This window comes from Streptomyces sp. NPDC032126 (genome assembly GCF_055580085.1).
The window spans coordinates 1-109,538 of the sequence record NZ_JBVIMA010000006.1; the positions used below are offsets into that span (position 1 = coordinate 1).

The following is a 109,538-nucleotide window of genomic DNA, read 5'->3' on the forward strand; positions in this document are numbered from 1 at the left end:
GGGATGCGGATCCACGTCAGGAGCAGGTCCAGGGCGAGCAGGACACAGATGCCCGCGTCGATGCCGATCGGGAACACATAGGAGAAGTTCCCGAAACCCTTCTTGATCGCCAGCTCTCGGACGGCCGCGTACGAACCGGCGAAGCCGATGCCGGCGATGATCACGGCGCCGGTCACGACCACGCCGATGAGAACGCGGTGCATCCGAGTCAGCTGCAGTGGCGCGGCCACTCGTACTCCCCTCCCATTGCGTGTTGTTGCGCGCAACAGGGTGGCACAAGTGTGCGGCAAACGTATGGCCGGATCGTCAGCTCTTCTGTGAAGCGGAGGACGAAGGGGAGGCCGAAGCGGAGGCGGATGTGGGCGAAGAGGGCTGTGTGGACGCCGACTTGGACGGCGCCGGGGCCGATGCCGCCGTGCCCTCACCATTGGCCGAACGGACCGAGGCAACCGCTTCCTTCGTCGCCTTCTCGGCCAGCTTCACCATCGCCGCCGCGTCCGGAAGCTTCTCCCCGGCCAGCCCCGCGCCGTTGTAGTCGAGCGTCACGACGACGTTCTCGACGCGGGCGACCACCGTCTGCTGCTTGAAGGAGCCTTCCTTCTTCTTCAGGTCGTACCACACCGAGGTCGCCTGGTCGCCGGTGCCGGAGACCTCGTGCGACTTGGTGTTCGTGGCACCGGAGACCGCCTGGTTCTCCTTGACCTGCTTCGCGTAGTACTCCTGGGCGAGCCGGTCGCCGCTGCCCCGCGTCTGGTCGGACTCGAAACGCACCAGGGAGACGTTCATCCAGCGGAACTGCGAGCCCTTGACACCGTTGTTGGCGAGGCTGCTCCAGGAGCAGGACGCGCGGTTGGCGGGATCGTCGGAGGAGCCCGGCTTGCCGGCCTTGGCCTTGGCGACCATGTCCGTCAGGGTCTGCTTGGACAGCACCTCGCACGCCTTCGGCAGCGAGGTGAACGCGGCCGCCTGCACCGTCGGCGCGGCGCTCGCCGGGCTGCCGGGGGAGACGGAGCCGGTGTCCTGCTTGGCGTCCGTGCCGGAGTCGGAGCCGGAGTCCGAGGAGCAGGCCGCGGCGAACAGCAGTACGGGAAGGGCGGCCGCGGCGGCGAGGACGCGGTTCACGCCCCCGGCACGCTTCGCTCGCGGATGGTGCTGGTCGTCTCGCTGGGCTCGTCGCTGCATGGTTCCTTCACTCATGACGCTCGTGGTTCCTGCGGTCGGATCGGGTCCGAGGGGCCACGGTACGCGGTGAAGGAGATGCGCGGTTCCGGTTCACGGGCTTTGCCGGGGCCCGGCCGGCGGAGCGCGAAAGCGGCTAGCCGGCCAGGGAGTCCGCCAGCTGCGAGGCGAGTTTCCTGGCCTTGTCCTGCATTTCCTTGCTGTCCGGGACCGTGCCGACCGTCGCCGGCTGCTCCTCGTACTGGATGGTCACAATGACGTTGGACGTGCGGAACGCCACAGTGATCGTCCGCTGTTTCGCCGTCGAACCGGAGCTGCCGAGGACGTCGTTGAGGAACGCCTCGTCACCGAGGTCGTCCAGAGTGCGGGGCTGGAGGTCGGCGGGGGTGGTGGACGGCGAGGCGGAACCGGACGCCGAAGCGGAACCGGAAGCGGAGGCGGGAGGGGCGGCCGGGGTGCTCGTGGCCGGGGACGTCTCCGGCTGGGACGCGGTGGGCGCCGGGAGGTTCGCCGCGGTCCGCTGCTCGGCGAAGAGGGTCTCGGCCTGGCTGTCGTCGCTGACGGCGTTGTCGTAGGAGACGACGCGTTCGAAGTCGACGGAGAGGTGGTCGGTGGCGGTGGGCGACTCGACCTTCCAGCGGCAGCCGCCCTTGCGGTCGGTGTCGAAGGTGAGGGTGGCGGTGCCGGCGTAGGCGGCGTCGCGCGCGTTCTCGTCGGTGAGCTGCTTGATGCCGGGGAGCAGGGAGTCGAGAGTGCTCCGGCCGACGGCGCCGCAGGGCTCGGGGAGCGTGTCGTACTTGCCGGGCTCGGCGGGGGCGGTGGCCGTGCCGGGCTCTCCGGGGTTGGAGTCGTCGGTGGAGCCGCCGCTGTCCGAGCTGCCGGTGCAGCCGGCGAGGAGCATCGCGAGGAGGGCGGCGACTCCGGGGACGTAAGCCTTCCGCTGCACGGTGCGGATCCTCTCGACGGTGCTCTGTGGGGTTCGGGTCCAGTCTCCCCGCTGGTAATTGGCTTGCCGGGCGGGGGCGGGGCCTGCAGACAATGTGTATCGCACGCAACACCGTGGATGCCGGTCCGCTGTCCAGTTTGTCGACCTTGGCGCCGGTTTTGCGATAAGAGACTTTTGTATGTTCCCCGGGGGATTGAGGACGATATGTCGTACGTAGAGATGCCCGGCGCGAAGGTGCCGATCCGCATGTGGACCGATCCGGCGACGGTCGAGGAGGGCGCGCTGCAGCAGCTGCGCAATGTCGCCACGCTGCCGTGGATCAAGGGCCTGGCGGTCATGCCCGACGTGCACTACGGCAAGGGTGCGACGGTCGGCTCGGTCATCGCCATGCGGGGCGCGGTGTGCCCGGCGGCGGTCGGGGTGGACATCGGCTGCGGGATGTCGGCGGTGCGGACGTCCCTCACGGCGAACGACCTGCCGGGCGATCTGTCCCGGCTGCGCTCGAAGATCGAGCAGGCGATTCCGGTGGGCCGGGGAATGCATGACGACCCGGTCGACCCGGGCCGCTTCCACGGCCTGGCCACGGCCGGCTGGGACGACTTCTGGGGTCGGTTCGACGGGGTCGCGGAGGCGGTGAAGTTCCGCGAGGAACGGGCCACGAAGCAGATGGGCACGCTGGGCAGCGGCAACCACATGATCGAACTGTGTCTGGATCAGTCGGACTCGGTCTGGCTCATGCTGCACTCCGGTTCCCGGAACATCGGGAAGGAACTCGCCGAGCACCACATCGGCGTGGCCCAGAGCCTTCCCCACAACCAGGGTCTGGTCGACCGCGACCTCGCCGTTTTCATCGCGGACACTCCGCAGATGGCTGCGTACCGGAACGATCTGTACTGGGCTCAGGAGTACGCCAAGCACAACCGCGCGATCATGATGGCGCTCCTGAAGGACGTGGTCCGCAAGGAGTTCAAGAAGGCGAAGCCGACCTTCGAACCGGAGATCTCCTGCCACCACAACTACGTGGCGGAGGAGCGGTACGAGGGCATGGACCTGCTGGTCACCCGTAAGGGCGCGATCCGGGCAGGCTCCGGCGAGTTCGGGATCATCCCGGGTTCCATGGGCACCAGTTCGTACATCGTGAAGGGCCTTGGAAACGAGAAGGCATTCAACTCGGCCTCGCACGGGGCGGGCAGGCGTATGAGCCGGAACGCGGCCAAGCGTCACTTCACGGTGAAGGATCTGGAGCAGCAGACGCGGGGCGTCGAGTGCCGTAAGGACTCCGGCGTGCTCGACGAGATTCCCGGCGCCTACAAGAACATCGACCAAGTGATGGAGCAGCAGCGCGATCTTGTCGAGGTCGTGGCGAAGCTGAAGCAGTTCATCTGCGTGAAGGGCTGACGCGGGAAGGCCCCGGTCGGACCGGGGCCTGGCTTGCCGGCTATCGGTCAGCCGGTCTGCGGGCCTGCCCGTTCCGCAGGCGCCAGAGGCGGATGGAGCAGCTCTTCTCCGTGCGGCCGAGCTCCTCGGCCGCTGCGGCGCCGTCGTTCAGTCGCAGCAGTACGCGGTCCTCGTGTCCTGTCCAGCGGCGGCGCTCGGGCGCGATCCGCATGTTTGCCGGGCGGACCCAGGTGTTCAGCGAGTCGGCTGCGGTCTTCTTGCGTTCCAGAGCCAGGCAGCCGTCGTAGTAGAGGTCGGCTGCCAGTTTCTGGGCGTTCTCGTTCGTGTAGAGGATGTTGAAGACGCCGTCTCGCGCATTGCGCTTGAGCGTGCGCTCGGCCCCGGTGATCTTTCCTGCGTAGAAGCGCAGGTAGGCAGCGATGGCCGTGCTGGCTGTCGTCAGGCTGACGAACGGGAAGCCCTTGCTGGTGTACCCCACTGAGCCATCCGCGTCGATGATGCCGCGCAGGTAGTCGCGGTGCGCGAACTCGCCCTGCGGTGGAGCGATCGTCTTCGACTTGCGGCCGTAGGGCAGGCCCAGTTCGTGGATCAGGGTCCTGGCTTCCAGGGCGCACAGCGTCCACGTCGCCGATGTGTGGGTCTCGGCGAAGTTCGTGGAGCGGGTGCGATGGGCGATGTTGCTGTGATACGGCGTCAGGTTCTGGAACGTGTGCAGCAGCCCGACGTCACGGGCGCCGATCTCCACGCTCAGACGCCCCTTCTGGCCTGCTCCCTTTGCCAGGTGTCCGTCGGCCTGCAGAAAGCCGAACATGTAGGCGTACTCGGGGACTGTCAGGTCCATGAACCGGTGGGCGATAGGCTCGCAGTCAGCCATGTGGAAGCTGATCCTTCCTGCTGGTCAGGCCCTCGGTCGGGATGCCGGTCCCGGGCGAGGGCCGTCTGTTCGCGGGTGGTGCGGCGAGCCTAGATCGCCCGTTCGCTCTCCGTTCGGGTGATCGATGGCGTTCACCCTTGCGGGCTAATTCAGCCGCTTCTCCAGCAGTGTCACCGCGTACGGGCTGCCCTGGCCGTCTGTTTTGGCCTGTTGTTCTCCTACGCGGGTGTAGCCCGCCGACTCGTAGTACGCGCGGAGGCGGGGGTTGGTGGAGAGGCAGTCCAGGCGGGCGTAGGGGCGGCCGGTCGCCGCTATGCGGGCTTCCGCCTCGGTCAGCATCCTGCGGCCGGTGCCGGGTGGGGTGGTGTGGGGGACGGTCATCAGGCGGTGGATGTAGCCGGCCTCCGGGGAGCGGGGGCCCCAGGCCGCCGGGTCGTCCCACCAGATCTCCCAGGCGCCGGTCAGGTGCTCTCCGGCGTGGGCCAGCCAGACCTCGCCCTCCCGCATGCGGTGGCGGAAGTGGGCCTCGTCCTTCGCGCCCGGCTGCCATTGGGCGATGTCCCGGGACCGCTGCCACAGGGCCGACGTGTCGTACAGACGGCTCAGGGCGCGGGCGTCCTCGGGGGTCGCCCTGCGGTACGTCAACTCCGGCCACCGCGTGGGGATGTCCTCCAGGAACTGCGCGCGGAGGGCTTCCTTGAGGGCGGTCGGGTCCAGGGACAGGGCCTGCCGCACATACCCGTCGACCGAGCCGTAGCGGGACCTCAGGGCCGACAGGAACAGGCGCATGACCTCGGGCGGGGTGTGCGGGTAGGCCCGCCAGGTCGGTGTGCGGCCGTTGTTCCGCCGCGTCCAGTCGGCCAGCAGGCCCGGTACCGCCAGTTCCGTGAGGGTGAAGTCCTCGACCACCGTCCGCTCGTCCACGCCGAGCAGGGAGAGGACCAGGGCGGCCGTCTGGCCGGTGCGGTCCTTGCCGGACGCGCAGTGGAAGACCAGGGGGCGCTTCGCTTCCGCGATCAGTTCGAGCGTCTCGCGGATCTCCTTCGTGCCGTCCTCCGCGACCTCCATGAAGCGTGCCGAGAGGTACGGGCCCGGGTCGATGTCCGGGGCCAGGGACGCCTGTTCGTACGGGCGGTGCTCGATGCTCAGGTTGTGGTACGCGAAGGACGCGTCGTCCGGGACGCGGCCCGCCCGCTCGATCTCCCACGGGTAGCGCAGGTCGATCACCGTGCCGATGCCCAGGGACAGGAAGCGGGTCCAGTCCGGGGTGCCGGGGCGGAGCTTGCCCAGGGAGTCCGAGCGGTAGAGGCGGCCGGGGCGGACGCGGTGGCGGCCGTCCGCCGTGCGATAGCCGCCCAGGTCGCGGAAGTTGTGCAGGGCCTCGAAGGGTATGTGTCTGTCCACTCCGTCAGTCTTACCCGCGGACGGACTCAAGATCGCTACTTGGCGTGCATGACCGCGTAGATCATCACGAACGCGACGACGTGGATGCCGAAGAGGAAGTACGCGAGGAAGTACCACATCTTGCGCTCGTTGCGCGTCTCCTCGGCGAGGCGGGCCTTCTCGGCCGCCCTCGCCGGGGAGATCTCCGGCGTGGCCTCGGGCGTGGCCTCCGGGGTGCCGCCCTGATCGCCCATCACAGTTCCCGGTGCACCTTGGTGTTGGACGCCTGGGCGCGCGGGCGCAGCACCAGGAGGTCGACGTTGACATGGCTGGGGCGGGTGATCGCCCAGGTGATGGTCTCCGCCACGTCGTCGGCGGTCAGCGGCTCGGCGACGCCCGCGTAGACCTTCTCCGCCTTCTCCCGGTCGCCGCCGAAGCGGGTCAGCGCGAACTCGTCGGTCTTCACCATGCCGGGCGCGATCTCGATCACCCGGACCGGCTTGCCGACGATCTCCAGCCGGAGCGTCTCGGCGAGCACGTGCGCGCCGTGCTTGGCGGCGACATAACCGCCGCCGCCCTCGTACGTGCCGTGGCCGGCCGTCGACGACACCACGACCACCGTGCCGTCGCCGCTCGCCTCCAGCTTGGGCAGGAGGGCCTGGGTGAGGTTGAGGGTGCCGATGACGTTCGTCTCGTACATCGTGCGCCAGTCGTCCGGGTCGCCGGTCGCGACGGGGTCCGCGCCGAGCGCGCCGCCCGCGTTGTTGACCAGGACGGCGATCGTCCTGAACGCCGTCGCGAACTCGTCCACCGCCGTGCGGTCGGTCACGTCCAGGCGGTACGCCGTCGCCGAGCCGCCCGCCTCGTTGATCTCCTTGGCGAGGGCCTCGATGCGGTCTTCCCTGCGGGCCGTGAGGACGACTCGGTAGCCGCTTGCCGCCAGGTGGCGGGCTGTGGCTGCGCCGATGCCGCTGCTGGCGCCGGTTACTACCGCTATCCGGGACGGGGCCATGTGTTGCTCCTCGGCGGGCTTCGTTGTGCGGCTTGGTCGTGCCAAGGATAGGTGGCCCTAGTTTCTGGGTGCCCACATGATCACTGCCATCCCCAGCAGGCAGATCGATGCTCCCGTCACGTCCCAGCGGTCGGGACGGTAGCCGTCCGCCAGCGCGCCCCACAGGAGCGAGCCCGCCACGAAGACGCCTCCGTAGGCCGCCAGGACGCGGCCGAAGTGGGCGTCGGGCTGGAACGTGGCCACGAAGCCGTACGCGCCCAGCGCCAGGACGCCGCCGCTGATCCACAGCAGGCCGCGGTGTTCGCGCAGGCCCTGCCAGACCAGCCACGCGCCGCCGATCTCGAACACGGCGGCGACGACGAACAGGGCGGCGGAGCGGAGGATCGACATGCGGGCAGCTTCGCACGGCGATCCGTATGGCCGGTCCGTGTCACCTGATGGACGGCGCCTGTGCGGCCACGGGCGTGGCATACATCCGTACGACCCAGGTGAGGGCGTCGGCCGGTGAGGAGTGGGTGGCATGCGCGGGACGATGGTGGGTGCGGTCGTGGTGGCGGTCGTCGGTTGTCTCGCCGGGCCCGCCGGGGCGGCCGGCCCGCCCGAGGCCGATCTCTCGTATCACGGGTACGCCGTGCTGGACGGGGGGCGGGTGGATGTGCGGCTGACCCCGCGCAATCACGGTCCCTCGGACGTCGGCGACGCGACCGTACGGCTGCGCTGGTCGGTGCCGCTCGACGAGCGCGAGCCGTCGTTGCCGCAGGGATGCGCGCGGACGGGGACGCGGGACGTCGTGTGCCGGACGGGGGAGCTGGTCGCCGACGGGCTGGGGGAGCAGATCGCGCTGGGGGTGTGGCTGCGGGGGCGGCCGAGCGAGGTGACGCTGGAGATCGACACCCTGTGGGGCGGCGGGGCGCAGGACCGCGATCGGGGGAACGACCGGCAGCGGGTGCTGGTGCTGGACACGGGGGATCCGTACTACTTCTGAACCATGTCACCGGGCTCGGCGGCAGGGTTTCTGCGTCGTACGATTTCTGTGTCGCGCAAGGGATGGCGCAAGAGATGGAGGGGCTGGGGATGTCCGGGGACTCAAGGGCTCGGCTGCTGGACGAACTGGCCACCGTCTCGCGGCGGTACATGGCCTCCTACGCCCTCTTCAACCAGGCCGTCGCCGATCACATCGGGCTGCACCCGACCGATCTGCAGTGCCTGAACCTGCTCACGCTGGAGTCCGAGCCGGTCACCACCGGGCGGGTGGCCGAGCTCACCGGGCTGACGACGGGGTCGGCGACGCGGCTGGTGGACCGGCTGGAGCGGGCGGGGTACGTCCGCCGGGAGCGGGACGCCGACGACCGGCGCAAGGTGCTGGTGGTGACCGTGCCGGAGAAGATCGCCGAGTTCGGCCGGATGTGGGACCGGCTCGGCGGCACCTGGTCCGCCCTCTTCGACGACCTGGACGAGCGGGAACTCGCCGTGGTCGTACGGCACATGCACCGGACCGTCGAGCTGAGCGGCGAGCAGATCGCCCGGCTGCGGGAGGGGCGGGTCTAGACCCCGGCCCGGACCGGCTGGTCCCCCTGGTTCTCCGGGGTTTCCTCGGTTTCCGCGTCGTAGCGTTCGCGGGCCGCGTGGACCTCGTCGAAGTGGGTCTCCGCCCAGTCCTTCACGGCCGTGAGCAGCAGGGCCAGGCTGTGGCCGAGGGGGGTGAGCTCGTAGTCGACGCGGACCGGGACCGACGGGGTGACCGTGCGGGTGATGAGGCCGTCGCGCTCCAGGGTGCGCAGGGTCTGGGTGAGCATCTTCGGGCTGACGCCGGCGATCTTGCGGCCGAGGTCGCTGTAGCGCATGGGCCCGGTGGAGAGGGCGGCGACGACCAGGCTGACCCACTTGTCGCTGAGGCGGCCGAGGAGCTGGTTGGTGGGGCAGGCCCTGATGAAGGCGTCGTACTCGGCCCGTGCCTGTTCGCGGCGCTGGGCCGCGGTCATCGTCGCCATGGCTTCCCTCCGGGGTATGTACGCACCTCTGGGTAACTACTTCCGAATAGATAGTACCCCTTCCTAGGGTTGTCACTGCGGGAACGAAACCAAGACGAACCCGCCGAATCCATAAGGGAGTTGACATGCGTGCAGCAGTGGTGAGGACGTTCGGCGGCCCCGAGGTCGTCGAGATCGTCGACGCGGAGCTGCCGGAGCCGGCCGCGCGGCAGGTGCGGATCAAGGTGGCCGCCGCCACCCTCAATCCGGTGGACGCCGGTGTGCGGTCCGGTGTCTTCGGTGGCGCCGGCAAGCAGATCGGGCTCGGCTGGGATGTCGCCGGGACCGTCGACGCGACCGGCGTCGCGAGCGCGTGGAGCGTCGGTGACGAGGTCGTGGCGCTCTACTACGGGGTGGAGAAGCCGCTCGGTACGCACGCCGAGTACGTCGTGGTGGACACCGATGCGGTGGCGAAGGCGCCGGCCTCGGTCGACACGGTACGGGCGGCGACGGTGCCGCTGAACGGGCTGACCGCCGTACAGGCCCTGGATCTGCTGGAGTTGACGTCCGGTCAGTCCCTGCTGGTGACGGGGGCCGCGGGGGCGGTGGGCGCGTACGCCGTCGAACTCGCCGTGCGCAGGGGCGTCGCCGTGAGCGGGCTGGCGCGGGAAGGCGACGCGGAGTTCGTGCGGTCGTTGGGGGCCTCGCATGTCGTCGAGGGGGCGGCCGGGGCGTACGACGCGGTCCTGGACGCCGCCGTGTTGGGGGAGCCGGCGCTGTCGTGGGTGCGGGACGGGGGCGCGTATGTGGGGGTGATTCCGCAGGCGCAGCCCGAGTCCGTGCGGGGGATTCGGACCGGGGCGGTCGAGGTGAGCGCCGACGGGGCGCGGCTGGCGGAGCTGGTGCGGATGGTGGACGCGGGGGAGCTGACGCTCCGGGTCGCCGAGACGTTCGGGCTGGAGGATGCGGTGAAGGCTCACGCTCGGCTTGCTGAGGGTGGGGTTCGCGGGCGCCTTGTGTTGGTGCCTTGATCTGTGGCGGGGCGAGGCGGGCCGGGTGCGGGTTCGTTGTGGCTGGTCGCGCTCACGTCTCTTGGGTCTTTCGCGGCAGGAGGCGGACCAACAGCATGCACGCCGCCAGTGAGATCGCCACCGCCGTCAAGCTCACCGTTGCCGCGTGGGTTTCGCCCCCGGTGTGGAAGTAGAGCGTCGTCATCGCCGCTGCGCCCATCGCGTTGGCCAGTTGTTGTACCGCGTTGAGGGAGCCGCTGGCGCTGCCCGCCTCCTCGGGGGCTATGTCGCCGATCGTCATGTCGTAGATCGTGCCGAAGCAGGCGCCCATGCCCGTGCCGGTCAGCAGCAGGGGCGTTACGAAGGCCCAACTGCCCGTGGTGTCCGTGGAGATGAGGGCCAGGAGCCAGCCGCAGCCCGCCAGGATCAGCAGCAGGCCCGTCGCGATGAGGCGGCGGCCCAGGGTGTGGATCAGGCGATGGCAGGCGATCGAGGCGATGACGATGCCGGCGGAGAGCGGAATGAGGGCCGCGGCGGTGGAGGCGGGGGAGCGGCCCAGGCCGCGCTGGAAGTAGAGGGAGATGACGTAGAGCAGGCCGGAGATCGCGGCGAAGGCGACGACACCGAGGATCAGGCCGGAGGTGAAGCCGCGGTTGCGCAGGAGGGTGGGGCGGATCAGCGGGTGGGCGGCCGTGCGCTGGCGGTGGCAGAAGGCGAGGAACAGGGCCGCGCCGAGGGTCAGCAGGGCGAGGGGGCGGGCGCCCCAGTCGTGTTCCGGGCCGTCGATCAGTCCGCCGAGCAGGCCGAGCATGGCACCGGAGAGCAGGGCGGCGCCGGGTGCGTCGAGCGGGGTCCCGCGGGTGCCGGTGTCGCGGGGGAGCAGGCGGAGGGCGGCGAGGAGGGCGCCGCCACCGAGGAGCAGGTTGATGAGGAACATGGGGCGCCAGCCGAGGCCGGCGAGGTCGGCGTCCATGAGGAACGCGGCGAGGATCGGGCCGCCGACGGCGGACAGGCCCATGACCGGGCCGAAGACGCTGAAGGCCTTGCCGATCTGGTCGCGGGGCCAGGTGGCGCCGAGGATGCCGAAGCCCTGGGGGATGACCAGTGCTCCGAAGGCGCCCTGGACGAGGCGGGCCAGGACGAGGGTGGTGGGGGTCGGGGCGAGGCCGCAGGCGAGGGAGGCGGCGGTGAAGCCCGTGAGGCCGATGAGGAAGAGGCGCCGGCGGCCGTACCTGTCGCCGAGGCGGGCGCCGGGGACGAGCAGGACGCCGAGGGCGAGGGCGTAGGCGGCGCCGAGCCACTGGATGAGCGCGGCGCCGCCGCCCAGGTCGGCGCTGATGGTGGGGGCGGCGATGGTGGTGATCGTCGCGTCGAGGAGGTCCAGGACGTCGGCGGCGAGGATCACGGCGAGGATCGCCCAGCGGGTGCGGGCGGCGAGGGCGGCGGATGGACTGGCATCTGTGTCGTGCAATATCTGCGTCACGCAGATAAATATCCAGGGTGACCCGCTCGCCGTCAAGCCGGTAAAGGTCACGCGGGTCGTGTCACGCCGGTGGCGCGGTCCTCGTGGCGTAGGCGGTGGGCGGCACGCCGACCGTCGTCGTGAAGTCGCGGACCAGGTGGGCCTGGTCGGCGTAGCCGAGGTCGGCGGCGAGGGCGGACCAGTCCACGTCCCGGTCGGTCTCGGCCCGCTCCAGCGCCTCGTGGATGCGGTAGCGCAGGATGACCCACTTCGGGCCGACGCCGACGTACCCGGCGAACAGGCGCTGCAGCAGTCGTACGGACAGCCCCTCGGTGCGGGCGAGGTCGGCGACGCGGCGGATCGTGCGGTCGGTGCGGACGCGGTCGACCAGGGCGGTGGCGAGGTCGGCCTGGGGATCGGGGCGAAGGGAGAGGGCGAGGAGGTGGGCGTCCAGGGCGGCGACGCGGGCGGACTCGTCGTCCGGCGCGAGGACGGCGCGGACGGCGGCCGGAGTGGCGGCCGGGAAGGCGTCGGGGAAGTGGATCCGCCGGCCCGTCCACGCGCTCACCGGGTGGTCCGGGGCGAAGGGGCGGAAGGCGCCGGGGCGGAACTTGATGCCGCAGACCCGCCCCCGCCCCTCCAATTTCTGGGTGAAGAGGCCGGACGGGATGCCCGCGAGCTCGACGAAGGGCTCCTGGCCCGCGAGCCGCTGGAAGACGAGATGGACCACGGGGTGCGGGACCACGTGCGAGACGTACGGCTCGGGCAGGTCCCAGTCGATCAGCCAGTAGTGCTCGACGTAGCGGCGCAGGGGCTCGGCGGGCTCGGGGCGGCGGAACTCCACGTGGGCGAGGAAGGCCGCGGCGCCGACGATGCCTCGGTGGTCACGGCGTGGGGCGGTCATGCCGGAAGGGTAGGGCGGGGCACTGACAGCGGGCGGAGTGCGGGGGCGGAGGCGTTCGGAATACACGGGACGTGGGCGTGGTTTCCGGGTATAGTTGAACGGTCAACAACCTGGAGGGTGAGCGACCATGCAGTTCGGGATCTTCACGGTCGGCGATGTCACGCCGGACCCCACCACGGGGCGTACGCCGACCGAGCGCGAGCGGATCAAGGCCATGGTCGCCATCGCGCTGAAGGCCGAGGAGGTCGGCCTGGACGTCTTCGCGACCGGCGAGCACCACAACCCGCCGTTCGTGCCGTCCTCGCCGACGACCATGCTCGGATACGTCGCCGCGCGGACCGAGAAGCTGATCCTCTCGACGTCGACGACGCTGATCACCACGAACGACCCGGTGAAGATCGCCGAGGACTACGCGATGCTCCAGCACCTCGCCGACGGGCGGGTCGACCTGATGATGGGGCGCGGCAACACCGGTCCGGTCTACCCGTGGTTCGGGCAGGACATCCGCCAGGGCATCAACCTGGCGATAGAGAACTACGCGCTGCTGCGCCGCCTGTGGCGCGAGGACGTCGTGAACTGGGAGGGGAAGTTCCGCACCCCGCTGCAGGGCTTCACCTCGACGCCCCGCCCGCTGGACGGCGTACCGCCGTTCGTCTGGCACGGCTCCATCCGCTCCCCGGAGATCGCCGAACAGGCCGCGTACTACGGCGACGGCTTCTTCCACAACAACATCTTCTGGCCGGCCGACCACACCAAGCGGATGGTCGAGCTGTACCGGGAGCGGTACGCGCACTACGGGCACGGGACGGCGGAGCAGGCGATCGTCGGGCTCGGCGGGCAGGTCTTCATGCGGAAGAACTCCCAGGACGCGATACGGGAGTTCCGGCCGTACTTCGACGAGGCGCCGGTCTACGGGCACGGGCCCTCGCTGGAGGACTTCACGCAGCAGACGCCGCTGACCGTCGGATCGCCGCAGCAGGTGATCGAGAAGACCCTATCCTTCCGGGAGTACGCCGGTGACTACCAGCGTCAGCTGTTCCTGGTGGACCACGCGGGGCTGCCGCTGAAGACGGTGCTGGAGCAGATCGACATGCTGGGTGAGGAGGTCGTGCCGGTGCTGCGCAAGGAGTTCGCGATCGGGCGGCCGGAGAGTGTGCCGGAGGCGCCGACGCACGCGTCGCTGCTGGCCGCGGCACGGACGGAGGCTGTGGCATGAGGCTCGTGGTGGTGTCGGCGGGGCTGAGCGTGCCGTCGTCGACCCGGCTGCTGGCGGACCGGCTGGCCGCGGCGGTCGGCCGTCGGACGCCGGTGGACGTCGAGGTCGTGGAGCTGCGGGAGCTCGCGGTGGAGATCGCGCACAACTTCACCAACGGGTTCGCGGGGCCGGCGCTGGCCGCCGCACAGGAGGCGGTGACCGGGGCGGACGGCCTGATCGTCGTGACACCGGTGTTCTCGGCGTCGTACAGCGGGCTGTTCAAGTCCTTCTTCGACGTGCTGGAACCGGGGGCGCTGGCGGGCAAGCCGGTGCTGATCGCGGCGACCGGGGGCACGGCCCGGCACTCCCTGGTGCTGGAGCACGCGCTGCGGCCCCTGTTCGCCCACCTCAAGGCGGTCGTCGTCCCGACCGGTGTCTACGCGGCCTCGGAGGACTGGGGCGCGGAGGGACTGGACGGGCGGATCGACCGGGCGGCGGGCGAGCTGGCCGGGTTGATGCGGGGCCTGACCGGGACCCGGCCAGTGGTGAAGGACGCCCTTGAGATGATCCCCTTCGCGGACCAGCTGGCGGCCTTGACCGAAGCCACGCACTGACCGCCGGCCGGCGCGCCGGGACCGGGGCCGATCGGTGAGAGCCCAGTAAGAAGGGTGACCCCGACTGGCCCCGTGCGGCTGAACCGTCCGAGGCACGTGCAGACTGGGGAGCGTGCCTCAGACCGTGCTGCTAGCCGAAGACGACCGTGCCATCCGGCATGCCCTCGAACGGGCCCTCACCCTGGAGGGCTACCAGGTCATCGCGGTCGCCGACGGAGTCGAGGCGCTCGCGCAGGCGCACACCAACCCGCCGGACGTGCTGGTCCTCGATGTGATGATGCCGGGGATCGACGGCCTCCAGGTGTGCCGCGTCCTGCGCGCGGAAGGCGACCGCACCCCGATCCTCATGCTCACCGCCCTCGTCGAGACCGCCGACCGCATCGCCGGTCTCGACGCCGGCGCCGACGACTACGTCGTCAAGCCGTTCGACGTGGAAGAGGTCTTCGCCCGCCTGAGGGCCCTGCTCCGCCGCACCAGCCCCGACACCGCCCCCGGTACCCCCGCCGCGTCCGCCCCCGCCGGACCCAGGGAGCAGCAGCCCGCCCCCGTCCCCGCGCGGCACGTCCAGGCCGCCGGCCTGCGGATGGACCCCCAGGCCCGCCGCGCCTGGCGCGGCTCGCGCGAGCTGGAGCTGACCCGCACCGAGTTCGAGCTGCTGGAACTCCTCGTACGCAACGCCGGGATCGTCCTCGACCACGCCACGATCTACGACCGGATCTGGGGCTACGACTTCGGACCCGGCTCCAAGAACCTGGCCGTCTACGTCGGCTACCTCCGCCGCAAGCTCGACGAGCCCGGCGCCCCGCAGCTGATCCACACCGTCCGCGGCGTGGGGTACGTCCTGCGGGAGGACTGAGTGCCGGCCGGCCGCCGCTCGCACTGGTCGCGCATCTCGCGCCGGGCGCGTCGGTCGCGCCGGCTCGGGTCGGCCGTACGCCGGTCGTGGTCGGTGGTGCGCGGGCCGAAGCTCGTCTCGCTCGGCACCACGTTCGCGCTCTCCTTCGCCGCCGTCACCGCCGCCGTGACCGTCCTCGTCGGCATCCTCTCCTACAACGCCGCCGCCCGACTCGTCCGCGTCGACCAGCAGTCCGTGTTCGACGAGGTGGTGCAGGACCTGCGCGCCGAGGTGCGCCAGCACGCCATGAGCCCGGACGACTTCTCGTCCTCCGCCCCGGGCCACGATCTCGTCCGGCCGGCCCGGACGGACGTGCAGGTGCTCGGCCGGATCGGCGATGTCGTCGACCCCGGCAGCCCGCCCCTGCCCGTCACCCGCGCCGACCGCGCCACCGCCCGGGCCGGCTCCCCCGGCCGGATGACCCAGCACAAGGACGTCGACGTCGGCAGCGACGTCTACCGCATCGCCACCGTCTCCCTCGGCGGCGGCCGCGGCGCCGTCCAGGTCGCGCAGGAGTTCAGCGACACCGAGGACCTGCTGCGCGCCCTCCAGCAGCGCACCCTCGTCCTGATGGCGGCCGTCGTCACCGCCGCCGGGCTCTTCGGCTGGTGGCTGGCCCGCCGCATCACCCGCCGGCTGGTCATCCTCACCACCGCCGCCGAGGACGTCGCCCGCACCCGGCGCCTCGGCGTCCAGGTTCCCGTCACCGGTTCCGACGAGGTCGGCCGCCTCGGCCGCGCCTTCGACCGCATGCTGGGCCGGCTCGCCCAGTCGGAGGAGGACCAGCGCCGTCTCGTCCAGGACGCGGGGCACGAGCTGCGCACCCCGCTCACCTCGCTGCGGACGAACATCTCGCTGCTGCGGCGCATCGACGAGCTGCCGCCGGACACCCGTGACGAACTGGTCGCCGACCTCACCCTGGAGGCCCGCGAGCTCACCGATCTCGTCAACGAGCTCGTCGACCTCGCCGCCGGCCAGTCCGACACCGAGCCGCCGCGCCAGGTCGACCTCGCCGACATCGCGGAGGAGGTCGCCGCACTGGCCCGGCGGCGCACCGGACGGCAGGTCGTGGTGCGGGCGAGCGGCGACACGACGACCGACGGGCGGCCGGGGCTGCTCACCCGGGCCGTGTCCAACCTGGTGGAGAACGCGACCAAGTTCGACCGGGAGGGCACCGCGCCCGTCGAGATCAATGTCTCCGGGCCGGCCCGGCCGGGCACCGTGCGGGTGGAGGTGCTGGACCGGGGGCCGGGGATCGCCGACTGCGATCTGACGCGGGTCTTCGACCGCTTCTACCGGGCCGCCGACGCCCGTTCCCTGCCGGGCTCCGGGCTGGGCCTGTCCATCGTCCGGGAGGTGGCGCTCTCGCACGGCGGCACGCCCTTCGCCTTCCGCCGCGCGGGGGGCGGTTCGGTGATCGGGTTCACGGTGGGGGGCCAGGACGGGGTGGCTGTCCAGGGGGCCGGGGCGGTCGGCGGGTAGCCGCCTTCACCGCTACGGCGTAGCTGTGGCCGTGGCCGTAGTCGCCCCCGCCCCCGTCGGCCGTACGCCCAGGACGTCGAGCATCGCCCGCGTCGCCGGGCTGGGGTTGAAGCGGCTCCACACCAGCCACTCGACGCGACGCGGTCCGTCGGTCACCGGGACCAGGGCCAGCCCGGGCTCGGCGGCGGCGCGGGGGCGGACGTACGCGGACGGCAGCAGTGCCACGCCCAGCCCGCGCGCGACCAGGCGGGTCATCAGCTCGACGGCGCCCCCCTCGTACGCGACGTCCCGGACCAGTCCCGCGGCGGCGAACGCCTGATCGGACTGGGCCCGGGCGGGCGTCCCGGTCACGAAGTCGACGAACGTCTCCCCGGCGATCTCCTCCAGCGCGACCCGGGAGGCCCCCGCGAGCCGGTGTCCGGCCGGGACCACCAGCACATGCTCGTCGTGATCGAGCACGACGCTCTCCACCCCGGACGGCCGCTCGCTCTCCGGCATGCCGAGGAAGGCGATGTCCAGCTCGCCCTCGCGGACCGCCGCCGCCATGTCGTCGCTGCGGCCGGACCGCAGGTCGACCCGGACGTCCGGATGCCGGGCCCGGTACCGCTGCAACAGCTCCGGTACGTCGACGGCGGCCGCGGTCACGATCAGACCGACGGCGAGCCGGCCCCGTACGACACCCGTCGCGGCGGCGGCGTCCGCGGCGGCGCGGTCGGCGGCGGCCAGGCACTCGCGCGCGGCCGCGAGGAACGCCAGCCCGGCGCTGGTCGGTTCGACCCGGCGGCTGGAGCGGGCGAACAGCTTGACCCCGAGCTCGCGCTCCAGTCCGGCGATGCGGTGACTGAGCGACGACTGCACGACGAAGCAGCGTTCGGCGGCGCGGGTGAAGTTGCGGGTCTCGGCGAGGGCGACGGCGTAGCGCATCTGCTGAAGGTCCACGGGATCCATCGTTCTGCTTCATGGCTGCCATGGCAAGCATGTGTTGGACTCATGGCGGGCCGGGACCTGAGACTTCATCACATGCAGACCTTGACCGAGCGATCGTCGGCCGGGCCGCCGCGGACGTCGTCCGTGCCACGGGCGGCGACGGTCGCGCTGACCGCGTTCGCCCCGGCGACCTGGGGCACCACCTACGCCGTCACCACGGAACTCCTGCCGCCCGGGCATCCGCTGTTCGCCGCGACACTGCGCGCCCTGCCCGGCGGGCTGCTCGCCCTCGCGATCACCCGGGTGCTGCCGCGCGGCGACTGGTGGTGGAAGGCCGCCGTCCTCGGCGCGCTCAACTTCGGCGCCCTGTACCCCCTGCTGTTCGTGTCCGCCGAACGGCTCCCCGGCGGCGTCGCCGCCACCCTCGGCGCCACCCAGCCCCTGATGGTCGCCGGGCTGGCCATCGGGCTGCTCCACGACCGGCCGACGGCCTGGCGCTGGACCTGGGGCGTGCTCGGCGTGGTCGGCGTCGGCCTCGTGGTGCTCGGCCCGCAGGCCCGCCTGGACGCCGTCGGCGTGCTCGCCGGACTCGGCGGTACGGCGGCCATGGCGACCGGGGTCGTCCTCACCAAGCGCTGGGGCCGCCCGGCCGGGGTCGGGCCGCTCGCCCTGACCGGCTGGCAACTCACCTCCGGCGGGCTGCTGTTGGTGCCGCTCACCCTCGCCTTCGAGGGCGCGCGGCCGCCGCACATCGACGCCGCGGCGATCGGCGGCTACCTCTGGCTCGGCAGTGTGGGCGGGCTGATCTCGTCCACGCTGTGGTTCCGCGGCATCGGCAGGCTGCCGGTCGGCGCCTCGGCCCCGCTGGTGCTGCTGTCACCGCTGGTCGCGGCGGTGATCGGGGCGGCGATGGGCGAGTCGCTGAGCCTGCCGCAGAGCTGCGGCTTCGCCCTCGCCCTGGCGGCGCTGCTGGCGGCCCAGCTGAATCCTCCGAATCCGATGACGCGAGAAAGGCGTGCGCGATGACGTATGCGACGAACGACGTGCCGGGGGCCAGGACGGTCGCCGTACTGGGGGCCGGCGGGATGGTCGGCAGCAGGGTGGTGGCGGAGGCCCGTGGGCGGGGGCACCGGGTGCTCGCCCTGTCCCGGAAGCCCGCGAGCGACGACCCCGGTGTCACGCCGGTCGCCGTCGACGCGGGCGACGCGGCCGCCGTACGCGCCGCGCTCGCCGGGTCCGGCGCGGACACCGTCGTGGTGAGCGTGCGGACCATGCCGGTCGACCAGGACTTCCTCGTCGGCGCCACCCGTGCGGTGCTGGACGCCGCCGCCGAGCTGGGGACGCGCGTGATGGTGATCGGCGGCGCGGGGGCACTGCGCAGCCCCGGCGCACCCGGCCTCCCGGTCGCCGACAACCCCGCCTACGTCCCCGCCGAGTTCACTACGATCGCGGCCGCCGGAGTCGCCCAGCTGCACGCCTGTCGGTCCCACGCCGAGGCCGACTGGACCTACGTCAGCCCGCCGGCCCTGCTCGAACCGGGCGTACGGACCGGCCGTTACCGCCGGGGCACCGACACGCTGCTCGTCGACGCCGAGGGCAGGTCGTGGATCAGCGTGGAGGACTTCGCGGTGGCGGTACTCGACGAGGTGGAGAGGCCGGGCGGGGACCGCCACATCACCTTCGGCGCCGCGGGTGCCTGCGGCGCGTGAGCCGGAGGGGTGTGCGTGGTGCCGGGGCGCCTGGGTGCCGGGTGTCGGGGGCCTGGTGTCAGGCGTTGGGGCAGGTACCTGTTCCCTCGACATGCCGGCCGTTCGGGTCGAGGACGCTCACCGGGGCCGGTTCGGCTGCGGGGGCGGCGATGCGCTGGGCCGCGACGGCCGTGCAGATGATCTGGGCGGCGGCGAGGCGGTCCACCTCGCCTGCCGGTGGGCCGAGTTCCACGGTGATGCCGGTCTTCCGCACGGTCACCGTCACGGGGTCGGGTCCCTCCGGGGTCGAGGTGTCCTGAGTCGCCGGCGGCAGGACTGACGGTGTGCCGGTCTGCGGCGTGTCCGTCGGGCGGGTCTTCGTCGGTGGCAGCGGGATGCGGGTGGTCATGCGCTTCTTCCTCTCCGCGTCGGTCGGACCCAGGAGCAGCAGTCGTACCGCCGACTCGACATCCCCCGGCGCGTCGGTCCGGCGGGGGACGGCGACCAGGGTGTCGTCCACCACGAAGTAGACCGGCGTCATCGGCACGATCCCGCCGGCCGGACCGCCCGCCTCCACGACGCCGGTCGGGGAGACGCCGCAGGACGTGAGGGCGCACAGGAGGGGGAGGAGCAGCGCCGACCGGCGCGGGCCCGCCGGGCGTCGGGGGCTCACCATCGCTTCTCCTCGGGGAACTCCTCGTTGGGCAAGGGGAGTCGTACGGTGAAGACGGCGCCGCCCTCGGGCCGGTTCGCCGCGTGGACGGTGCCGCCGTGGATGCGTACGTTCTCCGCGGTGATCGCGAGGCCCAGGCCGCTGCCCTCGGTGCGGGTGCGGGCGGCGTCCGACTTGTAGAACCGCTCGAAGACGTGCGGCAGCGCGCTGTCGGGGATGCCGGACCCGCTGTCCAGGACCTCGATGACCGCGTACCGCTCCCCGCGGGGCCGACGGTCCTCGTGGAGGCGGAGCCGTACGGGCCGGTCGCCGTGGCGCAGGGCGTTGCCGACCAGGTTGGCGACGACCACGTCCAGCCGGCGCGGGTCGACGTGGGCGCGCAGCGCGTCGGGCGGCGGCAGCTCGGTCTCCACGAGGTCGGTCCAGGCGCGGGCGGCGAGGGTGCGCCGCAGCGACTCGGCGAGGTCGATCTCGTCCCGGTGCAGCACCGCCGCGCCCGCGTCGAAGCGGGAGATCTCCATGAGGTCGTCCACCAGACGGGCCAGCTTCCCGGTCTCCTCGCTGATCAGGCGTACGGCGGTGGCGGTGTCCGGGTCCAGACGGGCGGCGTCCTCGTCGAGGACGTCGGTGACCGCGGACATGGCGGCCAGCGGCGTGCGCAGTTCGTGCGAGACGTCCGCGGCGAAGCGGCGGGCCCGGGCCTCCATGCCGCGCAGTTCGGCGACCGACTCCTCCAGCGCGGCGGCCGTCTCGTTGAACGTGTGGGACAGATCGGCGAGTTCGTCGGATCCGTTGACGGTGAGCCGGGTGTCCAGGTGTCCCTCGGCGATGCTGCGGGTCGCGCGGCGCAGGGCCCGTACCGGCCGCAGTACGCCGCGCGCCGCGAGCAGCGCCAGCAGGACGGCGAGGGCCAGGGCGGGCACGGTGGCCCGTTCGGCGGCGGTGACCAGCGCGTCGACGTAGGCCCGTTCCGTGGTCTGCGGCACGGTCAGGAAGATGTGGACGCCGGAGACGTAGGTGCCCTTCCTGGGCGGCTCGGTGAAGGTGACGGACATGCCGACGACGAGTGAGGTGTGGTCGCCGCTGCTCACCCGCTGGAAGACCGTGGCCATGCTGGAGTTCACGGCCTGGCGGACGGCGGGCGTCAGCTCCTCGAAGGAGTCGCCGGGGAGGGAGGTGGCGCTGAGGTCGCCGTAGACGGCGAGGACGCGCCAGGTGCCGGAGGGCTCGGCGCGGGCGATGTCGGCCGCGAACCGGCGCAGTTCCGACTCGCGCGGCGGGAAGCCGAGTTGCGGGGCGAGCCGGTCGACCTGCGTGCGCAGCCCCTTGATCACGTTGTCCTGGCTCTGCTGGAGCACGCCGGTGCGCGCCTCGCGGAAGGTCAGGGCGCCGGTGGTGGCGGCGGTGAGGGCGGCGACGAGGGCGAACGCGACGACCAACCGGACACGCAGGCCGCCGAGTTGGGGTGCGCGGGGGCGTTTGGTCCGGCCGCCGGGGGGTCGGGGTGGTGTCGACGGCTGCGGTGTCGGTGGCCGGGGTGTCGACGGCCGTGGTGCCGGTGGCCGGGGTGCCGAGGGCCGCTTCATCGTGCGGCGAACCGGTAGCCGAAGCCACGTACCGTCTGGATGTAGCGGGGCTCGCGGGGCGGGTCGCCCATCTTGGCGCGCAGCCGCTTGACGCAGGCGTCCACGAGTCGCGCGTCGCCGTGATAGCTGTGCTCCCAGACCGCCTCCAGCAGTTGCTGTCGGCTGAACACCTGGCCGGGTGAGGCGGACAGGGTGAGCAGCAGCCGCAGTTCGGAGGGGGCGAGGGCGATGGGCGTGCCGTGCAGGGCGACTTCCAGTCCGGCCCGGTCGACGGTGAGGTCGCCGTAGGTGTCGATCTTCGGTATGCCGCCGTCGGCGGGCGCGGCGGCCGCCCGGCGCAGTACGGCACGGATCCGCGCGTCCAGGACGCGGGCCTGGACGGGTTTGACGACGTAGTCGTCGGCGCCGGCCTCCAGGCCCACGACGATGTCCTCGGTCTCGCCCCGCGCGGTCGCCATGATGATCGGCAGGGTCTGGTCGAGGGCCCGTATCCCGCGGCACACGTCCAGTCCGGGTATCCCGGGCAGCATCAGGTCCAGGACCACGACGTCCGGCCGGAAGGACCGCAGCCGCTCCAGCCCGTCCTCTCCGGTCCCGACGGCGGCGACCTCGTGCTCCTGACGGCGCAGGGCGAGCGCGAGGCCCTCCCGCACGGCGCGGTCGTCTTCGATCAGGAGAACGCGGGGCATGGGCTCAGTATCGGCGGGAGTTCCGGCGACCGGTCGACTTTGTTACCGGATGATCATATTGACGTCCGGGCGGCTCGTTATCGTTTCGTTATCTTGTGAACCAGATCCGATCACAAACCGATCACAGCCTGGCGAACATGACCACGCGCACAGCAGGACATGGTGACCGGCACGGCTCTCGCCGCCGTTCTGGACGTGGCTCCAGGCACGGCTCTTCGCGCGGGCGGAAGGGATCGCAGGAGGGCCCGCGGAAGGGGTCGCGGAGGGGCTCGCGGAAGAGGCCGCGGAGGGGGCCGCTCTGGGCCGGCCTGGCCGCGCTGGCCGTTCTGGGGGCGGCCGGTTTCGGGGTCGTGGACTCCGGAACGGGCGGCGGCGGCACACAGGCCGACGCCGGCTCCGGTCCCGCGAAGTCGGGCTCCGCGTCGGAGAGGGCGCCCGGCGCATCCGACGCGCCCGGTGCGCCCGGCTCGCGGCCCCCGGCGCCGAGCCGTTCATCGTCCGCCTCCTCCCCGCCCCCGTCGCAATCCGAGATCCCGGCGTCGGGGCCGGGCACGTACACCACGGCGACCGGCGGAAGCGCCAAGGTGGGATCGGGCAGGACCCTTCGCTACCGGGTCGAGGTCGAGGACGGTCTCGATCTGTCCACCGCGGACGTCGCGCGGCAGGTGGACCGCATCCTGGCCGACCGGCGTGGCTGGACGGCGGACGGTCACTCCGCGTTCCAGCGGGTGTCGAGCGGCACCACCGACTTCGTCGTCCGGGTGGCGACGCCCGCGACGGTGGACAAGGTCTGCCTGGAGGGCGGCCTGGACACCCACGGCGACTACAACTGCAGCTGGGGAGGGAAGGTGATGGTCAATCTCAAGCGCTGGCTGCTCGCGACCCCCGTCTACGCCAAGGACGTCACGACGTACCGCGCGTTGATCATCAACCACGAGGTCGGCCACTTCCTCGGCCACAACCACGTCGGCTGCCCGGGCCCGGGCCGACCGGCGCCCGCGATGATGCAGCAGATCAAGGGCATGCAGGGCTGTGTGCCCAACGTCTGGCCGTACGACGAGAAGGGCCGCTACCTGACCGGACCGGCCGCTCCCTGATCCCGCCGCCGGGACCGCGACAGCCGGTCGTCCGCTCAGGGAGGTGTGAGGGTGTCGATCTGGGCGGCGAGGTCCGGGTGGGTGGCGCTCAGGTGGGGGCGGGTGTCGTTGAGGGGCCTGATCAGTTCGGCGGGGTCGTCGTGGGCGAGGGCCGCGTGGAGCCGGCTGAGGGGGAGGTGAGCCGTGGACGGCAGGTCGGTGAGGGCGGTGATCTGGCCGGCGATGCGGCGCAGGTCGGCCGCGTTGTCGCGGGCCCAGGTGGCGGTGGTGCGGGCGGCGGCGCGGCGTTCACGGGTCGCGCGGACGCGCTGCTCGCCGGTGGTTCCGGCGGGGCCGGGGCGGCCGCGCAGATAGCGGCGTTCGGCGGCCTGGCGGCTGGCGACGCCGAGGGGGTGGGCGAGGTCGGCCCAGCTGGCTCCGGCGTCGCGGGCGGTTTCGATCAGGCCGGTCTCCCAGCCGGCGAGTTGCTCGCGCACCTGCCGCAGCAGCATCAGGGAGGCCAGCGCCTGCTCCGGCCCGGGGCTGGGCCCGTCCGGGGTGTCCGACGTGTCCTGGGCCTCCTGGGCCTCCTGGGCGCCCTGGGTGTCCGCGCGCTGGGCGTCGCGCAGGGCGTCGTCGATGGCGTGCAGGGCCGCCGCGGCGGCGAGGAACGACACGGGGCCGGCGGTAGTCGTGCCGGTCGTGGACGGCTGGTCGGCTGCGGTCACGGACACCTCCCTCTGTCGTCATCACATAGACGACATCGTGTTTGTCATCCAATGGATGACATGATACAACGGTGTCAGTGAGGCGCATTAGCAGCAGCAACTGCCTGAACTGCTGGAGGTGTTTTCACGATGTTGATGCGCACCGACCCCTTCCGTGAGCTGGACCGGCTGACGCAGCAGCTGATGGGCCCGGGCACGTGGTCCCGCCCGTCGGCGATGCCGATGGACGCCTACCGCGAGGGCGACGAGTACGTGGTGGCCTTCGACCTCCCCGGCGTCACCCCGGAGGCGATCGACATCGACGTCGAGCGGAACATGCTGACCGTCAAGGCCGAGCGGCGGCCGCCGGCGAAGGCCGACGACGTGCAGATGGAGCTCTCCGAGCGGCCGCTGGGCGTCTTCTCCCGCCAGATCGTGCTCGCCGACACGCTCGACACGGAGCACATCCAGGCCGACTACGACGCGGGCGTGCTCACGCTGCGCATCCCGATCGCCGAGCGCGCCAAGCCCCGCAAGATCTCCATCGGCGTCGGCTCCGGCCGCAAGGAGATCTCCGGCTGACACCGGCCGGACGGGTGCGGAGGGCGGGCACCTGATCTCCCCCTCCTCCCGCTCTCCGCACCCCCGTGGGCAGTCCGACGAAGAAGGGGTGGCGGCCGAGATGACCCTGCTACGCGAAGCGTTCCTCGGCCAGGTGAGGGAACGCGGCGAGTACGACACCGAGGAAGAAGCCGAGCGCGCGGCCCGCGTGGTGCTCGCCCTCCTCGGCGCTCACCTGGTGGGCGAGGTCCGCGCCGAGCTGGCGGCGCGGTTGCCCGAGGCGTTCGCCCTGATCCTGCTCAACCCTCTGACCAGCGCCGAGCCGCTGTCTCCGGAGCGGTTCGTCCGCGCCACCGCGGCGTGGATCGAGGGCGCCACCGAGCAGACCGCGGCCTGGGACGTCAGCGCCGTGCTGTCCACCGTCGCCGACGCCGCCGGCGAAGACCTGCTGGGCCAGGTCCTGCTCCAGCTCCCCGCCGGCTACGACCTGCTCTTCGGTCGCCCCCAGCCCACCTGACCATCCCGCGAACCCAGAAAGGCAACCACCCCAGTGATCTCCGAGTCGTACGGAACGGCGTACGAGCAGATGCTGGAGAAGGTCCGTTACGAGGGCGCCTACCCGACCCGCGAGAGAGCCGACGAAGCCGTCCGTCTGGTTCTCGGCGGGCTGGGGCGCCAGCTGACCGGCGACGAACGCGTCGACCTGGCCCGCTGCCTGCCCCTGGAAGCCGCCCGTGTGCTGACCGCGCAGATCCCCGACCCCGAGCCGCTCACCGGCTGGGCCTTCGTCAAGGACCTCGCCGCCCGCAGCGGCGCCTCCCTGGCCACCACCCGCTGGGACACCGGATCCGTCTTCTCCGCCGTCACCGCCCACGCCGGCCCCGACCTGATCACCCGCATCCTGAACCAACTCCCCCCGGGCTACGCCCTCCTCTTCGGCCGCGCAGAACTCACTACGGCCGCATAACCCCCTCCCCGGGGCGGGCCCCACCCCCTACGACAGCGGCCCGCCCCGCGCCCTCATGGCCCAATGAATTGGGCATCGACGAGACCGAGGAGTCCCCGGAGGGCCGGTGCGGCACCGGTCGGCCGGTGGGCCAGGGCGAGGTCCACCGTGGGCATGGGCGCGGTCAGATGCTTGAGCCGCACTCCTGGTATGCGCAGCGCACGGGCACGTCCTTCAGGCACCGGGGCGATGCCGACGCCCGAGGCGACGCTGAGAAGGAGTTGTTCGTCGTCGGGCTCTTCCCGCACGATGCGCGGCCCGCTGCCGGGCCACAGCTGGCGGGTGATCAGGTCGTGCATTCCCGGGGCGTTCTCGCGCGGCCAGAGGATCACGGGTTCGGCGGCGATGCGCGCGCGGGTGACCCGTCGCTCGCGGGCGAGGGGATGATCCGCGGGGACTGCCACGAGGAGTTCCTCGCGGGCGATGTGCCGGCATTCCAGCCCCGCGCCGTCCTCGCCGTCCAGCGGGGGTCGTACGAAGGCGGCGTCCAGCCTCCCGGCCAGCAACTCGGTGATGTTGTGCGCGGTCCATCCCGTCCGTACGACCAGATCCACATCCGGATGGAGGGCGCGGAACTCGGCGAGGAGGGCGTCGACGGGACCGCCGCGGGCGGAGCGGGTCAGGGCCAGGCGCAGTTGCACCCGTCGTCCGCCGACGGCCGCGCGGATCCGTTCCCGCGACGCGTCCGCGTGGGCCAGCAGTTCGCCGGCCTCACGGGCGACGACCTCACCGACGGGGGTCAACCGGCAGCCCCGGCTGCTGCGTTCGAGCAGCGGAGCGCCGATGTCCCTCTCCAGCGCCCTGATCTGCTGGCTCAGCGCGGGCTGGGCTATGTGCAGCCGGTGCGCGGCCCGTGTGAAGTTCAACTCCTCGGCCAGCACCAGGAAATACCGCAGCCGCCGTAAGTCCATCCTTCAACTATAAGCGTTTCTTATCGCGTTGGACATGACTGGTCTTGGACAGGCCGTCAACTCCCCGCCGACAGTGGGAAACACGCAGGTCGGCGATCAAGGGAGGCGGCATGGACGACAGGTTCGACGCGGTCGTCGTCGGCGCGGGCATCATCGGGCTCACCACCGCACTGCGCCTCCAGCAGGCCGGTGCCCGGGTCGCCGTGCTCACGGCCGAGCCGTCGGCAGAGACGACGTCCTCTGTCGCCGCGGCCGTCTGGTACCCGACCCGCACCCGGTTCGAGCCGCACGTGCTGGACTGGGCCGTCCGCACCTACGACGAGTTCGCCCGCCAGGCGGCCGACGGGGTGCCCGGAGTGGTCATGCGCCCTACCCGGATGCTGCTGCGCGGCCCGGCCCGGGACGTGCCCTGGTGGGCCCCGGCCGTCCCCGGCCTGCGCGCCCTGCGCAGTGACGAGGTACGGGCCCCGTTCACCGGCGGCTGGGCGTTCACCGTGCCGAGCGTGGAGATGTCCCGCTACCTGCCCTGGCTCCAGCTGAGCCTGTCCGCGGCGGGTGGCACGCTGATCCGTCGCCGTATCGACGCCCTGGAACAAGCGGGCGTATGGGCATCCGTGGTGGTCAACGCCTCCGGTCTGGGTGCCCGGGCCTTGTGCGGCGACGCACAAGTACGGCCGGTGCGGGGGCAGTTGGTCCTCGTCGCCAACCCCGGGCTGCGGATGTCCGTGCGGGACGAGGACAACGACGACGGGTCCACCTACGTCCACCCCCGCAGCACGGACGTCGTCCTCGGCGGCACCTTCGAGATCGGCGCGTGGGACACCACCCCGTCCCCGGCCACCGCCGCCGCGATCCTGCGCCGCTGCACCGCACTCCTGCCGGAACTGGCGGGCGCCCCGGTCCTCGGCCACCAGGTGGGCCTGCGGCCCTGGCGCGAGGGCGGTGTCCGGCTGGAAGCCGACCCGCAGCCACCCGGCCGGGTGCGACGACTTGTACACAACTACGGCCATGGAGGCGCCGGGGTCACCCTGGCATGGGGCTGCGCGGACGACGCGGCCGGCCTTGTCGCCGGGGCCGTTCGGCCGACCTGAACCTCGCCACTCGCAATTCCCCTCACACTCCCCGTTCGTACCGCTCCTCTTCTCAAGGACTGGGTGTACGCCAATGGATTCCGTCGAACCCACAGAGAGCATCGCTCCCGCCACGGCAGTTGGTGAGGCGCCGGCGCAACCCGCTGGGCCGCCGGCGAAGCAGCCCGCCAAGGTGCGCCGCCGCACGCTGCTGCTCGCCGCGCTCGGACTGACGGTCGGCACCGTCACGTTCGCGGAGATCGAGTCGGGAGCGGGCGACGACGACGCCCCTCGCACGGTGGTGCTCACCGTCCCCAGCGGCTACGCCGGCAGTGTCGCGTTCAGCCCGGACGGCAAAACGCTGGTCGCCGGGCTGTCCGCGGTCCAGGGCCTCGGCAGCACGCTGCGGTCGTGGAACGTGGCCAAGGGAACCACGGCCACCCCTTGGCCCGACCAGGTCGAGGACGTCACCAAGGTGGCCTTCAGCCCTGACGGCAGGACGCTGGCCGTGGTCGGCGCCCTCGAAGTGTCCCTCTGGAACACGGCGAAACCCGGCGGCGTCGTGCTGCCCCATCCCCAGCTCACCCTGGACCTGGCCTACGCCCCGGACGGCAAGACCCTGGCCACCGGCTGCCGCGACGGCGTGGCCCGACTGTGGGACGTGACCACCGGCACCGTCACCGACGCGCTGACGACCCAGGGCATGCTCGTGGTCAACGCGGTGGCGATCAGCCCGGACGGCAGGACGCTGGCCACCGGCAGCGCGGACCTCACCGCCAGCCCGGTACGACTGTGGGACTTGAACGCCCCGAACACCCCCACCGTCGACGTCACCCTCGAAGCCCCGACATGGCACGGGTTCAAGCCCGTCGCGTTCGGGCGAGTCGGCAACCTGGTGGCCACCGGCAGCGAGGACAACATCGTGCGTGTGTGGGACTCGGCGACAGGCACCGTCCACGCCGCCCTCACCGGCCACACCGGCCCGGTGCGGACGGTGGCGTTCAGCCCGGACGGGGACACTCTGGCCAGCGGCAGCGAGGACAAGACCGTGCGGCTGTGGGACACCAGCACGCTCGATGTCCATCCCCTCGACACCCTCACCGGCCACACCGACAAGGTGACATCAGTGGCCTTCAGCCCGGACGGCAAGACCGTGGCCTCGGGCAGCCTCGACGGCACGGTGCGGCTGTGGCCGAACCGATGAACCGGCCCCCGACCGATGCTGGGCGGCAGAGGCGGCCCCGCCCACCTGGGTCAGGGCCCTGACCCTGCTGACCGCCTCCTCGCCGGCGTACCGATCACGCTCGTCATGGTGGCCTACGGGGTGTGGCACTTCACCGTCGCGCTGCACCCGGACATCGCACCCTCACCCTCCTGGTCGCCGACATGGCCGCCCGCGACCGTCGCCGTACCCTGCCGGAACTGCACCACTTGCCTGCGGCATCGCCGGTGACGTCGGCAGGCTCATCGCCGCCGCGCAGGAGCGGCACTGGGACGTCGGTGTGATCGCCACCCCGCAGGGTCTGGGCTTCCTCGACACCAAGGCGATTGAAGCCCAGACCGGCTGTCCGATCCGCTCGGCCTGGCGTACGCCGGGCGAGGCCCGATCCCTGCCACCCGCGGACGCCATCGCGGTCGCGCCGGCCACCTTCAACACGGTCAACAAGTGGGCCGCCGGCATCTCCGACACCCTTGCGCTGGGCATCCTGTGCGAGGCGTACGGCATGGGCATCCCCACCGCCGTCCTGCCGTATCTGAACGCTGCCCAGGCCGCCCACCCCGCCTACCGTCGTAGTCTGGACCAGCTGCGTGAGATGGGCGTCCTGGTCGGCTCGTACGAGCCCCACAAGCCCAAGGCAGGCGGAGGCGCCGACCGATTCGAATGGGAGGAGGCGCTGGAGCTCCCTGGCGGCCCGACGCCCCCTCCCGGGACCGCAAAGGGCGAGGCCCGAAGACCCCGCCCCATCCATGGAAACCCCAGCTCAGGGCCACACAAGGCAATACGGCTGGTGCCCCGCCTCATGAAGGCGGTGGCTGAAAGTCCTGCCATTCATGCAGCGAATGGGAGGGGCGGGATGCTGACCCGGGGTTTCTCGGCGAAATGTGCGTTGACCTGGGAAAAGTTATCTCCGTAGTTCTCACGGGTCAACGCTGTTTCCCAGGTTCATGTGCCCTGGATGTGCCCTGGCGGCTTCAGAACGCCATCGGCTTCGCGAGCAACAACGGCTCCTGATCCAGCCCCTCGAGGACGAGATGCGGGACGACTTCGAGGGAAATGTCCATGGCGTACTCAAGGGCGGCTGCGCTTTTGGATTTGTCGACGTCCAGGGCCTCGCACCACTTCCGGGGCTGGTACGGGGCCAGCATTGAGAAGCTGTAGAGGATCATCCACCAGGAGACATGAGGGGAGTCGGCGGGCTCTTGGTGGGCTGGAAAGACGGCCGTAGGAAGCGGTCAGCGATGAATCGGTAGGCCGGGGATCTCATGTCGAAGTAGGCGTCGATCTCGGCCTCCTCCGTATCAGGCTGGGGTGAGCAATCCGAGATTAGTGAGTCGATACTCCATGGCCTGCATGCTTACTCGGAAATCGCCCGCGAGCCGCTTTACGATATCAACATCACTAACGTTGACGTCGGACTCTAGATGATGGCGGAGACGGCCACTCACGAGGAACTTCGGCATGAGGAGCACAGCGGCAAAGGCATTCGCCTGAATTTCTTCCTCGTCGCTTGCTGTGCTTGACGTGGCGTCCCGAAAGTTAACCCGCACCTGGCGGTCAAGGATCAGTGGCTTTCCAGGGTGAAGGACCAAGTGAGCCACTTCGTGGGCAACGGTGAAGCGCTGCCTAACGTTGGGGTTTGAGGCGTTCACTCCGATGATGGGAGGCTTGCCCTCTTCTCGGAATAGCATGCCGGAGACGTCTGGACTATCGAACGGCTGGTAGTGGATGCGCGCTCCCAAGTGCTGAGCAACCAGCTCGACAGGCACGGGGGCGGTGGTGATACCCAGATCCCGCAGTAGGCCCTCGGCCTTCGCCTCGATCACGTGCCTGTTCTTCATCGCCAGCCCTCCTCTTTCCTACCGGACCGTAGCATTCGGAGATCTACGTGGTCGTGCGGACCGTCAGTTCGTCCCCGGACCGTTCGCTCTCTTGCTCGTCACCATTGACAACCGGCTCACCGTCCTGCTGTAGCACTTCGAGCACCCAGCCTAGAAGTTCGGGTGAAGCGACGCCCGCAGCCACCTCAGTGGGTACACCGGCAGTGTGGCTCGCCGTCTCATCTGCAGCCCGGAGGGCCTCCTCAAGGAGCTGAACGGGATCGGCGCTCACGCTACGGGCCAAGTCGACCATCAAGGAAACGCTGAGCGCCTGGCGACCCTTCTCGATGTTTGTAACCGAAGTCCGGGTCAACCCAACGCGATCAGCGAGCTGCCCTTGGGTCAGCTCCCTGTCGCGGCGCAGGCGACGTACTACCTGTCCTAGATGCAGGTTCAGATCTTCCGTCATGCCCAGAGTGTTGCCGCCCATGGGGAAGATGTCAATTTAAGTGACTTGTGCCGCGGGTCGACTGTGCCGTATGTTATCCTGAGTGACATCTGAACCCTGTTTAGGTCATCCTTATTCACATACGCAGGCAGATCTCGCAGTCGCGGGGTGGGCGAAGGGTGGACGTATGGCCGAGGAGGACTCACGCCGGTCAAGGGCGGTGAGCTCACCGGGCATCGAGGCGATGCCGGGGTGGGGGACCGGTTCCAGATCTTGTCGCTGGATGGGGGCGGCCTTCGCGGCATCTTCTCCGCCGCCGTGCTGGCCAGTCTGGAAGAAGATCTCGGGGTCTCGATCGTCAATCACTTCGATCTGATCGCCGGAACGTCGACCGGCGGGATCATCGCCCTGGGACTCGGGCTGGGCATGCGGCCCCGCGAGATCCTTGAGTTCTACATCCAGCTGGGGCCGACGGTTTTCCGGGACTCGCCGGCGCGGCGCTTGCGTCAGGTGATGAAGTCCAAATACTCCGCTGACCCATTGCGAGCTGCGCTGGTCGATGTATTCGGGGAGCGCACGTTTGGGGAGAGCAGGAAGCGGTTGGTCGTCCCCTCATACAACTTGGGCACCGACGATGTCTACCTGTTCCGTACCCCTCACCACCCTCGGCTTCGGCGTGATTGGCGCGAGCGGGCGGTGAACGTGGCCATGGCTACGGCGGCTGCTCCGACGTACCTGCCGGGAGTCGCTCTTGACGGAACCCGCTTGGTCGACGGCGGAGTCTGGGCGAACAACCCGGCAATGGTCGCGCTCGTGGAAGCCGTTGGCACATGCAATGTCAGGCTCGATGCCATCAGCGTGTTCAGCCTCGGTACGACGAGCGAGGTACGGCATCGCAGTCGTCGGCTCGATCGAGGCGGTCTGCTGCCTTGGGCCCGGTCGATCTCGGATGTCCTCCTACGGGCCCAGAGCATCAGCGCGAACAACCAGGTCCATCACCTGGTTACCCCGGAGCGCTTGCTCCGGCTCAATCCGATCATTCCGCCCGATGTTTTGGCCCTGGACAACGTGGACGTTGAAGAGCTGATCGGGCGGGCCGCTCACGAGAGCCGCCGTGCAGCCCCCGACTTCACGGAGCGCTTTATGGGGCACGAAGCGCCCACGTTCATCCCGTACTACGGCTCAGTTCCCGAGCAGAAGGCTTGAGGCTCCTGTGGACTCTATGGAAGAGATCATCTCGCATTTGCTCGGCAGGGGCGCCGAGCTGTTGGACATCACGCCGGAGCTGCACGAGTTGGCGGTTACGCGGTACGAGGACGTCGGCAACTGGCTGGGCACGACCGGCGGCCCGGCATGGGAGATCTATCCTCAGGGGTCGTTCCGACTCGGAACGGTCGTCGCCCCGTTCGGTCCCTCCGGAGCCTACGACATTGACCTGGTCTGCAGGCGTGAGCTGGCCAAAGAGTCCACCACGCAGGAGAAGCTCAAGGGCATGGTCGGCGAGATGCTCGACGAGTACTTGAAGGTCAAGACCGAAGACGGTGGGGATGGCCCGACCGAGTGCACTTCCTCTCGTCGCTGCTGGACCTTGGACTATCCGGACCACGGCTTCCACTTGGACGTACTGCCGGCCATCCCGGACCGTGATCACGAGCCCACGAGCATCCTGCTTACGGATGTCAACCTGCGGAGCTGGCAGCACAGCAACCCGATCGGCTACGCCCGCTGGTTCCGTAACCGGTCCCAGGAAATGCTCACTATCCTGGAGAAGCTGGCGCGGGCAGATAACGTGGCCGAGGTCCCGGAGTACCGAGTGCGCACGACCCTCCAGCGGCTCGTGCAGGTTCTCAAGTGGCACTGCATGATCCGGTTCGAGGCAGATCCCGAGAATCGCCCTCCGTCCATCCTGATCACGACCCTCGCGGCACGGGCATACCGAGGCGAATCGGACCTGTTTTCCGCCACGCTCCACGCGGTGAGGCGGATGCCGGACTTCGTTGAGTACCGAGATGGCAAGTGGTTGGTGCCGAACCCCGTGCACGAAGCTGAGAACTTCGCCGACAAGTGGAACGACTACCCGCAGCGGCGTATGAAGTTCCGGGCTTGGCTCCAGGAAATCACCGCCCTGCTTGAGGAGGTCGGGAGGATGCGCGGCCACGGTCTCGACCGAGTGGTTGCCCGTCTCGGGGAGAGCTTCGGCATCGATCCTATTCAGAAGGCTGCCCAGCGGTACGGCGACGAGGCCCGAGGGTTGCGAGAGGCCGGCTCTCTTGGGGTCGCAGCCGGGACGGGACTCCTCACGAGGTCGGGAGGCCGCACGATGCCGAATCACACCTTCTTCGGCGCCGATGGTCGCTAAGCAGCGGCTAAGCCTGGCTGCGCAGGGCTTCGACCTGCGCAGCGCCTTTCCGGAGGGAAGCGGCCGTTTCGAAAAAGGGATGCGACTGATTTTCGACCTTCAGCTGCAACCTACGGTCGCGAGTTGCTCCTACGCAGTCCGGATTGAGTACACCCGAGGGCGTCAGCCGCGAGTGCGCGTGCTCGACCCGCCACTCCGAGCACGCCCCGGTTCATCTGTGATCCCACACACCTATTCACCGGACACCGTATGCCTGCACCTTCCGGAGGAATGGAACCCGCGGATGCGGATCGTCGAGACGATCGTTCCCTGGACCAGTGAATGGCTCTTCCACTACGAGCTCTGGCTGACCACGGGGCAATGGCTCGGGGGCGGGCACGTGTAGCCAAAGTCGGCCTGCATCGTGGGGACGGTGACGATAAGCGCGTCGGCGACATGGTCGCTTGTGGCCTGCAATGGGTGATCGAGTACCGGAAGTTGGGTTCGCCGTTGAACCCAAGGTGCCGAGCGATGTCTATGGCGCTTACGAGCGCCTAGTAGGCGCCAGCGTCGATAGCCGCCTCGAAGGCTGAAACCTGCTCGGCCTAGGCGAAGATGAGTGAGCGGAATGTGTTGCGGACCTGGGTGAGTGGTTCGCGGTCGCGGGTGTAGTAGAGCTTGTTGGTGAGCAGAGCTGCCCAGCGGTCCTTCCGGGGGGAGAGCCACATGGCGGTGCCGGTGAAGCCGTAGTGCACCCAGATGTCGTCGGCTTCCGGTGTCGTGCCTGGTGCCGGGTGCCAGAACAGGCCCCGGGGCGGCGTCAGTTCACCAGTGTGGATCTGGAGGGATTCCTTGATCCAGTCCGTGCCGAATCCGGGTGATGCGTTGGGCTGGTTCGGATCGAGGAGATAGCGCAGGAACGTGGCGAGGTCGCCGAGGACGGAGAAGGCCCCCGCGATGCCGCACACCCCGCCGAGCAGACGGGCGGAGAAGTCGTGGGCTGTTCCCTTGAGATGGGTTCCCGTGCTGTCGTCGAGTTCGGTCGGTGCGCAGCGGGCCGCCGCATCCGGGCTCAACGGGCCGAACCAGGTCTTTGCCATGCCCAGCGGGCGCCAGACGCGTTCGGTTGCGAGAGCGTCGAGCCGCTGGCCAGAGAGGTATTCGGCAAGGTAGCCGAGGATGAGGGCGGCGCGGTCGGTGTATTCCACGGCCTCACCTGGCTGGCGGTGCAGCGCTTCACGGAGGACGCCGTCGCGGACGTCCTGCGGGTCGGTGCCGTACAGGTTCTTGAGGTTGGCTCGGAGCGGGACGCCGGCGGTGTGGGTGAGCAGGTTGCGTGGGGTCACCGGCGCCAGTGGCTGTCCGTCTACTTCGGGCCACAAGTCGCCTAGCGGCGCGTCGAGTTGGAGCTTGCCGTCCTCGACGAGGCAACCAATGGTCGTCCACACAGCAAGGACCTTGGTCAGGCTGGCGACGTCGAAGACGGTGTCGCTCCGCATAGGCTCGTCGGGCCGCTCGGGATCCAGGACGCCTGTGCTGCCGCTGGCCCGGGTTCCTCGGCTGTCACCGACGGCCCACACGGCGCCCGGGTAGATCTTGTCGCGCGCACCGTCGTGGAGGAGTCGGTGGATGCGGTCGGTGTCGAGGTCGAGCGCCATGGTTTCCCGATCGATCGTGGGCTGTGAGATGTCCCGGTGGTCAGCGTAGTGAGAGGGCCGGTACGGAACCGGCTGCGGCGCGAACAGGTCAGATGAGCTGTTTGCCGAGGTCGGCCAGGGCAGCGGCGGTGACATTCAGGGGGTAGCGAGCGGCGTTGGTGCGGCCCGCGGTTTGGAGGGCCGCCAACAGGCCGGGTGCGCAGCGGAGCCGGCTGAGGTCTTGGGCGAGTGCGGCTGGGTTGGTGAAGTCGGTGGCCAGGCCGGTTGCGGCGAGAGTCTCGCTCAGCCCTGGAACGGGCTGGTAGACGACCGGTAGTCCGCAGGCTTGGGCTTCGAGAGCGACCAGGCCCATGGCTTCGAGGGTGGTCGAGGGCATGACGAGGACGTCGTGGTCGGCGAAGGCTCTCCACAGCTGTGGACGGCTGAGCCAGCCGAGATTGCGGACGTGGACCTTGAGCTGGCGCAGGAGTGGGGTCAGACCATGGAACTGGTGACGAGGCGCCGCGATGCTCAGTTCGACGGCTTGGGCTACGGGAATGGCGCGTAGGAGGGCCTCGACGCCCTTCTCGGCGGTGAGGCGTCCTGCGTAGAGCAGCCGGAGGTGTCCGGTCGGTCGGCGGGCCGGGCGCGGCGGTGGGTCGGTGAGTAGGTGGGTGGGGATGCCCCAGGGAATCTTTGTGATCTTTCTGCGCTCCGTGGCGGGCGCGAGCTGGAGGAGCCTGTCCGCCATGGCGCCGGTCGGGACGACGATGGCGTCCGCGAGACGCGCGCCTTCTTGCAGGACGCGCAGCTGGTCGCGGTGGGTTTCGGCGAACAGCAGGTCGGTGCCGTGGACGAGCGCGATGCGAGGGTGTGCGGGTAGGGCACGGATCAGGGCTGGGGTTCCGCCGAAGGTGAGGTGTTGGAGGTGGAGGACGTCGACGCTGGACGGGTCGATGCGTTGCGTCAGGGCCCGGCGCAACGCGTTGACGTACGCCGTGAATGACGGCCCGGAGAGGCATTTACCGGGCACGGCCACCAGCTCGAGCTCCGCAGGTAGGTGGGGCGCAGGCGCCTGTGGGGCGAGCATGAAGGCGCTGGCCGGGATCGGTGGGTTCTTGCCGGTGTAGAGGTCGAGGAAGAGCTCGACGCTGCCGCCGGCGCTGCCGAAGGGCAGGTCAAGGACGGTCGCTACCCGTGGACTCACGTGCCACCTCCGGCGAGCTCTTCGTAGAGGCGCGAGATGTCGATGCCTGCGGTCGCGGTGTACTTGAGGCCGTGCTGTTGGTAGCTGGCTGGGGTGCCGTGGCTACGGAGGAAGACGAGCTTGCCGAAGGTCATCCGTGGATAGACGCGGACTGGTCTGGCTGCGCGGATCTCCAGCGTCCAGCGGATGGCGTGGCCTTGATGCCCGAGGGGGGCGGAGACATGGACCCAGACGCCAAGCGCGCCGATGGTGCGGTCGCCGTTGAGGAATTGGGCGTACGTCTCCGATCCGGTCGTCTCGTGGGTGATGCCGAGGTAGAGCACGCCGGGGTGCAGGACATATCCGGAGTCTGGGATGGCGGTCTCGGTGTACGGAGTCGGAGAGGCCGCGTCCAGATCGGCGTCGCAGATGCGCAGGGTGTCGCCGAGGCGCCAGTCGTAGGCGTTGGGGGAGAGGCGGGCCGGATCGTACGGTTCGATCACGATCTCCCCCGTGGCTTGAGCGGCGGCGATCGCGCGTCCGGTGAGGATCACGAGGCCACCGCCCGGAGCTTGGTCACGTCGCGCCAGTAGGCGGAGGGCTGCGGGCCGGTCGCAGCCTGGTACTTGCCTGCGTATGGCGAGATGGGGCCGGCGGAGGCGAAGAACATGATCTGTCCGATCCGCATCCCCGAATAGACGCGGAGGGGGCGGATCGGTGTGAGCATCAGGGTCCATTGGCCGTGGAAGCCGATGTCCCCGATGGGGGCGGTGATCTCCACGAAGAGGCCGAGCCGTCCGACGGAAGACCGGCCGAACAGCAGGGGGACGAAGACGTCGGAGCCGACCTCTTCGAGGGTGTGGCCGAGGTAGAGCTCGCCGGGTTGGAGGACGTACCCGTCCGGTCCGATCGTGCACTCGGTGGTGGCGTTCGGCTGGTGGGCGTCCAGGACGTCGGTGGTGTAGGTGAGCAGGATCGGGCCGAGGCGGACGTTGTAGCTGTTGGGGTTGACCTGGTCGGGGGTGAAGGGCGTGATCCGCAGGCGGCCGTCGTGGGCGGCGGCGGTGATTTCGGGGCCGGTGAGGATCATCGTGTGCCTCCGTCGGCGGGCGCAGTGAGGACGTGCTTGAGGGCCTGGCTGAGGAGCAGCCCTGCCGCGTGTGAGTGGCCGGCCAGGTAGTTGTCTGCGAGGTAGTCGGTGGTCAGCACCGTGGTGATGCTGTCCGGCAACGGGTCCGGCGACGTGACGAGAGGACCGGTCTGTTCCGTGAGGGAGGTCAGCAGGCCGTTAACGTTCTGACGGAAGTGTTCTGGGATACGGGCATGGACGAGCTGGTTGTCGAAGGGCTCTATGGCGAGCAGATCGCCCAGTGTGAGGATGTCGCCGAGCGGGACAGGCCGCAGCGCGGTGTGGTTGAGGATGACTGTGTCGACGCCGAGTCCGCTCCGCAGACGCGTGGCCAGGTCGAGGAGCATGCCGCGGCGATCGGGTGTCTGGTGGCGATACGCCCGGGCGACGGGCCCGAGGCCGCTTGCCAACTCCTTCCCGACTCTGCCGATCTCCTTGATCGCCTCTGGCAGTTCGGCTCGAACAGCGGCTCGTTTCTGGTCCGGGAAGCGAGTGGTGCCGGCGCCCCAGCCCGGCCCGATCGGCGTGGCAACCGCGTACCCGTCGGCGAGTTCCCGTCCTTTGGCGATGACCGTGTCGCCCACCCGAGCCGGGCCGGATTGATCGCTGTGGCAGTGCCCGGCGAAGATCACGTCTAGAAACGGGCATGCGGCCGCCAGCTTGAGGTCCTCGTCGAACCCGGAGTGGCTGAGCAGGATCCAGCTGTCCACCTCATGGTGGTGGGCGAGCATCAGCTCGCGCAGCGCCTGGACAGGATCGGTGACGCGGTGTTCGGCGCGCTGGCCTACGGGAATCGAATGGAAAGCCTGCCAGCCGATCACCGCGGTGACGCCTACGCGTCGGCCGTCGATCTCGACGATCCGGACGCGGCGGAAGAGCGTGTCGCCTGTGTCGGCATGGACGGCGTTGGCGCAGACGGTGAGGCGGTGGAGGCCGGGTTCGAAGTGGTGCGGCCAACCGTGGTTGCCGGGCGCCAGGACGTCGTACAGCTTGAGGAGGATCTCGCGCTCGATCGCGCCGTGGGCGAGGCGGTAATAGCCCGAGCCTTCGAAGAAGTCGCCGCAGTCCACGATGAGCGAGGTCGGGCGGAGAACGTGGAGGTGGGTCACGAACCGGGCAGCGTGGTCGAGGCTGGAGTGGACGTCGGTGGTGGCCACGATCTGGCGCAGGGTGCGGGTGGCGGTCACGGGGTGACCTCGCAGATGTCGGCGCCCAGCGCGCGGAGCTTGCCGGGCAGGTCGGCGTGACCGCGGCGGAGTTGGTCGAGGCCGCCGACGGTGGTGACGCCTCGTGCGGTGAGGCCGGCGACCATGAGGGCGGAGCCGGTGCGGATGTCGATTGCCTCCACGCCCGCGCCGTTCAGTCGCTGGGGGCCGGTCAGACGGCATTCGGCGGGAGAGATCTCCTCGATGCCGGCTCCGAGACGGGCCAGTTGGGGCAGCAGGTTGCCATGGCGGCCGGGATTGATCGCGTCGGCGAAGAGGTGGGTGCCGGGCAGGCCGAGGGCGAGTGCCATGAGGGGCGGTTCGAAGTCGGCGTCCAGGCCGCCCGGGCTGAGGGAGGCGATGGCGCGGAGAGGGCGCCCTGTCGGCTTCGCGTCCTGGGCGCGGACAGAGAGCGCATCGCCCTCGATGTCGGCGGGAATGCCCAACTGCGCGAGAGCCAAGACCAGTGGTTCCACATCCCTCGCGCCTACGCCCCTGATGCATGCTTCGCCACGTGTGGCGGCGACGGCGCAGGCCAGGGTGCCGGCCTCGATCTTGTCTCCGGGTACCTCCCACACCGCGGAGCCTCCCTGCTCGGAAGGCGGCGGCGAGAGGGTCAGAACATCATTGCCGAGTCGGCTCTCCCAGCCCGCAGCGTCCAGCGCGTCCAGCACGCACAGGACCTCTGGGGAGAGATTCGGTCCGCCCAGTCGCAACGGGCGACCGGTCGTCACGGCACGTAGGACGGCGGCCACCGTGGCTCCACGGGAGCGGAACGGCAGCGCCAGCGAGACCGTGCCGGTGCGTCGCGTGGCGGCCTCGACGCGGTAGCCGGAGCCGTCCAAGGCGCTCTGGTCGCCGAACGCCTCGTAGACCTTGAAGTGCAATTCCATCCCGCGGGCGCCGATCCGGCAGCCTCCCGGCCAAGGCAGGCGGGCCTCACCGCGGCGGGCGAGCAGAGCGGGCACCAGGTAGTACGACGCGCGGATGTGGGCGGCCTGAGCCAGGTCGGGATGTGTACGCCGGCTCTCCGTCGGCAGCACCACTGCGGTCGTCGGCTCACCCGCCGGGTGTGCGACGTGCCAGCCCGCCTGCTGCAACAGGGCCTGCATGGTCTGGACGTCTGTGTTTGCCGGGACGTTGCCCAGTCGCACCGGGCGGCCAAGGGCTGCCGCGGCAGCCAGCAGGGGCAGAGCGGCGTTCTTCGAGCCGTCTACGGCGACTGCGCCGGAGAGCGGGGGACCGGGCCGCACGGCGATCACCTCGGCTGCGACGGCCGGGGTGCGGATGGTCGGCATCATCAACTCCTCTGGAGCGGAAGGGAGACGGCGATTTCGTGGTCCGGGCCGGTGGGCAGGGCGATCTCGGCCCAGCAACGCTTGCCCGTGGGCGCCGGCTCGGCGCCGTACCGGTCGGTGAGAGCGGCGACGAGGAACAGGCCCCGGCCGTTCTCGCTGTGCTCGTCCGGGAAACCGGGTCGAGGCAGCACCGGACTGCAGTCGCACACCTCGACGCGTAGGACGGCCTCAATGAGCCGCACCTCCATGGAGACCTGCCCGCAGCCGGCGTACCGGACGGCGTTGGTGACCAGCTCACTGATCACCAGCTCGGCGGTGTGCACCACCTCGTCGTTCAGATCCGCTTCCCAGCCCTGTATCGCCTCTGCCGCCTGGTGCCGGGCGGAGGCGACCGCGGTGGCGGAAGCGGGTAGGGACAGGTTGAGCTGGTGCGCTGCCATGAGCGGCCTCCCGAGGTTGCTGCGGCCACTTCACGCAACCACCTGGTCGCGGAGTGTGGTTAGCCCCGGTGCTGGCGCTGCATCAGTTATGCAGGAGCTGCATCACCACGAAGTGCAGCTGATCTACGCTCAGTTGAGCAGGCAGGATCGGCGACGGCGGAAGGGGCCGTGGCAGATGGCCGAAGCACACAGCGAAGCGAGACGGATCGGTGAAGTGATCCGTCAGGCACGAGTCTTACAGCGACGCTCGCAGAAGGAGGTCGCCGCCGCCCTGGGCTACCACCAGTCCAAGCTGAGTCGCCTGGAAGGTGGCCGGGGCACGGAGGACATTCGCGTCTTGCGTGCCGTCGCGCAGGAACTCAGGATCCCACGGCAACAGTTGGGTCTCGCCGCTACCGAAGCCTCCGCCACCGATCCCGAAGCAGACGACATGCACCGCCGCACGTTCCTCGCTGCGAGCATCGCCGCGCTCACAACGCCGGCCACCTCTGCCGCCGCCCACGATGATCTCGTCCAGGCGCTCCTGCCCGGCCTGAGCCTGGCGGGCACAGATACCCCCTTGGACACAACGGTTCTCCGGGAGCGGGTCGGCGCTGCTCGCAAGCTGTTCTATACCTGCGACTATGCGGAGCTGGAGCGAATCCTGCCCGGCCTGATCGCCGACCTCAGGCTGGCTTCCAGCAGCCCGAGGGACCGTGATGTGCTGTCCGCGCTGCTGGCCACGACGTACCAGACTTCCGCCAGTCTCCTGCTGAAGCAGCACGACCAGGGCAATGCCTGGCTCGCGGTCGGCCGTGCGATGGCTGAGGCCGAACGCTCCGGCGACCCGGTGGTGCTGGCCTCCAGCGTCCGCGTGCAGGCCCACGTTCTGGCCCGCGAGAAGCACACAGCCCAGGCCGTCACCCTTGTCCGCCACACGGCTCATCAGCTCACCGGGTCCTACGACCGCCGATCTCCGAGGGACCTCGCGGCCGTCGGGCTGTTGCTTCTTCGTGGTGTGACTGCAGCCAGTGGAGGCGGCGACCGCGCGGCCACCGAGGAGTTCCTCGCCGAGGCCAAAGAGGTGGCCCGGTACGTATCCCTAGACCGACCCGACGCCTGGGCCAACTTCAGCCCCACCAACGTCGCCCTCCACGAGCTCAGTGCCCTAGTGGCCTTCGGCGACTCCGGCCTCGCACTCCAGGCCGCCCGCCCACTCATGCGCCGGCATATCCCGGTCCCTGAGCGCCGGGCGGCCCTGTGGGTGGAGGTGGCTCGTGCCTACAGCCAGCAGGGACGCCTCTCCGACGGCTACCGGGCCCTGCGCATCGCCGAGAACTGCGCGGCCCAGGACGTCCGCCGACCCGCCGTCCGCGACCTGGTCGCCGACATGGCCGCCCGCGACCGTCGCCGTACCCTGCCGGAACTGCACCACTTCAGCCGCCAGCTGGGAGTCCCTGCGTGAGTGAGCCGACCGCACCGGAGAAGAAGCCCTTCCTGTACGTCGTCGTGTGTGCCTGTGGCATTGCCGGTGACGTCGGCAGGCTCATCGCCGCCGCGCAGGAGCGGCACTGGGACGTCGGTGTGATCGCCACCCCGCAGGGTCTGGGCTTCCTCGACACCAAGGCGATTGAAGCCCAGACCGGCTGTCCGATCCGCTCGGCCTGGCGTACGCCGGGCGAGGCCCGATCCCTGCCACCCGCGGACGCCATCGCGGTCGCGCCGGCCACCTTCAACACGGTCAACAAGTGGGCCGCCGGCATCTCCGACACCCTTGCGCTGGGCATCCTGTGCGAGGCGTACGGCATGGGCATCCCCACCGCCGTCCTGCCGTATCTGAACGCTGCCCAGGCCGCCCACCCCGCCTACCGTCGTAGTCTGGACCAGCTGCGTGAGATGGGCGTCCTGGTCGGCTCGTACGAGCCCCACAAGCCCAAGGCAGGCGGAGGCGCCGACCGATTCGAATGGGAGGAGGCGCTGAAGCTCCTCGCCCCCGCGCTGTCCGCGCGGACGTGATCAACGCACATCCGTGCCCTCAGCAAAACCAATGTGCCCTCGATGCGCCCTGGCGGCCCGACGCCCCCTCCCGGGACCGCAAAGGGCGAGGCCCGAAGGCCCCACCCCATCCCATGGAAGCCCCAGCTCAGGGCCACACAAGGCAATACGGCTGGTGCCCCGCCTCATGAAGGCGGTGGCTGAAGTCCTGCCACTCGTGCAGCAGCTGGTACACGTTGAACGCGTCCCGGGGGCCGCCCCTGTCCGGGACTGTCGACCAGATGAAGGCCGCCGCGCCCACCGCCTCCTCGCCGATGTCGCGGAGGGGGTCCACCACCGTCATCGGGAGTTTGACCACCGCGTAGTCGGGGTGCAGGACGACCAGTTCCAGGGGCGGGACCTTGTGGAGGGGGACGCCCTCGATGCCGGTGAGGACCATCGCGGCCATCGTCTCCGGCTTGATCTTGGTGAACATGCCGTTCATGCCGAGCTCGTCGCCGCCGAGTTCCTCGGGGCGCATCGAGATCGGGACGCGGGCCGCGGTCGCGCCGTCGGGCGCGCCGAAGTACTTGTACGTCACCCCCACCCGACCACCATTCCCGCTCCCCGCCCCGAGGCGGTCGGCCCGCTGGTCGATCCGACGGTCGACCCGCTCGGGCTCATTCGATCCGCTATGTCCCTGACGTGCTGCTTCGCCCGCTTCCTCCGCGTCGCGCCGGTGCCTTCCCCGCCGGGCACGTCGAGGACCCAGGTCATCAGTCCCCTCGCCCAGTCCGCCACCGCGATGCATATCTCCACCCGACTGCTTTTCTAGGACGCGTGGGCCCCGCCACGCAACCCGATCATCGTGTCAGTGACCTCCCCCACGGTCGCCCGCCGAAACGTGCGTTGAAACACCTGTCCGCAGGATCTTCGCAGCCACAGGACACTCGGTCGTTGTGAGCTACGTCTATCAACCTCGGTCCGTCTCAGTTTCGCAGATGACGGCGGCCGGGGGAGGGCCGCGACCGGCTGGCCTACCCTGGGGAGTCACTGGCACCGGAATCCAGCACGTCGGAGAAGGTCGGAGAATCCGCAGGTCATGAGCGAACTGCCCTATTCATACGATGCGCCTGTCTCGCAGGCCCTGTTCGACCGAGCGGCCGCCGTCACACCGGGCGGGGTGAACTCGCCGGTCCGCGCCTTCCGCGCCGTGGGTGGCACGCCCCGCTTCATGGTGTCCGGCAAGGGCGCCTACCTCACCGACGCCGACGGCCGGGAGTACGTCGACCTGGTCTGCTCCTGGGGTCCCATGATCCTCGGCCACTCCCACCCCGAGGTCATCGCCGCCGTCCAGGACGCCGTCTCCCGTGGCACCTCCTTCGGTACGCCCGGTGAGGGCGAGGTCGCGCTCGCGGAGGAGATCGTCGACCGGGTGGGTCCGGTGCAGCAGGTGCGGCTCGTCAGCAGCGGCACCGAGGCCACCATGTCCGCCATCCGGCTCGCCCGGGGCTTCACCCGGCGCTCCAAGGTGATCAAGTTCGCCGGGTGCTACCACGGGCACGTCGACTCCCTGCTCGCCGCCGCCGGCAGCGGTGTCGCCACCTTCGCCCTGCCCGACACGCCCGGCGTCACCGGCGCCCAGGCCGGCGACACCATCGTCCTGCCGTACAACGACCTCGAAGCGGTGAACGAGGCCTTCCACCGCCACCCCGGTGAGATCGCCTGCGTCATCACCGAGGCCTCGCCGGGCAACATGGGCGTCGTACCGCCGCTGCCCGGCTTCAACCAGGGCCTCAAGGACGCCTGCTCGCGCAACGGCGCCCTGTACATCTCCGACGAGGTCATGACCGGGTTCCGCACCAGCCGCGCCGGATGGTTCGGGGTCGACGGGGTCGCGCCCGACCTGATGACCTTCGGCAAGGTCATGGGCGGTGGCTTCCCGGCCGCCGCCTTCGGTGGGCGGGAGGACGTCATGGCCCACCTCGCGCCCGCCGGGCCCGTCTACCAGGCCGGCACCCTCTCCGGGAACCCGATCGCCACCGCCGCCGGGCTGGCCCAGCTGCGGCTGCTCGACGACGCCGCGTACGCCAAGGTCAACGCGGTCTCCGAGCAGATCCAGGCGCTCGTCTCCGAGGCGCTGACCAAGGAGGGCGTGGCGCACACCGTGCAGAGCGCCTCCAACATGTTCTCCGTCTTCTTCACCGACCGTCCGGTGCGCGACTACGAGGACGCCAAGCGGCAGGAGTCCTTCCGCTTCACCGCGTTCTTCCACTCGCTCCTCGCGAACGGCGTCTACCTGCCGCCGTCCTCCTTCGAGTCCTGGTTCGTCTCCACCGCGCACGACGAGCGTGCCGTCCAGAAGATCGCCGACGCCCTTCCGGCGGCGGCCCGAGCCGCCGCGGAGGCCACGGCAGCATGAGCACCAGCGCCAGCAACGACATCACCGTCGTCCACCTCATGCGGCACGGCGAGGTCGCCAACCCGGACGGCGTCCTCTACGGCCGCCTGCCCGGCTACCACCTCTCCGAGCTCGGCCGACAGATGGCCGAGCGGGTCGCCGACCACCTGGCCTCCCGGGACGTCACCTACGTCTGCGCCTCCCCGCTGGAGCGGGCGCAGGAGACGGCCACCCCGATCGCCAAGGCGCACGGGCTGGACCTCGCGTCCGACGAGCGGCTCATCGAGGCGGAGAACGTCTTCCAGGGCAAGACCTTCGGCGTCGGCGACGGCGCCCTGCGCAAGCCCGGGAACTGGAAGCACCTCGTCAACCCGTTCAAGCCGTCCTGGGGCGAGCCGTACGTCGATCTCGTCGTCCGGATGAAGGGCGCGCTGGACGCCGCCCGGGACCAGGCGCGCGGACACGAGGCCGTGCTCGTCAGCCACCAGCTGCCGATCTGGATCGTGCGGTCCTATGTCGAGCGGCGCCGGCTGTGGCACGACCCGCGCAAGCGGCAGTGCACCCTCGCCTCCCTGACGACCTTCACCTACCAGGGCGACCGGATCGTCTCCGTCGGCTACACCGAGCCGGCCATCGACCTCGTCCCGGCCCACCTCCGCGCCGGCGCGAAGCCGGTCCAGGGCAAGGACAAGGCCTTCGGGGCGTAGACCTGCGGCGCCGGCTCCGATCAAGCCCTCGGGGCTCCGACCAGGCAGATCCCGTAAGCCCTTTCTGCCTGCCTCTGTGCCCTCTGTTACCAAACCCAGAACTATTCGCGGAACCTCCCCCTTCGGCGCGTCCTCTGAATGAGTGAAATCAGAGAACGTGACGAACGGGGGGCCGCGCGATGCGCACCTTCAGCCGCAGGGGAGCACTCGGACTCGGCGCGGGCGCGGCCGCCGCCGCGGGCCTCACCGGGTGCGGAAGCCTCACCTCCTCCTCCGATGACGGTGACCACGGGAAGGGCGGGGCCGGGGGCTCCACGAAGCACCCGTCGAGCAGTCCGACCCCCACCGCCCGCCCGATCGGCGACGGTTCGACCTCGTTCACCGGCAAGCAGCCCCATCAGCCGGGCAGGCCGGTGCCGTTGGAGCCGGGCCAGCAGCCGCCGCAGTTCGTCATCTTCTCCTGGGACGGCGCCGGCGAGGTCGGCAACGGTCTCTTCCCGCGCTTCCTGGACCTGGCCAAGGAGCACGGCGCGTCGATGACCTTCTTCCTCTCCGGGCTGTATCTGCTGCCCGAGTCGAAGAAGCGGCTCTACGACCCGCCGAACAACCCGCGTGGCGCCTCCGACATCGGCTACCTCAGCGACGACCACGTCAAGGCGACCCTCACCAACGTCCACCGCGCCTGGCTCGAAGGCCACGAGATCGGCACCCACTTCAACGGGCACTTCTGCGGCGAGGGCCACGGCTCCGTCGCCCACTGGTCGCCCCAGCAGTGGCGCAGCGAGATCGACCAGGCGAAGAACTTCGTCAAGCAGTGGCGTACCAACACCGGCTGGACCGATCTGCCCTCCCTGCCGTTCGACTACGACAAGGAGCTGGTCGGCGGCCGTACGCCCTGTCTGCTCGGGCAGGACAACCTGCTGCCCACGGCCCGCTCCCTGGGCTGGCGCTACGACGCCTCCTCGCCCGGCGGCCGGCAGGTCTGGCCACAGAAGAAGCAGGGCATATGGGACTTTCCGCTCCAGCAGATACCCTTCCCGGGCCACAGCTTCGAGGTCCTGTCCATGGACTACAACATGCTCGCCAACCAGTCGGTCAGGACGACGAACGCCCCGGCCCACAACTACCCGGGCTGGCGCGACCAGGCCGCCCAGGCGTACATCTCGGGCTTCCAGCGGGCCTACGAGACCAACCGCGCGCCCCTGTTCATCGGCAACCACTTCGAGCACTGGAACGGCGGCATCTACATGGACGCCGTGGAGCAGGCGTTCAAGCACATCGCGCGCGAGAAGGAGAAGGGCGCCGACGTCCGCATGGTCTCCTTCCGGCAGTTCGCGGACTGGATGGACGTACAGAAGCCGGACGTGCTCGCGAAGCTCCGCACGCTGGACGTCGGCCAGCGGCCCGCCGGTGGCTGGAAGGCGTTCACCGGGACCAAAACCACCGGGACCACGGCCACCGGGACCAAAACCACCGCCTGAAATGCGGATTTCCCCCCGCAAGGGGGGTGCGCAAGATCCCCAGAACGGGCATGCGAAACTTTTCACATGAGTGCCGCTCGCCGCGCCCCCCAGCGCTCGACCGCCCTGACGACCGCCGCCGGTGCCGCGGTCGCCGCGCTGCTGCTGTCCGCCTGCACCTCCGGAGGCACCTCCGGGGGCGGTGGTGACACCAACTTCGTGATGGGCAAGGACGGCGTCTCCACGGTGAAGAAGGGGGACCGTTCCATGGTCCCCGACCTGTCCGGCGAGACGATCGACGACCAGCAGCTCGACGTCGCCTCCTACAAGGGCAAGGTCGTCGTCCTCAATGTGTGGGGCTCCTGGTGCGCGCCCTGCCGTGCCGAGGCGCCCAACTTCGAGAAGGTCTACCAGGACCTCAAGGCCCGGGGCGTGCAGTTCGTCGGGATCAACACCCGGGACACCAACGTGCAGAACGCCCGCGCCTTCGAGAAGGACCAGGGCGTCACGTACCCGAGCCTGTACGACCCGACCGGCAAGCTGCTGCTGCGCTTCAAGAAGGGCACCCTCAACCTCCAGGCGGTGCCCTCCACGGTGGTGATCGACCGGGACGGCGGGGTCGCCGCCCGCTCGCTGTCGCCGCTCAGCGAGGCCAAGCTCCGCAAGATGATCGACCCGGTTCTCGCGGAGAAGTGACGTGACCGCGCTCTCCTCGCTCGCGGCCGCCACCGACCCCAACGGCACGGTCCTGCACGGCGCCCTGCTGTTCGCCGTGCCGGTCGCGGTGCTCGGCGGGCTCGTCTCCTTCTTCTCGCCGTGCGTCCTGCCGCTCGTCCCGGGCTACTTGTCGTATGTGACCGGTGTCACGGGCGCCGACCTCGCGGAGGCGCGGCGCGGCCGGATGGTCGCCGGTGCCTCCCTGTTCGTGCTCGGCTTCACGGCCGTCTTCGTCTCCAGCGGCGCCCTGTTCGGCTACTTCGGCGACACGCTCCAGGCGAACAAGGGCACGCTGTCCAAGGTGCTCGGCGTGCTCATGATCCTCATGGGCGTCTTCTTCATGGGCCTCATGCCCTGGATGACCCAGCGTGAGTTCCGCTTCCACCGGCGTCCGACGACCGGCCTGATCGGCGCCCCCTTCCTGGGCGCGCTGTTCGGCATCGGCTGGACGCCCTGCATCGGCCCCACCCTGACCTCCGTGCTGGCCCTGTCCTACAACGAGGGCAGCGCGGGCCGCGGTGCCATACTGACCGTCGCCTACTGCCTCGGCCTTGGTGTGCCGTTCGTGCTCGCCGCGGTCGCCTTCCGCAAGGCGCTCGGCGCCTTCGCCTGGGTCAAGCGCCACTACGTCTGGGTGCTGAGGGCGGGCGGCACGATGATGATCGTGACCGGTGTGCTGCTGCTCACCGGCGCCTGGGACCGCATGGTGCAGGACATGCAGTCCTGGTCCAACGGCTTCACTGTGGGGATCTGACCGATGAGCAAGACCACCGCGCCCACCGACACGCCTACGGACGGGGCCGCCGACCAGGACCTGGGTGCCGCCGGCTCCCAGCTGTCCACCGCCCCCGAGGAGCTGTCCTCCGCCCTGCCCGGGCTGGGGGTCGTCGGCTGGGCCCGCTGGTTCTGGCGCCAGCTGACCTCCATGCGCGTCGCCCTGCTGCTCCTGCTGCTGCTGGCGCTCGGCGCGATCCCCGGGTCGCTGATCCCGCAGACCGGTATCGACGCGACGAAGGTCGCCGACTTCCGCGCCCGGCACACCACGCTCTCGCCGATCTACGACAAGCTGGGCCTGTTCCACGTCTACAGCTCGGTGTGGTTCTCCGCGATCTACATCCTGCTGTTCGTCTCCCTCATCGGCTGCATCGTGCCCCGCACCTGGCAGTTCGTGGGCCAGCTGCGCGGCCGCCCGCCGGGCGCCCCCAAGCGGCTGACCCGGCTGCCCGCGTACACGACGTGGCGTACGGAGGCGGAGCCCGAGCAGGTCCGTGAGGCCGCGCTCGCACTGCTGAAGAAGCGCCGTTTCCGCGCGCATCTCGCCGGGGACGCGGTCGCCGCCGAGAAGGGCTATCTGCGCGAGGTCGGCAACCTGGCCTTCCACATCGCGCTGATCGTGCTGCTGGTCGCCTTCGCGTGGGGCCAGCTGTTCAAGTCCGAGGGCAACAAGCTGATCGTCGAGGGCGACGGTTTCGCCAACAACCTCACCCAGTACGACGACTTCAAGTCGGGCAACCTCTTCTCCACCGACGACCTGGTGCCGTTCAGCTTCAAACTGGACAAGTTCACCGGCACCTACGAGCTGACCGGCCCGAACCGCGGCACCCCGCGCACCTACGAGGCGTCCCTCACCTACAGCGAGGGCGCGTACGGCAAGGGCAGGAAGACCCGCGTCCAGGTCAACCACCCGCTGGAGATCGGCGACGCCAAGGTCTACCTCACGGCCCACGGCTACGCCCCGGTGATCACCGTCCGCAACGGCAAGGGCGAGGTCGTCTTCCACGACGCCGTTCCGCTGCTGCCGCTCGACGGCAACGTCACCTCCACCGGTGTCATCAAGGTCTACGACGGCTACCGCAACGCCCAGGGCGTCAAGGAGCAGCTCGGCATCAAGGCGTTCTTCTACCCGACGTACGGCGGGGCGGGCACCGAGGCCGGATCGCGGTTCCCGGCGCTGCTGAACCCGCTGCTGAACCTGGAGCCGTACCACGGCGACCTCGGGGTCAACGCCGGCATCCCGCAGAACGTGTACCAGCTCGACAAGGCCCATATGAAGGGCTACAAGGACGCCAGGAAGCAGCAGCTCAGGTCCAACCTGAAGCCCGGCCAGACCCTCCAGCTCCCCGGCGGCGCCGGTTCCGTCACCTTCGAGGGCACCAGGCAGTGGGCGAACTTCCAGATCGTCCAGGCGCCCGGCAGCAGCTGGGCCCTGGTGGGCGCGCTGGCCGCGATCTTCGGCCTCGCCGGCTCCCTGTTCATCTCGCGCCGCCGGGTGTGGGTGCGCGCGGTGAAGGGCGCCGACGGCGTCACGGTCGTCGAGATGGCGGGGCTCGGCCGCAGCGAGTCCGCCAAGGTGCCCGAGGAGCTCGGCGATCTCGCCGGGATCCTGTACGACCAGGCTCCCGGGGCACCCGACCCCGGGACCGACCCCGATTCCCCCGACCCTCATGTCGTACCTGCCGAAGGGGCTGAGAAGTGACTCTCGCCGCCGCCGCCAACGAACATCTCGCCAATGTCAGCAACACGCTGATCTACTCCGCGATGGCCGTCTACACCCTGGCCTTCTTCGCGTACATCGCCGAATGGCTCTTCGGCAGCCGCAGCAAGGTCGGCCGGACGGCCGCCGCGCTCACCGCCGACGAGAAGACCGCGGCGCGGGGCCCGGCCGTCACCGTGAAGAAGGCCGGGGGGACCGCCGTACTGGAGCGGCCGCAGGTCGTCGTGCGGGCGGCCGCCGGGGCGCGGGACGTGCCGGACGGGCCCGGCGCGCACGGCGGTGACGAGCAGGGCGATCTGTACGGACGGATCGCCATCTCCCTCACCGTGCTGGCCTTCGCGGTGGAGCTCGCCGGCGTCATCGCCCGCGCGGCCTCCGTGGAGCGGGCGCCGTGGGGCAACATGTACGAGTTCAACATCACCTTCTCCACGGTCGCCGTCGCCGTCTACCTCGGCCTGCTGGCGCTGAAGAAGAACGTCCGCTGGATCGGCCTGTTCCTGATCACCACGGTCCTGCTCGACCTCGGCCTCGCGGTCACCGTCCTGTACACGGCGAGCGACCAGCTGGTCCCGGCGCTGCACTCGTACTGGCTGTACATCCACGTCTCCACCGCGATCTTCTGCGGCGCGGTGTTCTACGTCGGCGCGGTCGCCACGATCCTGTACCTGTTCAAGGACGCGTACGAGAACAAGCTGGCGAACGGCGGCACGCCCGGCAAGTTCGCCAACTCGGTGCTCGACCGGCTGCCCGCCTCGGCGTCCCTCGACAAGTTCGCCTACCGCGTGAACGCGGCCGTCTTCCCGCTGTGGACGTTCACGATCATCGCGGGCGCGATCTGGGCGGGCGACGCCTGGGGCCGCTACTGGGGCTGGGACCCCAAGGAGACCTGGTCGTTCATCACCTGGGTCGCCTACGCCTGCTACCTCCACGCCCGCGCCACGGCCGGCTGGAAGGGCCGCAAGGCCGCCTACCTGGCCCTGATCGCCTTCGGCTGCTGGCTGTTCAACTACTACGGCGTCAACATCTTCGTCTCCGGCAAGCACTCCTACGCGGGCGTGTAAGTCCCGTCGATCGCGCAGGTCAGCGGCGGTCAGGGGTGCGTTTTCGGTGGGGCGGGGTCACTCTGGTTCCATGACCGGTTCCATCGAGCAGGGCATCAGCCAGACCCACGGGAACACGCACATCCTGAACTTCCTGGTGCGGCTCCCGGCGGCCATGGAGCAGGTCTGGTCGTACGTGGCCGGCGCGGAGGGCATCGCCTTCTGGTGGACGCCCGTCGAGGCCCTCGAACCCAGGCTCGGCGGCGCGGTCGCGCTGGCGGGCCTGGGCGAGGGGCGGGTCACGGCGTGGGACGTGGACCGGGTCGCCGAGTACACGCTGGACCGCGGCGGCCGGGTCCGGTTCCATCTGGAGCGGGCCGGGGACGAGGAGGCGGTCCTGCGCTTCACCCATGAGTTCGAGGGGGACGGCGAGTCGGAGGCCCATTGGCGCAGCCGATTCGCACACCTGATCGACATCCTGGAAGAACTGGGATCCTAGGCGTCCCTACGGTTCAGACGGCGTCAGGGTTCAGACGGCGTCAGGCAGCCCTTCTCCGGTGGCTTCCCCTCCGGCCAGGCGATCTTGACGAAGCGGGAGCCGCCCTGCGGGGTGAGTTCCACGATCGGCACCGCCTTGTCGTACGGATTGCCGTGGCCGTCCAGGCAGATCCAGCCGCTCGCCCCGTCGACCCGCAGCGAGCCCTTGACCTGCGGCCACTGGAGGCCGACATCGGCGAGCGGCGGGACCGTGCCCCCGTCCGGCGTGGCCTCCCGGATGCCCTTGATCGCCAGCTGCATCGCGTCGTACCCGATGATCAGCTGGCCGTCCTCCAGCGCGGCCTTCCCGATCGGCCCGACCGGCTCCCGCTGGGCGAGCGCCAGCAGATCGGTCAGCTTCTTCGTGTCGGCCGCCGAACCGCCCGGCGTCCCGGCGGGCGTCCTCGCCCAGGCGTCCGGGTGGGCCAGGGACGTGTAGCGCACGGAGAGACGGTGGGTCAGGGCGCTGCGGTCCAGGTCCTTCTCACCGGTCAGATACGAGCCCTCGTCGCCGGTGAGCAGCGTGAAGGCGCGATCCTGGCAGCCGCGCCCGCCGAGCGCGTTGATGAACTGCCGCAGCTGGGTGTGCCGGCCGGCGAAGAGGATCGTGTCGGTGCCCGGCGAGGTGTCGCACACCAGATGCGTGATCTGCCGGAAGGTGTTCGCGGTCGTCCCCTCCTGGCTGCGGTCGGCGGGCGGCGTGAAGGGCTGCGGCTCGTACGGCGAGCCCTCGATCAGCTTGGCGAAGGAGTTCTGCAGGGTGCGCGTGTAGGGGTCGCCCGGCTTGTCGTAGACCAGCAGCGCCCGGCCCGCGCCCACCTTCGCGAAGGACGCCAGCGCGCGGGCCTCGTCGGTGTTGGTGGGCGAGACCCGGGCCAGGCCGGGGAAGGGGTCGGTGCCCTTCTGGCCGTTGGCGAGGTCGTCGGCGGTGATGGACGAGCCGACGACCGGGATGTGCCGCCGGGTCAGTTCGGCGACGGCCTTCTTGTTGGCGTCGGTGCTCATGCCGACCCCGGAGACCGCCCGCAGCCGGTCCCCGCTCCTCGTCATCGCCTCCAGTTGGTCCACCGTGCGCTCCCAGTGGTCGCCGGTGGCGCCCGGGTTGGCGAGGACCAGCCGGATCGCCGGGGACTGGCCGTTGGCCCGGTGGTTGGCCTGCCACTGCGCCAGGTAGGCGCCCTGGAGTTCGTGCTGGATGTCGTTGAGCGTGGAGGGGGTGGTCGCGGTGTAGGGGAGCAGCACCGCGACGGTGACGTAACTCCCCTTCTTCAGACGGGCGTTCTCGCGGACGATCGACTTGACCGCGTCCTTCAGCTGCGGCCGGCCGAAGTCGTACGCCGTCGACGCCACGCCCACGCACTCGTCGCTGCCCTCGGGGCGCTCCACGCCGGGCGCGCACGAGCGGTCCTCGTGGGCGATCACCCGGACCGCGAACACCAGGCCGGTGATCAGGGCGGCCGTGAGCAGCAGGGCCGTATAGCGGTAGAGGCGTATCTCCCAGACCTCCCGCAGCCACCGCGCCACCCGGCTTCTGCCCGCTCGCGCCATCATGCCTCCCCGTCCCCGTCGTCGTCCGGCCCGTCGTCCTCAGGTGTGCGCGGCGGCCGCCCGGCGAGGGCGTCCTCGGGCCACGCCTGGGACGCGGCGAACAGCAGCGCGCCCCCGGCCGGCCGCAGATCGGACAGTTGCAGCAGCTCGAACCGCAGCCGCTCGCACACCCCCCGGTCGGGCAGCACCAGCGGGTCGGAGGCCTGCCACAGCGCGTGCAGCAGCCGCCGTACCCGTAGGTGCAGGAAGGGGTCGACGCCCTCCGGCGGCAGCTCGTCGGCGTCCGTGCGGCCGAGGGCGACGGCCGTGCGCCGGTCGAGGGGGCCGGTGGAGTCGCGGCCCTCGGCGTCGTGCGCGTGGAAGTAGGGCGCGCCGGCCAGGAAGCACAGGGTGTCCAGCCAGGCGCGCGGGTCGGCGGAGTGGAAGGTGTCGCGCAGGTGCGCCACCGCTCCGGCCGTGTCGCCGAGGGCCAGTTCGTGGTACAGCCGGTAGCGGTCGCGGTGCGGGTCGTCGGCCTCGGTGTAGTGGCGGATCAGCGTCTCGTGCACCTCGCGCCACTTGACGTGGTCCGCGCTGCGGTGGTGCAGCCGGAGCAGCAGCAGGGTCCGTACGAACGGGTCGCCGACGAAGTGCCCGGGGGCGGCCGGCAGTCCCTCCTCGGCCAGCGTCACCCGCAGCGACCGTACGCCCGACGAGCCGAAGTCGTCGCCGAGCCGGGCGGCGGCGAGGGCGACGGCCGAGTCGTGGTCGTGGGCGGCGGCGAGCACGGTCAGCTCGTCGAGCCGGTCGGCCGGCACCAGGCGGCGCAGTAGCTCGACGTAGGCGGGGCGGCCGTCGTCCTGCCCCTCCTCCTGGGTGATGTCGGCGGTGAGCAGTCGGCCGAGCGAGGCGGCCCGGTCGGGATGCTGCCGGGCGGCGGTCGCCACCAGGACGATGCCCAGCGGATTGCCGCCGGTCAACCGATAGGTGGCGTACGGGAGTTGGGGCGAGGGCACCTGGCCCTCGCAGACGGCTCCCACGATGTGCAGGGTGTCGTCGGGCGACAGCGGCGGGAGCGGTACGACCAGCGCCCGCGAGGACGGCGTACTGCCCGGGTGCCAGCCGGTGGAGCGCGCCACGTCCGCGAGGTCGCGGCGCACCGCCTCCCGCAGCACCGGGACCTGCCGGCCGCCGCGCACGGTGGCGATGAACGCGACCTGGTCGTGGATGCCCTCGGCGCGGTCGCGCAGCACGGCGTCGAGCAGCCCGGGGCCGGGGCCGGTGTGCGCGTTGTCGAGGAGGACGAGGGGACGGCCCAGCCGGGTGAGGTGGGAGCCGAGCCCCGAGTATCCCTCCGCCAGGTCGGCCAGCAGCGCCCGCACCAGCCATCGCTCGGCGTGCTCGCGCGAGGTGCGGCCCGCGCGGAAGTTCCCGGAGAGCAGCAGCAGCCCGCGCTGGGCGTTGCCGCCGGCGTTCGGATACGCCCGGTACCAGGTGGCCGGCTTCTGCTCCTTGTGGGAGGTGAACCCCTCCGACAGGGCCTCCAGGGTGGCCTCGACGGTCGCCGCGACGAACGGGCCCTGGCCGCTGGCCGCCGCGATCACCTTGGAGGCGACCTTCGCCGCCCACCGCCCGGCCAGGCTGAAGCGCGAACCGCGTTCGTTCAGCAGCAGGATCCGGGTGAGCTCGCGCCGGATGCGGTCGGAGTCGGTGCGTCCGCTCCAGTCGCTGGCCCGCACCGCCACCAGCCCCGCCGTCAGCCGCGGGAAGGAGAGCTGCCCGGCCGCCTTCACCGGCTCGGTCAGCTGCTCGGCGAGCACCAGCAGCGCCTGCCACACCGGCGACCAGGACTCCGGGCTCTCCTCGTGCGGCGGCGCCGCGAACTGCGGGTCCTCGCAGTCGACGATCGCGACGGGAGTCCGCTTGCGCGTCTCGCCCTTGCGGTTGGACTCCTGGTAGGCGACCACCACTTCGTGCAGGACGGCGCTCTTGCCGAGGCCCCGTCCGCCCGCGAGCACCACCAGCGGCAGCTCGCGGGCGTGATCCACCTTGGCGCCGACATGCTCGTACGGCCGCAGTCCGACCAGCCGCGGCACCAGTCCCGCCGGTTCGACGTCGAACAGCGCACCCCGCCCGTGCAACGCTCCGTGCAACCCGCACCTCCCCCCAGGGCCGGTTCCCAACGCAAGGGTAAGGACGGGAAGTTGGTGCGTGCCAGATCCCGTGGTGTCCGTTGGGTTACGAAATCTCGCCCACGGTGATCGAGTCGAGCTTCTGCCGCAGATACACGTGGGAGTCGACGGGTGGGTACGCCACCCGGCCGACCGGCGCCGGTACGGACTCGACGAGGGTGCCCGGGGTGCACTCGCCGAAGTAGACGAGGGACATCAGTTCCTCGGCGGGGGTGTCGGGGTGCGGCGGGAGGACGCGGTGCCGCCCCGAACGCCAGCGGTCTCCGGTCCAACGGGCCATCAGATCACCGATGTTGATGGTGAGGGCGGCGGGGTCGTAGGGGGCGTCCTCCCAGCCGCCCTCGTCGGTGTACACCTGGAGCCCGCCCTTGCCGGCCTGGCGGTCGAGGATGGTGACCGTGCCGAAGTCGGTGTGCGGGCCGATGCGGAACTGGCCGGGCTCGGGTTCGCCCAGGACGTCCGTGCCCGGATACCAGTTGATGTTGAAGCCGTACGTCGGGTGGGCCATGTGCCGGGTGAAGAAGTCGGGCTCCAGACCGAGGGCCTCGCCGAGCAGCGCGAGCAGATGACGCTCCAACTCGCCCATCCGCTCCAGGTATTCCTCGCAGAGCGCGCGCAGCTCGGGCACCTCCCGGGGCCAGACGTTCGGCGCGTACCACTCCGCGTTGACGACCGGGTCGTCGAAGGGCTCGTGGGTGGCGAAGGTGAGGGACTCCTTCAGATCGGGAGGGGTCTCGGTGCCCTCGGCGTAGCCGTTGGCCTCCGCGCCGGGCCCGAGCCAGCCGCGCCCGCCGACCTTCGCCTCGTACGCCTGCTTGGCCGTGGCGGGCAGCAGGAAGAAGGTGCGGGCGGCGGCCCGGATACGCCCGCGCAGCCCCGGATCCACACCGTGCCCGGTGACCAGCAGGAACCCGGCGGACTGGAGGGCGTCGTCGACGGTACGGGCGATGGCGGCCCGCTCCTCGGGGCCGCCGCCCACCCAGGGGCGCAGGTCGATGGTGGGGATACGGGGTTCGGCCGCCGGTGCCGGTGCGTGATCCATGGTCACACTGTGCAATGGGGTGGGGGTCATGAGCAACGTCTGTACGCTGAGCCGATGCACGAGGTCGACCAGCAGCGCATCGAGCGAGCCCGTCACGACATAGGGGGCCGTACCTTCGACTGCTGGCACGGCATGCGCTACGGCGACACCCGACTGCGATTCGGGCTGGTGGAGTTGACCGGCGAACTCCTCGACCATGTGGCCGCCTGCACCGTCGAGGACCACGACCTGCGGACGCCCGAAGCCCGTACCGCCCTGCTGACCGCGGCGGAATGCGCCCTTGAGGGACTCACCCTGGGGTGTTTCCCCGGCGGCGACTGGAAGGTGCGTCTCCCGCTCATCAAGGAGACGCTCGGCAGCGACGAGATGTCGTACAGCGAGCGCTGGGAGCCGGCGCACGTGACCACCACGGCCCGGACCTGGCTGGACGCGTTCGGGACGGCGGTGATCAGCGGGCTGGTGTGGGACTGGCAGCGGGTGACCGCGGGTCTGCTGATGGATTTCGCGACGACGATCCATGAGGGAGTGCCGTACTCGAAGCGGGAGTCGGTCTCCGAGCCCGCCGACCTCGCCGAGATGGACGCGCTGTGCGCCTATCTGAACGAGCGGAGCCCGGCGCTGCGCAAGCCATCCGACGAGGAGCGCGCGGAGGCGGCCCGGCGACTCGACGCCGTGGGCGCGCCGACGCCGGACCAGCGGCTGCTGCGGGTGTTGCTGGACGACGACCAGCGCACCTTCGAACAGGCCCTGAACGAGCGGCTGTCGGCGTACCAGGCGGCGAACGCCGGAGCCGATCCGGCACCCCGCAGTCTCCTGCCGGTCGACACGATCGCGCTCGCCGCGCTGGCGACCCAGGCCCATGGGTGGGACCTGGGCGTCCGCTCCGGATATCTGCCCGAATCGCTGCTCAGTGCGCGCTCTTGACGGAGTCTCAGTCCCGGCCGTCGACCCGCAGCAGCAGCTTGCCCGTGCTCGTGCGGGAGCCCATCAGCCGGTGTGCCTCGGCCGCGTCCGCCAGGTCGAACTCGGCGGTGACCGGCAGCGTCACCGTCCCGTCGGCGGCCTTCGCGAAGGCCCGCGCGGCGAGCGCCCGCAGCTCGGCGGGGGCCGTCGTCGCCAGCGTCAGAATGGAGAAACCGCCGACCGAGACCCCGGCGGGGTACAGCTCCGGCTGCCCCACGCTCCACGGCTCGGCGGAGCTGGCGTTGCCGAAGGAGACCAGGCGCCCGAAGGGGGCGAGGCTGTCCAGCGAGGCGCGGAAGGTCTCGCCGCCGACCGGGTCGAGCGCGAGGTCGACCCCGCGCTCACCGGTGGCCGCCCGCACCGCCTTCGCGAAGCCGTCCCCGACGAACACCTCGTCGTAGCCGTACGCGCGCGCGTACTCGGCCTTCGCCTCCGACGACACCACCCCGTACACCGCGCCCGCCCCGGCCGCCCGGGCTAGCTGCCCCAGCACCGTGCCGACGCCGCCCGCCGCGCCCTGCACGAGCACGGTCTCGCCGGGCTGGAGCCGGCCCACGCTGTGCAGCAGCGCGTACGCCGTCGGCAGCACCGTGGGCAGTGTGGCCGCCGCCCGCAGTCCGATGCCGGCGGGAACGGGGAAGACGGTCACCGCGTCGGCGACGACCACCTCCGCGTACGCCCCTCCCGCCGTGAGCGCGGCGACCTCCTGACCGACGGTCAGCCCCTCCACTCCCGCGCCGAGCGCCCGGACCCGCCCGGAGACCTCCAGACCGGGCCGGAAGGGGAGCGCGGGCACGCGGTACCCCTCGGAGCGCGCCTTGAGGTCGGCGAAGTTCACGCCGGTGTACGCCACGTCGATGGCGACCTGGCCGGGGCCGGGCTCGGGGACATCGGCCTCGACGACACCGAGCACCTCGGGACCGCCGTACTCCTGGAACTCGATCGCGCGCATGCCACTCTCCTCCGCCAACGGTCGACGTACGACGACCATCGAAATACGATGAACGTCAAACTACGGTGATTGTCGAACCATGGCAAGAGGAGGCGGCCGGCGAGGTGGCTAACCCGCCGAGCAGAGGCCGTCGTTCGGGCAGAACATCACCCAGGTGAAGTTGTAGCCCGCGCGGATCGTCACGGGGTTCGGGTCGGGTCCGGCGTTGACGTACGACCCCGGGTCGGGCGTGGCCGTGAACGTGACCGTCGCTCCGACCTGGAAGGTCGCGGTGCAGGTGCCCGTCGGATTCGGCTGCGGTGTGCCGCCGTACGGGTCGGGCGTCTCCGCCTGATGGCAGTTGATCCCGGCGGGTTGGCTGGTGATGGTCCCGCCGCCCCACCCGTCGCTCACATACGCGCTCAGCTGGGCGGTCTGGGCGTGGGCCGGGGTGGCGGAGGCGATCGCGGCGGCGGTGGCGAGAGCGGTGACGACCCCCGCGGCCCGCCAGCCCGGCGTTCCGTTCCTACGCATGGGAGGCTCCTCGGAATCGAGCGTGTCGACCCCTGTGACCAGCCTATTCGCGCTCAGGGGGGCCTGCGACTCGTGACGAGGTGGGCCGGTTTGCGTCATTGGCCGGACGACAGGGTCACCGTTCTGATAGTTCAGACGGCGGGGACGGACCGTCTGCGAACGGGGGCTTTCAAGGTGGGCGGAGTGGGGCGCGAGCCGATCGACGACCTGGTGATCGTGATCCCGGGCATCACGGGGAGCCGGCTGGAACTGGACGGCAAGGAGGTGTGGGGCCCCTCGCCGGGCGCGGTCGCCCGGGGCATCGCCACCTTCGCCGGCTCGGTCAAGGCTCTGCGGCTCCCGAAGGACATCGGCGACGGCCACCCCGGTGACGGAGTCGTGGCGACCGGCCTCGTCCCCTCCCTGCACGCGATCCCCGGCGTACGGCCGCTGGTCGACGGCTACAGCGACCTGCTCTTCTGGCTCGAGTCCACCTTCACCCTGCGCCGCGCGCTGCCCGGCCACGGACCGGATGTACCCGTGAACCTGGTCGAGTTCCCGTACGACTGGCGGCTGTCCTGCCGCTACAACGCGCGCCTGCTGGCGGAACGGGTCGACGAGGCACTCGGCCGCTGGCGTGCCTCCGCCCCCGAACGGGCGGAGGCGCAGGTCCGCCTCATCTGCCACTCGATGGGCGGGCTGGTGGGCCGCTACTGGGTGGAGTGCATGGGCGGTGCGGAGGTCACACGGCAGATCATCACGCTGGGCACGCCGCACCGGGGCTCGATCGGGTCACTGGAGTCCCTGGTGAACGGGCATCGGATCGGCCGGGGCCCGCTCGCCGCGGACCTGACGGACTTCAGCCGCAGCCTGCCCTCGATGCACGAACTCATCCCGACCTACGCCTGCATCGAGAGCCCCGATGGCCTGCGCAAACCAGGGGAGTTGGCCGCCGCGCTCGCCGGAATCGACCCGCACCTGCTCGCGTACGCCTCCGAGTTCCACGAGGAGATCGGCGCTGCGGCCAAGGGCAGGGTGGAGCGGGGCGGCTCGCGCGACCTCTGCCTGCCGGTGGTCGGTGTCCGCCAGCCGACCCACACCACGGTCGCCGTGGAGGGCGAACGGCTACGGCTGATCGAGACCATCGAGGGCAAGGAGGAGGGCGGCGACGGAAGGGTGGCGCGGTTCGCCGCGTACCCGGCGGAGATTCCCGTCACGGACAAGTCGATCGTCCGGTCCTCCTTCGCCCACCACAGTGCGATCAAGGGGCATGTCGGGGTCAGGGAGGACCTGTTCGACTGGCTGGCGCCGGCTCCGGGCGTCTACCGGGGATCGCTGCCCGCCCACCCGCTCAGTGTCCGTGTCCCTGAGTACCTGACGGCGGGCGAGTCGCTGCGGGTGGAGGCATCGGTGGCCCCCACACGGGAGGGCTGGGACACCCTCTCCGTCATGGCCACCTTGAGGGACGAGGCCGGCGAGGAAATCGACTTCCGCACCCTGAGCAACCGGGGCGAGGGCCGGTACGAGGCCGCCTTCGACGACCTGCGCCCCGGCGCGTACGCCGTGTCCCTGCACGCTTCACTCGACGACCCCGGCACGGCGGTGACCGCGCTGACGCTCATTCTCGAAGGTGACGACGCATGACCGACCGTGGCGGCACGTTTCTGGCAGTGGTCTATGACGAGTACGAGGATCCGGCCTTCCGCCCGCTCCCAGGTGCGGTCGAACAGGTCGATGAGCTCGGTCGAATCCTCGCTGGTTTCGGCTACCACGAGACGATCGTCAGGAATCCGGCACAGCACAGCCTGATCGACGCACTCGGCCACTGGTCCGACACCTGGTCCGCAGACGGCGGCCACGGGCCCGCCGTCATTGTCTGGTCCGGGCACGGCGAGATCGGCGTCGAGCGAGACCTTCGACTCGTCACCCGCGAGGCCCGGCCGGGCCTCGATGGGCCGGACCGCTTCTACGATCTGGACGGACTCGTCGGACATGCCCTCCGGAGCCGCGCGGACCAGATCTTGATCGTCCTCGACACATGCCACTCCGGCGCCGGTGCCGACCTCGACCCCGGCCATGTCTTCGGACTCCTGAACCGCACGCTGCCCCTACCCCGCACCACTTGGCTCGGTGTGCTCGCCGCCTGCCAGGCCCATGAGCGGGTCGGTGGGCCGCGCGGACCACTGACGGAGACCGTGCTGCGACTGCTGAAGGGCGGGCCATATCGCTCGAACAGCACCCCACAGCAGGACGATTACCGCCACGAGTGGAGCGAGCACAGCGCATGGATCACCGGGGACGTACTCACGCGCGCCGTGCGGGAGCACTGGCCCGACGATGGCCACCGCCCCGTACGCGCCGAAGCAGGGCATCCCGCTCCGATCTTCCGCAACCCCCTTTGGCGTCCCTCATCCGGCCAGGTCCTCGTCGAGGACCTCGTGCTCGCCGCCCGGGGCATCGACCCCACTGAGCAGGGCTGGTTCTTCACCGGCCGCCGACGCGCACTGCGGACGATCACCGACTGGCTCGGCACCGACGAGACGGGGATTCTGCTGCTCACCGGGAGCGCCGGGGTCGGAAAGTCGGCCGTGGCGGGGCGCATCGTATCTCTCTCGAACCCGGCCGATCGTGCCGACTTGATGGCGCACGCCCCTCTCACGGGGCACGACCCTGATCCCGGCCAGGGCAGCGTGGACGCCGTCGTACGTCTTCGGGACATGAGCGTCCAAGACCTCGCCGCCGCTCTCGCCCACCGACTGGGCCTGCCGGATCCGATGACCCCTGCCGATCTGATCGCCCAGTTCGAACACGTGGACATGGGGTGCGGGCGCTGTCCCGTCTTGGTACTCGACGGCCTCGACGAGGCGTCCCCAGGCCAGTCCGCTGCCATCGTCGAGCAAATCCTCGTCCCGCTCAGTCGCCTGTGCAAGGTCCTGCTCGCCTCCCGCGACCGTCCCTTCCGGCGCCATCAGGACCCCGGCGAGGCCCTGGAGGCCGCCCTCACCCGCGCGACCGGAGCCACTGTCCGCATCCTCGATCTCGACGAGGACCCCGACACCAGGGCGGACATCACCGAGTACGTCCGCCGCCGCCTCCAGGCCCACGGCATCGCGAAAGCGGTGGCCGACGAAGCAGCGCCCCTCCTTGCCGGGCGGGTCGGCCCAGGAGACGGCGGCTTCCTCTTCGCGCGCATCGTCGCCTCCCACTTGGCCCGCATCCTCACCGCGGATCCTGACCGGCCCTGGCAGTCCCAGATCCCTTCAGGCATCGCCGAGGTCCTTGCCGCCGACCTCGCCGCCGCCCCCGTCCGGGTCCGCGACGGCCGCGAGCTGCCTCAGGCCGCCGGTGATCTTCTCACCGCACTGGCGTGGGCCGCCGGTACCGGCATGCCGGCCAACGGGGTCTGGCAGACCGTGGCGCAAGCTGTCGGCGACCGTGACACCCCTTACCGGGCCGACGACATCGACTGGCTCCTGCGGCACTACGGCCGCTACATCATCGAGGACAGCGACGGACACCAGGCCGTTTACCGCCTTTGTCACCCCGAACTCGTCACCCACCTGCGTGGTACGACGATCGGCCTGCACGCCGATACGGCCCCCCTCGCGATTGTTGAGGCCCTGGTCGCTCTGACGCTGGGCGAGACCGCGAACGGAGCCGAACCCGAGCTGGCCAATCCGTACCTGAGGCGGCATCTGACCGACCATGCCCTGGCTGCCGAGGCCTCCGGTATCACAGCGTTTCGGACGCTCGTCGACGCCAATCCGGCTGCCTATCGCCCCGATCTGGCGGGCGCGCTGAACAATCTCGCCGTTCGGTTGGGGGAGTCGGGGCGGCGCGAGGAAGCCTTGGCCCCGGCCGAAGAGGCCGCCGAGACCTTCCGCACGCTCGCGCGCGTGGACAGCCACGCGCACTTCCCCAGCCTGGCCAACGCGTTGAACACCTTCGCCGTCCGGTTGGCGGAGATGGGGCGCCGCGAGGAGGCCCTGGGGCCGGTTGAGGAAGCGGTGGGCATCTACCGCGCGCTGGCTCAGGGCAACCCCCGCGCCTACCTCCCCGACCTGGCCGGCGCGCTGAACACCTTCGCCGTCCGGTTGGCGGAGATGGGGCGCCGCGAGGAGGCCCTGGAGCCGGTTGAGGAAGCCGTTGCCATCTACCGTTATCTGGCTGAGGCCAATCCGGCTGCCTATCTGCCCAACCTGGCCGGCGCGCTGAACAACCTGGCGATCCGGTGGGCGGAGGTGGGGCGGCGGGAGGAGGCTCTGGCGCCGGGTGAGGAAGCCGTTGCCATCTACCGTGGTCTGGCTGAGGCCAATCCGGCTGCCTATCTGCCCAACCTGGCCATGGCGCTGAACAACCTGGCCATCCGATGGGCAGAGGTGGGGCGGCGTGAGGAGGCCTTGGCCCCCGGGGCCGAAGCAGTCGCCATCTACCGTCGTCTGGCTCAGGCCAACTCCGTTCTCTACCTCCCCGATCTGGCCGGCGCGCTGAACAATCTCGCGGTTCGGTGGGGGGAGGTGGGGCAGCCCGATGAGGCCTTGTGGCTGGCTGAGGAGGCTGCTGCCATCTGCCGTGAGCTGGCTGAGGCCAATCCGGCCGCCCATCTTCCCGATCTGGCCGTGTCGCTGAACAACCTGGCGATCTCGTGGCGGGGGGCGGGGCGGCGTGAGGAGGCCTTGGCGCTGGCTGAGGAGGCTGCTGCCATCTACCGTGAGCTGGCTGAGGCCAATCCGGCCGCCCATCTTCCCGATCTGGCCATGTCATTGAACAACCTGGCGATTTCGTGGGGGGAGGTGGGGCGGCGTGAGGAGGCCTTGGCGCTGGCCGAGGAGGCGGTGCAGCTGCGGCGCACGCTCGCGAAGGCCAATCCTGCTGCCTATCTTCCCGAGCTGGCCAGGTCGCTGAACAATCTCGCGGTTCGGTGGGGGGAGGTGGGGCGCGGTGAGGAGGCCTTGGCGCTGGCTGAGGAGGCGGTGCACATCTATCGCCCGCTGGCTCGGGTCCACCCCTGGGCTCTCCCTGATCTGGCTGGTGCGCTGAAAAATCTCGCGGTTCGGTGGGGGGAGGTGGGGCGCCGTGAGGAGGCCTTGGCGCTGGCTGAGGAGGTGGTGCGGCTGTGGCGGACGCTCGCGGAGGCCAATCCTGCTGCCTATCTTCCCGAGCTGGCCAGGTCGCTGAACATTCTCGCGGTTGGGTGGGGGGAGGTGGGGCGCGGTGAGGAGGCCTTGGCGCTGGCTGAGGAGGCGGTGCGGCTGTGGCGGACGCTCGCGGAGGCCAATCCTGCTGCCTATCTTCCCGAGCTGGCCAGGTCGCTGAACATTCTCGCCAACCGGTTGGAAGACGTTGGGCGTCGTGAGGAGGCTCTGGCCTCGGGCGAGGAAGCCGTCGGCGTCTACCGCGAGCTGGCTCGGCTCAACTCTGCCGCGCATCTTCCCGAGCTGGCCAGGTCGCTGAACAATCTCGCCATCGGGTTGGGGGAAGCGGGGCGGAACGAGCAGGCTCTGAACGCGACCGAGGAAGCCGCTGCCCTCTACCGTGAGCTGGCCGGGGCCGATCCGGCGACGCACCTTTCCGGTCTGGCCGTGGCGTTGAACAACCTCGCCAACCGACTGGCAGATCAGGGCCGACACCACGAAGCCGTTCAGCGGTACGACCAGATCATCGCCGAATGGTCCGGTCCGCGGCAGGCCATGGCGGAACTCGCTTACCACCGGGCCCTGTTCCTCTTGGCCAACGGCGAGACCGCGGAGGGCGTCGAGGCGTTGTGTGGCCTGCTCGCCCCGGACAGTCCCGTCAAGGGCGAGACAGTTTTGCGAATCCACCAGCGTCTTCGACAGACCGCCGCCTCCGATCCAGCAGTGCGTGAATTCGTCAATCAGCTCTGTGCGAGCGGGAGTTCCGCGACCGGCTCGCCGCCGTGGCTCGACCTCACGGACGCAGTCCTCGAACTGACCGCAGACTGGCTGACCGCGAAAACCTGGGGTGAGTCACGAGACTTCGTCACCGACCACCCCGAGTTGCTCGACGTTTCCTCCCAAGTCGCCTTGCGGGAGTGGTCGCTCCTGGGCGCACCCACCGACCGCCACATCGAATTGCTGGAGCAGCTGCGGTCAGGCATCCCGGTCGACACGGTCTACCGGCCGCTCGTGCTCCCGGAAATCCTGACCGACTGGATCCGGACGAGCACCGGCCCCGAAGGCTGGGCGGCCTCCGCTGCCCACCTGGCTGAGCACTCGGCTGACCTGCTCGCGCCCGATGCGGACGCGGTGCTCGCTGCCATGGGCGAGAACGTCGGTGGTGAGGGCCGGGTGATCGCGGTCCACCGGGCCATCATCGCCATGGCCATGAACGACGGTATCGAGGCCACCTACCGGTTGCTGGCCGACCAGCAAGCCCTGCGCACCCGCATCCAGAAGGCTTTGCAGTCCGCGGACGGACCGGCGCTGGGCTGGCTCGCGCTCATAGAGGAGAACGTGTACGACGCCGCGTGGGCGGCGACAGCGCACTGGCTTGCAGCTCGGGTTCTTCACGACACCCCCGAGTCCGGTCCTCCCGCACCAGCCGCGGCGGTCCGCGCGGCTGGACGCGCCGCCGATCCCGGCCCCGAATACGTCCTCACCGTCATCGCCGGATGGAAGGCACCTGATGCGGTCGACCGTGACGACGCGGTGGCCGAGCTCGCGGCACTGATGGCGAAGCGCCCTACCAAGGCCGCAGCCCTCAGCCCGATCCTCCAAGCGGTCCGCGCCGCACCGTCACGGGAGCACGGGAAATGAGCGGCCCACAGCCGGCGGGCATCCTGATGCTGTCCGCGATCGCCATTCGGCTCGGAGGCCCGGACACCGGCGAGGAGCAACGGCAGGTCGACCTGATCATTCGGCAGGCCCGCTACCGCGACGGGCTGGCCCTGCACACCGCCCAAGCGGTACAGGGCGACGACATCCTCGGTCACCTGCTCGACCACGATCCCACGGTGGTGCACTTCTCCGGGCACGCAAGCGACACCGGCTTACGTGTGCTCACCCCGGACGGCGGCGACGCGCCTGTGCTCACCCGGGGACTCGCCGACCTTCTGGCGGCCGCCGGCAAGAAGGTACGGCTCGTGGTCCTCAACGCCTGTGCCACCGTGGCCATCGCCGAGGAGCTTGCCAAGATCACCGGCTGCGCGATCGGTTACCCCTCGAAGGTGAGCGACCGGACGGCCATCGTCTTCGCCACACAGTTCTATCGCTGTATAGGCGCCGGTATGCCCGTCGGCCCCGCCCACAGAGCCGCAGCCGGGGTGGTCCGGTTGAACGAGAAGGACGATCACAAGATCCCCGTCCTTCGTAACCGCCCTGACGTGGACCCGGACACCCTCCACCTCCTGCACTCCGCTTACCTTCCACTCCCACCGGAACCGGTACGACTCCGTGACGCCACCGACTTCCTCGCAGACCGCCCCGGGACCAAGCGCTACACCGTCCTGGTCACCGGCACGACACAGTCCGAGACGGAACTCCGCGCCGAACTCGCCAGCAGAAACATGAACGTCCAGTGGATGCAGCTGGAGGAAAGCACCGATCAGACCATCACTCCGCCTCCGTCACCGTGAGGCCCAACAGCGCCGCGTGCTAGCGCTGTTGGTGGCGCCGCATCAGCACGTTCACATCCGTCACCGCCGACCAGTCGTGGCGGGCGCGGGCCTCCTCCCGCACGCCCGCCAGATCGCCCCGGCGGGCCGCTTCGACCTCAGGCGCCCCGCCCGATTTCACCCAATGATCCGGACGTCTACGCCGAACACAGCCGAATCTATGATGGGCTCAGGGCGGATGCCCCGTCTGCTCGCGAATTCGCTGCTCTGGTCGGCAGGTTGATGGAGGAGTACGGCGACGATGAACTGGATCAAGAGCAGCCACAGCGACGACGACTCCGGCAACTGCCTGGAAGTCGCCCGAGAGTTCAGATCCGCCGTCCCCATACGTGACAGCAAACTGCCCGACGGCCCGACAGTGATCGTGGGCCGAGTCGCCTGGTCCGCCTTCCTCGCAGAGGTGGTCCGTGGGCACACCGTTGCGTGACCCGGGGCCCGTTCGCCGCCGACCTCACCGCCTTCAGCCGCAGCCTGCGCTCACCCTCATCCTCGAAGGCACCCTATGACCGACCAGCTCCCCGGAACCGACCTGAGAGGCACCTTCCTGGCCGTCGTCTTCGACGAGTACCGGGACCCGGCCTTCCGCCCGCTCAAGGGCGCGGACGACCAGGTCACGGAACTCGGCCAGGTCCTCGCCGGGTTCGGCTACCACGGGACCGTCGTGCGGAACCCGGGACAGGGCGACCTGATCGAGGCGCTCGACGACTGGTCCGACACCTGGTCCGAGACCGGTGGGCACGGCCCGGCCGTCATCGCCTGGTCCGGGCACGGCGAGATCGACGGCGGGAATGACCTCCGGCTCATCACCTACGGGACGCGGAAGGGCCTCGCCAACAAGGACCGGTACTACTCCCCGGACCGTCTCGCGAGCCAGGCCCTGACCAGCCGCGCCGACCAGATCCTGATCCTCCTCGACACCTGCCACTCGGGCGCGGGCGCCCTCCCCGCCCTCGACCACGCCCTCGGCGTCTGGGAGAACCGGACCCTGCCCGAGCCCCGCACGGCCTGGATCGGCGTGCTGGCCGCCTGCCAGGCCCACGAGAGGGCGGCGGGAGCGCGCGGACAGCTCCTGGAGACGGTGCTGCGGCTGCTGAGGGACGGGCCCTACCGGTCCAACGGCACCGGCAACGGCACCTCGCGGCGGGGCGGCTACCGGCACGAGTGGAGCGTGCGCAACGAGGGCATCACCGGGGAGACCCTCGCCCTCGCCGTACTGGAGGACTGGCCCGACAACGGGCAGCTCCCCGTGCGCGCCTCCACCGGCCGTCCCGCCCCGCTCTTCCGCAACCCCCTGTGGCGCCCGGAATCCGGCGAGGCCCTCGTCGAACACCTCGTGCTGGCCGCGCGCGGCATCGACCCCACCGAGGAGGGCTGGTTCTTCACCGGCCGCCGCCGCGCCCTGCGGGAGATCACCGACTGGCTCGCCACCGGCGCCACGGGGATGCTGCTGCTGACGGGCAGCGCGGGCGCCGGCAAGTCCGCCGTCGCCGGCCGCGTCGCCGCCCTCTCCGACCGGACCGAACGCGCCGCCCTGATGCGGCACGCCCCGCTCACCGACGAGGACCCCGACCCCGGCGAGGACAGCGTGGACGCGGCGGTGCACCTGCGGGGCATGGCCGTGCCGGACCTCGCCGACGCCCTCGCCTACCGGCTGGGCCTGCCCGAGCCCAAGACCCCGGCCGACCTCATCGCCCAGCTGGAACGCGCGCAGACGCCCGGCGGGCGCGCCCATGTCCTCGTCCTCGACGGCCTCGACGAGGCGGCCCCGGGCCAGTCGGCCGCGATCGCCGAACAGCTCCTCGTCCCCCTCAGCCGTCTGTGCACCGTCCTGCTGGCCTCCCGCGACCGCCCGTTCCAGCCCCACCGCGAACCCGGCGAGACCCTGGAGGCCGCCCTCACCCGCACCGCCGGCGCCGCCGTCCGCGTCCTCGACCTCGACGAGGACGGTGACACGCTGACCGACATCACCACGTACGTACGCCGCCGCCTCCTGGCCGACGGTGTCCCGCAGCCGACCGCCGACGACATCGCCCCGGTCCTCGCGGAACGCGCCGGCACGGCCGGCGGCGGCTTCCTCTTCGCCCGCATCGTGGCCTCGCGGCTGGCCCGCTCCCTGTCCGCCGACCCCGGCCGCCCCTGGCGGGACCAGATCCCGGCGGGCATCGCCGAGGCCCTGGCCGTCGACCTGGCCGCCGCCCCCGCCCTGGTCCGCGACGGCCGGGAGCACCCCGACGCGGCGGGCGACCTCCTCATGGCCCTCGCCTGGGCGGCGGGCAACGGCATGCCCGCGCACGGCGTGTGGCAGACGGCGGCCCAGGCCGTGGGGGGCCGCGAGACCCCCTACGAGGCCGAGGACATCGACTGGCTGCTCCAGCACTACGGCCGGTACATCGTCGAGGACAGCGACGGCCGCCAGGCCGTGTACCGGCTCTACCACCGCGAACTCGTCACGTATCTGCGCGGTACGGCGACTGACCGGGCCGGCGATCCACCCGCGCTCGCCATCGTGCGCGCCCTGGTCGCCCTCACCCTCGACCAGACCGGCGGCGGGGCCGAGCCCGAACTGGCCAACCCCTACCTGCGCCTGCACCTGCCCGACCACGCCCTGCACGCCGGCGGCCCCGGCATCACCGCCCTGCGGTCGCTTGTGGAGGCCAACGAGGCGTATCTGCCCACCCTGGCCGCCGCGCTGATGAGTCGCACCAACCAGCTGGCGGCGGCCGGACGTCATCTGGACGCTCTGGGGCCGGCACAGGAAGCGGTGGACATCCTCCGGACCCTCGGCGAGGCGAGCCCCGACGCCGACCGGCATCTGCCCCTGCTGGCCGCCGCGCTGAGCAATCTCTCCATCGCGTTGGCGGAGACGGGGCGGCGCAGGGAGATCCTGGCCCCGTCGGAGGAGGCCGTCGGGATCTACCGGGTGCTCGCGGCGGCGGACGGCGACGCCTACCTGCCCGGCCTGGCCAGCGCGTTGAACAATTTCTCCATCCATCTGGGCAAGGTGGGGCGGCGTCAGGACGCCCTGGACGCGGCCGAGGAGTCCGTACGGCTGCACCGGGCGGTCTGCGAGGCCAACCCGGAGGCGTACCTCCCCGACCTGGCCAATGGGTTGAACAACCTCGCCAACCGGCTCGGGGAGACGGGACGGTTCAAGGACGCCCTGGCTCCGGCCGAGGAGGCCGTCCGGCTGTACCGGGCGCTCGCCGTGACCAACCCGGACGCCTACCTCCCGCGCCTGGCCCACGTGTTGAACAACTTCGCCATCCAGCTGTCGGTGGTGGGGCGGCATCAGGAAGCCCTGGCCCCGGCACAGGAAGCCGTCGGCATCTTCCGGACGCTCGTCGAGGCCGCGCCCGACGCCCATCTGCACGGCCTCGCCACGGCCTTGACCAACTGTGCCAACCGGCTGTCGGTGGTGGGGCTGCATGAGGAAGCTCTGGCCCCGGCACAGGAAGCGGTCGACATCTGCCGCGCGCTGACCGAGATCAACCCGGAGGCACACCGACCCGTCCTGGCCAGCGCGTTGAGCAACTTCTCCATCAAGCTGGCGGAGGTCGGGCGGCGTCAGGAGGCGCTGGCCCCGGCCGAGGAGTCCGTGCGGCTGCGCCGTGCCCTGGTCGAGGACGAGCCCGACGCCCACCTCCCCGGTCTGGCCATGGAACTCAACACCCTTGCCAACCGCCTGTCGGAGGCGGGCCGGCGTCAGGAGGCCGTCGCCCACGCCGCGAAATCCGTCGACATCTTCCAGGGGCTCGTCGGGGCCAGCCGCGACGCCCATCTCCCTCAGCTGGCCGTGGCGCTGAACAACCTCGCCGACCACCTGTCGGAAGTGGGCCGGACCCAGGAGGCCCTGGCACCGGCCGAGGAGTCCGTACGGCTGCACCGCGCGCTCGCCGAGGCAAACGAGCAGGCGTACCTTCCCGGGCTGGCGAGGGCGCTGAACTCCCTCGCCAACCGGTTGTCGGAGGCGGGCCGGAGCCAGGAGGCCCTGGCGTGCGCCGAGGAGTCCGTACGGCTGCACCGCGCGCTCGTCGTGTCCGACGGGCCGGTGTACCTCCCCTATCTGGCCATGGCGCTGAACACCCTCGCGGTCCGGCTGGCGGAGGCGGGGAGGGGCCAGGAGGCTCTGGCTCCCGTCGAAGAAGCCGTCGAGATCTACCGTGCGCTCTTCGCTGCGAGCCCCGATGCCTACCTCCCCGATCTGGCCATGGCGGTGAACAGCCTCGCGGTCCAGCTGTCGGAGGCGGGGCGCGGTGGGGAAGCCCTGCCTCTCGCCGAAGAGGCCGTCGACCTGTGCCGTGCGCTCTGCCAGGTCAGCCCCGACGCCCATCGCGCGAGTCTGGCCATGACACTGACCAACCTCGCCGTGCAGCTCGGCGAGGCTGGGCGCCGCGAGGAAGCCCTGGACCGGGCCGGGGAAGCGATCGCCATCCTCCGTGAGCTCGTGGCGGCCACTCCCGACGCCCACTTCCGCGACCTGGTCACGACCCTGACGGTCCTCGCCGACGACCTGTCGGAAGCGGGTCGGTTCCAGGAAGCGCTCCAGTCCTACGACGAGATCATCGGCGAGTGGCCCGGCGCACCCGAGTCGGCGGCCGAACTCCGGTACTACCGCGCCCAGTTCCTGCTGAGGTGGGGCCGAACGGCCGCCGGCAGCGAGGCCCTGTGTCACCTGCTCGGCCCGGGCAGCCCCGTCGGCGGCGACACCGTGTTCCGGATCCACCGGGAACTGCGGGCGGCCGCCGCGAAGGACTCGGCGGTGCGCGACATCGTCGCCCGGCTGTGCGCGGACCCGAGCGCCGCCCCCGAGCCGCCGTTCTGGCTCGACCTCCCCGAGACCGCCCTCCAGCTGACCGCGGACTGGCTCGACACGAGCACCTGGGACGAGTCACGGGACTTCGTCACCACCCACCCCGCCCTGCTCGACGGCACGGCCCACGCCGCCCTGCGGGAGTGGTCCCTCCTGGGCGGACCCGCCGGCCTCCACATCCAGCTGCTGGAACAGCTGATGTCCGGTGTCCCGGTGGACACGGCCTACCGTTCGCTCGTGCTGTCGGAGAGCCTGATCGCGTGGATCAGCAGTGGCGCCGGGGGCTGGGACGCCTCGGCGGAGCACCTGGCCGAGCACGCGGCGGATCTGCTCGCCCCCGACACGGACGAGGCCCTGGCCGAACTGGCGGCCCTGAACGGCGACAGCCGAGTGATCACCGTCCACCGTGCGATCGCGGCGATGGCCATGACCGAGGGCATCGAAGCCGCCTACCGGCTCCTCGACGACCGCCAAGCTCTGCACGACCGCGTCCGGGCGGGTCTGGAGGCGGCGGACGGACCGGTGCTGAGCCTGCTCGCGATCATCGAGGAGTGCGTGTACGAGGCTCCCTGGCCGGCCGCGGTGCACCGGCTGGCGGCCCAGGCCCTCGACACCACCCCCGAAGCCGAGGCCCCCGACATCGCACCGGCCCGGATCCTCGCCACCGCCGCCCAGGAGAAGGCCCCCGACGCCGACGACCGCAACCGGGCGGTCGCCGAACTGGCGGCCCTGATGTCGGCCCGCCCCGACCGGGCCGCCGCCCTGGGCGAAGTCCTCCGGGCGGCCCTCACCGCATAACGCGGCGCCGGCCGTGACGCCGACCTGCGCCCATCGGCGGCCCCGATGCCCCCATCGGCAGAACGCCCCAGCAGCGCGTGGACCAGTCGCTTCACCCGCTCGTAGCGTCGTGGCATGACCTCCCAGACGTCTCAGACCAAGGGCACCGCCCAGCTCGCCGCCGCCATGATGCTCTCCGGCACGCTCGGCGTCTTCGTCGTCGAGTCGGGTGCCTCGCCGTTCAACGTCGTGTTCTTCCGCGTGCTGTTCGGTGCCCTCGCCCTCGGCGGATACGTCCTCGCCCGGGGCTGGGTCCGGCACCACGGCTTCACCCCGCGCACCCTCGGACTCGCCGTCCTCGGCGGCGTGTTCATCGTCTTCAACTGGGTCTTGCTCTTCCAGTCGTACGAGAACACGTCGATCTCCGTGGCGACCGTCGTCTACCACACCCAGCCGTTCTACGTGGTCCTGCTCGGCGCCCTCCTCTTCCGCGAGCGCCTGACCGCCGCGAAGGTCGGCTGGATCGCCCTCGCCTTCGCCGGGCTGATCCTCGTCTCCGGAGTCACCCCCGCCGACTTCACGAGCGGCGGCGGCACGTACGTCCTCGGCGTCGGCCAGGCCCTCCTCGCCGCGCTGCTCTACGGCCTGTCCACGATCGTCACCAAGCGCATCACCGGCGTCCGCCCCCACCTCATCGCCCTCGTGCAGGTCCTGGTCGGCATCCCGCTGCTGCTCCCCTTCGCCGACTTCGGCGCGATGCGCGGCACCGGCGCCGACTGGGGCTGGCTGGTGGGGCTCGGCCTCATCCACACGGGCGTGATGTACGTTCTGATGTACGCCGCGTACGCCCAGCTGCCGACCTCGAAGATCGCCGTGCTCGCCTTCGTCTACCCGGCCGTCGCGATGGTCATGGACTGGGCCGTGTACGGCCACCACATCGGCCTGGTCCAGGCGCTCGGCGTGCCGCTGATCGTCGCGGCCAGCCTCAAGGTCACCCTTGCTCGGACACCAGCCGCCGCGCCTGCTCCACGAACAGCCGCGCGTGCTCAGGAAGCCGCTTCCCGGCCCGCCACGCGAGTTGCGTCCGAAGCGTGAACGGCGGCACCCAGTCCAGTCGTCCGAGAGAACCCTCCGCGAGTTCGGCGGCGACCGTCACCTCGGGCAGCAGACAGATCCCGAGACCGGCCGCCGCCGCCCGTTTGGTGGCCTCGATCGTGCCGAACTCCAGGAACCGGACGTCCGGATCGGCGGACGCGAGCTCCCGCTCGAACAGGTCCCGGTACGCGCAGCCCGGTTCGGTGGCCAGCAGGGGCTGCGCCGCGATGTCCCGCACGGCGATCTCCCGGCCCAACAGCGGGTGCCGCGGCGCCGCCACCAGCGCCAGCGGCTCCACGGTGAGGACCTCGCACTCCAGGCCCGGATGCTCCGTCTCCTCCTCCATGAGGAAGCCCAGGTCGTACGTCCCCGCCCGCAGTGCCTGGCGGGTCTCGTCGCCGAGCGTGGGACGCAGGGAGAGACGGACCTTCGGGAAGCGGTGGTGGAAGTACTCCAGGAGCGGCGGCAGACGGTAGTTCGTCAGGGACTCCATCGTGCCGACGGCCAGCGTGCCCGACGGCTCCTCCGGGCCGGCGACCGCCGCGCGGGCCTCCTCGGCCAGCTCCCGCATCTGCCGCGCGTACGGCAGCAGCCGCTCGCCCGCCTCCGTCAGCCGGATCCGGCCGCCGAGCCGGTCGAAGAGCTGCACGCCGAGGGAGTCCTCCAGGGCGCGGATCTGGCTGGTCACACTGGACTGGGCGTAGTTCAGCTCGGCCGCGGCCCGGGTGAAGCTCAGCACCGAGGCGACCTTCTCGAAGGTGGCCAGCAGCCGCAGCTCCATCACTCGCCCCGGGGCTCCTCGCCGCGCTCCTTGCGGCGCAGCTCCTCCTCGCGGCGGCGCAGATCGGCCTCCCAGTCCTTGAGCAGGGCCTCGTCCTTCTTGTTCTGGTCGGCGAGGGACTTCAGGAACTCGGGGTTGTCGTCGGGGGCGACGTAGTCGAGGCGGTGGCCGGCGTGCCACTCCGAGGGCGTACGGCCGTTCAGGGGCGGCGTGCGCACCTTGCCCGTGGCCAGCCACGCGATCGGGCCGACGACCCAGAACAGCAGGACGATGAAGACCCAGGCGATCTTCGGAAGGTGCCTGGCCTCGTCCTCGGGCGTGTTCAGGCAGTCGATGAGCGCGAAGATCGTCAGCGCCAGCGGGATGAGGTACATCAGCAGCCTGAGCATGGTGGAACGATCCCCCAGAAGGCGAGTCAGGAGACGACGGCGGGCGCGGGGCGGCCCCGGTGACGGGGTCAGGGTAGCGGGTGGCCGATACTGGGACGCATGGCTTACGACGATCTTCGCTCCCTGCTCAGGGCGCTGGAGCGCGAGGGAGACCTCAAGCGCATCAAGGCCGAGGTGGACCCGTATCTGGAGGTCGGGGAGATCGTCGACCGGGTGCAGAAGTCCGGCGGCCCCGCCCTTCTCTTCGAGAACGTCAAGGGGTCCTCCATGCCCCTCGCCATGAACGTCTTCGGGACCGACCGCCGCCTGCTGAAGGCGCTGGGCCTGAAGTCGTACGGCGAGATCTCCGAGAAGATCGGCGGACTGCTGCGTCCCGAACTGCCGCACGGGTTCGTCGGGGTGCGGGAGGCCTTCGGCAAGCTCGGCGCGATGGCGCATGTGCCGCCGAAGAAGGTGAAGGAGGCTCCGGTCCAGGAGGTCGTCCTCACCGGCGACGACGTCGACCTCGACCAGCTCCCGGCCCTCTTCACCTGGCCCAAGGACGGCGGCTCCTTCTTCAACCTGGGCCTGACCCACACCAAGGACCCCGAGACCGGGATCCGCAACCTCGGCCTCTACCGGCTCCAGCGCCACGACCGGCGCACGATCGGTATGCACTGGCAGATCCACAAGGACAGCCGCAACCACTACCAGGTGGCGGCCAGGCGCGGCGAGCGCCTCCCCGTCGCGATCGCCTTCGGCTGCCCCCCGGCCGTGACGTACGCGTCCACCGCGCCGCTCCCCGGCGACATCGACGAGTACCTCTTCGCCGGGTTCATCGCGGGCAAGCGGATCGAGATGGTCGACTGCAAGACCGTGCCGCTCCAGGTCCCGGCGCAGGCCGAAGTGGTGATCGAGGGCTGGCTGGAGCCGGGCGAGATGCTGCCCGAGGGCCCCTTCGGCGACCACACCGGCTTCTACACCCCGCAGGAGCCCTTTCCGGCGCTGACGATCGACTGCGTGACGATGCGGAAGCGCCCGCTGCTCCAGTCGATCGTGGTCGGCCGGCCCCCTACGGAGGACGGCCCCCTCGGCCGCGCCACGGAACGCTTCTTCCTGCCCCTGCTGAAGATCATCGTGCCGGACATCGTGGACTACCACCTGCCGGAGGCGGGCGGCTTCCACAACTGCGCGATCGTCTCGATCGACAAGAAGTACCCCAAGCACGCGCAGAAGGTCATGCACGCGATCTGGGGCGCCCACATGATGTCCCTGACCAAGCTGATCGTGGTCGTGGACTCCGACTGCGACGTCCACGACCTCCACGAGGTCGCCTGGCGCGCGCTCGGCAACACCGACTACGCCCGCGACCTCACGGTCGTCGAGGGCCCTGTCGACCACCTCGACCACGCCTCCTACCAGCAGTTCTGGGGCGGCAAGGCGGGCATCGACGCGACGAAGAAGTGGCCCGAGGAGGGCTACACCAGGGACGGCGGCTGGCCGGACATGGTGGAGTCGGACCCGGAGACGGCCGCGAAAGTGGACCGCCGCTGGAAGGAGTACGGCCTCTCATGAGCAGCGCCTCCGCCGCGATTCCGCAGCCAGGACGCACGAAAGCCTTCCTGCGCCTGGTCATGATCGAGCACTCGGTCTTCGCGCTCCCCTTCGCCTACATCGCCGCGCTCACCGCGATGTTCGAGCTGGACGGGAACATCCACTGGGGGCGGCTGCTGCTCGTCACCGTCTGCATGGTCGGGCTGCGCACGTTCGCCATGGCGGTCAACCGGATCATCGACCGCGAGATCGACGCCCGTAATCCCCGCACGGCGCAGCGCGAGCTGGTGACCGGCGCGGTGTCGGTGCGGCACGCCTGGACGGGCGCCCTCATCGCGGTCGCGGTCTTCCTCGGCTCGGCGGCGATGCTGAACCCCCTGTGCCTCGCCCTGGCGCCGGTCGCGGTGATCCCGATGGTGGTCTACCCCTACGGGAAGCGCTTCACGAACTTCCCGCAGGCCATCCTCGGCCTCGCCCAGGCGATGGGCCCGATCGGCGGCTGGCTCGCGGTCACCGGGGAGTGGTCCTGGCACGCGGTGATCCTGGGTCTGGCCGTCGGCATCTGGATCGGCGGCTTCGACCTGATCTACGCCTGCCAGGACGTGGAGACGGACCGCGAGATCGGCGTCATGTCGGTCCCGGCCCGCTTCGGCATCCCGGCGGCGATCTGGGGCGCCCGCGTCTGCCACGCCCTCACGACGGCCCTGTTCGTCTGGTACGCCCTGGCCACCGGCGCCGGCGCCTTCTTCTGGCTGGGCCTGCTGATCGTGGCGGGAGCCTTCCTCTACGAGCACACCATCGTCCGCCCCCACGACCTGTCCCGCGTCAACAGGGCGTTCTTCAGCGTCAACGGCTTCATCGGGATCGCCCTGTTCGTATGCGCGCTGCTGGATCTGCTGGTCCGGGGTCTGACGGTGTGAGTCCCCGTCCCACCGGTACGCTCAAGATGTGAACGCAGGAGAAACGCAGCGCGTGCCTTGGATCGTGGGGGTGTCCGGGGCCTCCGGGACGCCGTACGCCGCTGCCGTGCTGCGCGGTCTGCTGGACGCCGGTGAGAGCGTCGACCTGGTCGTCAGCCGGGCCTCGCGGCTCACCCTGCTCGACGAGACCGGCATCTCCTTCCGGGACGCGCACTGGCAGGACGACCTGCGCGAATGGCTCGGCCGGGGAGCCGAGGGCAAGCCCGGGATCTACGACGTCGCGGCCGGACTCGACCGGGTGCGGTACTGGAGCGCCGGGGACCTGGCGGCGGGCCCGTCCTCGGGGTCGTACCGCACCAAGGGCATGCTGATCGTGCCCGCCTCCACCGCCTGCGTCGCGGGCGTCGCCCTCGGGCTCTCCAAGGACCTGCTCCAACGTGCGGCGAGCGTCAACCTCAAGGAGCGCCGCACCCTCGTCGTGGCCGTACGCGAGACCCCGCTGAACGGCCAGACCCTGCGCCACCTCGTCGCACTCGACGACGCGGGCGCCACCGTCGTCCCCGCCTCACCCGCCTTCTACGCGGGCGCCACGCACATCCAGGACCTGGTGGACTTCGTGGCGGGACGCGTCCTGGACGCGGCGGGTGTGGAACACGGCCTCTACCGCCGCTGGAAGGGCGAGCTCGGCGACGCCCGTCCCTCCTGACCGGCGGCCGCACCCCGCCGGATCACACCGAACTCTCAGACCGTCACCCTTATCTCGGAAGGCTTCGAATCGCATGGACGCCGTGGACAGGCAGCTCATCCAGGCCCTGAGGGAGAACGGCCGGGCCTCCTACGCGGAGCTGGGGCGCCTTGTCGGCCTGTCGGGACCCAGCGTCACCGACCGCATCAACCGCCTGGAGGCGGCCGGGGTCATCACCGGCTACCGGGCCACCGTCAACGCCGCCTCGCTGGGCCTCGGCGTGACCGCCCTCATCGGCATCTCCCTGTCCGACGCGGCCGACCACGAGGACGTGGCCGCCCGGATGCGGGACCTCAGCGAGATCGAGGACTGCTGGTTCATCGCCGGCGACGACTCGTACATGCTCAAGGTGCGGGCGAACGACGTCGACGGGCTGGAGAGGATCATCCGGCGGCTCAGCGGGACCAAGGGCGTCTCCCGGACCCGCACCACCATCGTGCTCTCCACCAAGTGGGAGAACCGGGTCGGGGAGCTTCCCGAGGACGTGTAGTCGTACGGTTGGTCAGTCGTTGTCGTGGAAAGGTGTGGACATGGACGTCGGGCTCAAGCGCGAGCTGGAGGAGAAGGTCAGAGCCGGTGAGCGGCTGACCCGCGAGGACGGCATCGCGCTGTACGAGTCGGACGACCTGGCGTGGCTGGGCGGACTCGCCCACGAGGTGCGCACCCGCAAGAACGGTGACGTGGTCCACTTCAACGTCAACCGGCACCTCAACATGACCAATGTGTGCACGGCGTCGTGCGCGTACTGCTCCTTCCAGCGCAAGCCGGGGGAGAAGGACGCGTACACGATGCGCATCGAGGAGGCGGTGAAGCTCGCCAAGGCGATGGAGAGCGACAACCTCACCGAGCTGCACATCGTCAACGGGCTGCACCCGAACTTGCCGTGGCGCTACTACCCGCGCTCGCTGCGGGAGCTGAAGGCGGCGCTGCCGAACGTGTCGCTGAAGGCGTTCACGGCGACGGAGATCCACCACTTCGAGACCATCTCCGGGCTCTCGGCGTCGGAGATCCTCGACGAGCTGATCGACGCGGGCCTGGAGTCCCTCACCGGCGGCGGCGCCGAGATCTTCGACTGGGAGGTCCGGCAGCACATCGTGGACCACCGCACCCACTGGGAGGACTGGTCCCGCATCCACCGGCTGGCGCACGAGAAGGGTCTGAAGACCCCGTGCACCATGCTGTACGGCCACATCGAGGAGCCCCGCCACCGCGTCGACCACGTCCTGCGGCTGCGTGAGCTCCAGGACGAGACCGGCGGCTTCCAGGTCTTCATCCCGCTGCGCTACCAGCACGACTTCGTGGACATGAAGGACGGGAAGGTCCGCAACCGGCTCCAGGCGCGTACGCGGATGGCGACCGGCGCGGAGGCGCTGAAGACGTTCGCCGTCTCCCGGCTCCTGTTCGACAACGTCCCGCACGTCAAGGTCTTCTGGGTCATGCACGGCGTCCAGACCGCGCAGCTCGCGCTGCAGCACGGCGCGGACGACATGGACGGCTCGGTGGTCGAGTACAAGATCACGCACGACGCGGACAATTACGGGACGCCGAACAAGCTGACGCGGGATGATCTGCTGGATCTGATTCGGGACGCTGGGTTCCGGCCGGTGGAGCGGAACACTCGGTACGAGGTGATTCGGGAGTATGAGGGGCCTGACGCGGGGCGTCGGGAAGCGCCTCAGCCCATGCGGATTTGAGTTCGCCGTTTTTGGGTGCGGGTGCGCTGTGGCTGGTCGCGCAGTTCCCCGCGCCCCTTAGGTGGGTACTCGGGGCGCATGCCTGATCAGGCGCCGGAAGATCGCTACACCGCAGAGCCCTTTCTTCCCGACCGGGGTGGGCTCGCCGCCCTTCGCCGTGCCGCCGCCGGCTGCCGCGGCTGCCCTCTGCACCGCGACGCCACTCAGACCGTCTTCGGCTCCGGGGACGCCCACGCGCGCGTGATGCTCGTCGGGGAGCAACCCGGTGACCAGGAGGACCGGCAAGGGAAACCCTTTGTCGGGCCCGCCGGGAAGCTTCTCGACAAGGCGCTAGCCGAAGCCGGTATCGATCCGGCGGACGCCTATGTCACCAACGCCGTCAAGCACTTCAAGTTCACCCAGGCCGAGCCCCGTAAGCGGCGTATTCACAAGGCGCCCAGTCTGCGGGAGATGACCGCGTGCGGGCCCTGGCTCGCCGCCGAGCTCGCCGTCGTGCGGCCGGAGCTGATCGTCGTTCTGGGGGCCACCGCCGGGAAGGCCCTGCTGGGGTCGTCGTTCCGGGTCTCGCAGGTGCGGGGGACCGTACTGGAGGAGGAGATCCACGGGCGGCCGGAGCGGCTGGTGCCCACCGTTCACCCCTCGTCCGTCCTGCGGGCGGACGACCGTGACACGGCGTACCAGGGGCTCGTCTCAGATCTTGAGGTGGCGGCGCGCGTCCTGGCGTAATAACTACACTGCCTCCGTGGCCCTTACCTTCGCTCTCGATCCCGCCGTCACACCCGAGCTGCGCGACGGCATCCTCGATCTGTGGACCGATGTGTCCAACGCCGGTGGAGCCGTCGGCTTCGTGCCGCCCGTGACCCGGGACGTGGTCCGGCCCGCGCTGGTCAAGCACCTCGTGGCGATGGCCGAGGGCCGGGCCCGGCTGCTGGTCGGGCACGACGAGGACGGGCGTGTCGCCGCCACCGGCTTCTTCACCTTCAACACCCACCCGCTGATGACCCACTGGGTCTGGCTCTACACGGTCATGGTCCACCCCCGTCACCAGGGCAAGGGCTACGGCCGCGATCTGCTCGCAGCCGCCGAGGACGCGGCCCGCTCCTTCGACGGCGTCGAGGCGATACGGCTCACCTGCCGGGGCGGACTGGGGCTGGAGCGTTTCTACGGCTCCAGCGGCTACAAGGAGGTCGGCCGTGTCCCCGCCGCCATCCGTGTCGCGCCGGGCGACGACCGCGACGACGTGATCATGCTGCTGCCGCTGCACTAGGGCCTTTCTTTCGGATCTGGCCGGCTCCGAGCGACGGCGCCTGTCGGCCAAGCCGAGCGGGGTCTGGTGCGTGCAGCTGCAAGGCGGAGGAGGGCGGCAACGCGGAGCGTTGACAACCGACGACAACGCCGCAGATGTGCGTGCCAGACCCCGCGACCCCGGCAAGATCCGAAAGAGAGACCCTGGACCCGCCCGGAAGATCGCCCGCCGGACGTGCTTCACTGGAGGCTGTCCCTGTTTGGAATCGGAAGAGTGGATTGAGATGCTCCGCTACACGCTGATGCGCCTCGGTATCTTCGCGGGCTGCCTCGTGGTCGTCTGGGGCCTCGTCTACTCCGGGATCGTGCCGCGCGGCCTCGGCGACTCCAACGGCATCTGGATCGTGCTGCTCGCGCTGTTGATCTCCGCGCCGATCAGCTTCGTGGTCCTGCGCGGGGAGCGCGACCGCGCCTCCGAGCAGATCGTCCGGAAGGTCGACCGGATGAAGGCCAACATCGAGGCCAGCCGCACCCAGGAGGACGAGGCGGCCGACGAGGCCACGCGCGTCCAGGGCCAGACCTCCTGAGGCCGGACCTCCTGGGGTCGGACCTCCCGGTGCAGGCCCTACGCTTGGCCCCATGGGTGCCGTGAAGACCAAGCGCATGCCGCGTGCGGTCCGTGAGCAGCAGATGCTGGACGCCGCCGTGCGGATCTTCGGTCAGCGGGGATACATGTCCGCGTCCATGGACGAGATCGCCGAACTCGCCGGTGTCTCCAAGCCGTTGGTCTATCTGTACCTCAACTCCAAGGAAGACCTCTTCTCGGCCTGCATCCGCCGCGAGGCCGCCGCCCTCGTCGCGGCCGTGCGCGCCGGCGTGCACCGCGATCTGCCCGCCGACCGCCAACTCTGGGAAGGTCTGCGGGCCTTCTTCACGCACACCGGGCAGCACCCGGACGGCTGGTCCGTGCTGCACCTCCAAGCGCGGACGCACGGCGAGGTGTTCGCCGCCGAGGTCGCCGCGATGCGCGAGGAGATCGTCGCGTTCGTCACCCAGCTGATCGCGGTCGCCGCCCGGGAGGCCCACCGCGACCCCGACCTGCCCGAGGGCGAGGTCGCCGGGCTCGCCGAGGCCCTCGTCGGCGCCGCCGAGTCCCTCGCGACCTGGGCCAACGCCACCGAGGGCGTCACGGCACGGCAGGCCGCGGCGACCCTGATGAACTTCGCCTGGGCGGGCCTGGGGAATCTGATGACCGGGCATCCCTGGTCGCCCCCCGACACCGCGCTGTCCGATTCGTGACAGGTGTCATGCCCGACGGTGGACGCCGGGCACTGGGGGAGGCCGGCCCCCGTTCTCTATCGTCGTGACCATGACGAAGAGCCACGGGGGACACCCGCAGAAGACCGACATCAGAGTGAGCCTCATCGGCGGCCACCGCCTTGAAGGCGCCGCCCTGCACGAACGCACCCTCACCGCGTCCCTGATCGGCGGCGCCGACATCGACCTCACGGACCTCGACATCCCGGACGGCGCCGAACTGCGCATCACCAAGCTGAGCCTGATCGGCGGCGTGAGCCTCCGTGTCCGCCCCGATGTGAGGGTCGAGGTGCGCGGCGTACGGCTGGGCGGCGTACGGGACGAGGGGCCGACCGTGCCCGGCGGTCCCCGCGTCCGCGTCGCCGCGTGGGGGCTGATCGGCGGGGTGAGCGTCAGCCGGGGCTAAGGGGGCCGACCTCACCCTCGACGTGCAGGCGCCCATCGCTGCCGCGCAGCTCGAACCGCCCGTCCCGCGCCCCGTACGTCACCGTCCCCGGCAGTGGCACCGGGGCCCGGAACGCGGCGCTGACGCGCACCGCGTCGGGTGTGCCGTGGGCGGCGAGGCAGCGGGCGACCGTCCACATGCCGTGCGCGATGGCGCGCGGGAAGCCGAAGAGGCGGGCGGTGAGGGGGTGGAGGTGGATGGGGTTGCGGTCGCCGGAGGCGGCACCGTAGCGCCGGCCGAGATCCCCGGCGAGCCGCCACTCGTCGAGCACGGGCAGCGCGGCCTCCGCCTCCGGGCGGGCCTCCCCGGCGAAACCGTGGTTGGTCCGGTGCCGGGCGAGATAGGTGCTGCGCGACTCCCATACGAGGGCACCGCCGTCCCGTAGCCCGGTCACGACGGCCGCCTCGGTCCCGCGCCGGTGCGGCATCAACTCCTCGATGTGAACGGTTAGTTCGTACGTACCCGTCGCCGCCGGCGCCGTGTGCCGGGTGATGTCGATCGACGTGTGCACCAGGCCCAGCAGCGGCAGCGGAAAGTCCCGGCCGCTCATCAGCCGCATGGCCAGCGGGAAGCCGAGGACGTGCGGATAGGTGACCGGGAGCGCCTCCTCGCCGGTGGCGAAGCCGCACACCCGCTCGTAGGCGGCGAGGCGGGCGAGGTCGACGCGCAGGCCGGGCAGGACGAGCCGATCGTGCGGGAATCCGGCGTCCGGGCGGGGCCGCTTGAAGGGGGACAGCAGGGCGCCCCGGGCGAGCAGCGGCGCCAGGGCGGGTGACGAGGTCAGCGTGGTCATCACGCCCCCAGCAGGCTCTGCCCGCAGACCCGTACGACCTGCCCGTTCACCGCGCCGGAGCCGGGGTGGGCGAGCCAGGCGGTCGTCTCGGCGACGTCGACGGGCAGTCCGCCCTGTGCGAGGGAGCTCATCCGGCGCCCCGCCTCCCGGATGAACAGCGGGATCGCGGCGGTCATCCGCGTCTCGATGAACCCGGGCGCGACCGCGTTGACCGTCACGCCGTGCTCGGCGAGGGCGCGGGGCGCGAGCGAGCGGACCAGGCCCACGATCCCGGCCTTGCTGGCACCGTAGTTGGTCTGCCCCGCGTTGCCCGCGAGACCGGCGATCGACGCGGTGGCGACGATGCGCCCGCCCTCCCTGATCGCACCGGCCGCGAGCAGCGCGTCCGTGGTGCGCAGCACGCTCGCCAGATTGACGTCGAGGACCGAACTCCAGTGCTCGGCGGGCATGTTGACCAGGCGGCGGTCCCGGGTGACGCCCGCGTTGTGGATCAGCACGTCCAGTCCGCCGGGGAGGGAGTCGGCGATGCGCGCGCCCGCGTCGGGGGCCGTGATGTCGAGGGTGAGCGCGGTGCCGCCGAGGCGTTCGGCGACCCGCCGTGCGTCCGCCTCGGCCTGCGGCACGTCGAGGACGACGACGTGGGCGCCGTCCCTCGCCAGCGTCTCGGCGACGGCCTCGCCGATGCCGCGCGCGGCGCCGGTGATCAGGGCGGTGCGTCCGGCGAGGGGGCGGTCGCGGTCGGCGGGCCGCTCGACCGCCCGGGAGCCGACGTCGATCACCTGGCCGCTGACGTACGCCGACTTCGGGGAGAGCAGGAAGCGGAGGGTGGTCTCGGCGGAGGGCGCGTCGGTGAGCCGTACGAGGTTCACGGTCCTGCCCCGCCCGATCTCCTTGCCGAGGGCGCGGGTGAGGCCCTCCAGGGCCTGCTGGGCGGCGGCCTGGTGGTGGTCGGCGGGGTCGAGGGGCGCGCCGAGGACGATCACCCGGCCGCTCTCGGCGACCGACCGCACGACGGGGTGGAGGGCGGCGTGCACCTCGGTGAGCGTCTCGACGTCCCGTACGCCGGTCGCGTCGAGGAGGACGGCGGCGGGAGTGTCGGTGGCGGGGGGCAGGGCGAGGGCGTCGAGGTCGAGGACGGATGTGCCGGCGGTGCGGCGCAGGACGCCGCCCTCCAGTGCGGGCCGCTCCGGTGACCAGCGTTTCAGGGGCGCGGGCTGGGGCAGTCCGAGGCGGCGGGTGAGGAAGCGGCCGGGTCCGGTCCCGGTGAAGGTCAGATAACGGTCGGCCATGTCCCGATCTCCCCGCTCAGTTGCTTACTCTGGAGTAAGGTTACCGGAGGTAAGCCTATGTCACAGGTGAGGAGTGGGTCGAGATGAGCCCCCTGGAACCACCGGCGGTCCGGCGTGTCGCGATCATCGGCGGCAGCCGTGTCCCCTTCGCCCGCTCCGACGGCCCCTACGCCACCGCCTCCAACCAGGACATGCTGAGCGCGGCCCTCGACGGGCTCGTGGAACGCCACGCGCTCCAGGACCCGGGCGCGGTGGGCGAGTTCGTCGCCGGCGCCGTCCTCAAGCACAGCCGGGACTTCAACCTCGCCCGCGAGACCGTCCTCGGCTCCCGACTGGACCCGCGCACCCCGGCCTACGACATCCAGCAGGCGTGCGGCACCGGCCTCCAGGCCGTCATCGCCGCCGCCAACAAGATCGCCCTCGGCCAGACCGAATCCGCGATCGCGGGCGGCGCCGACACCACCAGCGACGCACCGCTCGGCGTCAACGACGAACTGCGGCGGATCCTGCTCGCCGCGCGGCGCGCCCGGTCGACGGGGGAGCGGCTGAGGGCCCTCGCCCGGGTGCGCCCCTCGCACCTCGTTCCCGACATCCCGCGCAACGCCGAGCCGCGCACCGGCCTGTCGATGGGCGAGCACGCCGCCGTGACCGCCCGCGCCTGGGGCATCGGCCGCGAGGCCCAGGACGAACTGGCGGCGACGAGCCACCGGCGGCTGGCGGCCGCGTACGACCGGGGCTTCTTCGACGACCTGGTGGTGCCCTTCCGGGGACTGGAACGCGACCAGAACCTCCGGCCGGGCTCGACCGTGGAGAAACTCGCCGCGCTGAAGCCGGTGTTCGGCACGGACGGCCCCAACCCGACGATGACGGCGGGCAATTCGACCCCGCTGACCGACGGCGCGGCGCTGGTCCTGCTCGCCTCGGACGCGTGGGCGAAGGCGCGCGGCCTGGAGCCGCTGGCGTACCTCACGGCCTACGAGACGGCGGCGGTGGACTTCGTGCACGGCGATGTGGCCGACGGCGAGGACGGCCTGCTGATGGCCCCGGCGTACGCGGTCCCGCGCATGCTGGAGCGGACCGGGCTGGTCATCGAGGACTTCGACCTCGTCGAGATCCACGAGGCGTTCGCGTCCCAGGTGCTGGCGACGCTGGCGGCCTGGGAGAAGCGCGGGCTCGCACCGGTGGACCGCGACCGGCTGAACGTGGCGGGCTCCTCGCTGGCGACCGGGCATCCCTTCGCGGCGACGGGCGCGCGGATCGTGGCGACCCTGGCCCGTCTGCTGGCCGAACAGGACGGCCCGGCACGGGGGTTGATCTCGATCTGCGCGGCGGGCGGCCAGGGCGTGACGGCGGTGCTGGAACGGCCGTAGCGCGGTGGGATGTGAGGGGCGCTCACCTGTCCCGCGAGATTGCACAGCCCCGGCCCCGGACCATCTCCGGACCCTCTCCGAACCGGCACACGCCCCACACGTGCGGCCCGTACGATCCCCTTCCTAACCGGCGGTAACCCCTTTCTGCGGTGTTCCGGCGGTGAACGCCTCGGTATGCGAGGCACGTACCTCACCGCAGCAAGCAGTTTCTTGCCGCTGTACGCCCAGGGAGCCGCCGTGTCCACCTCGTACCCCACCTCCGCCGACTACGAGCGCGGCGGTCCCGTCCTGGTGGCTCCGGAGACACGGCGACTCGACGGCGTCGTACGGGAGGCGTCCGTACCGGCGTTCGCGCAGCCCGTGACGCACGGGTCGCTCGCCGACCTGCCCTTCGACAACGCCTCCGCCGCCCCGGACGCCGTCGTCCTCAGCCGCAGGTGGCCGGACGGCCGGTGGACCGATGTCACCGCCGAGCACTTCGCGGCCCAAGTCCTCGCCGTGGCCAAGGGGTTGATCGCGGAGGGGCTGGTGCCGGGCGACCGGATCGCGATCATGGCGCGGACCACGTACGAGTGGACGCTGCTCGACTTCGCCGCGTGGGCCGCCGGACTGGTGACCGTGCCGATCTACCCGACCTCCTCCGTCTTCCAGGCCCGCTGGATCCTTCAGGACTCGGGCGCGGTGGCCCTGGTGACGGAGACCGTCTCACAGGCGGCGGCGCTCGGCCCCGAGCGGGACCGCATCCCGGACCTGCGGCACGTGTGGGTGATGGAGAAGGAGCACATCGACCGCCTGGCGGAGCTGGGCGCGGCGCACGTCCCCGACGCCGATGTGGCCGTCCGGCGCGGCGTGCTGGGCCCGGACACGCTCGCCACGCTCATCTACACCTCGGGGACGACCGGCCGCCCGAAGGGCTGCGCGCTGACGCACGGCAACTTCTTCGCCGAGGTCGACAACGCGATCGAGCTGCTCTACCCGATCTTCAAGTCGGACAGCGGCGACGACCTGTCCGTGCTGCTCTTCCTCCCCCTCTCCCATGTCTTCGGCCGCATGGTGGCGATCGCGTGCGTCCGGGCCCGGGTGCGCCTGGGGCACGCGCCGAGCCTGAAGTCGGAGGACCTGCTGCCGGACCTGGCGGCCTTCCGGCCGACGTGTCTGCTGGCGATCCCGTACATGCTGGAGAAGGTCTTCAATGTCGCGCGCGCGAAGGCGGAGGCGGGCGGCCGGCTGTCGACGTTCGACCGGGCGGTGTCGGTGGCGCGCCGGTGGGGCGAGGCGACGGAGGCGCAGAAGACGGGCACGGGTTCCGGCCCCGGCGCGACCCTGCGGGCCGCCCGCACCTTCTACGACCCGCTCGTGTACCGCCGTATCCGCGCCGCGATGGGCGGCCGGGTGCGCCACGCGATCTGCGGCGGCAGCCCGCTCGGCCGGCGGCTGGCCGCCTTCTACGCGGGTGCGGGCATCGAGATCTACGAGGGGTACGGCCTCACGGAGACGACGGGCGCGTCCACCGTGACCCCGCCGCTCAGGCCCCGGCTCGGCACGGTCGGCTGGCCGATCCCCGGCACGAAGGTCCGTATCGCGGCGGACGGCGAGATCCTGCTCGCGGGGGACCACGTCCTGCGGGGGTACTGGGATCCGGCGGCGGGCGGGGTGGTCCCGGCGGCGCCCGACGGCTGGCTGGCCACGGGTGACCTGGGCGAACTGGACGACGAGGGCTTCCTCACCATCACCGGCCGCAAGAAGGAGATGATCATCACGGCCGGAGGCAAGAGCGTGGCCCCGGCGCCCCTGGAGAACTGGCTCCGCTCCCACCCCCTGATCTCCCAGGCCATGGTCCTCGGCGACGGCCGCCCCTACGTCTCGGCCCTGCTCACCCTGGACCCCGAGGGCCTGACCCACTGGCGCCAGATGAACGGCAAGCACCCGGTCCCGGCGAAGCTCCTCCTGGACGACGAGGACCTGAGGGTGGTCCTCCAACGAGCGGTCGACGAGGCGAACAAACTGGTCTCCCGCCCGGAGTCGATCCGCCGCTTCGCGATCCTCCCGGTGGACTTCACGGAGGCGGCGGGGCAGGTGACCCCGTCGATGAAGCTCAGACGGGACCAGATCCTGAAGGACTTCGCGGAGGAGGTCGAGGAGCTGTACAGGCCTGTTGCATGACCATGCATAACAGTGCATACTCTTTCTATGTCCAAGGTCCTCACCTCCCTTCCCGTCGGCGAGCGCGTCGGCATCGCCTTCTCGGGCGGACTCGACACCTCGGTCGCGGTCGCTTGGATGCGCGACAAGGGCGCCGTCCCCTGCACCTACACGGCTGACATCGGTCAGTACGACGAGCCCGACATCGCCTCGGTGCCCGGCCGCGCCAAGACCTACGGCGCCGAGGTCGCCCGTCTGGTCGACTGCCGCGCCGCGCTGGTCGAGGAGGGCCTGGCCGCGCTCACCTGCGGCGCGTTCCACATCCGCTCCGGCGGCCGCGCCTACTTCAACACCACCCCCCTCGGCCGTGCCGTCACCGGCACGCTGCTGGTCCGGGCGATGCTGGAGGACGACGTCCAGATCTGGGGCGACGGCTCGACCTTCAAGGGCAACGACATCGAGCGGTTCTACCGCTACGGCCTGCTCGCCAACCCCCATCTGCGGATCTACAAGCCGTGGCTCGACGGGGCGTTCGTGACCGAGCTCGGCGGCCGCAAGGAGATGTCCGAGTGGCTGGTCGCCCACAACCTGCCCTACCGGGACAGCACCGAGAAGGCGTACTCCACCGACGCCAACATCTGGGGCGCCACCCACGAGGCCAAGACCCTGGAGCACCTGGACACCGGCATCGAGACCGTCGAGCCGATCATGGGCGTCCGCTTCTGGGACCCGTCCGTCGAGATCGCCACCGAGGACGTGACGATCGGCTTCGACCAGGGCCGCCCGGTCACCATCAACGGCAAGGAGTTCGCCTCCGCCGTCGACCTGGTGATGGAGGCCAACGCCATCGGCGGCCGCCACGGCCTCGGCATGTCCGACCAGATCGAGAACCGCATCATCGAGGCCAAGAGCCGCGGCATCTACGAGGCCCCCGGCATGGCCCTGCTGCACGCGGCCTACGAGCGCCTGGTCAACGCGATCCACAACGAGGACACGGTCGCCCAGTACCACAACGAGGGCCGCCGCCTCGGCCGCCTGATGTACGAGGGCCGCTGGCTGGACCCGCAGGCCCTGATGGTCCGCGAGTCCCTCCAGCGCTGGGTCGGCGCCGCCGTCACCGGCGAGGTCACCCTGCGGCTGCGCCGCGGCGAGGACTACTCGATCCTCGACACCACCGGCCCGGCGTTCAGCTACCACCCGGACAAGCTGTCCATGGAGCGCACCGAGGACTCGGCGTTCGGCCCGCACGACCGCATCGGCCAGCTCACCATGCGCAACCTCGACATCGCCGACTCCCGCGCCAAGCTGGAGCAGTACGCCGGCCTCGGCCTGATCGGCACCGGCAGCCCCACCATCGGCGCCTCCCAGGCCGCCGCGACGGGCCTGATCGGCACGATGCCGGAGCTGCCGGAGGGCGGCGCCGAGGTCATCGCTTCCCGTGGCGAGGTCTCGGAGGACGAGGCGCTGCTGGACCGCGCGGCGATGGAGTCCGGCACGGACTGATCGCGGCACGCGCGGTTCTCGCGGCCCGAGCATGAGGAAGGCCGGCCCCGACGAGGGGCCGGCCTTGCTTCTGTCCGCCTATCGGGCGAGGTCGGCGGCGGGTGCGTCCAGGCGGGTCAGCTTGCCGGGATTGCGCACGACATAGACACGGGTCACCCGGCCGCCCTCGACCACGAGACTCACCGCGGACGGCTCGCCGTCGAAGTCGATACGGCCCGCGGGCTCGCCGTTGAGCCACACGGTGGCCGTGTCCAGCGCCGCGACCTTCCCCCGGGCCCCCGCGAGGATCCCCGCCACGGTCTCGGCCCCATGGATCGGCGCGAGCGCTGCGGCGACCACCCCGCCCCCATCGGTGATCATGACCACGTCCGGCGCCATGATCTCCATCAGTTCCTGAAGCCGCCCGGTGCGCAGCGCCGCCAGGAACCGCTCCACCACGGCCCGCTGCTCCGACGCGGTCACCGGCACCCGGGGCCTCCGCTCCGCCACATGGTCCCGCGCCCGCCGGGCGATCTGCCGCACGGCGGCCGCTGACTTCCCGAGCGCCTCGGCGATCTCCCCGTACGGCACGTCGAAGACCTCCCGCAGCACGAACACCGCCCGCTCGGCCGGCCCGAGCGTCTCCAGCACGGTGAGCATCGCCATCGACACGCTCTCCGCCAGCTCGATGTCCTCGGCGACGTCGGGCAACGTCAGCAGCGGCTCGGGCAGCCACTCACCGACGTACTCCTCGCGGCGGCGCGACAGGGAGCGCAGCCGGTTGAGGGCCTGCCGGGTGACGAGCCGGATGAGATACGCCCGTGGCTCCCGCACCTGCGACCGCTCGACGCCGGCCCACCGCAGCCACGACTCCTGGAGCACGTCCTCGGCGTCGGCGGCGGAGCCGAGCAGCTCGTAGGCGACGGTGAAGAGGAGGCTGCGGTGGGTGAGGAAGGGGTCCTCGCTCATGCGGTGGGCACGGCCCGCGAGGCCAGCGGAATCTCGCAGGAGTCGGAGAAGCCCTGCGAGGTGACGCCGAGGGCCCTGTTGTGCCTGGCCGAGTAGTTGGCGAAGGCGATGACGGCGGTGAGTTCCACCAGGCCCGCCGCGCCGAGCTGGTCGAGCAGGCTCGCGGACAGCTCGTCGGTGACGGCGAGCGGCGTGGTCGTCATCGCCTCGGCGTACTCCAGCACCTCCCGCTCCAACGGCGAGAACACGTCGGCGTCCCGCCAGACCGGCACCTGGCTCGCCTTGGTCAGGTCGAGGTTCTTGTTCTGGGCCATGAAGTAGTTGATGTCCAGGCACCAGCCGCAGCCGACCTGCGCGGCGACGGCCATGTGCGCGAACGTCCTCAGGCTCTCGTCGACGGTGTCCCAGGTGGCCACCTTGGCCCCGAACTCCTGGGCGGCCTGGGAGGACGCGGGATGATGCCAGGCCGCCTCCAGCGGCTCGGGCACGGCGCCGATCTGCTGGATCATGCCCTCGGCGACCTGGGGGTCGATCTCGGCCTTGGGAACGCGAAGCGCCATGGTGTTCTCCTCATGTCATCGGTGCTTACCGGTACGACATGAGGACACCGCCCGGGTCACGAATGTGACAGCGAGGAGGTGAAGGCGCTCCAGGCGTCGGGTGACATGCGGAGGGTGGGGCCGCCCGTTGGGGGGTTCTTGGAGTCGCGGATGTGGATGGCGGACGGGCAGGTGGCGACCTCGACACAATCGCCGCCCTCGCCGTCGCTGTAGCTGGATTTGAACCACGTGAGGTTCTCGCCGCTCATAGCTCCTCCAGCTTCTTCTGGATCAACGTCCGGGTCTCCCTGGGCGTGAGGGCCATCGCCCGCATGATCCCATAGCGGTCGGCGATCTTTCTGACCTCTTCGGGATCGGTGATCAGGCGGGGAAATCCTTGCGTCTCCGTGTAGGCCACCTGCGAGTGCCTCTTGGGGACCAGCAGGTTGAACGCGCTGCCCAGACTGGGGTGTTCCTCCACCTTGGTCGGCATCACCTGGATTTCGACGTTCTGCCTCTGGCCGATCGTCAGCAGGCGCCGGAGCTGCTCCGCGTGGACGTTCCGCCCGCCGATCGGTCGATCCAGCACCACCTCCTCGATCACGTAACTGATGGCCGGGGCCGGCCAACGGTCGAAGATCTGCTGCCGTGAGAGACGGTCAGCCACGCGCTGCTCGATCATCTCCTCGCTGAGGAACGGCCGCCGCCTGGCGAACACCGAGTGGGCGTGATCCTCGGTCTGAAGAAGGCCGTGCATGGCGTTGTTGACGTAGTGGTGCAGCTCCACCGCCTCCGCCTCCAGCGCCGCATACCCCCGATACCACTCCGGATGCCGAGTCCGAACCTTCGCCATCGCCTCCCGGACCTCAGGGATCGCCTGCTGGAACAGCCCCCCGGCGTCCAGAATCGCATCGGCCCGCTCCAACACCTCGGGCCGAATCGTCCGCACCCCCCGCTCCATCGCGGAGATCGCGTCCGGCCCGTACCCCACCAGCTGCCCGAACTCCCTCTGCGTCAGCCCCTTCCGCTCACGCAAGAGCTTCAGCATCTTGCCGAGGGCCGTGAACAGGCCCGTCGTCCCGTCGGCCTCAGCCGGAGTCTCCGGCCTCCGCTCCCGCTCTTCCATGCGCGCCCTCCTGTTCGCAGCCGACGTCCCGTACACGCACCCCACCGCAGCCGTACGGTTACGCAGAGTCGCGTGGTCGCCCCTGGTCAGCGTAGAGAGAAGTGACGACGCTCAGTGACGTGAACTCCCAAATCTCCACCCCCCTGATGACCGCCGCCCCCACGCATCTCACGCAGAGACTCAGCTCCACGCCGAGGGGCGCGCGGCTGGCGCGGCGGCTCACCGCGCGGCAACTCGCCCTGTGGGGATACCCGTACGACAGTGACGCGAACGACACCGCGCAGCACCTGGTGGCCGAGCTGGCGGCGAACGCCGTGACGCATGGGCGGGCGCCGGGAAGGGACTTCGAGCTGAAGCTGCTGCTGTTGCCGGAGGCCACCCTGCGGATCGAGGTCAGTGACGCGCGGGCGGACCGGCAGTTGCGGTTCGTGACGGACGAGGATGCCGAGGGCGGGCGTGGGCTGATTCTGGTCGCGGTGCTCGCGCGGACGTGGGGCGTCAGCCCGAGGGTGGTCGGCAAGACGGTGTGGGCGGAGTTCCCGCTGGGTCCGCCGCCCGGCGCCGTGCCACCACGAGGTCCGCGAAGGCCCGGGCCGGTGGACTGAGGGCGTCCCAGCGCCGCACGGCCCACCCCACGGGAAGCGGTGCGAGGTCGGGTACGGGGATCAGCCGCAGCTCGCTCGTACCGGGCACCGGCAGTCCGGGGAGCGCCGGCACCACGGCCCTGCCCGCTCCCAGTTCGGCGAGGAGCAGGGCGGTGTCCCAGTCGGCGACGCTGGTGTCGTAGGCGAAGCGGACGCCCAGCCGGTCGCAGGAGGCGTCGAGATGGGCGGCGGAGGCGGAGTTCGGGGGCAGCCGGATGAGCCGCAGGTCGTTCAGGTCGCCGGGCGACACCCGGTCTCGCTCGGCCAGGGGATCGTCGGCCCGTACGGCGAGCACCCAGGGCAGTTCGACGACGGGCCGCTGCTCGATGCCCCGCACGGGCGGGCCGATGGTGATCCAGGCCAGGTCCAGCGTGCCGTCGGCGAGCGCGTCGAAGCTGCCCCGGCCCGAACTGACGGTACGGAACTCAAGGTTGACCTTGGGGTGGCGGCGCCGGTACGCGACGAGGGCGTCGGACATGAAGTGGCGTACGGTCGTCGCTCCGGTGGCCACCCGGACGTACCCGCTCTCGCCGTCGACGAGATCCCGCAACTGCCGTACGGCGAGGTCGAGTCCGGAGATGCCCTCGGCGGCCGCCACCTCCAGTACGCGCCCGGCCCGCGTCGGCACGACACCCCGGGGCTGCCGTTCCAGGAGGGCGACGCCGGTCTCCCGCTCCAGCCGCTTCACATGCTGACTCACGGCCGACTGGGTGCACCCCAGCTCCCGGGCCACGGCACTGAGACTCCCGGCCCGGCAGACGGCCACGAACACGCGCAGATCATCGAGGGTCACGAAACCCCAAGCTAACACTAAGAGTTGGTCAGCAATCCCAAGAATTGACTGCACCCACCCGCTGCAAGAAGATCGTCCCGGGCCCAAGGGCGGCAACCCGTTCCCATCCCACCGAGGTCCGGACCGACGCGGGAAGGAACGGGTGCCGACCCACCCCTCCGCTCCCGCGGGGCGCTTCGCTTGACTTCACAAGAGCGTTGCGTCACATTCCCCTCAATTTCTGACGTGCCGTCAGCAGAGGGTGTGAGGCGCCGTGCGCGAGAGATCCCCGTCCCGCCGACAGATGCTCGCCCTCGCCGCCGGCACCGGTGCCGGGCTCGCCGCAGGGGCCGGTCACGGCGCTGCCGCCGCCGAACTGCCCGTGCTCGGTGTCCACGACGTCGTCGTCATCGGTGCCGGTGCCGCCGGGATGACCGCCGCCCTCACCGCCGCCAAACGGGGGCTGAGCTGCCTCGTCGTCGAGAAGGCGGGCACCTTCGGCGGGTCGGCCGCCCGCTCCGGGGCCGGGATCTGGATTCCCAACAACTCCGTCATCCTCGCCGCCGGCGTGCCCGACACCCCGGCCAAGGCCGCCACCTACCTCTCCGCCGTCGTAGGACCGGACGTCCCGCTCGACCGGCAGCGCGCCTTCCTCACCCACGGCCCCGCCATGCTCTCCTTCGTCATGGCCAACAGCCCGCTCAGGTTCCGCTGGATGGAGGGATACAGCGACTACTACCCCGGCCTGCCCGGCGGGCTGCCGGGCGGCCGTTCCGTCGAACCCGACCAGCTCGACGGCAATCTCCTCGGCGCCGAACTCGCCCACCTCAACCCGTCGTACATGCCCGTCCCCGCCGGCATGGTCGTCTTCAGCGCCGACTACAAGTGGCTGACCCTCGCCGCCGTGAACCTCAAGGGCGCCGCCGTCGCCGCCGAATGCCTCGCGCGCGGCACCAAGGCCGCCCTGCTCGGACAGAAGCCGCTCACCATGGGGCAGTCGCTGGCCGCCGGCCTGCGGGCCGGGCTGCTCGCCGCGAACGTGCCCGTCTGGCTGAACACCCCGCTCACCGATCTGTACGTCGAGGGCGGCACCGTCACCGGGGCCGTCGTCACACGCGACGGCGCCCCCGGACTCGTACGGGCCCGGCGGGGTGTCGTGGTCGGGTCGGGCGGGTTCGAGCACAACGCCGTCATGCGGGCCCGGTACCAGCGGCAGCCGATCGGCACCGAGTGGACCGTGGGCGCCAAGGAGAACACCGGCGACGGGATCCGCGCCGGCGAACGGGTCGGCGGGGCACTGGAGTTGATGGACGACGCCTGGTGGGGGCCCGCCATCCCCCTCCCCGGCCAGCCGTACTTCTGCCTCGCCGAGCGCACCCTGCCCGGCGGCCTGATGGTCAACGCCGCCGGCAGCCGGTTCGTCAACGAGGCCGCGCCCTACAGCGATGTCGTCCACACCATGTACGACCGCGACCCGGCCGACCCGGACATCCCCGCCTGGCTGATCGTCGACCAGAACTACCGCGACCGGTACCTCTTCAAGGACCTCGCCCCGACGTTCGTCCTGCCCGGCGACTGGTACAGCTCCGGGGCCGCGTACAAGGCGTGGACCGTCGACGCCCTCGGCGCCGCGATCGGCGTGCCGCCCGCCGCCCTGCGCGCCACCGTCGACCGCTTCAACTCCCTCGCCCTGAAGGGCAAGGACACCGACTTCGGGCGCGGCGACAGCGCGTACGACCACTACTACACCGACCCGTCCGTCCTGCCGAACTCCTGCCTCGCCCCGCTGTGGCTGCCGCCGTACTACGCCTTCCGGATCGTCCCCGGCGACCTCGGCACCAAGGGCGGGCTGCGGACGGACGCGCGGGCGCGGGTGCTGCGGGCCGACGGCAGCGTGATCAACGGCCTGTACGCCGCCGGGAACGCCAGCGCGGCGGTGATGGGCCACAGCTACGCGGGGGCCGGATCGACGATCGGCCCCGCGATGACCTTCGGCTATGTGGCGGCGCTGGATCTGGCGGGCGCCCTCTAGACCGGGCGCTCTCTAGGCTCTGGCGATCAGGAAGGCCTGCGGGGTCGGTTCCTCGCCGATCGGGGCTCGTACCGTCCGCGATACGAGAGTGAATCCGGCCGCCTCCAGGAGGCCGCCGATCAGGCCCGGTTGGCGGCGCTGGAAGTCGAGGACCACATCGTGGCCCCAGGGCCGGTCGTGGCGCTTCGGCTCGTCGCCGACCTGGAAGCCGATGAGCAGATGGCCGCCCGGGGCCAGGACGCGCAGCCACTCACGGAAGACGGAGGACAGCACCTCCACCGGGGTGTGGATCGTCGAGTACCAGGACACCACCCCGGCGAGTGAACCGTCGGCCAGGTCCAGCTCCAGCATCGAGCCCTGCTCGAACCGCAGCCCCGGGTTCTCCCGCCGGGCGATCGCCAGCATCGACTCCGACAGGTCGAGCCCGAACACGTCCAGGCCCAGGGAGGCGAGATACCCGGTCACCCGCCCCGGACCGCACCCCAGATCGGCCACCGGGCCGTCCGGTCCCACGAGTTCGGCGAAGAGCCCGAACATCGCCCGGTCCACCGGCGTGACCGCCAGCAGATCACGGAACCGCTCGGCGTAGTCCTCGGCGATGGCGTCGTAGAACACCCGGGTACTGGTCAGGAACGCGGCTTCGGTCATGACCGGGGAGGCTAGCGGCACCCACTGACAGCGGGGCTCCGCTAGGCCACCCCCGCCGCCCGCAGCGCCGCCGTCGCGCCCGCCGCCACCAGCACCACCACCGGGAACGGCGCCCCGCGCCACGCCAGCGCGCACGCCGCGAGGACACCGGTCAGGCGGGCCCAGCCCCCGAAGCCGCCGCCCTCGGTCGCCGCGCCGGTCACCAGGAGCGCGACCAGGAGGAGTACGGCGGCCGTGGACAGCAACTCCTGGGCGCGGGCCGGGATCTCCACCCGCCCGTGCAGCGCCGGGCCCACCAGCCGGAAGGCGTAGGTGCCCACCGCGAGGATCAGGATGACGGTCAGGGTCGGGCTCATGCCGGTTCCTTCGCGGGCCGCAGGTGCAGGACGAGGCCGGTCAGCGCCAGCAGGACGGGTACGCCCGCCGGTGCCATCGGCGTTGCCGCCAGGGCCACCGCCGCGCCGAGGGCCGCCGGGCGTCGTATACGGGCGTTCGTGCGCAGGGTGGGCAGCACCAGCGCGGCGAGGACGGCGGGGAAGGCGGCGTCCAGGCCGTAGGTCGCCGGGTCGCCCAGGGCGCTGCCGGCCAGCGCGCCCAGCAGGACGCCGGTGTTCCACGCGGCGAACAGGCCGACGCCCGAGATCCAGAAGGCGGCCCGGCGGCGGGCCGGATCGGGCTGGGCGAGGGCGAAGGCGACCGTCTCGTCGGTCACGAGGTGGGCGCCGAGGAGGCGGGTCGTCCGGCCGGGGCCGAGGACCTCGGCGACGGCGAGGCTGAAGGCGGCCGTACGGGTGTTGAGGAGCAGCCCGGTCGCGGCGGCCGCCACCGGTCCGCCGCCCGCCTGGAGCAGGGCCACCGCGCTGAACTGGGCCGAGCCCGCGTACACCAGCACCGACATCACGACCGGCGCCCACACCGGCAGCCCGCCCGCGACGGCGATCGCGCCGAAGGAGACACCGACGATGCCGCCGGCCAGCCAGACGAGGGAGCTGTCGCGGATCAGCCCGGTGACCGGCGCCGCCCCGGCCGAGGTTGTTCGCTGTACCGAACGCATGTTTTCTACAATGAACGGTAGTGGCATCGTTCGTCAAGGCGAACGATCGTACCGATGGAGCGAACGACGTGAGTGAACCCCTGAGCTGGATCGCCGCCTCCCTGCGGCGCGAGCGCACCCGCGCCGGGCTGTCGCTGTCCGAACTGGCCAAGCGCGCCGGCATCGCGAAGTCCACGCTGTCGCAGCTGGAGGCCGGGGGCGGCAACCCCAGCGTGGAGACGCTGTGGGCGCTGGGCGTGGCACTCGGCGTGCCGTTCAGCGCGCTGGTGGAGCCGCCCGCGCCGGCCGTGCAGGTGATCCGTGCGGGAGAGGGGCCGTCGGTCGCCTCGGAACAGGCGCACTTCGTCGCCTCGCTGCTCTCGGCGAGCCCGCCCGGCGCGCGGCGGGACATTTACCGGCTGAGCGCCGAGCCGGGTGCCGCCCGGGAGTCCGAGCCGCATATCCCGGGGACGGTCGAGCACCTGATCGTCGGCAGCGGAAAGGTGAAGGCCGGGCCACGGGGAGAGGAAGTGGAGCTGAATCCCGGGGATTACCTGACCTACCGCGGAGATGTGCCCCACTCCTACGAGGCATTGGCGCCCGCGACGACCTTTGTGCTCGTGATGCAGCACGTGTGAGGGCGATGCGGGAGGAGATAGGGGAGGGAAAAAGGCAGGAGCCCCGTTGCCTTGCGGCGAGGGGCTCCTTGGGTACTGCTCTCAGACTCTGACTGCGATCAGACCGGTGTCGATCAGACCGGCGTGACGTTCTCCGCCTGCGGGCCCTTCGGACCCTGGGTCACGTCGAAGCTCACCTGCTGGTTCTCCTCGAGGGAGCGGAAGCCGGTGGCGTTGATCGCGGAGTAGTGAACGAAGACGTCGGGGCCGCCGCCCTCCTGGGCGATGAAGCCAAAGCCCTTTTCGGCGTTGAACCACTTAACGGTTCCGGTAGCCATAAGCCCTCCTTGGGCTCAAAGGGTCGCCCTGCTCCAGAACCTGCAAGTGTGAAAACACAAGTGCTGCACCACTGCAAACTTCCGAAAACGTCGAGAGCCCGCGGTCACATGCTCCGCAGGCTCTGTACTGCAAGGGAAACCAAACTGCAACTTGCGGCGAGCCTAGCACGCGGGCAGGGCAAAGCAATAGAGGTCAAGATCACGTCACTCGGATGTTTGAACCGGAGTGTCGGAGTTGACGCCGGATGCCCCGCGTGGAAGCCGGATGCGCGAGTGGAGGAGGGGGTGAGCTCCGAAGCGTACCCGAGTAGGTCTAGCCTCGCGATGTGGACAATTCTCGCACCGCCCGGCCCCGCGTCGGCCACATCCAGTTCCTGAACTGCCTGCCCCTGTACTGGGGGCTCGCGAGAACGGGCACGCTCCTCGACTTCGAGCTGACCAAGGACACCCCGGAGAAGCTCAGCGAGAGCCTGGTGCGGGGCGACCTCGACATCGGGCCGATCACCCTCGTCGAGTTCCTGCGGCACGCGGACGAGCTGGTCGCCTTCCCCGACATCGCCGTCGGCTGCGACGGACCGGTCATGTCCTGCGTGATCGTCTCTCAGCTCCCGCTGGACCGGCTGGACGGCGCCCGGGTCGCCCTCGGCTCGACCTCCCGCACCTCCGTCCGCCTCGCCCAGCTCCTGCTGGCGGAACGGTTCGGCGTACGCCCCGACTACTACACCTGCCCGCCCGACCTCAGCCTGATGATGCAGGAGGCGGACGCGGCCGTGCTCATCGGCGACGCGGCCCTGCGCGCCAACCTGCTCGACGCGACGAAGTACGGGCTCGCCGTGCACGACCTCGGCGCGCTGTGGAAGGAGTGGACCGGCCTGCCCTTCGTCTTCGCGGTCTGGGCCGCCCGCCGCGACTACGTGGAGCGGGAGCCGTACATCACCCGCAAGGTCCACGAGGCGTTCCTCGCCTCCCGCAACCTCTCCCTGGAGGAGGTCGGCAAGGTGGCCGAACAGGCCGCCCGCTGGGAGGACTACGACGAGCAGGTCCTGGAGCGGTACTTCACCACCCTCGACTTCCGCTTCGGCGAGCCCCAGCTGGCGGCGGTGAGCGAGTTCGCCCGCCGCGTCGGCCCGACCACCGGCTTCCCGGCGGACGTGAAGGTGGAACTGCTCCAGCCGTAATCTGCTTCTCATCCGGTGGGACGGGTCCAGGGGGACAGTCCCGTGGGGCGGGGGAGAGGTGGACGGCATGCAGCCGCTCGGAGCGGACGAACCCACCGCGGTGGGGCCCTACCGCCTGCTCGGGCGGCTCGGCTCCGGCGGCATGGGCCGGGTCTACCTGGGCCGCAGCGCGGGCGGCCGCACGGTCGCCGTGAAGATCGTGCATCCGCACTTCGCGCTCGACGAGGAGTTCCGCGCCCGCTTCCGCCGCGAGGTCGACGCGGCACGGCGGGTCGGCGGCGCCTGGACCGCGCCCGTGCTCGACGCCGACCCGGAGGCCGCGGTGCCCTGGGTCGCCACGGCCTACGCGGCCGGCCCCTCGCTCGCCGCGGCCGTCACCTCCGCCTCCGGCGGCGGCCCGCTGCCCGCCCACACGGTACGGGTCCTGGGCGCGGGCCTCGCCGAGGCGCTGGCCGCCGTGCACGAACTGGGCCTGGTCCACCGGGATGTGAAGCCGTCGAACGTCCTGCTGACCGTGGACGGCCCCCGGCTGATCGACTTCGGCATCGCCCGGGCCACGGACGGCACGGCCTCCCTCACCTCGACGGGCGTCTCCGTCGGCTCGCCCGGCTACATGGCGCCCGAGCAGATCCTCGGCAAGGGGGTCACGGGCGCGGCGGACGTCTTCTCGCTGGGCGCGGTACTGGCGTACGCGGCGGCGGGCGAGCCGCCCTTCCGCGGGGACACCTCGGCCGCGCTGCTCTACAAGGTCGTCCACGAGGAGCCCGAACTGGGGGAGTTGGGAGCCACCGGGCTGCGCGAGGTGGTGCAGGAGTGCCTGCGCAAGGACCCGGCGAGCCGGCCCACCCCTGGCGAGGTGGCCCGACGGCTCGCTCCCGAGGGGGCGGCACGGCTCGTCGCGTCGGGATGGCTGCCGGGCCCGCTGGTGGAGCAGGTCGGGCGGCGGGCCGTGGAACTGCTGAACCTGGAGGGCACATCGGGCGGCGACGGCCCGGCCGCGCCGGTCTCCGGGGTGGTGGGGTTCAGCGAACTGGCGGTGGAGAGACCGTCGGTGCCGGGCGGGGGGTCCCTTTCGGCGCCGGGCGCGACCGCCGGGGCGTTCGGGCCGCCACCGGTGATGCCTGCGGCTGCGCCCGCTGCCGATGCCGTGCCGGGGGGCGTACCGACCGCTGGCCCGACCGCCGGCCCGACCGTCGTGCCCGCGCCGCGCGACGCACGCGATGTCGGCGGTGCGTCCGGCACGCCCGGCAAGGTGTCCGTCACCGTCGCCGCCAGTGCGGCGCCCGGCGAGGGCGGGCGTGGGCGGCGGCTCAGCTGCACGGTCGCGTTGGCGGTCGCGGGGGCGATGGCGGCGGTGACCGTGGGCTCGGTGTTCGTCTTCGATCTGCTGCCGGGCGGCAAGAGCGACACCAACAGCGGCTCCTCGGACGCGTACGGCACCCCCGCCCCCACGAGCACCGGCACCCCGGCCGCCACCCCCACCTCCGACGCCAACGCCACAACGCCCCGTGCGAGCACGACGCCCACGGCCTCCGGCACCCTCCCCGCCGCCTACCTCGGCACCTGGGAGGGCGAGGGCAGCGGCCTCGGCGGAACCCTGCCCATGGGTACGTTCCGGCTGACCGTCCATCAGGCCGAGGTGGGCCAGGAACTCGGTGAGCTGCGGCAGACGGATCTGCTCGGCGCGCAGTGCGTGGACGTGCTGACCCTGAAGCAGGTGACGGCGAAGGAGGCGATCGCGACGGCGGTGGGCGCGCGGTCCAACCACACCGGCTGCAACCCGAAGGCCCACACGGTCCGTCTGACGCCGACCGGCGACGATCTGACGTTCACTTCGGAGAGCTCGGCGGAGGGCAACCCCGTGGCGCGGATGTCGAAGGTCGGCTAGCCGTGCTGAGCACCGCGCCGAGCGACGCGACGGTCATCGCCGCCTCCGCGCTGTGGGGCGCGGCCGCCGGAACCCTGCTGCCGCGCGCCGCCTACCGGTTCTCCGTCCCCATGGAGGAGGCGGAGGAGGGCGCCGGCTGGCGTTCGGCCTGCCCGGCCGGCCATCCCGTACGGGGCTGGCTGGGGCGGGGCCGGTGCCGGGAGTGCGGCGTGCGGGTGCCCGATGGGCGGCGGACGTCCGACCGGGGGAGCCTGTCCCTGACGCCGGGCACCCCACGGTCGTACCCCTACGGCCCCGGCGCCCCCCTCCTGTGCACGGTCACCGCGCTCCTCTGCGCGCTCCTCGCCGCCGCCACCGGGCTCCGGCCCGAACTGGCGGTCTGGCTGCTGCTCGCGCCGGTCGGGGTGCTGCTGGCGGCCGTCGACCTGACGGTGCGGCGGCTGCCCGACCCGCTCACCCTCCCCCTCGCCGTCGTCGCCCCCGCGCTGCTGGGCCTGGCCGCGCTGCTGCCCGAGCACGCGGGCACCTGGACGACGTCCCTGCTGGGCGGACTCGCGCTCGGCGCCGGCTACCTCGTCCTGCACCTCCTCAATCCGTCCGGGCTGGCGTACGGCGATGTGAAGTTGTCGCTCGGCGTGGGCGCGATGCTCGGCTGGTACGGGTGGGCGGCGCTGATGCTCGGCACGTTCGCGGGGTTCCTGTTCGGCGCGTTGTACGGCGGGGCGCTCGTCCTCGTACGGCGATCGGGGCGTGAGACGGTGATCGCGTTCGGGCCGTTCCTGCTCGCCGGGGCGTTCGTCGGGCTGCTGGCCGGGGCGTACGCGGCCTGACGTCGGTCGCCCGGACGGGCTGGCGTAGGCTGGTCCCGCCCGTCCACAACCCTTGACGAAAGGGACGTCCTGGTGACCGAGAAGGCCGACCTCCAGTCTGTCCTCGACCGTGCCGCAGCCGGTGGGCGGATCACCCCGGAAGAGGCGCTCGACCTCTACCGCGACGCCCCGCTGCACGCGCTCGGCGCCGCCGCCGACGCCGTACGCCGCCGCAGGTACGCCGGGACCGAGCACATCGCGACGTACATCATCGAGCGGAACATCAATTACACGAACGTGTGTGTGACGGCGTGCAAGTTCTGCGCCTTCTACGCGCCCCCCAAGGACACGGACAAGGGCTGGACGCGCGACCTCGACGACATCCTGCGCCGGTGCGCGGAGACGGTCGAACTGGGCGGCACGCAGATCATGTTCCAGGGCGGCCACCACCCGGACTTCGGCGTCGAGTACTACGAGAAGAACTTCGCCGCCATCAAGAAGGAGTTCCCGCAGCTGGTGATCCACTCGCTGGGCGCCTCGGAGGTCGAGCACATGGCTCGTATCTCCGGTGTGTCCGTCGAGGAGGCCATCACCCGCATCCACGCGGCCGGCCTGGACTCCTTCGCGGGCGCCGGCGCCGAACTGCTGCCGGAGCGCCCCCGCAAGGCGATCGCGCCCCTCAAGGAGTCGGGCGAGCGCTGGCTGGAGATCATGGAGACCGCCCACCGACTGGGCGTCGAGTCCACCTCCACCATGCTCATGGGCACCGGCGAGACCAACGCCGAGCGCATCGAGCACCTGCGGATGATCCGTGACGTCCAGGACCGCACGGGCGGCTTCCGGGCCTTCATCCCGTACCTCTACCAGCCGATGAACAACCACCTGAAGGGCCGCACGCAGGCCACGATCTTCGAGTACCTGCGGATGATCGCGATCTCCCGGCTCTTCATGGACAACATCGCCCACATCCAGGGCTCCTGGCTGACCACCGGCCAGGACGCGGGCCAGCTCACGCTGCACTACGGCGCGGACGACCTGGGCTCGGTCATGCTGGAGGAGAACGTCGTCTCGGCGGCCGGTGCCAAGCACCGCTCCAACCTCCAGGAAATGATCGACATGATCCGTACGGCGGGACGCACCCCGGCCCAGCGCTCCACCACGTACGAGCACCTCGTCGTCCACGACGACCCGGCGAACGACCCCGTCGACGCGCGGGTGATGTCCCACATCTCGTCGACGGCGATCGAGGGCGGCACGGCCCACCCCGAGCTGAAGATCCTCGCGTCCAACTGAGCCCGTCGTGCAGACGATCCACGCGGACTCCCAGAGTCGGGCGCTGCTCGTGGACGGCGACTGGATCGCCGCCGCCGGGACGCTGGACGACATCGCCGCCGCTCACCCCCGCGCGCGGGTGCGCGAGTGGCCCGGCATCCTCACCGCCGGACTGGTCAACCTCCACGGCACCGAGCTGCTGGAGGAGACCTACCACCCGGATCCGCGTGAGGCCGACGAGTTGGGCACCGAGCCCCTGACCGGTGCGGCGCTGGCCGCGCTCCCCATGGACGACGCCCGCTGGGGTGCGAGCGCCCGCCGGGGCATCCAGCGCATGCTGGCGAACGGCACGGTCTCGGTGGCCTGCGAGCCCTTCCGCAACCGCGCGGTACGGGACGCGGTCCACCGCTCGGGCATCGGCGTGATGGGCCGCATCGGCCGCCCGGACGGCACACCGGCGCTGGACCCGTACACGTCGGGCCGCCCGGTGGAGTTCGCCCAGGAGAGGGAACGGGGTTCGGCGGCCCGCTTCGCGGTGTTCGACGTCGAGGACATCGCGGACCTGGCGGAACGCGGCGCCGGAACCTGCGTGGCGACCGTGCTGGGCGGCCGGCTCCTTTACCGGAGGCGCTAGCCCGGGCTGCTGGAGTGAGGCCGACGCCCCTGTCGGGTGGGCGTACTGCCACAATGAGCCCGTGACCCGCGCATCCCTGGACAAGCAGCCGCACGAAGTCGCCTCGATGTTCGACAACGTGGCGGAACGGTACGACCTGACCAACGACGTGCTGTCCCTGGGGCAGGACCGGCGCTGGCGCAAGGAGGTGGCGAAGGCGGTCGACGCCCGGCCCGCCCAGAAGGTCCTGGACCTCGCGGCGGGCACCGCGACCTCCTCGCTGCCCTTCGCGCGGACCGGCGCCTATGTCGTGCCCTGCGACTTCTCGATCGGCATGCTCCAGGTCGGCAAGCGCAAGCACACCTGGCTCCCCTTCACGGCCGGCGACGCGACGCGGCTGCCGTTCAAGGACGACACCTTCGACGCCGTGACCATCTCCTTCGGGCTGCGCAACGTGCAGGACTTCGACGCCGCCCTGCGGGAGATGTACCGGGTGACGCGGCCCGGCGGCCGGGTGGTGATCTGCGAGTTCTCGCACCCGACCTGGGCGCCCTTCCGCACCGTCTACACCGAGTACCTGATGCGCGCCCTGCCGCCGGTCGCCCGCGCGATCTCCTCCAACCCGGACGCCTACGTCTACCTCGCCGATTCCATCCGCGCCTGGCCCGACCAGCCGGCCCTGGCCGAGCACCTGCGCAAGGCCGGCTGGTCGAAGGTGGCCTGGCGCAACCTGACCGGCGGGGTCGTCGCCCTGCACCGGGGCTTCAAGCAGAGCTGAGGCTCTCCGACGGGTCACCGGGTTCGTCCAGCTCCCGCTGGAGTCCCCCGCCGGACGGGTGCGGGACGCGCGGCTCGCGTATGCCTCCGCCGCCCTCACCGTCGCGGAAGTCGAACCACACGTAGACCACGGAGTCCCGCGGCACCTCGGCCCCGGGCTGCGGGTACTGGCGTACGACGTAGTCGACGACCGTGAGGTGGAAGTCCGGCCGGTCCGGCGAGGTGAGGAGCAGGCCCTGCGACTTGGCCGCCTGCCGTGCGTCCACGGCCATCAGACCGATCAGCCTCGGCACGCGCACTTCCGGCGTTTTGGGTGTTATTCGCACAGATGTCACCCCCAGCGGTACTGGAAGGGTAACCGCGCGGGGGTGTTGTCCGGAAGTGTCAGGTCGCTTTCTGTAACAGTTGACTACGCAGGGTCACTATGCGGTGAGATCGAGCCGGTAGCAATGGCCCTCCCGCTGCGAGACCGGCCGGGTGAACACCTCGCCGAGCCGCATCCCCAGCCGCCGGGTCACCGCGATGGACCGGGCGTTCTGCGCGTCGACCACGGCCACCACGCCCGGCACCCCGGCCGCCCGCACCCGCTCCAGCGTCATCCGGGCGGCCACCGTGACATAGCCCTGGCCCCAGAAGTCCCGGCCGAGCCGCCAGCCGATCTCGATCTCGCCCCGGGGTCCCCACTCCTGCGGCCACGGCTGTGCCCCGGTGAACCCGACCACCCGGTCCCGCTCGTCCAGCACGGTCCACAGACAGAAGCCGTGCTCCGCGTCGTGCCGGCGCTGGCGCGCGGTGAGCTCCTCGTAGTAGGACAGCTCCGCGGATCTGCCGCCCATGAACTCCATGACGTCCGGGTGATCGAAGATCCGGTGCCATGCGACCGCGTCCTCGTCGGTGGGAACACGCAGCCGTACTACGGGGAGAGCTCGGTTCACGGGGCAGCCCTTCAGCCGGGTGATCAATTCTGCTGAATAGACTGCCCATGTCCAGTGCCGGTCGGCACGCAGATTCCGAACCTTGGGGAGATCCCGCCGTGACCGTCGTGACTGAGCCCCACTCCGAGCCCCTCTCTGGTAACACCGCGGATGTCATCGTCGTGGGCGCGGGCCCGGCCGGCTCCACGACGGCTTACCACCTCGCCAAGTCCGGTCTCGACGTACTCCTCCTGGAGAAGACCGAGTTCCCGCGCGAGAAGGTCTGCGGTGACGGCCTGACCCCGCGCGCCGTCAAGCAGCTCGTCGCCATGGGCATCGACATCTCCGAGGAGGCCGGCTGGCTGCGCAACAAGGGCCTGCGCATCATCGGCGGCGGCGTCCGCCTCCAGCTGGACTGGCCGGATCTCGCCTCCTTCCCGGACTACGGCCTCGTCCGCAAGCGCGACGACTTCGACGAGCAACTCGCCCGCCAGGCGCAGAAGGCGGGCGCGCGCCTCTACGAACGCTGCAACGTCTCCGGGCCGATCGTCGACGACCGCACCGGCCGCATCACCGGGGTGACGGCGAAGCTCGGCGAGGAGAAGCGCGAAGTCACCTTCCACGCGCCCCTGGTGGTGGCCGCCGACGGCAACTCCACGCGGCTGTCCCTGGCGATGGGCCTGCACCGCCGCGAGGACCGCCCGATGGGCGTGGCCGTACGGACGTACTTCGAGTCCCCGCGCCACGAGGACGACTACCTGGAGTCCTGGCTGGAGCTGTGGGACCGCCGCGGGCCGGGCGAGGACCGCCTGCTGCCGGGCTACGGCTGGATCTTCGGCATGGGCGACGGCACGTCCAACGTCGGCCTGGGCGTCCTGAACACCTCCGACTCCTTCAAGGAACTGGACTGGCGCGAGGTCCTCAAGGCCTGGTGCGCGTCCATGCCGGAGGACTGGGGCTACACGCCCGAGAACATGACCGGCCCGATCCGCGGCGCGGCCCTCCCGATGGCCTTCAACCGCAAGCCCCACTACACCAAGGGCCTGCTCCTGGTCGGCGACGCGGGCGGCCTGGTGAACCCCTTCAACGGCGAGGGCATCGCCTACGCCATGGAGTCCGGGCAGCTCGCCGCCGACGTCATCGTCCAGGCCCACGCCCGCGCCACCCCCGGCCAGTGGGAACTCGCCCTCCAGCGCTACCCGCGGATCCTCGCCGACACCTACGGCGGCTACTACACGCTGGGCCGCGCCTTCGTGAAGCTCATCGGCAACCCGAAGGTCATGAAGATCGCCGCGCAGCGCGGTCTGACCCACCCGATGCTGATGAAGTTCACCCTCAAGCTGCTGGCCAACCTCACCGACCCCACGGGCGGCGACGCGATGGACCGCATCATCAACGGTCTGAGCAGGGTGGCGCCGAAGGCGTAGCGGCGCCGCCCGTCCGGGCAGCGCGAAGGGCCGCAGCCCCCGAGCGGTTGCGGCCCTTCGTCATGCATGGGGGTGCTGTCAGAGCACCCGCACCGCGCCGGTCGGCGGGTCGTAGGACAGCGGCTTCTCCACCACGCCGGTGGACGGGTTCTGCGCGCCGACGAACATGCCGTCGCCGACGTACACCGCCACGTGGTACGCGCTGCCCGCGCTGCCCCAGTAGAGGATGTCGCCCGGCTGCAGGTTGTCCAGGGAGACCTGGGTGCCGCGGGTCGACTGGTCCTGGGAGACGCGCGGCAGGTCGATGCCGACCTGCCGGAAGGCGGCCTGCACGAGGCCGGAGCAGTCCCAGGAGTTCGGGCCGGTGCCGCCGGAGACATAGGCGTCGCCGATCTGCGCCTTCACGAAGGCGATGACGGCCGCGGCCGAACCGGTCGCGTTCGACGTGCTGGTGGAACTCACCGACGCGGACAGCACGGCCCGCTCGGTGCTGCGCGAGGCGCGCGCCTCGGCGGCCTTGCGCGCGTCCTCGGCGGCCTGCTTGCGCGCCTGCTCCTTCTTGGCCGCGGCGAGGTCCTTCGCGGCCTCCTTGGCCGCCGCGGCGGCGGCCGCGTCACGCTCGGCCCGCAGCTGGTAGTTCGCGGCGGCCTGTTCGGTGGCCTCCGCGGACTGGGCGACCTGAGCGGTCAGGTCGGCGGTCAGGGTGGGCAGTTCGAGCGTCTGCGTCACAGGCTCGGCCGCGTTCGCAGCGGCGGACGCGCCGGCCACGGCGACGGTGCTGAGGAGGCCACCGGCGACTCCGGCTCGCACGGCGAACGTCGACGCGTTGCGAGTGCGGGTCTTCCGGTGGCTTCGTATGTGAGCTGTGTGGGACATGGGTACAAGCGGTACCAGGGGCTGCTCCATACCTTCAAGAAACGTGTGCTGCGCCACACTTGTTCAATCGGCGGCCCAACTCCCCGCGGCGCGTTTCTTTATTGACGCCGTAACGGACATAGCGGACGCCAGTGATCATGCCTGTGATCATGGGCTTTCGTCATTACGTCCGGATTGCCCGTGGCCTACCACTGCTGAGGACCGTTGGCCAAGCCCGGTTCTCCGGGGCCCCTGGTGAATGTGGCGGAGGTCACGGAACGGTTACCGGCTCCCGCTCGTGAACACGCGCACACGCACGGGCCTCGTCCACATCCGTCCCCCGACTCCCTCCGATGTGTGAACGCGCTCCTCTACCAGCGCCTCGCGTCCAACGCCAATTTGCATGCAAGGGAACCCTCTTGATATTGAGACGCCCCTTCCCGTCTGCGGTGATGAGCGAAAATGTCACTATTGGTGATCACTCCGACGCTTCGCGTACGTAGATCACCGCTGATATGACTTCATGATCCTTCGTCAGGTGGCAGAGATCACAAAGCTTGGGTAATACCCCGTGTCGCAGATCACAGAGCCACGGGCATAAGATGCGTGGCAGTTGGGCTTGTGACCTGCTTCACATGTTCTCGATCTTCGCCGGGACGGGCGGGGCTCGCGGGGCAGTTGGGGCGTAAGTGAGCCCGATGGAACCGCCACCAGTCAGTGCCGACTGAGAGGAGCGAGGAGCGGTGAACGCGTATGCGCCCATCCTCGTACTGGGAGCCCTCGGGGCAGGCTTTGCGATCTTCTCCGTGGTCATGGCCACGCTGATCGGTCCGAAGCGGTACAACCGCGCCAAGCTCGAAGCCTACGAGTGCGGTATCGAGCCGACCCCCACGCCGGCCGGCGGCGGGCGCTTCCCCATCAAGTACTACCTGACGGCGATGCTCTTCATCGTCTTCGACATCGAGATCGTCTTCCTCTACCCCTGGGCCGTCACCTTCGACGCCCTGGGTGTTTTCGGGCTCGTGGAGATGCTGCTCTTCGTGCTCACCGTCTTCGTCGCGTACGCGTACGTATGGCGGCGCGGCGGCCTGGAATGGGACTGAGGGGCCTTACGACATGGGACTCGAAGAAAAGCTGCCGAGCGGATTCCTGCTGACCACCGTCGAGCAGGCCGCGGGCTGGGTGCGCAAGGCGTCCGTCTTCCCCGCCACCTTCGGCCTCGCCTGCTGCGCCATCGAGATGATGACCACGGGCGCCGGACGCTACGACCTGGCGCGCTTCGGCATGGAGGTCTTCCGCGGATCGCCGCGCCAGGCGGACCTGATGATCGTCGCCGGCCGGGTCAGCCAGAAGATGGCGCCGGTCCTCCGGCAGGTCTACGACCAGATGCCCAACCCCAAGTGGGTCATCTCCATGGGTGTCTGCGCCTCCTCCGGCGGCATGTTCAACAACTACGCGATCGTCCAGGGCGTCGACCACATCGTCCCGGTCGACATCTATCTACCGGGCTGTCCGCCACGGCCCGAGATGCTGATGGACGCCATCCTCAAGCTCCACCACAAGATCCAGACCTCCAAGCTCGGCGTGAACGCCGAGGAGGCGGCTCGCGAGGCGGAGGAAGCGGCGCTCAAGGCCCTGCCCACGATCGAGATGAAGGGGCTGCTGCGGTGAGCGACGCCAACGGCAACGGCGTGAACGGTTCCTCGAACGGGGTGAACCCCGAGAAGGACCTCTCCACCTCCAACCTCCCCGGCCAGCGCGGCCAGGGCGGCGAGGAGATCCGCGTCCAGCGCGGCATGTTCGGCGCCGACAACGGCGGCGACACCTCCGGTTACGGCGGTCTGGTCCGCTCGGTCCGGCTCCCGGGTCCGGCGAGCCGGCCCTACGGCGGCTGGTTCGACGAGGTCGCCGACGAGCTGGAGGGTGCCCTGGAGGAGCAGGGCCTCCTGCCCGACAACGCGATCGAGAAGACGGTCGTCGACCGCGGCGAACTCACCTTCCACGTCGAACGCGAGCACCTCGTCCGCGTCGCCCGCACCCTGCGCGACGACCCGGCCCTTCGCTTCGAACTGTGCACCGGCGTCAGCGGCGTCCACTACCCGAGCGACAAGGGCCGCGAGCTGCACGCCGTCTACCACCTGCGCTCGATCACCCACAACCGGCTGATCCGCCTCGAAGTCAGCGCCCCGGACGCCGAGCCGCACATCCCGTC

The 109,538-nt window shown here is 70.7% G+C and carries 112 protein-coding genes and 1 pseudogene (1 of these 113 running past the window's edge); 63 read left to right on the plus strand and 50 right to left on the minus strand.

The window, feature by feature from the left end; genetic code table 11:
• The 3 genes from ACZ5NW_RS22345 to ACZ5NW_RS22355 all read right to left on the minus strand — a co-directional run.
• Positions 1-230: DUF2637 domain-containing protein (locus ACZ5NW_RS22345; protein ID WP_468745651.1), on the minus strand; the 230-nt coding region annotated here is incomplete at its 3' end.
• Between the two features lie 76 nt (positions 231-306).
• Entirely contained in the window at positions 307-1,182 is an 876-nt protein-coding gene (locus tag ACZ5NW_RS22350) for a DUF3558 family protein (RefSeq protein WP_468745652.1), read from the minus strand.
• A 133-nt stretch (positions 1,183-1,315) separates the two neighbouring features.
• On the minus strand, positions 1,316-2,125 hold the full coding sequence (locus tag ACZ5NW_RS22355; protein WP_468745653.1) for a DUF3558 domain-containing protein: 810 nt from the start codon (positions 2,123-2,125) through the stop codon (positions 1,316-1,318).
• A 204-nt stretch (positions 2,126-2,329) separates the two neighbouring features.
• On the opposite strand from ACZ5NW_RS22355, the gene ACZ5NW_RS22360 reads away from it, so the two are divergent.
• Positions 2,330-3,523: an RtcB family protein gene (locus tag ACZ5NW_RS22360; protein ID WP_468745654.1), complete on the plus strand. Its 1,194-nt coding sequence runs from the start codon at positions 2,330-2,332 to the stop codon at positions 3,521-3,523.
• A gap of 40 nt (positions 3,524-3,563) precedes the next feature.
• Here ACZ5NW_RS22360 and ACZ5NW_RS22365 read toward each other — a convergent pair whose 3' ends face one another.
• From ACZ5NW_RS22365 to ACZ5NW_RS22385, 5 genes are all read right to left on the minus strand, one after another.
• A complete protein-coding gene (locus ACZ5NW_RS22365; protein ID WP_468745655.1) occupies positions 3,564-4,397 on the minus strand; it encodes an LAGLIDADG family homing endonuclease in 834 nt (277 codons plus the stop codon).
• Positions 4,398-4,541: 144 nt separating this feature from the next.
• Positions 4,542-5,801 carry a GNAT family N-acetyltransferase gene (locus ACZ5NW_RS22370; RefSeq protein ID WP_468745656.1) on the minus strand — a complete coding sequence of 420 codons (1,260 nt, stop codon included), beginning with the start codon at positions 5,799-5,801 and terminating at the stop codon, positions 4,542-4,544.
• Between the two features lie 35 nt (positions 5,802-5,836).
• Positions 5,837-6,034, minus strand: a complete 198-nt coding sequence (locus ACZ5NW_RS22375) for a hypothetical protein (RefSeq protein WP_468745657.1) — start codon at positions 6,032-6,034, stop codon at positions 5,837-5,839.
• A complete protein-coding gene (locus tag ACZ5NW_RS22380; RefSeq protein ID WP_468745658.1) occupies positions 6,034-6,792 on the minus strand; it encodes an SDR family NAD(P)-dependent oxidoreductase in 759 nt (252 codons plus the stop codon). The genes ACZ5NW_RS22375 and ACZ5NW_RS22380 overlap by 1 nt, the downstream gene beginning before the upstream one ends.
• 57 nt (positions 6,793-6,849) lie before the next feature.
• Positions 6,850-7,182 (minus strand): YnfA family protein, encoded by a 333-nt coding sequence (locus ACZ5NW_RS22385; protein WP_468745659.1) that lies wholly within the window; start codon positions 7,180-7,182, stop codon positions 6,850-6,852.
• A gap of 130 nt (positions 7,183-7,312) precedes the next feature.
• On the opposite strand from ACZ5NW_RS22385, the gene ACZ5NW_RS22390 reads away from it, so the two are divergent.
• A complete protein-coding gene (locus ACZ5NW_RS22390; protein WP_468745660.1) occupies positions 7,313-7,777 on the plus strand; it encodes a hypothetical protein in 465 nt (154 codons plus the stop codon).
• An 89-nt stretch (positions 7,778-7,866) separates the two neighbouring features.
• The gene (locus ACZ5NW_RS22395; RefSeq protein ID WP_468745661.1) at positions 7,867-8,340 is read left to right on the plus strand and encodes a MarR family winged helix-turn-helix transcriptional regulator; all 474 of its coding nucleotides are present in this window, start codon (positions 7,867-7,869) and stop codon (positions 8,338-8,340) included.
• Here the strand turns inward: ACZ5NW_RS22395 and ACZ5NW_RS22400 are convergent.
• On the minus strand, positions 8,337-8,783 hold the full coding sequence (locus ACZ5NW_RS22400; RefSeq protein WP_468745662.1) for a winged helix-turn-helix transcriptional regulator: 447 nt from the start codon (positions 8,781-8,783) through the stop codon (positions 8,337-8,339). The two genes, ACZ5NW_RS22395 and ACZ5NW_RS22400, sit on opposite strands and share 4 nt — an antisense overlap.
• 125 nt (positions 8,784-8,908) lie before the next feature.
• Here ACZ5NW_RS22400 and ACZ5NW_RS22405 point away from each other — a divergent pair, with 125 nt between their 5' ends.
• Positions 8,909-9,793: an NADP-dependent oxidoreductase gene (locus ACZ5NW_RS22405; RefSeq protein ID WP_468745663.1), complete on the plus strand. Its 885-nt coding sequence runs from the start codon at positions 8,909-8,911 to the stop codon at positions 9,791-9,793.
• Positions 9,794-9,845: 52 nt separating this feature from the next.
• Here ACZ5NW_RS22405 and ACZ5NW_RS22410 read toward each other — a convergent pair whose 3' ends face one another.
• Complete coding sequence (locus tag ACZ5NW_RS22410; protein ID WP_468745664.1) at positions 9,846-11,255, minus strand: MFS transporter; 1,410 nt, start codon at positions 11,253-11,255, stop codon at positions 9,846-9,848.
• Positions 11,256-11,316: 61 nt separating this feature from the next.
• Positions 11,317-12,138, minus strand: coding sequence for a helix-turn-helix domain-containing protein (locus ACZ5NW_RS22415; RefSeq protein WP_468745665.1), 822 nt, complete (start codon positions 12,136-12,138; stop codon positions 11,317-11,319).
• Between the two features lie 127 nt (positions 12,139-12,265).
• Here ACZ5NW_RS22415 and ACZ5NW_RS22420 point away from each other — a divergent pair, with 127 nt between their 5' ends.
• The 4 genes from ACZ5NW_RS22420 to ACZ5NW_RS22435 all read left to right on the plus strand — a co-directional run bounded on the left by ACZ5NW_RS22420 (position 12,266) and on the right by ACZ5NW_RS22435 (position 16,324).
• On the plus strand, positions 12,266-13,354 hold the full coding sequence (locus ACZ5NW_RS22420) for an LLM class flavin-dependent oxidoreductase (RefSeq protein WP_468745666.1): 1,089 nt from the start codon (positions 12,266-12,268) through the stop codon (positions 13,352-13,354).
• Positions 13,351-13,947, plus strand: coding sequence for an FMN reductase (locus ACZ5NW_RS22425; RefSeq protein ID WP_468745667.1), 597 nt, complete (start codon positions 13,351-13,353; stop codon positions 13,945-13,947). Before ACZ5NW_RS22420 ends, ACZ5NW_RS22425 begins: the two co-directional genes overlap by 4 nt.
• Positions 13,948-14,071: 124 nt before the next feature.
• Positions 14,072-14,803: a response regulator transcription factor gene (locus ACZ5NW_RS22430; RefSeq protein ID WP_468746149.1), complete on the plus strand. Its 732-nt coding sequence runs from the start codon at positions 14,072-14,074 to the stop codon at positions 14,801-14,803.
• A 93-nt stretch (positions 14,804-14,896) separates the two neighbouring features.
• Positions 14,897-16,324 carry a sensor histidine kinase gene (locus ACZ5NW_RS22435; RefSeq protein ID WP_468746150.1) on the plus strand — a complete coding sequence of 476 codons (1,428 nt, stop codon included), beginning with the start codon at positions 14,897-14,899 and terminating at the stop codon, positions 16,322-16,324.
• Positions 16,325-16,336: 12 nt separating this feature from the next.
• Here the strand turns inward: ACZ5NW_RS22435 and ACZ5NW_RS22440 are convergent, their stop codons facing one another.
• Entirely contained in the window at positions 16,337-17,263 is a 927-nt protein-coding gene (locus tag ACZ5NW_RS22440; RefSeq protein ID WP_468745668.1) for a LysR family transcriptional regulator, read from the minus strand.
• 81 nt (positions 17,264-17,344) lie between these two features.
• On the opposite strand from ACZ5NW_RS22440, the gene ACZ5NW_RS22445 reads away from it, so the two are divergent.
• On the plus strand, positions 17,345-18,277 hold the full coding sequence (locus tag ACZ5NW_RS22445) for an EamA family transporter (protein ID WP_468745669.1): 933 nt from the start codon (positions 17,345-17,347) through the stop codon (positions 18,275-18,277).
• Positions 18,274-18,960, plus strand: a complete 687-nt coding sequence (locus ACZ5NW_RS22450; protein ID WP_468745670.1) for an NAD(P)-dependent oxidoreductase — start codon at positions 18,274-18,276, stop codon at positions 18,958-18,960. Before ACZ5NW_RS22445 ends, ACZ5NW_RS22450 begins: the two co-directional genes overlap by 4 nt.
• Before the next feature lie 58 nt (positions 18,961-19,018).
• Here the strand turns inward: ACZ5NW_RS22450 and ACZ5NW_RS22455 are convergent, their stop codons facing one another.
• Genes ACZ5NW_RS22455 through ACZ5NW_RS22465 form a run of 3 tightly spaced genes read right to left on the minus strand, consistent with a single transcriptional unit; the run spans position 19,019 to position 21,887 of the window.
• On the minus strand, positions 19,019-19,615 hold the full coding sequence (locus ACZ5NW_RS22455) for a hypothetical protein (RefSeq protein ID WP_468745671.1): 597 nt from the start codon (positions 19,613-19,615) through the stop codon (positions 19,019-19,021).
• Entirely contained in the window at positions 19,609-21,198 is a 1,590-nt protein-coding gene (locus ACZ5NW_RS22460; RefSeq protein WP_468745672.1) for a sensor histidine kinase, read from the minus strand. Before ACZ5NW_RS22460 ends, ACZ5NW_RS22455 begins: the two co-directional genes overlap by 7 nt.
• The gene (locus ACZ5NW_RS22465; protein ID WP_468745673.1) at positions 21,195-21,887 is read right to left on the minus strand and encodes a response regulator; all 693 of its coding nucleotides are present in this window, start codon (positions 21,885-21,887) and stop codon (positions 21,195-21,197) included. The genes ACZ5NW_RS22460 and ACZ5NW_RS22465 overlap by 4 nt, the downstream gene beginning before the upstream one ends.
• A gap of 317 nt (positions 21,888-22,204) precedes the next feature.
• Here ACZ5NW_RS22465 and ACZ5NW_RS22470 point away from each other — a divergent pair, with 317 nt between their 5' ends.
• Positions 22,205-22,984: a DUF3152 domain-containing protein gene (locus ACZ5NW_RS22470; protein ID WP_468746151.1), complete on the plus strand. Its 780-nt coding sequence runs from the start codon at positions 22,205-22,207 to the stop codon at positions 22,982-22,984.
• A 35-nt stretch (positions 22,985-23,019) separates the two neighbouring features.
• Here the strand turns inward: ACZ5NW_RS22470 and ACZ5NW_RS22475 are convergent, their stop codons facing one another.
• Positions 23,020-23,691, minus strand: a complete 672-nt coding sequence (locus ACZ5NW_RS22475; protein WP_468745674.1) for a type III effector protein — start codon at positions 23,689-23,691, stop codon at positions 23,020-23,022.
• 129 nt (positions 23,692-23,820) lie between these two features.
• Here ACZ5NW_RS22475 and ACZ5NW_RS22480 point away from each other — a divergent pair, with 129 nt between their 5' ends.
• The 3 genes from ACZ5NW_RS22480 (at position 23,821) to ACZ5NW_RS22490 (ending at position 25,198) form a co-directional block, all read left to right on the plus strand.
• Entirely contained in the window at positions 23,821-24,252 is a 432-nt protein-coding gene (locus tag ACZ5NW_RS22480; RefSeq protein ID WP_468745675.1) for an Hsp20/alpha crystallin family protein, read from the plus strand.
• A 100-nt stretch (positions 24,253-24,352) separates the two neighbouring features.
• The gene (locus ACZ5NW_RS22485; protein ID WP_468745676.1) at positions 24,353-24,748 is read left to right on the plus strand and encodes a DUF2267 domain-containing protein; all 396 of its coding nucleotides are present in this window, start codon (positions 24,353-24,355) and stop codon (positions 24,746-24,748) included.
• 69 nt (positions 24,749-24,817) lie between these two features.
• Positions 24,818-25,198 carry a DUF2267 domain-containing protein gene (locus ACZ5NW_RS22490; protein ID WP_468746152.1) on the plus strand — a complete coding sequence of 127 codons (381 nt, stop codon included), beginning with the start codon at positions 24,818-24,820 and terminating at the stop codon, positions 25,196-25,198.
• Positions 25,199-25,251: 53 nt separating this feature from the next.
• Here the strand turns inward: ACZ5NW_RS22490 and ACZ5NW_RS22495 are convergent, their stop codons facing one another.
• Positions 25,252-26,148: a LysR family transcriptional regulator gene (locus ACZ5NW_RS22495; protein WP_468745677.1), complete on the minus strand. Its 897-nt coding sequence runs from the start codon at positions 26,146-26,148 to the stop codon at positions 25,252-25,254.
• 110 nt (positions 26,149-26,258) lie between these two features.
• On the opposite strand from ACZ5NW_RS22495, the gene ACZ5NW_RS22500 reads away from it, so the two are divergent.
• The 3 genes and pseudogenes from ACZ5NW_RS22500 to ACZ5NW_RS22510 all read left to right on the plus strand — a co-directional run.
• Complete coding sequence (locus ACZ5NW_RS22500; protein ID WP_468745678.1) at positions 26,259-27,239, plus strand: FAD-dependent oxidoreductase; 981 nt, start codon at positions 26,259-26,261, stop codon at positions 27,237-27,239.
• A 172-nt stretch (positions 27,240-27,411) separates the two neighbouring features.
• Positions 27,412-28,422, plus strand: a complete 1,011-nt coding sequence (locus ACZ5NW_RS22505; protein ID WP_468745679.1) for a WD40 repeat domain-containing protein — start codon at positions 27,412-27,414, stop codon at positions 28,420-28,422.
• A 238-nt stretch (positions 28,423-28,660) separates the two neighbouring features.
• A pseudogene (locus tag ACZ5NW_RS22510) lies at positions 28,661-29,122 on the plus strand (flavoprotein); the annotation flags it as partial.
• A 289-nt stretch (positions 29,123-29,411) separates the two neighbouring features.
• Here the strand turns inward: ACZ5NW_RS22510 and ACZ5NW_RS22515 are convergent.
• The 3 genes from ACZ5NW_RS22515 to ACZ5NW_RS22525 all read right to left on the minus strand — a co-directional run bounded on the left by ACZ5NW_RS22515 (position 29,412) and on the right by ACZ5NW_RS22525 (position 30,726).
• Positions 29,412-29,606 carry a YaaC family protein gene (locus ACZ5NW_RS22515; protein WP_468745680.1) on the minus strand — a complete coding sequence of 65 codons (195 nt, stop codon included), beginning with the start codon at positions 29,604-29,606 and terminating at the stop codon, positions 29,412-29,414.
• 132 nt (positions 29,607-29,738) lie between these two features.
• The gene (locus ACZ5NW_RS22520; protein ID WP_468745681.1) at positions 29,739-30,278 is read right to left on the minus strand and encodes an ImmA/IrrE family metallo-endopeptidase; all 540 of its coding nucleotides are present in this window, start codon (positions 30,276-30,278) and stop codon (positions 29,739-29,741) included.
• A 43-nt stretch (positions 30,279-30,321) separates the two neighbouring features.
• Entirely contained in the window at positions 30,322-30,726 is a 405-nt protein-coding gene (locus tag ACZ5NW_RS22525; RefSeq protein WP_468745682.1) for a helix-turn-helix transcriptional regulator, read from the minus strand.
• Positions 30,727-30,873: 147 nt separating this feature from the next.
• On the opposite strand from ACZ5NW_RS22525, the gene ACZ5NW_RS22530 reads away from it, so the two are divergent.
• The 3 genes from ACZ5NW_RS22530 to ACZ5NW_RS22540 are packed head-to-tail and all read left to right on the plus strand — an operon-like array spanning position 30,874 to position 33,449.
• Positions 30,874-31,911: a CBASS cGAMP-activated phospholipase gene (locus tag ACZ5NW_RS22530; RefSeq protein WP_468745683.1), complete on the plus strand. Its 1,038-nt coding sequence runs from the start codon at positions 30,874-30,876 to the stop codon at positions 31,909-31,911.
• Between the two features lie 16 nt (positions 31,912-31,927).
• The gene (locus tag ACZ5NW_RS22535) at positions 31,928-33,064 is read left to right on the plus strand and encodes a nucleotidyltransferase domain-containing protein (protein ID WP_468745684.1); all 1,137 of its coding nucleotides are present in this window, start codon (positions 31,928-31,930) and stop codon (positions 33,062-33,064) included.
• On the plus strand, positions 33,054-33,449 hold the full coding sequence (locus ACZ5NW_RS22540; RefSeq protein ID WP_468745685.1) for a type II CBASS E2 protein: 396 nt from the start codon (positions 33,054-33,056) through the stop codon (positions 33,447-33,449). Before ACZ5NW_RS22535 ends, ACZ5NW_RS22540 begins: the two co-directional genes overlap by 11 nt.
• Positions 33,450-33,648: 199 nt before the next feature.
• Here ACZ5NW_RS22540 and ACZ5NW_RS22545 read toward each other — a convergent pair whose 3' ends face one another.
• From ACZ5NW_RS22545 to ACZ5NW_RS22575, 7 genes are all read right to left on the minus strand, one after another.
• Positions 33,649-34,701, minus strand: a complete 1,053-nt coding sequence (locus tag ACZ5NW_RS22545) for a serine hydrolase domain-containing protein (RefSeq protein ID WP_468746153.1) — start codon at positions 34,699-34,701, stop codon at positions 33,649-33,651.
• An 88-nt stretch (positions 34,702-34,789) separates the two neighbouring features.
• Positions 34,790-35,887 (minus strand): glycosyltransferase family 4 protein, encoded by a 1,098-nt coding sequence (locus tag ACZ5NW_RS22550; RefSeq protein ID WP_468745686.1) that lies wholly within the window; start codon positions 35,885-35,887, stop codon positions 34,790-34,792.
• A complete protein-coding gene (locus ACZ5NW_RS22555; protein ID WP_468745687.1) occupies positions 35,884-36,420 on the minus strand; it encodes a dCTP deaminase in 537 nt (178 codons plus the stop codon). The genes ACZ5NW_RS22550 and ACZ5NW_RS22555 overlap by 4 nt, the downstream gene beginning before the upstream one ends.
• Positions 36,417-36,956: a dCTP deaminase gene (gene dcd / locus ACZ5NW_RS22560; RefSeq protein WP_468745688.1), complete on the minus strand. Its 540-nt coding sequence runs from the start codon at positions 36,954-36,956 to the stop codon at positions 36,417-36,419. The genes ACZ5NW_RS22555 and dcd overlap by 4 nt, the downstream gene beginning before the upstream one ends.
• On the minus strand, positions 36,953-38,182 hold the full coding sequence (locus tag ACZ5NW_RS22565; RefSeq protein WP_468745689.1) for a bifunctional UDP-sugar hydrolase/5'-nucleotidase: 1,230 nt from the start codon (positions 38,180-38,182) through the stop codon (positions 36,953-36,955). Before ACZ5NW_RS22565 ends, dcd begins: the two co-directional genes overlap by 4 nt.
• Positions 38,179-39,498, minus strand: a complete 1,320-nt coding sequence (locus ACZ5NW_RS22570) for a UDP-N-acetylglucosamine 1-carboxyvinyltransferase (RefSeq protein WP_468745690.1) — start codon at positions 39,496-39,498, stop codon at positions 38,179-38,181. The genes ACZ5NW_RS22565 and ACZ5NW_RS22570 overlap by 4 nt, the downstream gene beginning before the upstream one ends.
• A 2-nt stretch (positions 39,499-39,500) precedes the next feature.
• Positions 39,501-39,938, minus strand: coding sequence for an ATP-binding protein (locus tag ACZ5NW_RS22575; RefSeq protein ID WP_468745691.1), 438 nt, complete (start codon positions 39,936-39,938; stop codon positions 39,501-39,503).
• Between the two features lie 175 nt (positions 39,939-40,113).
• On the opposite strand from ACZ5NW_RS22575, the gene ACZ5NW_RS22580 reads away from it, so the two are divergent.
• Together ACZ5NW_RS22580 and ACZ5NW_RS22585 are read left to right on the plus strand one after the other, a co-directional pair.
• Positions 40,114-41,382 carry a helix-turn-helix domain-containing protein gene (locus ACZ5NW_RS22580; protein ID WP_468746154.1) on the plus strand — a complete coding sequence of 423 codons (1,269 nt, stop codon included), beginning with the start codon at positions 40,114-40,116 and terminating at the stop codon, positions 41,380-41,382.
• On the plus strand, positions 41,379-41,933 hold the full coding sequence (locus ACZ5NW_RS22585) for a flavoprotein (RefSeq protein WP_468745692.1): 555 nt from the start codon (positions 41,379-41,381) through the stop codon (positions 41,931-41,933). The genes ACZ5NW_RS22580 and ACZ5NW_RS22585 overlap by 4 nt, the downstream gene beginning before the upstream one ends.
• Positions 41,934-42,060: 127 nt before the next feature.
• Here ACZ5NW_RS22585 and ACZ5NW_RS22590 read toward each other — a convergent pair whose 3' ends face one another.
• Positions 42,061-42,702 carry a hypothetical protein gene (locus tag ACZ5NW_RS22590; protein ID WP_468745693.1) on the minus strand — a complete coding sequence of 214 codons (642 nt, stop codon included), beginning with the start codon at positions 42,700-42,702 and terminating at the stop codon, positions 42,061-42,063.
• 291 nt (positions 42,703-42,993) lie between these two features.
• Here ACZ5NW_RS22590 and hemL point away from each other — a divergent pair, with 291 nt between their 5' ends.
• The 8 genes from hemL to ACZ5NW_RS22630 all read left to right on the plus strand — a co-directional run bounded on the left by hemL (position 42,994) and on the right by ACZ5NW_RS22630 (position 51,209).
• On the plus strand, positions 42,994-44,313 hold the full coding sequence (gene hemL, locus ACZ5NW_RS22595) for a glutamate-1-semialdehyde 2,1-aminomutase (protein WP_468745694.1): 1,320 nt from the start codon (positions 42,994-42,996) through the stop codon (positions 44,311-44,313).
• The gene (locus tag ACZ5NW_RS22600) at positions 44,310-44,999 is read left to right on the plus strand and encodes a histidine phosphatase family protein (protein WP_468745695.1); all 690 of its coding nucleotides are present in this window, start codon (positions 44,310-44,312) and stop codon (positions 44,997-44,999) included. Before hemL ends, ACZ5NW_RS22600 begins: the two co-directional genes overlap by 4 nt.
• Before the next feature lie 179 nt (positions 45,000-45,178).
• Positions 45,179-46,480, plus strand: a complete 1,302-nt coding sequence (locus tag ACZ5NW_RS22605) for a polysaccharide deacetylase family protein (protein ID WP_468745696.1) — start codon at positions 45,179-45,181, stop codon at positions 46,478-46,480.
• Positions 46,481-46,546: 66 nt separating this feature from the next.
• Positions 46,547-47,155, plus strand: a complete 609-nt coding sequence (locus tag ACZ5NW_RS22610) for a TlpA family protein disulfide reductase (RefSeq protein ID WP_468745697.1) — start codon at positions 46,547-46,549, stop codon at positions 47,153-47,155.
• Between the two features lies 1 nt (position 47,156).
• Positions 47,157-47,930: a cytochrome c biogenesis CcdA family protein gene (locus ACZ5NW_RS22615; protein ID WP_468745698.1), complete on the plus strand. Its 774-nt coding sequence runs from the start codon at positions 47,157-47,159 to the stop codon at positions 47,928-47,930.
• Positions 47,931-47,933: 3 nt separating this feature from the next.
• Complete coding sequence (resB, locus tag ACZ5NW_RS22620; RefSeq protein ID WP_468745699.1) at positions 47,934-49,652, plus strand: cytochrome c biogenesis protein ResB; 1,719 nt, start codon at positions 47,934-47,936, stop codon at positions 49,650-49,652.
• On the plus strand, positions 49,649-50,731 hold the full coding sequence (ccsB, locus tag ACZ5NW_RS22625; protein WP_468745700.1) for a c-type cytochrome biogenesis protein CcsB: 1,083 nt from the start codon (positions 49,649-49,651) through the stop codon (positions 50,729-50,731). Before resB ends, ccsB begins: the two co-directional genes overlap by 4 nt.
• Positions 50,732-50,801: 70 nt before the next feature.
• Positions 50,802-51,209 carry an SRPBCC family protein gene (locus tag ACZ5NW_RS22630; RefSeq protein WP_468745701.1) on the plus strand — a complete coding sequence of 136 codons (408 nt, stop codon included), beginning with the start codon at positions 50,802-50,804 and terminating at the stop codon, positions 51,207-51,209.
• A 23-nt stretch (positions 51,210-51,232) separates the two neighbouring features.
• On the opposite strand, the gene ACZ5NW_RS22635 is transcribed toward ACZ5NW_RS22630, so the two are convergent.
• From ACZ5NW_RS22635 to ACZ5NW_RS22645, 3 genes are all read right to left on the minus strand, one after another.
• On the minus strand, positions 51,233-52,795 hold the full coding sequence (locus ACZ5NW_RS22635) for a type 1 periplasmic-binding domain-containing protein (RefSeq protein ID WP_468746155.1): 1,563 nt from the start codon (positions 52,793-52,795) through the stop codon (positions 51,233-51,235).
• A complete protein-coding gene (locus ACZ5NW_RS22640) occupies positions 52,795-54,927 on the minus strand; it encodes a hypothetical protein (protein WP_468745702.1) in 2,133 nt (710 codons plus the stop codon). Before ACZ5NW_RS22640 ends, ACZ5NW_RS22635 begins: the two co-directional genes overlap by 1 nt.
• 85 nt (positions 54,928-55,012) lie before the next feature.
• Positions 55,013-56,008, minus strand: coding sequence for an isopenicillin N synthase family dioxygenase (locus tag ACZ5NW_RS22645; RefSeq protein ID WP_468745703.1), 996 nt, complete (start codon positions 56,006-56,008; stop codon positions 55,013-55,015).
• Between the two features lie 54 nt (positions 56,009-56,062).
• On the opposite strand from ACZ5NW_RS22645, the gene ACZ5NW_RS22650 reads away from it, so the two are divergent.
• Positions 56,063-56,932 (plus strand): immunity 49 family protein, encoded by an 870-nt coding sequence (locus ACZ5NW_RS22650; protein WP_468745704.1) that lies wholly within the window; start codon positions 56,063-56,065, stop codon positions 56,930-56,932.
• A gap of 7 nt (positions 56,933-56,939) precedes the next feature.
• On the opposite strand, the gene ACZ5NW_RS22655 is transcribed toward ACZ5NW_RS22650, so the two are convergent.
• Together ACZ5NW_RS22655 and ACZ5NW_RS22660 are read right to left on the minus strand one after the other, a co-directional pair.
• Positions 56,940-57,923, minus strand: a complete 984-nt coding sequence (locus tag ACZ5NW_RS22655) for a quinone oxidoreductase family protein (RefSeq protein ID WP_468745705.1) — start codon at positions 57,921-57,923, stop codon at positions 56,940-56,942.
• 108 nt (positions 57,924-58,031) lie between these two features.
• A complete protein-coding gene (locus ACZ5NW_RS22660; protein ID WP_468745706.1) occupies positions 58,032-58,436 on the minus strand; it encodes a hypothetical protein in 405 nt (134 codons plus the stop codon).
• Between the two features lie 183 nt (positions 58,437-58,619).
• On the opposite strand from ACZ5NW_RS22660, the gene ACZ5NW_RS22665 reads away from it, so the two are divergent.
• Genes ACZ5NW_RS22665 through ACZ5NW_RS22675 form a run of 3 tightly spaced genes read left to right on the plus strand, consistent with a single transcriptional unit; the run spans position 58,620 to position 66,009 of the window.
• The gene (locus ACZ5NW_RS22665) at positions 58,620-60,059 is read left to right on the plus strand and encodes an esterase/lipase family protein (RefSeq protein ID WP_468745707.1); all 1,440 of its coding nucleotides are present in this window, start codon (positions 58,620-58,622) and stop codon (positions 60,057-60,059) included.
• Complete coding sequence (locus ACZ5NW_RS22670; protein WP_468745708.1) at positions 60,056-65,191, plus strand: tetratricopeptide repeat protein; 5,136 nt, start codon at positions 60,056-60,058, stop codon at positions 65,189-65,191. Before ACZ5NW_RS22665 ends, ACZ5NW_RS22670 begins: the two co-directional genes overlap by 4 nt.
• On the plus strand, positions 65,188-66,009 hold the full coding sequence (locus tag ACZ5NW_RS22675; protein WP_468745709.1) for a CHAT domain-containing protein: 822 nt from the start codon (positions 65,188-65,190) through the stop codon (positions 66,007-66,009). Before ACZ5NW_RS22670 ends, ACZ5NW_RS22675 begins: the two co-directional genes overlap by 4 nt.
• A 19-nt stretch (positions 66,010-66,028) precedes the next feature.
• On the opposite strand, the gene ACZ5NW_RS22680 is transcribed toward ACZ5NW_RS22675, so the two are convergent.
• Positions 66,029-66,169, minus strand: a complete 141-nt coding sequence (locus ACZ5NW_RS22680) for a hypothetical protein (protein WP_468745710.1) — start codon at positions 66,167-66,169, stop codon at positions 66,029-66,031.
• Between the two features lie 120 nt (positions 66,170-66,289).
• Here ACZ5NW_RS22680 and ACZ5NW_RS22685 point away from each other — a divergent pair, with 120 nt between their 5' ends.
• From ACZ5NW_RS22685 to ACZ5NW_RS22695, 3 genes are all read left to right on the plus strand, one after another.
• Positions 66,290-66,475: a DUF397 domain-containing protein gene (locus ACZ5NW_RS22685; protein WP_468745711.1), complete on the plus strand. Its 186-nt coding sequence runs from the start codon at positions 66,290-66,292 to the stop codon at positions 66,473-66,475.
• Positions 66,476-66,550: 75 nt separating this feature from the next.
• Positions 66,551-71,656, plus strand: a complete 5,106-nt coding sequence (locus tag ACZ5NW_RS22690; RefSeq protein WP_468745712.1) for a tetratricopeptide repeat protein — start codon at positions 66,551-66,553, stop codon at positions 71,654-71,656.
• Positions 71,657-71,770: 114 nt separating this feature from the next.
• Complete coding sequence (locus ACZ5NW_RS22695; protein WP_468745713.1) at positions 71,771-72,730, plus strand: DMT family transporter; 960 nt, start codon at positions 71,771-71,773, stop codon at positions 72,728-72,730.
• On the opposite strand, the gene ACZ5NW_RS22700 is transcribed toward ACZ5NW_RS22695, so the two are convergent.
• Together ACZ5NW_RS22700 and ACZ5NW_RS22705 are read right to left on the minus strand one after the other, a co-directional pair.
• Entirely contained in the window at positions 72,627-73,511 is an 885-nt protein-coding gene (locus ACZ5NW_RS22700) for a LysR family transcriptional regulator (protein ID WP_468746156.1), read from the minus strand. The two genes, ACZ5NW_RS22695 and ACZ5NW_RS22700, sit on opposite strands and share 104 nt — an antisense overlap.
• Positions 73,511-73,900 carry a PLD nuclease N-terminal domain-containing protein gene (locus tag ACZ5NW_RS22705; protein WP_468745714.1) on the minus strand — a complete coding sequence of 130 codons (390 nt, stop codon included), beginning with the start codon at positions 73,898-73,900 and terminating at the stop codon, positions 73,511-73,513. The genes ACZ5NW_RS22700 and ACZ5NW_RS22705 overlap by 1 nt, the downstream gene beginning before the upstream one ends.
• A gap of 99 nt (positions 73,901-73,999) precedes the next feature.
• Here ACZ5NW_RS22705 and ACZ5NW_RS22710 point away from each other — a divergent pair, with 99 nt between their 5' ends.
• The 10 genes from ACZ5NW_RS22710 to ACZ5NW_RS22755 all read left to right on the plus strand — a co-directional run bounded on the left by ACZ5NW_RS22710 (position 74,000) and on the right by ACZ5NW_RS22755 (position 81,760).
• Positions 74,000-75,454: a menaquinone biosynthesis decarboxylase gene (locus tag ACZ5NW_RS22710; protein WP_468745715.1), complete on the plus strand. Its 1,455-nt coding sequence runs from the start codon at positions 74,000-74,002 to the stop codon at positions 75,452-75,454.
• Positions 75,451-76,353: a menaquinone biosynthesis prenyltransferase MqnP gene (gene mqnP, locus ACZ5NW_RS22715; RefSeq protein ID WP_468745716.1), complete on the plus strand. Its 903-nt coding sequence runs from the start codon at positions 75,451-75,453 to the stop codon at positions 76,351-76,353. The genes ACZ5NW_RS22710 and mqnP overlap by 4 nt, the downstream gene beginning before the upstream one ends.
• A 52-nt stretch (positions 76,354-76,405) precedes the next feature.
• Complete coding sequence (locus tag ACZ5NW_RS22720; RefSeq protein ID WP_468745717.1) at positions 76,406-77,059, plus strand: UbiX family flavin prenyltransferase; 654 nt, start codon at positions 76,406-76,408, stop codon at positions 77,057-77,059.
• 73 nt (positions 77,060-77,132) lie between these two features.
• Complete coding sequence (locus tag ACZ5NW_RS22725) at positions 77,133-77,588, plus strand: Lrp/AsnC family transcriptional regulator (RefSeq protein WP_468745718.1); 456 nt, start codon at positions 77,133-77,135, stop codon at positions 77,586-77,588.
• A 40-nt stretch (positions 77,589-77,628) separates the two neighbouring features.
• Complete coding sequence (mqnE, locus tag ACZ5NW_RS22730) at positions 77,629-78,792, plus strand: aminofutalosine synthase MqnE (RefSeq protein ID WP_468745719.1); 1,164 nt, start codon at positions 77,629-77,631, stop codon at positions 78,790-78,792.
• A 78-nt stretch (positions 78,793-78,870) separates the two neighbouring features.
• Positions 78,871-79,518, plus strand: coding sequence for a UdgX family uracil-DNA binding protein (locus ACZ5NW_RS22735; protein WP_468745720.1), 648 nt, complete (start codon positions 78,871-78,873; stop codon positions 79,516-79,518).
• A 16-nt stretch (positions 79,519-79,534) separates the two neighbouring features.
• Positions 79,535-80,059 carry a GNAT family N-acetyltransferase gene (locus tag ACZ5NW_RS22740; RefSeq protein ID WP_468745721.1) on the plus strand — a complete coding sequence of 175 codons (525 nt, stop codon included), beginning with the start codon at positions 79,535-79,537 and terminating at the stop codon, positions 80,057-80,059.
• 262 nt (positions 80,060-80,321) lie between these two features.
• Positions 80,322-80,624: a DUF4229 domain-containing protein gene (locus ACZ5NW_RS22745; protein ID WP_468745722.1), complete on the plus strand. Its 303-nt coding sequence runs from the start codon at positions 80,322-80,324 to the stop codon at positions 80,622-80,624.
• A gap of 52 nt (positions 80,625-80,676) precedes the next feature.
• Positions 80,677-81,336, plus strand: coding sequence for a TetR/AcrR family transcriptional regulator (locus tag ACZ5NW_RS22750; RefSeq protein ID WP_468745723.1), 660 nt, complete (start codon positions 80,677-80,679; stop codon positions 81,334-81,336).
• A 70-nt stretch (positions 81,337-81,406) separates the two neighbouring features.
• On the plus strand, positions 81,407-81,760 hold the full coding sequence (locus tag ACZ5NW_RS22755; RefSeq protein WP_468745724.1) for a hypothetical protein: 354 nt from the start codon (positions 81,407-81,409) through the stop codon (positions 81,758-81,760).
• Here the strand turns inward: ACZ5NW_RS22755 and ACZ5NW_RS22760 are convergent.
• Complete coding sequence (locus tag ACZ5NW_RS22760) at positions 81,747-82,592, minus strand: MaoC family dehydratase (RefSeq protein ID WP_468745725.1); 846 nt, start codon at positions 82,590-82,592, stop codon at positions 81,747-81,749. The genes ACZ5NW_RS22755 and ACZ5NW_RS22760 overlap by 14 nt on opposite strands.
• Positions 82,592-83,881, minus strand: a complete 1,290-nt coding sequence (locus ACZ5NW_RS22765; RefSeq protein ID WP_468745726.1) for a 3-oxoacyl-ACP reductase — start codon at positions 83,879-83,881, stop codon at positions 82,592-82,594. The genes ACZ5NW_RS22760 and ACZ5NW_RS22765 overlap by 1 nt, the downstream gene beginning before the upstream one ends.
• 83 nt (positions 83,882-83,964) lie before the next feature.
• Here ACZ5NW_RS22765 and ACZ5NW_RS22770 point away from each other — a divergent pair, with 83 nt between their 5' ends.
• The 3 genes from ACZ5NW_RS22770 to argG all read left to right on the plus strand — a co-directional run bounded on the left by ACZ5NW_RS22770 (position 83,965) and on the right by argG (position 88,896).
• The gene (locus ACZ5NW_RS22770) at positions 83,965-85,251 is read left to right on the plus strand and encodes an acetyl-CoA C-acetyltransferase (RefSeq protein WP_468745727.1); all 1,287 of its coding nucleotides are present in this window, start codon (positions 83,965-83,967) and stop codon (positions 85,249-85,251) included.
• A gap of 237 nt (positions 85,252-85,488) precedes the next feature.
• Positions 85,489-87,414, plus strand: a complete 1,926-nt coding sequence (locus ACZ5NW_RS22775; protein WP_468745728.1) for an AMP-dependent synthetase/ligase — start codon at positions 85,489-85,491, stop codon at positions 87,412-87,414.
• Between the two features lie 27 nt (positions 87,415-87,441).
• Positions 87,442-88,896 (plus strand): argininosuccinate synthase, encoded by a 1,455-nt coding sequence (gene argG, locus ACZ5NW_RS22780; RefSeq protein ID WP_468745729.1) that lies wholly within the window; start codon positions 87,442-87,444, stop codon positions 88,894-88,896.
• A 78-nt stretch (positions 88,897-88,974) separates the two neighbouring features.
• Here argG and ACZ5NW_RS22785 read toward each other — a convergent pair whose 3' ends face one another.
• From ACZ5NW_RS22785 to ACZ5NW_RS22800, 4 genes are read right to left on the minus strand one after another with little or no spacing between them, the layout of a single operon-like run.
• Positions 88,975-89,844, minus strand: coding sequence for an RNA polymerase sigma-70 factor (locus ACZ5NW_RS22785; RefSeq protein WP_468745730.1), 870 nt, complete (start codon positions 89,842-89,844; stop codon positions 88,975-88,977).
• Positions 89,841-90,404 (minus strand): carboxymuconolactone decarboxylase family protein, encoded by a 564-nt coding sequence (locus ACZ5NW_RS22790; RefSeq protein WP_468745731.1) that lies wholly within the window; start codon positions 90,402-90,404, stop codon positions 89,841-89,843. The genes ACZ5NW_RS22785 and ACZ5NW_RS22790 overlap by 4 nt, the downstream gene beginning before the upstream one ends.
• A 56-nt stretch (positions 90,405-90,460) precedes the next feature.
• A complete protein-coding gene (locus tag ACZ5NW_RS22795; RefSeq protein ID WP_468745732.1) occupies positions 90,461-90,652 on the minus strand; it encodes a DUF397 domain-containing protein in 192 nt (63 codons plus the stop codon).
• Entirely contained in the window at positions 90,649-91,509 is an 861-nt protein-coding gene (locus ACZ5NW_RS22800) for a helix-turn-helix domain-containing protein (RefSeq protein ID WP_468745733.1), read from the minus strand. The genes ACZ5NW_RS22795 and ACZ5NW_RS22800 overlap by 4 nt, the downstream gene beginning before the upstream one ends.
• 119 nt (positions 91,510-91,628) lie before the next feature.
• On the opposite strand from ACZ5NW_RS22800, the gene ACZ5NW_RS22805 reads away from it, so the two are divergent.
• Positions 91,629-92,114, plus strand: a complete 486-nt coding sequence (locus ACZ5NW_RS22805) for an ATP-binding protein (RefSeq protein ID WP_468745734.1) — start codon at positions 91,629-91,631, stop codon at positions 92,112-92,114.
• On the opposite strand, the gene ACZ5NW_RS22810 is transcribed toward ACZ5NW_RS22805, so the two are convergent.
• Positions 92,008-92,946 (minus strand): LysR family transcriptional regulator, encoded by a 939-nt coding sequence (locus tag ACZ5NW_RS22810; protein WP_468745735.1) that lies wholly within the window; start codon positions 92,944-92,946, stop codon positions 92,008-92,010. The two genes, ACZ5NW_RS22805 and ACZ5NW_RS22810, sit on opposite strands and share 107 nt — an antisense overlap.
• Before the next feature lie 283 nt (positions 92,947-93,229).
• Between ACZ5NW_RS22810 and kstD the strand changes: the two genes are divergently transcribed.
• Positions 93,230-94,957, plus strand: a complete 1,728-nt coding sequence (kstD, locus tag ACZ5NW_RS22815; RefSeq protein ID WP_468746157.1) for a 3-oxosteroid 1-dehydrogenase — start codon at positions 93,230-93,232, stop codon at positions 94,955-94,957.
• Positions 94,958-94,969: 12 nt separating this feature from the next.
• Here kstD and ACZ5NW_RS22820 read toward each other — a convergent pair whose 3' ends face one another.
• The 3 genes from ACZ5NW_RS22820 to ACZ5NW_RS22830 are packed head-to-tail and all read right to left on the minus strand — an operon-like array spanning position 94,970 to position 96,659.
• Positions 94,970-95,605, minus strand: coding sequence for a class I SAM-dependent methyltransferase (locus ACZ5NW_RS22820; protein ID WP_468745736.1), 636 nt, complete (start codon positions 95,603-95,605; stop codon positions 94,970-94,972).
• A 41-nt stretch (positions 95,606-95,646) separates the two neighbouring features.
• Complete coding sequence (locus ACZ5NW_RS22825) at positions 95,647-95,961, minus strand: AzlD domain-containing protein (protein WP_468745737.1); 315 nt, start codon at positions 95,959-95,961, stop codon at positions 95,647-95,649.
• Positions 95,958-96,659 carry an AzlC family ABC transporter permease gene (locus ACZ5NW_RS22830; RefSeq protein WP_468745738.1) on the minus strand — a complete coding sequence of 234 codons (702 nt, stop codon included), beginning with the start codon at positions 96,657-96,659 and terminating at the stop codon, positions 95,958-95,960. Before ACZ5NW_RS22830 ends, ACZ5NW_RS22825 begins: the two co-directional genes overlap by 4 nt.
• 20 nt (positions 96,660-96,679) lie before the next feature.
• Between ACZ5NW_RS22830 and ACZ5NW_RS22835 the strand changes: the two genes are divergently transcribed.
• A complete protein-coding gene (locus ACZ5NW_RS22835; protein ID WP_468745739.1) occupies positions 96,680-97,276 on the plus strand; it encodes a helix-turn-helix domain-containing protein in 597 nt (198 codons plus the stop codon).
• Positions 97,277-97,389: 113 nt separating this feature from the next.
• Here the strand turns inward: ACZ5NW_RS22835 and ACZ5NW_RS22840 are convergent, their stop codons facing one another.
• The gene (locus ACZ5NW_RS22840; protein WP_004984723.1) at positions 97,390-97,593 is read right to left on the minus strand and encodes a cold-shock protein; all 204 of its coding nucleotides are present in this window, start codon (positions 97,591-97,593) and stop codon (positions 97,390-97,392) included.
• A gap of 326 nt (positions 97,594-97,919) precedes the next feature.
• Here ACZ5NW_RS22840 and ACZ5NW_RS22845 point away from each other — a divergent pair, with 326 nt between their 5' ends.
• The 6 genes from ACZ5NW_RS22845 (at position 97,920) to ACZ5NW_RS22870 (ending at position 104,131) form a co-directional block, all read left to right on the plus strand.
• Entirely contained in the window at positions 97,920-98,771 is an 852-nt protein-coding gene (locus tag ACZ5NW_RS22845) for a menaquinone biosynthetic enzyme MqnA/MqnD family protein (RefSeq protein WP_468745740.1), read from the plus strand.
• Between the two features lie 67 nt (positions 98,772-98,838).
• Complete coding sequence (locus tag ACZ5NW_RS22850) at positions 98,839-100,659, plus strand: serine/threonine-protein kinase (protein ID WP_468745741.1); 1,821 nt, start codon at positions 98,839-98,841, stop codon at positions 100,657-100,659.
• A gap of 5 nt (positions 100,660-100,664) precedes the next feature.
• Positions 100,665-101,489 (plus strand): prepilin peptidase, encoded by an 825-nt coding sequence (locus ACZ5NW_RS22855; RefSeq protein ID WP_468746158.1) that lies wholly within the window; start codon positions 100,665-100,667, stop codon positions 101,487-101,489.
• Positions 101,490-101,561: 72 nt separating this feature from the next.
• Entirely contained in the window at positions 101,562-102,761 is a 1,200-nt protein-coding gene (gene mqnC, locus ACZ5NW_RS22860; protein WP_468745742.1) for a cyclic dehypoxanthinyl futalosine synthase, read from the plus strand.
• Positions 102,762-102,768: 7 nt separating this feature from the next.
• Positions 102,769-103,374, plus strand: a complete 606-nt coding sequence (locus ACZ5NW_RS22865; protein ID WP_468745743.1) for an imidazolonepropionase-like domain-containing protein — start codon at positions 102,769-102,771, stop codon at positions 103,372-103,374.
• A gap of 61 nt (positions 103,375-103,435) precedes the next feature.
• Complete coding sequence (locus ACZ5NW_RS22870; RefSeq protein WP_468745744.1) at positions 103,436-104,131, plus strand: demethylmenaquinone methyltransferase; 696 nt, start codon at positions 103,436-103,438, stop codon at positions 104,129-104,131.
• On the opposite strand, the gene ACZ5NW_RS22875 is transcribed toward ACZ5NW_RS22870, so the two are convergent.
• Positions 104,118-104,429 (minus strand): PASTA domain-containing protein, encoded by a 312-nt coding sequence (locus ACZ5NW_RS22875; RefSeq protein ID WP_468745745.1) that lies wholly within the window; start codon positions 104,427-104,429, stop codon positions 104,118-104,120. The genes ACZ5NW_RS22870 and ACZ5NW_RS22875 overlap by 14 nt on opposite strands.
• Positions 104,430-104,552: 123 nt before the next feature.
• Positions 104,553-105,065 carry a GNAT family N-acetyltransferase gene (locus ACZ5NW_RS22880; protein WP_468745746.1) on the minus strand — a complete coding sequence of 171 codons (513 nt, stop codon included), beginning with the start codon at positions 105,063-105,065 and terminating at the stop codon, positions 104,553-104,555.
• A gap of 107 nt (positions 105,066-105,172) precedes the next feature.
• Here ACZ5NW_RS22880 and ACZ5NW_RS22885 point away from each other — a divergent pair, with 107 nt between their 5' ends.
• Positions 105,173-106,471 carry a geranylgeranyl reductase family protein gene (locus ACZ5NW_RS22885; protein WP_468746159.1) on the plus strand — a complete coding sequence of 433 codons (1,299 nt, stop codon included), beginning with the start codon at positions 105,173-105,175 and terminating at the stop codon, positions 106,469-106,471.
• 78 nt (positions 106,472-106,549) lie between these two features.
• Here ACZ5NW_RS22885 and ACZ5NW_RS22890 read toward each other — a convergent pair whose 3' ends face one another.
• Positions 106,550-107,347, minus strand: a complete 798-nt coding sequence (locus ACZ5NW_RS22890; RefSeq protein WP_468745747.1) for a C40 family peptidase — start codon at positions 107,345-107,347, stop codon at positions 106,550-106,552.
• A 722-nt stretch (positions 107,348-108,069) separates the two neighbouring features.
• Between ACZ5NW_RS22890 and ACZ5NW_RS22895 the strand changes: the two genes are divergently transcribed.
• The 3 genes in view from ACZ5NW_RS22895 to ACZ5NW_RS22905 are tightly spaced (at most 13 nt apart) and all read left to right on the plus strand, a layout consistent with a single transcriptional unit that may run on beyond the window.
• A complete protein-coding gene (locus ACZ5NW_RS22895) occupies positions 108,070-108,429 on the plus strand; it encodes an NADH-quinone oxidoreductase subunit A (RefSeq protein ID WP_007383963.1) in 360 nt (119 codons plus the stop codon).
• Between the two features lie 13 nt (positions 108,430-108,442).
• Positions 108,443-108,997, plus strand: a complete 555-nt coding sequence (locus ACZ5NW_RS22900) for a NuoB/complex I 20 kDa subunit family protein (RefSeq protein WP_023547484.1) — start codon at positions 108,443-108,445, stop codon at positions 108,995-108,997.
• Positions 108,994-109,538 carry the 5' portion of an NADH-quinone oxidoreductase subunit C gene (locus tag ACZ5NW_RS22905; RefSeq protein ID WP_468745748.1) on the plus strand. The gene runs 217 nt beyond the window's last position, so 545 of the gene's 762 nt are visible here — the first part of the coding sequence; its start codon is at positions 108,994-108,996; its stop codon lies off the right edge, out of view. Before ACZ5NW_RS22900 ends, ACZ5NW_RS22905 begins: the two co-directional genes overlap by 4 nt.

Coding starts and splice junctions, on each gene's coding strand:
- ACZ5NW_RS22350 (WP_468745652.1), bottom strand. CDS start 1,182: ATGCAGCGACGAGCCCAGCGAGACGACCAGCACCATCCGCGAGCGAAG.
- ACZ5NW_RS22360 (WP_468745654.1), top strand. CDS start 2,330: ATGTCGTACGTAGAGATGCCCGGCGCGAAGGTGCCGATCCGCATGTGG.
- ACZ5NW_RS22365 (WP_468745655.1), bottom strand. CDS start 4,397: ATGGCTGACTGCGAGCCTATCGCCCACCGGTTCATGGACCTGACAGTC.
- ACZ5NW_RS22375 (WP_468745657.1), bottom strand. CDS start 6,034: ATGGGCGATCAGGGCGGCACCCCGGAGGCCACGCCCGAGGCCACGCCG.
- ACZ5NW_RS22380 (WP_468745658.1), bottom strand. CDS start 6,792: ATGGCCCCGTCCCGGATAGCGGTAGTAACCGGCGCCAGCAGCGGCATC.
- ACZ5NW_RS22385 (WP_468745659.1), bottom strand. CDS start 7,182: ATGTCGATCCTCCGCTCCGCCGCCCTGTTCGTCGTCGCCGCCGTGTTC.
- ACZ5NW_RS22390 (WP_468745660.1), top strand. CDS start 7,313: ATGCGCGGGACGATGGTGGGTGCGGTCGTGGTGGCGGTCGTCGGTTGT.
- ACZ5NW_RS22395 (WP_468745661.1), top strand. CDS start 7,867: ATGTCCGGGGACTCAAGGGCTCGGCTGCTGGACGAACTGGCCACCGTC.
- ACZ5NW_RS22400 (WP_468745662.1), bottom strand. CDS start 8,783: ATGGCGACGATGACCGCGGCCCAGCGCCGCGAACAGGCACGGGCCGAG.
- ACZ5NW_RS22405 (WP_468745663.1), top strand. CDS start 8,909: ATGCGTGCAGCAGTGGTGAGGACGTTCGGCGGCCCCGAGGTCGTCGAG.
- ACZ5NW_RS22415 (WP_468745665.1), bottom strand. CDS start 12,138: ATGACCGCCCCACGCCGTGACCACCGAGGCATCGTCGGCGCCGCGGCC.
- ACZ5NW_RS22420 (WP_468745666.1), top strand. CDS start 12,266: ATGCAGTTCGGGATCTTCACGGTCGGCGATGTCACGCCGGACCCCACC.
- ACZ5NW_RS22425 (WP_468745667.1), top strand. CDS start 13,351: ATGAGGCTCGTGGTGGTGTCGGCGGGGCTGAGCGTGCCGTCGTCGACC.
- ACZ5NW_RS22445 (WP_468745669.1), top strand. CDS start 17,345: ATGCAGACCTTGACCGAGCGATCGTCGGCCGGGCCGCCGCGGACGTCG.
- ACZ5NW_RS22450 (WP_468745670.1), top strand. CDS start 18,274: ATGACGTATGCGACGAACGACGTGCCGGGGGCCAGGACGGTCGCCGTA.
- ACZ5NW_RS22455 (WP_468745671.1), bottom strand. CDS start 19,615: ATGGTGAGCCCCCGACGCCCGGCGGGCCCGCGCCGGTCGGCGCTGCTC.
- ACZ5NW_RS22460 (WP_468745672.1), bottom strand. CDS start 21,198: ATGAAGCGGCCCTCGGCACCCCGGCCACCGGCACCACGGCCGTCGACA.
- ACZ5NW_RS22465 (WP_468745673.1), bottom strand. CDS start 21,887: ATGCCCCGCGTTCTCCTGATCGAAGACGACCGCGCCGTGCGGGAGGGC.
- ACZ5NW_RS22480 (WP_468745675.1), top strand. CDS start 23,821: ATGTTGATGCGCACCGACCCCTTCCGTGAGCTGGACCGGCTGACGCAG.
- ACZ5NW_RS22485 (WP_468745676.1), top strand. CDS start 24,353: ATGACCCTGCTACGCGAAGCGTTCCTCGGCCAGGTGAGGGAACGCGGC.
- ACZ5NW_RS22490 (WP_468746152.1), top strand. CDS start 24,818: ATGCTGGAGAAGGTCCGTTACGAGGGCGCCTACCCGACCCGCGAGAGA.
- ACZ5NW_RS22495 (WP_468745677.1), bottom strand. CDS start 26,148: ATGGACTTACGGCGGCTGCGGTATTTCCTGGTGCTGGCCGAGGAGTTG.
- ACZ5NW_RS22500 (WP_468745678.1), top strand. CDS start 26,259: ATGGACGACAGGTTCGACGCGGTCGTCGTCGGCGCGGGCATCATCGGG.
- ACZ5NW_RS22515 (WP_468745680.1), bottom strand. CDS start 29,606: ATGATCCTCTACAGCTTCTCAATGCTGGCCCCGTACCAGCCCCGGAAG.
- ACZ5NW_RS22520 (WP_468745681.1), bottom strand. CDS start 30,278: ATGAAGAACAGGCACGTGATCGAGGCGAAGGCCGAGGGCCTACTGCGG.
- ACZ5NW_RS22525 (WP_468745682.1), bottom strand. CDS start 30,726: ATGACGGAAGATCTGAACCTGCATCTAGGACAGGTAGTACGTCGCCTG.
- ACZ5NW_RS22535 (WP_468745684.1), top strand. CDS start 31,928: ATGGAAGAGATCATCTCGCATTTGCTCGGCAGGGGCGCCGAGCTGTTG.
- ACZ5NW_RS22540 (WP_468745685.1), top strand. CDS start 33,054: ATGGTCGCTAAGCAGCGGCTAAGCCTGGCTGCGCAGGGCTTCGACCTG.
- ACZ5NW_RS22545 (WP_468746153.1), bottom strand. CDS start 34,701: ATGGCGCTCGACCTCGACACCGACCGCATCCACCGACTCCTCCACGAC.
- dcd (WP_468745688.1), bottom strand. CDS start 36,956: ATGATCCTCACCGGCCCCGAAATCACCGCCGCCGCCCACGACGGCCGC.
- ACZ5NW_RS22570 (WP_468745690.1), bottom strand. CDS start 39,498: ATGCCGACCATCCGCACCCCGGCCGTCGCAGCCGAGGTGATCGCCGTG.
- ACZ5NW_RS22575 (WP_468745691.1), bottom strand. CDS start 39,938: ATGGCAGCGCACCAGCTCAACCTGTCCCTACCCGCTTCCGCCACCGCG.
- ACZ5NW_RS22580 (WP_468746154.1), top strand. CDS start 40,114: ATGGCCGAAGCACACAGCGAAGCGAGACGGATCGGTGAAGTGATCCGT.
- ACZ5NW_RS22590 (WP_468745693.1), bottom strand. CDS start 42,702: ATGCATCGCGGTGGCGGACTGGGCGAGGGGACTGATGACCTGGGTCCT.
- hemL (WP_468745694.1), top strand. CDS start 42,994: ATGAGCGAACTGCCCTATTCATACGATGCGCCTGTCTCGCAGGCCCTG.
- ACZ5NW_RS22600 (WP_468745695.1), top strand. CDS start 44,310: ATGAGCACCAGCGCCAGCAACGACATCACCGTCGTCCACCTCATGCGG.
- ACZ5NW_RS22605 (WP_468745696.1), top strand. CDS start 45,179: ATGCGCACCTTCAGCCGCAGGGGAGCACTCGGACTCGGCGCGGGCGCG.
- ACZ5NW_RS22610 (WP_468745697.1), top strand. CDS start 46,547: ATGAGTGCCGCTCGCCGCGCCCCCCAGCGCTCGACCGCCCTGACGACC.
- resB (WP_468745699.1), top strand. CDS start 47,934: ATGAGCAAGACCACCGCGCCCACCGACACGCCTACGGACGGGGCCGCC.
- ACZ5NW_RS22630 (WP_468745701.1), top strand. CDS start 50,802: ATGACCGGTTCCATCGAGCAGGGCATCAGCCAGACCCACGGGAACACG.
- ACZ5NW_RS22635 (WP_468746155.1), bottom strand. CDS start 52,795: ATGGCGCGAGCGGGCAGAAGCCGGGTGGCGCGGTGGCTGCGGGAGGTC.
- ACZ5NW_RS22645 (WP_468745703.1), bottom strand. CDS start 56,008: ATGGATCACGCACCGGCACCGGCGGCCGAACCCCGTATCCCCACCATC.
- ACZ5NW_RS22650 (WP_468745704.1), top strand. CDS start 56,063: ATGCACGAGGTCGACCAGCAGCGCATCGAGCGAGCCCGTCACGACATA.
- ACZ5NW_RS22655 (WP_468745705.1), bottom strand. CDS start 57,923: ATGCGCGCGATCGAGTTCCAGGAGTACGGCGGTCCCGAGGTGCTCGGT.
- ACZ5NW_RS22660 (WP_468745706.1), bottom strand. CDS start 58,436: ATGCGTAGGAACGGAACGCCGGGCTGGCGGGCCGCGGGGGTCGTCACC.
- ACZ5NW_RS22670 (WP_468745708.1), top strand. CDS start 60,056: ATGACCGACCGTGGCGGCACGTTTCTGGCAGTGGTCTATGACGAGTAC.
- ACZ5NW_RS22675 (WP_468745709.1), top strand. CDS start 65,188: ATGAGCGGCCCACAGCCGGCGGGCATCCTGATGCTGTCCGCGATCGCC.
- ACZ5NW_RS22685 (WP_468745711.1), top strand. CDS start 66,290: ATGAACTGGATCAAGAGCAGCCACAGCGACGACGACTCCGGCAACTGC.
- ACZ5NW_RS22690 (WP_468745712.1), top strand. CDS start 66,551: ATGACCGACCAGCTCCCCGGAACCGACCTGAGAGGCACCTTCCTGGCC.
- ACZ5NW_RS22695 (WP_468745713.1), top strand. CDS start 71,771: ATGACCTCCCAGACGTCTCAGACCAAGGGCACCGCCCAGCTCGCCGCC.
- ACZ5NW_RS22700 (WP_468746156.1), bottom strand. CDS start 73,511: ATGGAGCTGCGGCTGCTGGCCACCTTCGAGAAGGTCGCCTCGGTGCTG.
- ACZ5NW_RS22705 (WP_468745714.1), bottom strand. CDS start 73,900: ATGCTCAGGCTGCTGATGTACCTCATCCCGCTGGCGCTGACGATCTTC.
- ACZ5NW_RS22710 (WP_468745715.1), top strand. CDS start 74,000: ATGGCTTACGACGATCTTCGCTCCCTGCTCAGGGCGCTGGAGCGCGAG.
- mqnP (WP_468745716.1), top strand. CDS start 75,451: ATGAGCAGCGCCTCCGCCGCGATTCCGCAGCCAGGACGCACGAAAGCC.
- ACZ5NW_RS22725 (WP_468745718.1), top strand. CDS start 77,133: ATGGACGCCGTGGACAGGCAGCTCATCCAGGCCCTGAGGGAGAACGGC.
- mqnE (WP_468745719.1), top strand. CDS start 77,629: ATGGACGTCGGGCTCAAGCGCGAGCTGGAGGAGAAGGTCAGAGCCGGT.
- ACZ5NW_RS22735 (WP_468745720.1), top strand. CDS start 78,871: ATGCCTGATCAGGCGCCGGAAGATCGCTACACCGCAGAGCCCTTTCTT.
- ACZ5NW_RS22745 (WP_468745722.1), top strand. CDS start 80,322: ATGCTCCGCTACACGCTGATGCGCCTCGGTATCTTCGCGGGCTGCCTC.
- ACZ5NW_RS22750 (WP_468745723.1), top strand. CDS start 80,677: ATGGGTGCCGTGAAGACCAAGCGCATGCCGCGTGCGGTCCGTGAGCAG.
- ACZ5NW_RS22755 (WP_468745724.1), top strand. CDS start 81,407: ATGACGAAGAGCCACGGGGGACACCCGCAGAAGACCGACATCAGAGTG.
- ACZ5NW_RS22760 (WP_468745725.1), bottom strand. CDS start 82,592: ATGACCACGCTGACCTCGTCACCCGCCCTGGCGCCGCTGCTCGCCCGG.
- ACZ5NW_RS22765 (WP_468745726.1), bottom strand. CDS start 83,881: ATGGCCGACCGTTATCTGACCTTCACCGGGACCGGACCCGGCCGCTTC.
- ACZ5NW_RS22770 (WP_468745727.1), top strand. CDS start 83,965: ATGAGCCCCCTGGAACCACCGGCGGTCCGGCGTGTCGCGATCATCGGC.
- argG (WP_468745729.1), top strand. CDS start 87,442: ATGTCCAAGGTCCTCACCTCCCTTCCCGTCGGCGAGCGCGTCGGCATC.
- ACZ5NW_RS22785 (WP_468745730.1), bottom strand. CDS start 89,844: ATGAGCGAGGACCCCTTCCTCACCCACCGCAGCCTCCTCTTCACCGTC.
- ACZ5NW_RS22790 (WP_468745731.1), bottom strand. CDS start 90,404: ATGGCGCTTCGCGTTCCCAAGGCCGAGATCGACCCCCAGGTCGCCGAG.
- ACZ5NW_RS22795 (WP_468745732.1), bottom strand. CDS start 90,652: ATGAGCGGCGAGAACCTCACGTGGTTCAAATCCAGCTACAGCGACGGC.
- ACZ5NW_RS22800 (WP_468745733.1), bottom strand. CDS start 91,509: ATGGAAGAGCGGGAGCGGAGGCCGGAGACTCCGGCTGAGGCCGACGGG.
- kstD (WP_468746157.1), top strand. CDS start 93,230: ATGCTCGCCCTCGCCGCCGGCACCGGTGCCGGGCTCGCCGCAGGGGCC.
- ACZ5NW_RS22820 (WP_468745736.1), bottom strand. CDS start 95,605: ATGACCGAAGCCGCGTTCCTGACCAGTACCCGGGTGTTCTACGACGCC.
- ACZ5NW_RS22825 (WP_468745737.1), bottom strand. CDS start 95,961: ATGAGCCCGACCCTGACCGTCATCCTGATCCTCGCGGTGGGCACCTAC.
- ACZ5NW_RS22830 (WP_468745738.1), bottom strand. CDS start 96,659: ATGCGTTCGGTACAGCGAACAACCTCGGCCGGGGCGGCGCCGGTCACC.
- ACZ5NW_RS22840 (WP_004984723.1), bottom strand. CDS start 97,593: ATGGCTACCGGAACCGTTAAGTGGTTCAACGCCGAAAAGGGCTTTGGC.
- ACZ5NW_RS22850 (WP_468745741.1), top strand. CDS start 98,839: ATGCAGCCGCTCGGAGCGGACGAACCCACCGCGGTGGGGCCCTACCGC.
- ACZ5NW_RS22890 (WP_468745747.1), bottom strand. CDS start 107,347: ATGTCCCACACAGCTCACATACGAAGCCACCGGAAGACCCGCACTCGC.
- ACZ5NW_RS22900 (WP_023547484.1), top strand. CDS start 108,443: ATGGGACTCGAAGAAAAGCTGCCGAGCGGATTCCTGCTGACCACCGTC.